General features: G+C 70.5%; 93 protein-coding genes and 3 pseudogenes (1 of these 96 running past the window's edge). 50 read left to right on the forward strand and 46 right to left on the reverse strand.

Annotation, left to right across the window (positions count from 1 at the left end; genetic code table 11):
* The first annotated feature begins 159 nt into the window (after window positions 1-159).
* The 4 genes from SSP29_RS42725 to SSP29_RS42740 all read left to right on the forward strand — a co-directional run bounded on the left by SSP29_RS42725 (window position 160) and on the right by SSP29_RS42740 (window position 5350).
* Complete coding sequence (locus tag SSP29_RS42725; RefSeq protein ID WP_245883516.1) at window positions 160-1380, forward strand: ROK family transcriptional regulator; 1221 nt, start codon at window positions 160-162, stop codon at window positions 1378-1380.
* Window positions 1381-1641: 261 nt separating this feature from the next.
* On the forward strand, window positions 1642-3408 hold the full coding sequence (locus tag SSP29_RS42730; protein WP_245883517.1) for an ABC transporter ATP-binding protein: 1767 nt from the start codon (window positions 1642-1644) through the stop codon (window positions 3406-3408).
* A 212-nt stretch (window positions 3409-3620) separates the two neighbouring features.
* Complete coding sequence (locus SSP29_RS42735; RefSeq protein ID WP_089106365.1) at window positions 3621-4289, forward strand: NUDIX domain-containing protein; 669 nt, start codon at window positions 3621-3623, stop codon at window positions 4287-4289.
* 74 nt (window positions 4290-4363) lie between these two features.
* Window positions 4364-5350 carry an aldo/keto reductase gene (locus tag SSP29_RS42740; protein ID WP_089106366.1) on the forward strand — a complete coding sequence of 329 codons (987 nt, stop codon included), beginning with the start codon at window positions 4364-4366 and terminating at the stop codon, window positions 5348-5350.
* Here the strand turns inward: SSP29_RS42740 and SSP29_RS42745 are convergent.
* The 8 genes from SSP29_RS42745 to SSP29_RS58900 all read right to left on the reverse strand — a co-directional run bounded on the left by SSP29_RS42745 (window position 5344) and on the right by SSP29_RS58900 (window position 15078).
* Window positions 5344-7353 carry a beta-galactosidase gene (locus SSP29_RS42745; protein ID WP_089106367.1) on the reverse strand — a complete coding sequence of 670 codons (2010 nt, stop codon included), beginning with the start codon at window positions 7351-7353 and terminating at the stop codon, window positions 5344-5346. The genes SSP29_RS42740 and SSP29_RS42745 overlap by 7 nt on opposite strands.
* Window positions 7350-8672, reverse strand: a complete 1323-nt coding sequence (locus SSP29_RS42750; protein ID WP_089106368.1) for a glycoside hydrolase family 36 protein — start codon at window positions 8670-8672, stop codon at window positions 7350-7352. Before SSP29_RS42750 ends, SSP29_RS42745 begins: the two co-directional genes overlap by 4 nt.
* Before the next feature lie 26 nt (window positions 8673-8698).
* Window positions 8699-9589 carry a carbohydrate ABC transporter permease gene (locus tag SSP29_RS42755; protein ID WP_089106369.1) on the reverse strand — a complete coding sequence of 297 codons (891 nt, stop codon included), beginning with the start codon at window positions 9587-9589 and terminating at the stop codon, window positions 8699-8701.
* The gene (locus tag SSP29_RS42760; protein WP_089106370.1) at window positions 9586-10566 is read right to left on the reverse strand and encodes a carbohydrate ABC transporter permease; all 981 of its coding nucleotides are present in this window, start codon (window positions 10564-10566) and stop codon (window positions 9586-9588) included. Before SSP29_RS42760 ends, SSP29_RS42755 begins: the two co-directional genes overlap by 4 nt.
* An 8-nt stretch (window positions 10567-10574) precedes the next feature.
* Window positions 10575-11888, reverse strand: a complete 1314-nt coding sequence (locus tag SSP29_RS42765) for an ABC transporter substrate-binding protein (RefSeq protein WP_089106371.1) — start codon at window positions 11886-11888, stop codon at window positions 10575-10577.
* 320 nt (window positions 11889-12208) lie between these two features.
* The gene (locus SSP29_RS42770; RefSeq protein ID WP_089106372.1) at window positions 12209-12994 is read right to left on the reverse strand and encodes a GntR family transcriptional regulator; all 786 of its coding nucleotides are present in this window, start codon (window positions 12992-12994) and stop codon (window positions 12209-12211) included.
* Window positions 12995-13024: 30 nt separating this feature from the next.
* Entirely contained in the window at window positions 13025-14896 is a 1872-nt protein-coding gene (iolD, locus tag SSP29_RS42775; RefSeq protein ID WP_089106373.1) for a 3D-(3,5/4)-trihydroxycyclohexane-1,2-dione acylhydrolase (decyclizing), read from the reverse strand.
* A gap of 8 nt (window positions 14897-14904) precedes the next feature.
* A complete protein-coding gene (locus SSP29_RS58900) occupies window positions 14905-15078 on the reverse strand; it encodes a hypothetical protein (protein ID WP_167450141.1) in 174 nt (57 codons plus the stop codon).
* Between the two features lie 252 nt (window positions 15079-15330).
* On the opposite strand from SSP29_RS58900, the gene SSP29_RS42780 reads away from it, so the two are divergent.
* From SSP29_RS42780 to SSP29_RS58905, 5 genes are all read left to right on the forward strand, one after another.
* Window positions 15331-16350: a sugar ABC transporter substrate-binding protein gene (locus SSP29_RS42780; RefSeq protein ID WP_089106374.1), complete on the forward strand. Its 1020-nt coding sequence runs from the start codon at window positions 15331-15333 to the stop codon at window positions 16348-16350.
* Between the two features lie 5 nt (window positions 16351-16355).
* Window positions 16356-17426 (forward strand): ABC transporter permease, encoded by a 1071-nt coding sequence (locus SSP29_RS42785; RefSeq protein WP_150136027.1) that lies wholly within the window; start codon window positions 16356-16358, stop codon window positions 17424-17426.
* Window positions 17427-17430: 4 nt separating this feature from the next.
* Window positions 17431-18342 carry an ATP-binding cassette domain-containing protein gene (locus SSP29_RS42790; RefSeq protein ID WP_089106376.1) on the forward strand — a complete coding sequence of 304 codons (912 nt, stop codon included), beginning with the start codon at window positions 17431-17433 and terminating at the stop codon, window positions 18340-18342.
* Between the two features lie 4 nt (window positions 18343-18346).
* Window positions 18347-19249, forward strand: coding sequence for a sugar phosphate isomerase/epimerase family protein (locus SSP29_RS42795; RefSeq protein ID WP_089106377.1), 903 nt, complete (start codon window positions 18347-18349; stop codon window positions 19247-19249).
* A gap of 132 nt (window positions 19250-19381) precedes the next feature.
* Window positions 19382-19552 carry a hypothetical protein gene (locus tag SSP29_RS58905; protein WP_167450142.1) on the forward strand — a complete coding sequence of 57 codons (171 nt, stop codon included), beginning with the start codon at window positions 19382-19384 and terminating at the stop codon, window positions 19550-19552.
* A 184-nt stretch (window positions 19553-19736) separates the two neighbouring features.
* Here the strand turns inward: SSP29_RS58905 and SSP29_RS42800 are convergent, their stop codons facing one another.
* Window positions 19737-20741, reverse strand: a complete 1005-nt coding sequence (locus SSP29_RS42800) for a Gfo/Idh/MocA family protein (RefSeq protein WP_089106378.1) — start codon at window positions 20739-20741, stop codon at window positions 19737-19739.
* A gap of 99 nt (window positions 20742-20840) precedes the next feature.
* Entirely contained in the window at window positions 20841-22007 is a 1167-nt protein-coding gene (locus SSP29_RS42805) for a phytanoyl-CoA dioxygenase family protein (RefSeq protein WP_089106379.1), read from the reverse strand.
* A 122-nt stretch (window positions 22008-22129) separates the two neighbouring features.
* Between SSP29_RS42805 and SSP29_RS42810 the strand changes: the two genes are divergently transcribed.
* Window positions 22130-23161: a LacI family DNA-binding transcriptional regulator gene (locus SSP29_RS42810; RefSeq protein WP_089106380.1), complete on the forward strand. Its 1032-nt coding sequence runs from the start codon at window positions 22130-22132 to the stop codon at window positions 23159-23161.
* A gap of 18 nt (window positions 23162-23179) precedes the next feature.
* On the opposite strand, the gene SSP29_RS42815 is transcribed toward SSP29_RS42810, so the two are convergent.
* Window positions 23180-23527, reverse strand: a complete 348-nt coding sequence (locus tag SSP29_RS42815) for a cupin domain-containing protein (RefSeq protein WP_089106381.1) — start codon at window positions 23525-23527, stop codon at window positions 23180-23182.
* Window positions 23528-23657: 130 nt separating this feature from the next.
* Between SSP29_RS42815 and SSP29_RS42820 the strand changes: the two genes are divergently transcribed.
* From SSP29_RS42820 to SSP29_RS42830, 3 genes are all read left to right on the forward strand, one after another.
* Complete coding sequence (locus SSP29_RS42820) at window positions 23658-24170, forward strand: hypothetical protein (protein WP_089106534.1); 513 nt, start codon at window positions 23658-23660, stop codon at window positions 24168-24170.
* A gap of 82 nt (window positions 24171-24252) precedes the next feature.
* Complete coding sequence (locus SSP29_RS42825; protein ID WP_089106382.1) at window positions 24253-25110, forward strand: intradiol ring-cleavage dioxygenase; 858 nt, start codon at window positions 24253-24255, stop codon at window positions 25108-25110.
* Window positions 25107-26177, forward strand: a complete 1071-nt coding sequence (locus SSP29_RS42830; RefSeq protein ID WP_089106383.1) for a maleylacetate reductase — start codon at window positions 25107-25109, stop codon at window positions 26175-26177. Before SSP29_RS42825 ends, SSP29_RS42830 begins: the two co-directional genes overlap by 4 nt.
* A 138-nt stretch (window positions 26178-26315) precedes the next feature.
* Here the strand turns inward: SSP29_RS42830 and SSP29_RS42835 are convergent, their stop codons facing one another.
* Window positions 26316-29189 (reverse strand): AfsR/SARP family transcriptional regulator, encoded by a 2874-nt coding sequence (locus SSP29_RS42835; RefSeq protein ID WP_245883518.1) that lies wholly within the window; start codon window positions 29187-29189, stop codon window positions 26316-26318.
* 244 nt (window positions 29190-29433) lie between these two features.
* On the opposite strand from SSP29_RS42835, the gene SSP29_RS42840 reads away from it, so the two are divergent.
* From SSP29_RS42840 to SSP29_RS42945, 22 genes are all read left to right on the forward strand, one after another.
* Window positions 29434-30255: an IclR family transcriptional regulator gene (locus SSP29_RS42840; protein WP_150136030.1), complete on the forward strand. Its 822-nt coding sequence runs from the start codon at window positions 29434-29436 to the stop codon at window positions 30253-30255.
* Between the two features lie 1324 nt (window positions 30256-31579).
* Window positions 31580-33058, forward strand: a complete 1479-nt coding sequence (locus SSP29_RS42845) for a sugar transferase (protein ID WP_089106385.1) — start codon at window positions 31580-31582, stop codon at window positions 33056-33058.
* 82 nt (window positions 33059-33140) lie between these two features.
* On the forward strand, window positions 33141-34466 hold the full coding sequence (locus SSP29_RS42850) for a nucleotide sugar dehydrogenase (protein ID WP_089106386.1): 1326 nt from the start codon (window positions 33141-33143) through the stop codon (window positions 34464-34466).
* Window positions 34456-35721 carry a glycosyltransferase family 4 protein gene (locus SSP29_RS42855; RefSeq protein ID WP_089106387.1) on the forward strand — a complete coding sequence of 422 codons (1266 nt, stop codon included), beginning with the start codon at window positions 34456-34458 and terminating at the stop codon, window positions 35719-35721. The genes SSP29_RS42850 and SSP29_RS42855 overlap by 11 nt, the downstream gene beginning before the upstream one ends.
* The gene (locus tag SSP29_RS42860) at window positions 35718-37088 is read left to right on the forward strand and encodes a YveK family protein (RefSeq protein WP_089106388.1); all 1371 of its coding nucleotides are present in this window, start codon (window positions 35718-35720) and stop codon (window positions 37086-37088) included. Before SSP29_RS42855 ends, SSP29_RS42860 begins: the two co-directional genes overlap by 4 nt.
* Window positions 37085-38608, forward strand: a complete 1524-nt coding sequence (locus SSP29_RS42865; protein WP_089106389.1) for a Wzz/FepE/Etk N-terminal domain-containing protein — start codon at window positions 37085-37087, stop codon at window positions 38606-38608. The genes SSP29_RS42860 and SSP29_RS42865 overlap by 4 nt, the downstream gene beginning before the upstream one ends.
* Window positions 38609-38611: 3 nt before the next feature.
* On the forward strand, window positions 38612-40546 hold the full coding sequence (asnB, locus tag SSP29_RS42870) for an asparagine synthase (glutamine-hydrolyzing) (protein ID WP_089106390.1): 1935 nt from the start codon (window positions 38612-38614) through the stop codon (window positions 40544-40546).
* A gap of 18 nt (window positions 40547-40564) precedes the next feature.
* Window positions 40565-42760 (forward strand): bi-domain-containing oxidoreductase, encoded by a 2196-nt coding sequence (locus SSP29_RS42875; RefSeq protein WP_089106391.1) that lies wholly within the window; start codon window positions 40565-40567, stop codon window positions 42758-42760.
* Window positions 42757-44757: an alginate lyase family protein gene (locus SSP29_RS42880; protein ID WP_089106392.1), complete on the forward strand. Its 2001-nt coding sequence runs from the start codon at window positions 42757-42759 to the stop codon at window positions 44755-44757. Before SSP29_RS42875 ends, SSP29_RS42880 begins: the two co-directional genes overlap by 4 nt.
* 7 nt (window positions 44758-44764) lie before the next feature.
* On the forward strand, window positions 44765-46312 hold the full coding sequence (locus tag SSP29_RS42885; RefSeq protein ID WP_089106393.1) for a right-handed parallel beta-helix repeat-containing protein: 1548 nt from the start codon (window positions 44765-44767) through the stop codon (window positions 46310-46312).
* 1 nt (window position 46313) lies between these two features.
* Window positions 46314-47618 (forward strand): O-antigen ligase domain-containing protein, encoded by a 1305-nt coding sequence (locus tag SSP29_RS42890; RefSeq protein ID WP_150136033.1) that lies wholly within the window; start codon window positions 46314-46316, stop codon window positions 47616-47618.
* Window positions 47619-47620: 2 nt separating this feature from the next.
* Window positions 47621-48862 (forward strand): glycosyltransferase family 4 protein, encoded by a 1242-nt coding sequence (locus SSP29_RS42895; RefSeq protein WP_089106394.1) that lies wholly within the window; start codon window positions 47621-47623, stop codon window positions 48860-48862.
* Window positions 48859-50109: a class I SAM-dependent methyltransferase gene (locus SSP29_RS42900; protein WP_089106395.1), complete on the forward strand. Its 1251-nt coding sequence runs from the start codon at window positions 48859-48861 to the stop codon at window positions 50107-50109. Before SSP29_RS42895 ends, SSP29_RS42900 begins: the two co-directional genes overlap by 4 nt.
* A complete protein-coding gene (locus tag SSP29_RS57490; protein ID WP_089106396.1) occupies window positions 50106-50900 on the forward strand; it encodes a sugar phosphate nucleotidyltransferase in 795 nt (264 codons plus the stop codon). The genes SSP29_RS42900 and SSP29_RS57490 overlap by 4 nt, the downstream gene beginning before the upstream one ends.
* Entirely contained in the window at window positions 50897-51544 is a 648-nt protein-coding gene (locus SSP29_RS42910; RefSeq protein ID WP_089106397.1) for a PIG-L deacetylase family protein, read from the forward strand. The genes SSP29_RS57490 and SSP29_RS42910 overlap by 4 nt, the downstream gene beginning before the upstream one ends.
* A 3-nt stretch (window positions 51545-51547) precedes the next feature.
* Complete coding sequence (locus SSP29_RS42915) at window positions 51548-52573, forward strand: NAD-dependent epimerase/dehydratase family protein (RefSeq protein WP_089106398.1); 1026 nt, start codon at window positions 51548-51550, stop codon at window positions 52571-52573.
* Window positions 52561-53844: a DUF4910 domain-containing protein gene (locus SSP29_RS42920; RefSeq protein ID WP_089106399.1), complete on the forward strand. Its 1284-nt coding sequence runs from the start codon at window positions 52561-52563 to the stop codon at window positions 53842-53844. The genes SSP29_RS42915 and SSP29_RS42920 overlap by 13 nt, the downstream gene beginning before the upstream one ends.
* Entirely contained in the window at window positions 53841-55148 is a 1308-nt protein-coding gene (locus SSP29_RS57495) for an MATE family efflux transporter (protein ID WP_438363842.1), read from the forward strand. Before SSP29_RS42920 ends, SSP29_RS57495 begins: the two co-directional genes overlap by 4 nt.
* On the forward strand, window positions 55145-56092 hold the full coding sequence (locus SSP29_RS57500) for a glycosyltransferase family 2 protein (protein ID WP_089106401.1): 948 nt from the start codon (window positions 55145-55147) through the stop codon (window positions 56090-56092). The genes SSP29_RS57495 and SSP29_RS57500 overlap by 4 nt, the downstream gene beginning before the upstream one ends.
* Window positions 56089-57321, forward strand: a complete 1233-nt coding sequence (locus SSP29_RS42935; protein WP_089106402.1) for a polysaccharide pyruvyl transferase family protein — start codon at window positions 56089-56091, stop codon at window positions 57319-57321. The genes SSP29_RS57500 and SSP29_RS42935 overlap by 4 nt, the downstream gene beginning before the upstream one ends.
* A complete protein-coding gene (gene rfbC, locus SSP29_RS42940) occupies window positions 57318-57869 on the forward strand; it encodes a dTDP-4-dehydrorhamnose 3,5-epimerase (RefSeq protein ID WP_089106403.1) in 552 nt (183 codons plus the stop codon). The genes SSP29_RS42935 and rfbC overlap by 4 nt, the downstream gene beginning before the upstream one ends.
* A gap of 6 nt (window positions 57870-57875) precedes the next feature.
* Window positions 57876-59201: a glutamate-1-semialdehyde 2,1-aminomutase gene (locus SSP29_RS42945; RefSeq protein WP_089106404.1), complete on the forward strand. Its 1326-nt coding sequence runs from the start codon at window positions 57876-57878 to the stop codon at window positions 59199-59201.
* Between the two features lie 17 nt (window positions 59202-59218).
* Here the strand turns inward: SSP29_RS42945 and SSP29_RS42950 are convergent, their stop codons facing one another.
* Window positions 59219-59953 (reverse strand): phosphatase PAP2 family protein, encoded by a 735-nt coding sequence (locus SSP29_RS42950; RefSeq protein WP_150136036.1) that lies wholly within the window; start codon window positions 59951-59953, stop codon window positions 59219-59221.
* 188 nt (window positions 59954-60141) lie between these two features.
* On the opposite strand from SSP29_RS42950, the gene SSP29_RS59220 reads away from it, so the two are divergent.
* Both SSP29_RS59220 and SSP29_RS52670 read left to right on the forward strand, forming a co-directional pair.
* A complete protein-coding gene (locus SSP29_RS59220; protein WP_150136037.1) occupies window positions 60142-60504 on the forward strand; it encodes a hypothetical protein in 363 nt (120 codons plus the stop codon).
* A gap of 187 nt (window positions 60505-60691) precedes the next feature.
* Complete coding sequence (locus SSP29_RS52670; protein ID WP_145969021.1) at window positions 60692-60871, forward strand: DUF4158 domain-containing protein; 180 nt, start codon at window positions 60692-60694, stop codon at window positions 60869-60871.
* A 27-nt stretch (window positions 60872-60898) separates the two neighbouring features.
* Here SSP29_RS52670 and SSP29_RS42965 read toward each other — a convergent pair whose 3' ends face one another.
* On the reverse strand, window positions 60899-61501 hold the full coding sequence (locus tag SSP29_RS42965; RefSeq protein WP_089106405.1) for a TetR-like C-terminal domain-containing protein: 603 nt from the start codon (window positions 61499-61501) through the stop codon (window positions 60899-60901).
* A gap of 112 nt (window positions 61502-61613) precedes the next feature.
* Here SSP29_RS42965 and SSP29_RS42970 point away from each other — a divergent pair, with 112 nt between their 5' ends.
* From SSP29_RS42970 to SSP29_RS60545, 3 genes are all read left to right on the forward strand, one after another.
* Window positions 61614-62684 (forward strand): alpha/beta hydrolase family protein, encoded by a 1071-nt coding sequence (locus tag SSP29_RS42970; RefSeq protein ID WP_089106406.1) that lies wholly within the window; start codon window positions 61614-61616, stop codon window positions 62682-62684.
* A 1587-nt stretch (window positions 62685-64271) separates the two neighbouring features.
* Complete coding sequence (locus SSP29_RS42975) at window positions 64272-64619, forward strand: DUF1036 domain-containing protein (RefSeq protein WP_089106407.1); 348 nt, start codon at window positions 64272-64274, stop codon at window positions 64617-64619.
* Window positions 64620-64716: 97 nt separating this feature from the next.
* Window positions 64717-65169, forward strand: a complete 453-nt coding sequence (locus SSP29_RS60545; RefSeq protein WP_089106408.1) for a tyrosine-type recombinase/integrase — start codon at window positions 64717-64719, stop codon at window positions 65167-65169.
* A gap of 287 nt (window positions 65170-65456) precedes the next feature.
* Here SSP29_RS60545 and SSP29_RS42990 read toward each other — a convergent pair whose 3' ends face one another.
* The 3 genes from SSP29_RS42990 to SSP29_RS43000 form a co-directional block, all read right to left on the reverse strand.
* Window positions 65457-65747, reverse strand: a complete 291-nt coding sequence (locus SSP29_RS42990; protein WP_368669290.1) for a DUF6624 domain-containing protein — start codon at window positions 65745-65747, stop codon at window positions 65457-65459.
* 172 nt (window positions 65748-65919) lie between these two features.
* Window positions 65920-67974 carry an MMPL family transporter gene (locus SSP29_RS42995; RefSeq protein WP_167450143.1) on the reverse strand — a complete coding sequence of 685 codons (2055 nt, stop codon included), beginning with the start codon at window positions 67972-67974 and terminating at the stop codon, window positions 65920-65922.
* Window positions 67975-68208: 234 nt separating this feature from the next.
* Window positions 68209-69126 carry a 3-methyl-L-tyrosine peroxygenase-related protein gene (locus tag SSP29_RS43000; protein ID WP_145969023.1) on the reverse strand — a complete coding sequence of 306 codons (918 nt, stop codon included), beginning with the start codon at window positions 69124-69126 and terminating at the stop codon, window positions 68209-68211.
* Window positions 69127-69167: 41 nt separating this feature from the next.
* Between SSP29_RS43000 and SSP29_RS43005 the strand changes: the two genes are divergently transcribed.
* On the forward strand, window positions 69168-70664 hold the full coding sequence (locus tag SSP29_RS43005) for a pyridoxal-dependent decarboxylase (protein WP_089106411.1): 1497 nt from the start codon (window positions 69168-69170) through the stop codon (window positions 70662-70664).
* 163 nt (window positions 70665-70827) lie between these two features.
* The gene (locus tag SSP29_RS43010; RefSeq protein WP_107436380.1) at window positions 70828-72099 is read left to right on the forward strand and encodes a wax ester/triacylglycerol synthase domain-containing protein; all 1272 of its coding nucleotides are present in this window, start codon (window positions 70828-70830) and stop codon (window positions 72097-72099) included.
* Here SSP29_RS43010 and SSP29_RS60550 read toward each other — a convergent pair.
* The 7 genes and pseudogenes from SSP29_RS60550 to SSP29_RS57535 all read right to left on the reverse strand — a co-directional run.
* Window positions 72091-72666 carry a recombinase family protein gene (locus SSP29_RS60550; protein WP_150136039.1) on the reverse strand — a complete coding sequence of 192 codons (576 nt, stop codon included), beginning with the start codon at window positions 72664-72666 and terminating at the stop codon, window positions 72091-72093. The two genes, SSP29_RS43010 and SSP29_RS60550, sit on opposite strands and share 9 nt — an antisense overlap.
* Window positions 72667-73157: 491 nt before the next feature.
* A complete protein-coding gene (locus SSP29_RS61425) occupies window positions 73158-74210 on the reverse strand; it encodes a phosphotransferase (protein ID WP_368669289.1) in 1053 nt (350 codons plus the stop codon).
* Between the two features lie 14 nt (window positions 74211-74224).
* Window positions 74225-74617, reverse strand: a pseudogene (locus SSP29_RS61430) (NUDIX domain-containing protein); the annotation flags it as partial.
* Entirely contained in the window at window positions 74614-75891 is a 1278-nt protein-coding gene (locus SSP29_RS43030; protein WP_150136042.1) for a protein-L-isoaspartate O-methyltransferase, read from the reverse strand. The pseudogene SSP29_RS61430 and the gene SSP29_RS43030, both read right to left, overlap by 4 nt.
* A gap of 36 nt (window positions 75892-75927) precedes the next feature.
* Window positions 75928-76350: an NUDIX hydrolase gene (locus tag SSP29_RS43035; RefSeq protein ID WP_245883519.1), complete on the reverse strand. Its 423-nt coding sequence runs from the start codon at window positions 76348-76350 to the stop codon at window positions 75928-75930.
* A gap of 31 nt (window positions 76351-76381) precedes the next feature.
* Complete coding sequence (locus tag SSP29_RS43040) at window positions 76382-77392, reverse strand: NUDIX hydrolase (RefSeq protein WP_089106414.1); 1011 nt, start codon at window positions 77390-77392, stop codon at window positions 76382-76384.
* Between the two features lie 95 nt (window positions 77393-77487).
* Window positions 77488-77739 (reverse strand): annotated as a pseudogene (locus tag SSP29_RS57535) (ABC transporter ATP-binding protein); the annotation flags it as partial.
* 368 nt (window positions 77740-78107) lie between these two features.
* Between SSP29_RS57535 and SSP29_RS57545 the strand changes: the two are divergent.
* Window positions 78108-78410: pseudogene (locus SSP29_RS57545) on the forward strand (nucleotidyltransferase family protein); the annotation flags it as partial.
* Between the two features lie 1684 nt (window positions 78411-80094).
* Window positions 80095-86079 carry a DNRLRE domain-containing protein gene (locus SSP29_RS43065; RefSeq protein ID WP_245883520.1) on the forward strand — a complete coding sequence of 1995 codons (5985 nt, stop codon included), beginning with the start codon at window positions 80095-80097 and terminating at the stop codon, window positions 86077-86079.
* 274 nt (window positions 86080-86353) lie between these two features.
* On the opposite strand, the gene SSP29_RS43070 is transcribed toward SSP29_RS43065, so the two are convergent.
* The 10 genes from SSP29_RS43070 to SSP29_RS60570 form a co-directional block, all read right to left on the reverse strand.
* Window positions 86354-87661, reverse strand: a complete 1308-nt coding sequence (locus SSP29_RS43070) for an MFS transporter (RefSeq protein WP_089106417.1) — start codon at window positions 87659-87661, stop codon at window positions 86354-86356.
* Entirely contained in the window at window positions 87658-88266 is a 609-nt protein-coding gene (locus SSP29_RS43075; RefSeq protein WP_089106418.1) for an ArsR/SmtB family transcription factor, read from the reverse strand. Before SSP29_RS43075 ends, SSP29_RS43070 begins: the two co-directional genes overlap by 4 nt.
* A 158-nt stretch (window positions 88267-88424) precedes the next feature.
* A complete protein-coding gene (locus tag SSP29_RS43080) occupies window positions 88425-88988 on the reverse strand; it encodes a DUF6262 family protein (RefSeq protein WP_089106419.1) in 564 nt (187 codons plus the stop codon).
* Window positions 88985-91504, reverse strand: coding sequence for a tyrosine-type recombinase/integrase (locus tag SSP29_RS43085; RefSeq protein WP_089106420.1), 2520 nt, complete (start codon window positions 91502-91504; stop codon window positions 88985-88987). Before SSP29_RS43085 ends, SSP29_RS43080 begins: the two co-directional genes overlap by 4 nt.
* On the reverse strand, window positions 91501-92667 hold the full coding sequence (locus SSP29_RS43090; protein ID WP_150136046.1) for a tyrosine-type recombinase/integrase: 1167 nt from the start codon (window positions 92665-92667) through the stop codon (window positions 91501-91503). Before SSP29_RS43090 ends, SSP29_RS43085 begins: the two co-directional genes overlap by 4 nt.
* Window positions 92668-92727: 60 nt before the next feature.
* The gene (locus SSP29_RS43095; RefSeq protein WP_245883521.1) at window positions 92728-94377 is read right to left on the reverse strand and encodes an ATP-binding cassette domain-containing protein; all 1650 of its coding nucleotides are present in this window, start codon (window positions 94375-94377) and stop codon (window positions 92728-92730) included.
* 582 nt (window positions 94378-94959) lie between these two features.
* On the reverse strand, window positions 94960-95652 hold the full coding sequence (locus SSP29_RS60555; RefSeq protein ID WP_150136048.1) for a YhaZ family DNA alkylation repair protein: 693 nt from the start codon (window positions 95650-95652) through the stop codon (window positions 94960-94962).
* A gap of 60 nt (window positions 95653-95712) precedes the next feature.
* Window positions 95713-96021: a hypothetical protein gene (locus SSP29_RS60560; RefSeq protein ID WP_150136049.1), complete on the reverse strand. Its 309-nt coding sequence runs from the start codon at window positions 96019-96021 to the stop codon at window positions 95713-95715.
* An 83-nt stretch (window positions 96022-96104) separates the two neighbouring features.
* Entirely contained in the window at window positions 96105-96272 is a 168-nt protein-coding gene (locus SSP29_RS60565; RefSeq protein ID WP_150136086.1) for a TauD/TfdA family dioxygenase, read from the reverse strand.
* A gap of 12 nt (window positions 96273-96284) precedes the next feature.
* Window positions 96285-96428 carry a hypothetical protein gene (locus tag SSP29_RS60570; protein ID WP_245883522.1) on the reverse strand — a complete coding sequence of 48 codons (144 nt, stop codon included), beginning with the start codon at window positions 96426-96428 and terminating at the stop codon, window positions 96285-96287.
* A gap of 407 nt (window positions 96429-96835) precedes the next feature.
* Between SSP29_RS60570 and SSP29_RS61040 the strand changes: the two genes are divergently transcribed.
* The 3 genes from SSP29_RS61040 to SSP29_RS43120 all read left to right on the forward strand — a co-directional run bounded on the left by SSP29_RS61040 (window position 96836) and on the right by SSP29_RS43120 (window position 98222).
* A complete protein-coding gene (locus SSP29_RS61040) occupies window positions 96836-97285 on the forward strand; it encodes a MarR family transcriptional regulator (RefSeq protein WP_107436385.1) in 450 nt (149 codons plus the stop codon).
* 239 nt (window positions 97286-97524) lie between these two features.
* Complete coding sequence (locus tag SSP29_RS60580; RefSeq protein WP_089106421.1) at window positions 97525-97683, forward strand: helix-turn-helix transcriptional regulator; 159 nt, start codon at window positions 97525-97527, stop codon at window positions 97681-97683.
* Window positions 97684-97712: 29 nt separating this feature from the next.
* The gene (locus tag SSP29_RS43120) at window positions 97713-98222 is read left to right on the forward strand and encodes a hypothetical protein (protein WP_150136050.1); all 510 of its coding nucleotides are present in this window, start codon (window positions 97713-97715) and stop codon (window positions 98220-98222) included.
* A gap of 314 nt (window positions 98223-98536) precedes the next feature.
* Here SSP29_RS43120 and SSP29_RS43125 read toward each other — a convergent pair whose 3' ends face one another.
* Together SSP29_RS43125 and SSP29_RS43130 are read right to left on the reverse strand one after the other, a co-directional pair.
* The gene (locus tag SSP29_RS43125) at window positions 98537-99913 is read right to left on the reverse strand and encodes an IS1380 family transposase (protein ID WP_089106422.1); all 1377 of its coding nucleotides are present in this window, start codon (window positions 99911-99913) and stop codon (window positions 98537-98539) included.
* 122 nt (window positions 99914-100035) lie between these two features.
* The gene (locus tag SSP29_RS43130; RefSeq protein WP_218036969.1) at window positions 100036-100779 is read right to left on the reverse strand and encodes a helix-turn-helix domain-containing protein; all 744 of its coding nucleotides are present in this window, start codon (window positions 100777-100779) and stop codon (window positions 100036-100038) included.
* A gap of 64 nt (window positions 100780-100843) precedes the next feature.
* Here SSP29_RS43130 and SSP29_RS43135 point away from each other — a divergent pair, with 64 nt between their 5' ends.
* Window positions 100844-101413 carry a TIGR03086 family metal-binding protein gene (locus SSP29_RS43135; protein WP_089106424.1) on the forward strand — a complete coding sequence of 190 codons (570 nt, stop codon included), beginning with the start codon at window positions 100844-100846 and terminating at the stop codon, window positions 101411-101413.
* A gap of 275 nt (window positions 101414-101688) precedes the next feature.
* Here SSP29_RS43135 and SSP29_RS58910 read toward each other — a convergent pair whose 3' ends face one another.
* From SSP29_RS58910 to xylB, 8 genes are all read right to left on the reverse strand, one after another.
* Window positions 101689-102006 (reverse strand): hypothetical protein, encoded by a 318-nt coding sequence (locus SSP29_RS58910; RefSeq protein ID WP_150136052.1) that lies wholly within the window; start codon window positions 102004-102006, stop codon window positions 101689-101691.
* A 235-nt stretch (window positions 102007-102241) separates the two neighbouring features.
* Entirely contained in the window at window positions 102242-103765 is a 1524-nt protein-coding gene (gene adh / locus SSP29_RS43145; protein WP_089106425.1) for an aldehyde dehydrogenase, read from the reverse strand.
* A 96-nt stretch (window positions 103766-103861) separates the two neighbouring features.
* Window positions 103862-105118 carry a GAF domain-containing protein gene (locus tag SSP29_RS43150; protein ID WP_089106426.1) on the reverse strand — a complete coding sequence of 419 codons (1257 nt, stop codon included), beginning with the start codon at window positions 105116-105118 and terminating at the stop codon, window positions 103862-103864.
* A gap of 102 nt (window positions 105119-105220) precedes the next feature.
* Window positions 105221-105823 (reverse strand): N-acetylmuramoyl-L-alanine amidase, encoded by a 603-nt coding sequence (locus SSP29_RS43155; protein WP_089106427.1) that lies wholly within the window; start codon window positions 105821-105823, stop codon window positions 105221-105223.
* Window positions 105824-105876: 53 nt separating this feature from the next.
* The gene (locus SSP29_RS43160) at window positions 105877-106890 is read right to left on the reverse strand and encodes an acetamidase/formamidase family protein (protein WP_089106428.1); all 1014 of its coding nucleotides are present in this window, start codon (window positions 106888-106890) and stop codon (window positions 105877-105879) included.
* Window positions 106887-108374 (reverse strand): APC family permease, encoded by a 1488-nt coding sequence (locus SSP29_RS43165; RefSeq protein WP_089106429.1) that lies wholly within the window; start codon window positions 108372-108374, stop codon window positions 106887-106889. The genes SSP29_RS43160 and SSP29_RS43165 overlap by 4 nt, the downstream gene beginning before the upstream one ends.
* A 176-nt stretch (window positions 108375-108550) precedes the next feature.
* On the reverse strand, window positions 108551-109759 hold the full coding sequence (locus tag SSP29_RS43170; RefSeq protein ID WP_089106430.1) for an ROK family transcriptional regulator: 1209 nt from the start codon (window positions 109757-109759) through the stop codon (window positions 108551-108553).
* 55 nt (window positions 109760-109814) lie between these two features.
* Window positions 109815-111260 (reverse strand): xylulokinase, encoded by a 1446-nt coding sequence (gene xylB / locus SSP29_RS43175; RefSeq protein WP_089106431.1) that lies wholly within the window; start codon window positions 111258-111260, stop codon window positions 109815-109817.
* Between the two features lie 227 nt (window positions 111261-111487).
* Here xylB and xylA point away from each other — a divergent pair, with 227 nt between their 5' ends.
* Together xylA and SSP29_RS43185 are read left to right on the forward strand one after the other, a co-directional pair.
* A complete protein-coding gene (gene xylA / locus SSP29_RS43180) occupies window positions 111488-112654 on the forward strand; it encodes a xylose isomerase (protein ID WP_089106432.1) in 1167 nt (388 codons plus the stop codon).
* A 185-nt stretch (window positions 112655-112839) separates the two neighbouring features.
* A complete protein-coding gene (locus tag SSP29_RS43185) occupies window positions 112840-113391 on the forward strand; it encodes a hypothetical protein (RefSeq protein ID WP_089106433.1) in 552 nt (183 codons plus the stop codon).
* Between the two features lie 30 nt (window positions 113392-113421).
* On the opposite strand, the gene SSP29_RS43190 is transcribed toward SSP29_RS43185, so the two are convergent.
* The gene (locus SSP29_RS43190) at window positions 113422-114762 is read right to left on the reverse strand and encodes an esterase-like activity of phytase family protein (protein WP_089106434.1); all 1341 of its coding nucleotides are present in this window, start codon (window positions 114760-114762) and stop codon (window positions 113422-113424) included.
* A 219-nt stretch (window positions 114763-114981) separates the two neighbouring features.
* Window positions 114982-115343 carry the final stretch of an alpha/beta hydrolase family protein gene (locus SSP29_RS43195; protein ID WP_245883523.1) on the reverse strand. The gene runs 907 nt beyond the window's last position, so the window shows 362 of its 1269 coding nt (coding positions 908-1269); the start codon falls outside the window, past its right edge — the gene reads right to left on this strand; its stop codon occupies window positions 114982-114984.

A 115343-nucleotide genomic window follows, 5' to 3' on the forward strand; every position in this document is an offset into this window, starting at 1 on the left:
CATTCCCGTCGTCGCCCGGAGGGCGGCCTCGCGGCGTCAGGTGCGTGCATGGCGTCGCGAGGCAGACGGGAATTGTCAGACAGGCCCTAACATTCCACCAACTGAATGCGTCGGAGGAGCGGACGCGGGATGCCGCCGGCCGAGGCAGGGAGAAGCACGTTGACCAGCACGACGGGGAGCACGGCGAGCACCGGGCAGCCCACCATCCGGCGCGGTACCAACCTGCCGCGCCTCGGTGACTTCAACGAGTCCGTGATCCTGGACGCCATCCGCCGGCACCCCACCGGCCTGAGCCGGGTGGAACTCGCCCAGGCCACCGGGCTGTCCGCGCAGACCGTCTCGAACATCACCCGGCGGCTGCTCGACCAGGGCATCGCACGGGAGTCGGGCAAGCAGAGCACCGGCAGCGGAAAGCCCCGCACCCTGCTCGAAATCGTCCCCGCGGCCCGGTACGCGGTGGGGGTGCACCTCGACCCGGCGGTCATCACCTGCGTCCTGGTGGACCTGCTCGGCACCGTGGTCGCCCAGCGCAGCGTGGTGACGCCGAGCGGCGGCGACACCGACGCGATCGCCGCGGACATGGCGGCCTCGGTCTCCGCGATCGTCGCCGAGTCGGGCGCCGACCGTGAGCGGGTGCTCGGCCTCGGCATCGCCGCGCCCGGTCCCATCGACGCGGACGCCGGCTGGGTCGTGGACCCGCCCGAGCTGCCCGGCTGGGGCCGCTACCCGCTGCGCGACAGGCTCAGCGAGGCGACCGGGTTCCCGGCGCTGCTCGACAAGGACGTCACGGCCGCCGTGGTCGCCGAACGCTGGACCGGAGCGGCCACCGACAGCCGCAACCTGCTCTTCTTCTACCTCGGCACCGGCTCCGGCATGGGCCTGGTGGTGGAGGACACCGTGCTGCGCGGCGTCTCCGGGAACGCGGGCGAGGTCGGCGGCCTGGGCGCCGCCTCCTCGACGAAGACACTCGTCGAGGAAGGCGTCGCCCTGGGCGTGCTCGGCGCCGAGTACACGGTGACCAACCCGGCCGACGCCCAGCGCGGTCTGGAGCGGCTCGCGGAGCTCGCCGCCGCGGGCGACGCACAGGCGGACGGCATCATCGAGCGCCTCGCGATCCGGATCGGCCGCGGGGTGTGCGCGGCGGCCACCCTTCTGGACGTCGACACCATCGTGTTCGGCGGGCCGACCTGGAAGCTGCTCGCCGACCGGCTGCTGCGCGTCATCGAACCGATGGTCGCCCGCTCCCCGTTCGTGAAGGCGACCCACCCGACGACGGTCGTCTCCACCACCCTCGGCGAGAACGTCGCCGCCGTGGGCGCCGCCTCCCTCGTCCTCGACCAGGCGCTCTCCGCCCAGCCCAGGTCGCTGCTGCTGGGCTGAGCCCCGAGCCGGCCGGGCCGTACCGGACCACCCGGATACGGCCCCCTTCGGTCGACCGCGTGTTCGCTCCGTAGTCGTCGACGAAAAAACACGTGGACCGAGCGGCCGTCGTCGCGGGAGACTTCCCTTTCCTGACCTGCCGATTCCAGGCCGTCGCGGACCATGCGGCGGCCGACTCGGCATGCCGTACGACGACTACACAGGGTTGAGATGACATCCTCTGTCGATTTACCTGCGACGGGACCCCGCAAGGGCGCCGTCATGCTCGCGCTTCGGTACTACGGACGGGAGTTGGCCCGGCTCAAGCGGCTCACCGTGCCCGCGTTGCTGCTGCCGGCGCTCGGCAACATCGGAATCAACTACCTGGCCCCGCTGGTCGTGGCCAAGCTGGTCGGCCGGATCGCCGACGGCCACGGCCTGGGCGTCGGCGCCACACTGCCGTACGTCCTCGGCTTCGCCGGTGTCCTGCTGCTGGCGGAGGCGTTCTGGCGGATCGGTCTGCACTGCCTGAACCGAGTGGACGCACTCGGTATCGAGCAGTTGTACGTCATCGGCATGGACGAACTGTTCGCGAAGGACGCCGCGTTCTTCCACGACAACTTCGCGGGGTCGCTCACCAAGCGGGTGCTGAGCTTCGCCACCCGCTTCGAGGAGTTCGGCGACACGCTGACCTTCAACATCGTCGGCAGCTTCGTGCCGCTGGCGTTCGGCTCGGTGGTGCTCTGGCGCTACCAGCCGCTGCTCGTCGTCGCGCTCCTGGCGATGATCGCGGTGACGGCGGTCTGCGTGTTCCCGCTGATCCGCCACCGGCAGCGGCTGGTCGACCGGCGTGAGGAGGCCATCGCCCGGGTGTCGGGGCATGTCGCCGACAGCCTGATGAACATGGACACGGTCCGGGCGTTCGCCGCCGAGAAGCGGGAGGCCGCCGAACACCGGTCGCGGGTCGCCGAGTCGCGGCGGCGCACCCTGCGCTCCTGGGACTACGGCAACCTGCGCATCGACACGTTCGTCGCGCCGATGTCCGTGGCGACCAACGCGGTGGGCCTGCTGCTCGCGGTGGCGCTCGCGGGCGGCGGGCACAACGTGGAGGCGGTCGTGGTCGCCTTCACCTACTACACCAACGCGACCCGGATCATGTTCGAGTTCAACCAGATCTACCGGCGCATGGAGAGCTCCATGACGGAGGCGGCCCAGTTCACCGAACTGCTCCTGGAGCCGCCGACCGTGAACGACCCGGAGGCTCCGGAACCGCTCGCGCCGCGGGCCGCCGGCGTCCGCTTCGAGAAGGTCTCCTTCACCCACGCGGGTGCGAGGCCGCTGTTCGAGGGGCTCGAACTGGACGTGCCCAGCGGGTCGAAGTTCGGGTTCGTCGGCCGGTCGGGCGGCGGCAAGACCACGCTCACCCGGCTGCTGCTGCGGATGACCGACATCGACGCCGGCCGGATCATGATCGGCGGCCAGGACATCAGCCGGCTGCGCCAGGCCGACCTGCGCAGCCAGATCGCCTACGTCCCGCAGGACCCGGCGATGTTCCACCGCACCCTGCGGGACAACATCGCCTTCGCCCGGCCGGACGCCACCGACGCCGAGATCCGGGTGGCCGCCGAGGCCGCGCACGTCACGGAGTTCGCCGACGCGCTGCCGGACGGGTTCGACACGATGGTGGGGGAGCGCGGGGTCAAGCTCTCCGGCGGCCAGCGCCAGCGGGTCGCCCTGGCCCGGGCGATCCTGCGGGACGCCCCGATCCTGCTCCTGGACGAGGCGACCAGCGCGCTGGACTCCGAGAGCGAGATCCTGGTCCAGGAGGCGCTGTGGCGGCTCATGGAGGGCCGGACGGCGCTGGTGGTGGCCCACCGACTGAGTACGGTCGCCTCCATGGACCGGCTCGTGGTCCTGGACCGCGGCCGGATCGTCGAGCAGGGCACCCACCACGAACTGCTCGCCGCGGAGGGCGCCTACGCCAAGCTGTGGCAGCACCAGTCGGGCGGGTTCCTGGACGAGGGGCCTCGGCCGGCCGAAGTGCACTAGGCGCTTCGCTGGAGGAGCCGGGGGGCGGGTTGTCGGTTGGCTGCGGCATCGTCGTGGCTGGTCGCGCAGTTCCCCGCGCCCCTTTGGGGCGCGCTGCCGAACCGTGGCCGACTTTGCTCGGTCGGCTCGGAAGGCGTCTGCCGGACGTGGGCGGGTGGTAGACAGGTGATCATGAGTCACCTGATCGCCCCCGTCCGCCCGGCCGGCACCCGATGACCGCCGGGATCGACACCCCCGACCGCCGGGGCCGTACCGGTCTCGACCGTGCCGGTCTCGATCTGACCGGCAACCCGCGTGTGAAGGTCCGGGAGGTGAGGCTCCTGTCCAGTCACTGGTACGTCGAGCGGGCCACCACCTTCGACCTCCAGCATGCCGACGGCACCTGGCACACCGAGGAACGCGAGACCCACGACCGCGGCAACGGCGCCACGCTCCTCCTCTACGACACCGAACGCGAAACCGTCCTGCTCACCCGCCAGTTCCGCTTCCCGGTGTATGTCAACGGCCACCCCGACGGCATGCTGGTCGAGACCCCGGCGGGCCTCCTGGACGACGAGGCCGAGCACCCGGAGCACGCGGTCCGCCGGGAGGTCGTCGAGGAGACCGGCCACACCGTCGGCGAGGTCGAGCACGTCTTCGACGTCTACATGAGCCCGGGCTCGGTCACCGAACGGATCTCCTTCTACGCGGCCGCCTACGGCCCCTCGACCCGCACCCACGAGGGCGGCGGCCTGGACGAGGAGGGCGAGGACATCGAGATCCTCGAACTCCCCTTCCGGCGCGCCCTGGAGATGATCCGGACGGGCGAGATCGCCGACGCGAAGACGATCATGCTGCTGCAGTGGGCGGCCCTGGACGGACCGTTCGCCGGGCGCCCTTGACTTCAAGAGCACTCCAAGCCGAAGACTCACCACCGTGCACCCGGACCCCCGGGTGCGCGGACGGAGGAGACGGCATGAAGTACCGCACCATCGGCACCGACCCGAGCACCCGCCGCGAGGTGAGCGTCCTCGCGCTCGGCGCCATGCTGTTCGGGTCCCGCACCGACGAGCAGACCTCCTTCGCCGTCCTCGACCGCTATGTCGAGGCCGGCGGGAACTTCATCGACACGTCCGACAACTACGCCTTCTGGGAGGACGGGAGCCAGGGCGGCCAGAGCGAGGAACTGCTCGGCCGCTGGCGGCGCAGCCGCGGGATCGGCGACGGGATCGTCATCGCCACCAAGCTCGGCGCCCGCCCCCTCGCCCCCGGCACGAGCTACACCGACAACCCCGAGGGCCTGTCCGCGAAGGTGATCCGGGAGTCGGCCGAGCGCAGCCGCGAACGCCTCGGCGTCGAGAAGCTCGACCTGTTGTACGCCCACATAGAGGACCCCGCCGTCCCGCTCCGCGAGACCGTCGAGGGGTTCGCCGCGCTCGTCGAGGACGGCACCGTCGGCCTGCTCGGCGCCAGCAACCACGCCGTCTGGCGGCTGGAACGCGCCCGTGCCCTCGCCGCCGCGGCCGGCCTGCCCGGCTACGAGGTGCTCCAGTACCAGCACAGCTATCTGCGCCCGCGCACCGACATCCCCGGCGACCTGTTCCCGGACGGCAGCCTCGGCGGTACCGACGCCCAGCTCCGCAGCTACCTGCGCGCGGAGCCGGGCCTCACCCTGGTCGCCTACTCACCGCTGCTCAAGGGCGCCTACACCCAGCCCGGCAAAACGCTGCCCGCCGATTTCGGCCACCCCGGCACCCGGGCCCGCCTCGCCGTGCTGGGCGAGGTGGCCCGGGAGACCGGGGCGACCCTGAACCAGGTGGTGCTGGCCTGGCTGCTGGGCGGGCCGCTGCCGGTCGTCCCGCTGGCCGGGGTGTCGTCCGTGGCCCAGCTGGAGGAGAACCTCGCCGCCGTGGACCTGGAGCTCACGCCCGGCCAGCGGGCCCGCCTGGACGCGGCTCACTGACCGCGAGGCTCCCGTACGACGGCGATCTCGCCCGGCGCCACGGTGACCGTGCCGTCGGCGGGCTTGCCGGACAGCAGCTCCACCGACCCCGCCGCGACCGGGAGTTCGGCGCCCTCGCCGGTGTGGTCGATCACGAACACGTAGTCCGCGTCCGCACCGCGCCGGACCACGACCTCCACGCCCGCCGGGGCGGTGCGGCCCGCTGCCACGCCTGCCTCGGCGCGGATCCGGCCCAGCAGCCCCGCCAGGGTCTCCGCGTCCGGCAGCGTCGCCACGTACCAGGCGGTGCCCGAGCCGTAGCCGTGCCGGGTCACCGCCGGTACCCCGGCCAGCGGCCCGTCGGCGTACGACGTCACCGCCGTCGCGCCGGCCAGCCCCACCCGCTCCGACCAGAGCGAGCCGGTGCTGCCCTCGCTCAGCGTCACCCGCTCCTCGGGCAGCAGCGGGAACAGCTCGTCGGTGCGCACGCCCAGCAGCTCGCGGAAGGCGCCCGGGTAACCACCCAGCCGCACATGGCAGTTCTCGTCCACGGCGCCGCTGTGGAAGCCGACGGCCAGGCTGCCGCCGGCCTCCGCGAAGGCGGTCAGGTTCGCCACACCCGTGTCGTCCACCAGGTACAGGCTCGGGGCCAGGACGACCTTGTACGCCGACAGGTCCGCGTCCGGGCGGACGAAGTCCACCGCCACGCCCGCCCGCCACAGCGGCTCGTACCAGGCGCGGACGACGTCCAGGTAGCGCAGCTGCTCGCTCGGCTGCGAGGGCAGCTCCACGGCCCAGCGGGCGTCCCAGTCCCAGACGACGGCCACCTCGGCGGTGCCGGTGCTGCCGCGCACCTCGGCAAGTGCCTTGAGATCGGCGCCCAGCCGGACCACGTCCCGCCAGATCTGGCTGTCGGTCCCCGCGTGCGGCAGCATCGCCGAGTGCCACTGCTCGGCACCCGCCTTCGCCGCCCGCCACTGGAAGTAGCAGATGCCGTCCGCGCCGTGCGCCACATGCGCGAGCGCGTTGCGGCGCAACTCGCCCGCCGCCTTGGCTCTGTTGACGGGCTGCCAGTTGACGGCGCCCGTCGAGTGCTCCATCAGCAGCCACGGCCCGCCCGCCAGCGACCGCATCAGGTCGCCGCTCAGCGCGACGTCGATCTGCGACTCCGGGTCGGCCGACATCAGGTAGTGGTCGTTGGCCACCACGTCCAGCTCCGGTGCCCAGCGCCAGTAGTCGAGGGCGTCGAAGTTGTACATCACCATGAAGTTGGTGGTGGCGGGGATCGCGGGGGCCGCCGCCCGGAGCACGTCCCGCTCCGCCGTGTACAGCGACAGCAGTTCGTCCGAGCAGAACCGCCGCCAGTCCAGCTGGTGCGTCGGGTTGGGGACGGCGCCGGTCGCCCGGGGCGGCAGGACCTCGTCCCAGTCGTAGTACCACTGGCTCCAGAAGGTGGTGCCCCAGGCGTGGTTGAGGGCGGCCAGGTCGTCGCCGTACCGGGCCCGCAGCCAGCGGCGGAAGGACTCCGCGCTGGTGTCGCAGTAGCAGGCGGCGTTGTGGCAGCCGTACTCGTTGTGGACGTGCCACATCTTCACGGCCGGGTGGCTCGCGTACCGGTCGGCGATCGCGCCCGCGATGCGCAGCGCGGCCGCGCGGTAGGCGGGGCTGCTCGGGCAGAACGTCTGCCGGCTGCCGTACGACAGGGTGCGGCCGTCGTGGTCCACCGGGAGCGCCTCGGGGTGGGCGCGGAAGAACCAGGCCGGCGGGGCGGCCGTGGGGGTGGCGAGGTCGGCGGCGATGCCGTTCTCGTGGAGGAGGCCGAGGATCCGGTCCATCCGCGAGAAGTCGTAGACGCCCTCGGAGGGCTCCATCAGCGCCCACGAGAAGATGCCGACGCTGACCATGTTCACGCCCGCCTCGCGCATCAGGCGGACGTCCTCGGCCCACACCTCCTCGGGCCACTGCTCGGGGTTGTAGTCGCCGCCGTAGACGATGCCGGGGACGGAGAGGGTGCGGTCGCTCATCGGTTGACTCCGTTAACTCCGGTGAGAAGGCGGCGGGTCGTCTCCACGCCCCACTGGTCGAGGGAGAGCAGCCGGTCGCTGGAGGCGACCAGGCCGCCGACGGCCGCCACGTGCGCCGCCCAGCGCGCACGGGTCTCCACGGCGGGGCGGGCCATCAGGCAGTCGGGGTCGTTGACCCAGAGGCGGTTGTGCTGCCACTGGCGGCCGGCCCCGGTGAACTCGGCCGGGTCCTGGCCCGGTTGGCTGAAGTCGTCGGCCTCGGGGCGGCGGTGCGGAGCCGTGTCCGGGCTGACCCGCATCGCGTCGAACAGGCCGATCGAGGGCAGGACCGGCGCGCCGCAGCCGAGCAGGTAGGCGTCCGCGCCGATCGCCTCCCGGATCAGGCCGATGCCCAGCCGGTACGCCGTGAGCGGGTCCGCGCCCGAGTGCCGTACCCCCTCCAGGGCGCCCGCGTAGAGGAAGTCGGTCTTGAAGTAGTCGTAGCCCTCGGCGCGCAGCGTCGCGAAGACGTCGGTGAGGTAGGCCGCGGCGGCCGGGTGGGTGGTGTCCAGGACGTACAGGTCGTGACCCCAGTTGCGACCCGCGTGCAGCGGGTTGCCGTCCAGGTCGCGGACCAGCCAGTCCGGGTAGGTCTCGGCCAGCGCGCTCGCCGGGTCGACCAGGAAGGGTGCCGTCCAGATGCCCGCCCGGCGGCCGCGGGCGCGGATGGCGTCCGCGATGCCCCGCCGGGAGCGGAAGCGGCCGGAGAGGGTCAGCCAGTCGCCCAGGGCGCTCTGGTAGCCGTCGTCGATCTGCACCACGTCGATCGGCAGGTCGAGGGTGTCCATCGCGCGCAGGTTCTCGTGAATGTCGTCCTCGGTGACGGCCGTGAAGTACTCGTACCAGGAGCACCAGACGGTGGGCGCGGGGCGGGGCGCCGGCACGGCCAGGGCGTCGGCCCAGTCGGCCAGCACGGACTGGATGCCCGTGCCGGTCCACTCCTTGACCGGGCCGTCGGCCTCGACCTCCGCGACCCCGGCCGCGACGGTCAGCCGGACCGAAGGCACCTCGTGCAGCGGGTCGGCCGCCGCCCAGAGCCGCACCGGCGAGCCGTCGCCCGGGTCGAGCGCCAGCAGGCCCTCGCCCTGGAAAGCCCCGGCGGGCACGCTGCGGCCGGGGCGGTAACACACGGTCGCCCAGTTGTCGTTCGTCGGGCGGTACGGGGCCGCGCCGAGGGCGTAGGCGCCGCTCGGCGACCAGGACTGCCAGCCCTCCTCGTGGACACGGGCGGTGCGCGTGTCCACGGCCACGGAGGCGACCGGGGTGAACGGGTTGTGCACGAGGTTCTCTTTCGGACGGGGCCGGATCAGCCCTTGGCGGAGCCCAGGGTCAGACCGCTGACGAACTGCTTCTGGAGCGCGAAGTACACGAGCAGCGTCGGGATCGCGGTGAGCAGGGAACCGGCGGCGACCAGGTTCGGGTCGGTGAAGTACTGGCCGGAGAGGTTGTTCAGCGCCGAGGTGATCGGCATGTTCTCCCCGGTCGAGATCAGCACCAGCGCCCAGAAGAAGTCGTTGTAGATCCAGATCGACAACAGGGTCGCCAGGGCCGCCATCGCCGGCCTGCACAGCGGCAGCGTGACCTGCCAGTACAGCCGCCACACCGACGCGCCGTCCACCAGCGCGGCCTCGGTCAGCTCGTGCGGCAGCGAACGCATGTAGTTGCTGAGCACGAACGCACAGAACCCGGACTGGAACGCCACATGGATCAGCACCAGGCCGAGCGCCGAGTCGTAGAGCTTGCCGCTCGCGGTGATGCCCGGCAGGTTCGTCAGCAGGTACATCCGGTACAGCGGGGTGATGATGACCTGCTGCGGCAGCAGGTTGCCGGCCGTGAAGACCAGCAGCAGGAAGAGGTTGACCCGGAAGTCGAAGCGGGCGACGTAGAACGCGACCATCGACGACAGGAACAGCGTGAGCAGCACGGCCGGGACCGCGATGACCAGCGTGTTCATGAAGTAGTGGGTCATGTCCGACTGCTCGAACGCGTTCTTGAAGTTGTCGAAGTTCAGCGTGTGCGGCCAGGACACGTAACCGCGGTTGCTGGTCTCGCTGTACGGGCGCATGGCCGAGAAGACCGCCCACAGCAGCGGGGCGAGCCACGCCAGGGCCGTGCCGGCCAGGAACACGTGCAGCAGGACACGGGCCGGGCGGATCGGGTTGCGCTGCTTGGGCAGCGCGCTGCTCAGGGTGCTCATGCGCTCCGCTCCTTCCGGAAGGTCGCGATCAGATAGGGAATGATCACGATCAGGGAGATGAACAGCAGCACCACCGCGATCGCCGAGCCGTAACCGATGCGGCTGGACTCGCCGATGATGTTGTTGGTCACCAGGATGGAGAGCAACTCGGTGCCCTGGGCGCCCTTGTTGAAGACGAAGACCAGGTCGAAGGCGCGCAGCGCCTCGATGATGGTCACGACCAGGACGATGGTGTTGGTCGGCCGCAGCGTCGGGAAGATGACGTTCTTGAACGTCTGCCACTCGTTGGCGCCGTCCAGCGCCGAGGCCTCCCGCAGCGACGGGTCGACGCTCTTCAGGCCGGCCAGGTACAGGATCATCATGTACCCGGTGTGCCGCCAGGACGCGGCGACCAGGACCGCCCACAGGTTGAGGTTCGGGTCACCGATCCAGTCGATGTAGTGGCCCGGCTTGTTGGCGCCGATGAGGCTGTTGATCAGGCCCGTGTCCGGGTTGTAGATCAGCTGCCAGACGAACCCGATGCAGGCCAGGGAGATGACGACCGGGAGGAAGAACGCGGTCTGGTAGACCCGGCTGAACCTGATCTTCTTGTCCAGCTGCACGGCCAGGAACAGGCCGAACGGGGTCGGGATCAGGATGAGGACGACGAACCAGATGACGTTGTGCTGGACGGCCGGCCAGAACTGCGGGTTGTCGGTGAAGAGTTGGTGGAAGTTGTCGAGCCCGACCCACTTGATGGAGTCGAAGCCGATGCCGTCCCAGGAGGTGAAGGCGAGGAGGATAGAGGCCAGGGCGGTCACCCAGACCAGGAGGACATGGAGGACCGTCGGCACGCCCGCCATGAAGGCGAGGGTGATCCGGTCGCGGCGGGTCAGCAGGCGCCTGTGGCCCTGCCGGATCCGCTTGTTCTCGGACGCGCGCCCAGGAGGCGGCACGGCGGCCGCCTCCTGGGACTTCGTGGGGGTGTCAGTCGACATTCGGGCACTCACTCGGACGCGAAGATCGTCTTCTTCTGGCGCTCGATGGACGAGAGCAGGCTGTCGATCCCCTTGGGGTTCTGCAGGAACTTCTGCAGACCGGGCTGCATCACCGTGGAGGTGAAGTCCGGGCGGGAGTCGCGGTCCATGAACTGGGTGAGGCTCTTGGCGGCGCCGATCATGTCGAACGCCTTCTTCTGCAGGGTCGAGTACGCCGAGGTGCTGGCCTTGCTGGAGGCGGCCACCACGCTCGGGTCGCCCTTGAGGTAGAGCTCCTCGGCCGCCGGGGAGCCCAGGTACTCCAGGAGCTTGACGACACCGTCGTGGTTCTTCGGGGACTTGGAGACCATGAAGCCGTCGGTGGGCGCCTCCACGGTGTCCTGGCCGTACGCGGAGTTGATCTCCGGGAAGGCGAAGAAGTCGAGGTCGTCCAGGTCGGCCTTGTTGGTGAACTGCTGGGCCACGAAGGTGCCCAGGAGGTACATGCCGGCCTTCTTCGACACCAGGGTCTGGGCGGCGTCCTGCCAGGTGCGGCCCATGAAGCCGTCCTGGTGGTAGGGGAGGAGCTCGGCCCAGTGGTCGAAGACGTCCTTCACCTTGGGGTCGGTCCACTCCGCCTTGCCCGCCATCAGGTCGACGTGGAAGTCGTAGCCGTTGAGGCGGAAGTTGATCTGGTCGAAGGTGCCCATCGCCGGCCAGGCGTCCTTGTCGCCGAAGGCGATCGGGACCAGGTTGTCCTTCTTCATCTGCTTGCACAGGGCGACCAGTTCGTCCCAGGTGGTGGGGACCGTGTAGCCCTTCGCCTGGAAGACGCTCTTGCGGTAGAAGACCGCCCAGGGGTACGTGGTCATCGGCACGAAGTAGTACTTGCCGTCCGCGCCCTTGCTGAGCTTCTTCATCGCGTCGGGGAAGTTGTCCCCGATCTTCTGCCACACGTCGTCGATCGGGGAGGCGAGGCCCTTGGCCGCGAAGAACTGCATGCGGTAGCCGGCGAACCACTTGAACGCGTCGTCCGGGGTGCCCTGCAGATACGAGTTGATCTGCTCCTGGAAGGTGTTGTGGTCCTTCGTGTTCACCTTGGCGGTGATGCCGGACTGCTTCTGGAAGGCCGCGTACACAGCCGCGTACGCCTTCTTCGGCACGGCGTCGGAGTCGTTGGAGCCGACACTGACGGTCTTGGGGTCCGACGAACTGCCGCTGCCGCCGCACGCGGAGAGCAGGGGTATGCCGGCACCGGCGAGCAGCGCGGCCGAACCGGCACCGCGGATGACGTTACGGCGGCTCGGACCCGGCACGTGAAGACCGGACGGGGAGATGCGCATGGCGGCTCCTGAGTAACAGGGTTCGGCAAGGGGAAGAGTTGATCTTCGAAAGGTCCCGAAACCGATCAGAAACCAACTCGGCCGAACATCGTGGGCGCAATAACAGCCGCTTGTCCGCTCATGCGTCAATAGCCTGCGTCTCTCTCGCCCGTCTCTTGCCCGAAACGTAATCGACATGGTCGCCTGGCGGTTTGTTGAACAAAGCGGTACGACGGAGCCCCCATGGGACAAACTCCGTGGGGGCTCGTGTGCGGGCGTGTTGGTTTCGGGTGGCGGGACCAGCGGTTAAACCCGCAGCAACCGGCCCGGCACGGCATGTTCTACGGCCGTACGAGCAGCTGGAAGTCGAAGGCGTACCGGGACGCCCGGTAGACATGGCTGCCGTACTCCACCGGCCGCCCGGTGTCGTCGTAGGCCGTGCGCCGCATGGTGAGCAGGGCGGCGCCCTCCTTCTCGTCGAGCCGGACGGCCTCCTCGGCGGTGGCGCTGCGGGCGCCCACCGTCTGCCGGGCGCTGTGCAGGGTGATGCCCGCCGTGCGCATCATCCGGTACAGGCCGGTCGTCTCCAGCCGCTCGGTGTCGAGTTCGAGCAGGGCGGCGGGCAGGTAGTTGCACAGGAACGCCACCGGCTGGCCGTGTGTGCAGCGCAGCCGCTCCAGGACGACCACCTCCGCGCCCTCCGCGAGCCCGAGCGCGGCGGCCACCTCGGCACTCGCCGGGATCCGCTCGTTGCGCAGCACCCGGGTGGTCGGGCCCTGCCCGGCCGACTCCAGGTCGTCGTAGAGGCTGCTCAGCTCCAGCGGCCGCTTGACCTGGCTGTGCACCACCTGGGTCCCCACGCCCCGGCGGCGCACGAGGAGGCCCTTGTCGACGAGGGACTGGATGGCCTGGCGGACCGTGGGCCGGGACAGCCCGAGCCGCACCGACAGGTCGATCTCGTTGCCCAGGAGGTTGCCCGGGGCGAGCACTCCGTGCTCGATGGCCTCCTCCAGCTGCTGGGCGAGCTGGTAGTAGAGCGGCACCGGACTGCCGCGGTCCAGGGCGAAGTCCAGGGCGTCGAGTGCCGAGACGGTCGCGGTGCGGGTGGAATCACCGGTACGGGCCACCGGGACACCTCCTTCCGGGGTTCGGGGGAATCACAGATGCCGGCGGCGGTCGGCGACCTGCCGGTCGTAGTCCTCGCGGGCCCGTACGGCGGCCTCGCGCTCGGCGGTCTCGGCGACGGGCACGTCCCACCAGGCCTCGGCCGGGGGAGCGGTGGGCGTCGGGTCCGTCTCCACGTACACACACGTCGGCCGGTCGCTCGCGCGGGCCGCTGCAAGGGCCTCGCGCAGCTCCCGCACGGTCTTGGCGCGCAGCACCTCCATGCCGAGGCTGGCCGCGTTGGCGGCGAGGTCCACCGGCAGCGGCGCTCCGCCGAAGGTGCCGTCGGCGGAGCGGAAGCGGTAGGCGGTGCCGAACCGCTCGCCGCCGACCGCCTCGGAGAGGCCGCCGATGGAGGCGTACCCGTGGTTCTGGATGAGGACCAGGTTGACGGGCAGGCCCTCCTGGACGGCGGTGACGATCTCGGTCGGCATCATCAGGTAGGTGCCGTCGCCGACCAGCGACCAGACCGCGACGTCCGGGGCCGCCTGCTGGACGCCGATACCGGCCGGGATCTCGTAGCCCATGCAGGAGTAGCCGTACTCCAGGTGGTACTGGCGCGGCGAGCGGGCCCGCCACAGCTTGTGCAGGTCGCCCGGGAGCGAGCCGGCCGCGTTGATGACAACGTCGTCATCGCCGACGACCGCGTCCAGGGCGCCGAGCACCTGGGTCTGGGTCGGTACGGCGTCCTCGTCGTCCGCGCGGTAGGCCGCCTCGACGACGGCGTCCCAGCGCTCCTTGCCCGCCCGGTACTCCGCCGCGTAGTCCGCGGCCACCCGGTGCCCGGACAGGGCCTCCGCGAGGGCCGTGAGTCCCGCCCGCGCGTCGCAGACGAGCGTGCGCGCGGCCAGCTTGTGGGCGTCGAACCCGGTGATGTTCAGGTTCAGGAAGCGGACGTCCGGGTTCTGGAAGAGGGTGCCGGAGGCCGTGGTGAAGTCCGTGTACCGGGTGCCGACGCCGATGACCAGGTCGGCCGTGCGGGCCAGGTCGTCGGCGACGGCCGTCCCGGTGTGCCCGATCCCGCCCAGGTCGGCCGGATGGTCGTGGCGCAGCGAGCCCTTGCCCGCCTGGGTCGAGGCGACGGGGATGCCCGTGGCCTCTGCAAGGGCCCTCAGAGCGTCTTCCGCGCGGCTGTGGTGGACTCCGCCGCCCGCCACGATCAGCGGCCGCTGAGCGGCCCGTACGGCGCTCACGGCGTCGGCCAGCTCCACGGGGTCGGGGGCGGGCCGCCGGACCCGCCACACCCGCTCGGCGAAGAACTCCTCCGGCCAGTCGTACGCCTCCGCCTGGACGTCCTGGGGGAGGGCGAGGGTGACCGCGCCGGTCTCGGCCGGGTCGGCGAGGACCCGCATGGCGTTCAGCGCGGAGGGGATCAGTGCCTCGGGGCGGGTGATCCGGTCGAAGTAGCGGGAGACCGGGCGCAGGGTGTCGTTGACGGAGACGTCGAACTCGCTCGGGTGCTCCAGCTGCTGCAGCAGCGGGTCGGGCGCGTGGCTCGCGAAGTAGTCGCCGGGGAGCAGCAGCACCGGCAGCCGGTTGATGGTGGCGAGGGCGGCGCCGGTCACCAGGTTGGTGGCGCCCGGGCCGATGGACGTGGTCACCGCCTGCGCCGAGAGCCGGTCCAGCTGGCGGGCGTGGCCGACCGCCGCGTGCACCATCGCCTGCTCGTTGCGGCCCTGGTGGTACGGCATCACGTCGCTGTACTCGACGAGCGCCTGGCCGATCCCCGCCACGTTGCCGTGGCCGAAGATGCCCCAGGTGCCGGCGATCAGCCGGTGCCGGACGCCGTCGCGCTCGGTGTACTGGGCGGACAGGAACCGCACCAGCGCCTGGGCGACGGTCAGGCGGGTGGTCGGCTGGCTCATGGAGGACCTCATTCGGACGGGGTGGTGTACAGGGGAGCCGGGCGTCGGCCGCCGGGGACCGGCGCCATGTCGCCGAGGCGCTCCGTGGGTGCCAGGGGTACCCCGGACGGGAGCGGGTAGGCATCGCCTTCGGAACGGCCCGTCGCGACCAGGCCTGCGGCCTGTGCTGGCGGCTCGGTCATGCGAGGCTCCTCGAGGGTGGGCTGATGCCCCTCAGGTGTAGATCGGAGCAGGTCGCGCTGTCAATGGTTTGTACTTACATTCGGACCTGAATGTGAAATGATGTCTTAACAAAGTATTGACAGCGGGCCGCACAGGGACTTGTATCCCGTCCCAACGCAACAGCGAGTGACCCGGACCACCTCCGTCGGCCCGGGTCCACGGATCGTCCTGATCCGTTCCTTTCCCCCGTAGCACAGTGAGGTGCAGGAAAGATGGACCGTTCTTCCCACTCCCGTTCGCGCAGGCTGGCCCCGATCGTGGCCGTCGCCGCGGCGGCAGCCCTGACCCTCGCCGGCTGCTCCAGCAGCTCCGGAGGAAAGAAGTCCGAAGAGGGAGGAACGGCGGCCTCGGCGGGCAAGGCCTCCACCCCTCGTATGACGGTCGCGCTGGTCACCCACCAGTCGCCCGGCGACACCTTCTGGGACATCGTCCGCAAGGGCGCCCAGGCCGCCGCCGACAAGGACAACATCAAGCTCGTCTACTCCGCTGACCCGAACGCGGGCAACCAGGCCAACCTGGTGCAGAACGCGATCGACCAGAAGGTCGACGGGATAGCCGTCACCCTTGCCAAGCCGGACGCCATGAAGGACGTCATCGCCAAGGCCAACACCGCGAAGATCCCGATCGTCGGCCTCAACTCCGGTCTGAGCGACTGGAAGAAGCTCGGTCTGCTGGAGTTCTTCGGCCAGGACGAGACGGTCGCGGGCGAGGCGCTCGGCAACCGGCTGAACTCCGAGGGTGCGAAGAAGGTCGTCTGTGTGATCCAGGAGCAGGGCAACGTCGGCCTCACCCAGCGCTGCGACGGAGTGAAGAAGACGTTCTCGGGGACGACTGAGACACTGTACGTGGACGGCACGTCCCCGACCGCGGTCAAGTCGACGATCACCGCCAAGCTCACGCAGGACACCGCCATCGACCACGTGGTCACCCTGGGCGCCCCGATCGCGCTGATCGCCGTCCAGTCGGTGTCCGACGCGGGCAGCAAGGCGAAGGTCGCCACCTTCGACCTCAACAAGGACCTGACCGGCGCGATCAGCAAGGGCACCATCGAGTTCGCGGTGGACCAGCAGCCCTACCTCCAGGGCTACCTGGCGATCGACTCGCTGTGGCTCTACAAGAACAACGGCAACTACATGGGCGGCGGCGAGCAGCCGGTGCTGACCGGCCCGGCCTTCGTCGACAAGTCCAACGTCGCCAAGGTCGCCGAGTTCGCCGCGAAGGGCACTCGGTGATCGAGATGAGTCAGGAGACCCAGCCGGCGGTGGCCACACCGCCGGCCCCCGGTCCGAAGGAGAAGGACGGCCGGACCGCCCAGCGCCCGCTGGTGCTGAGGGTGCTGGCCCGCCCCGATGTCGGTGTGTTCCTCGGTGCGGTCGCGGTGTACGTCTTCTTCCTGATCTCGGCCCCGCCGGTGCGCGAGGCCAGTGCGATGGCGAACATCCTGTACCAGTCGTCGACCATCGGGATCATGGCGCTGCCGGTGGCCCTGCTGATGATCGGCGGGGAGTTCGACCTGTCGGCGGGTGTCGCGGTGATCACCTCGGCGCTGACCGCCGCCATGCTCAGTTACCAGCTGACCATGAACGTGTGGGTGGGGGTGGTCGCCGCTCTGGTCGTGTCGCTGGGGATCGGCTTCCTCAACGGCTGGCTGGTGGTCAGGACCGGACTGCCCAGCTTCCTGATCACCCTGGGCAGCTTCCTGATCCTGCAGGGCGTGAACCTCGCGGTGACCAAGCTGGTCACCGGCAACGTCGCCACCGACGACATCAGCAACATGGACGGCTTTGACCAGGCCAAGGCGCTCTTCGCCTCGTCCTTCGACATCGGCGGCGTCCAGGTGAAGATCACCATCTTCTGGTGGCTGTTCTTCGCGGCCATCGCCACCTGGGTGCTGCTGCGCACGAAGTACGGCAACTGGGTCTTCGCGGTCGGCGGCAACAAGGACAGCGCCCGCGCGGTCGGTGTCCCGGTGAACTTCACCAAGATCTCGCTGTTCATGCTGGTCGGCTTCGGTGCCTGGTTCATCGGGATGCACCAGCTGTTCTCCTTCAACACCGTGCAGTCCGGCGAGGGCGTGGGCCAGGAGCTGATCTACATCTCCGCCGCGGTCATCGGCGGCTGCCTGCTGACCGGCGGCGCCGGCTCGGCGATCGGCCCGGTCTTCGGCGCGTTCATGTTCGGCATGGTCCAGCAGGGCATCGTCTACGCGGGCTGGAACCCCGACTGGTTCAAGGCCTTCCTCGGCGTCATGCTCCTGGGCGCCGTGATGATCAACCTGTGGGTGCAGCGCACCGCGACCAGGAGGTGACCCGATGACAGACAACCACTCGACAACCCACGGTGCCGTCCTTGCGGACGAGGCACCCGCCGACGGCGCCCCGATCGTCGAGCTGCGCTCCACGGGCAAGTCCTACGGCAACATCCGCGCCCTGCACGGCGTCGACCTCAAGGTCTACCCCCACCAGGTGACCTGCGTGCTGGGCGACAACGGCGCCGGCAAGTCCACCCTCATCAAAATCATCTCCGGGCTGCACCAGCACACCGAGGGCGACTTCCTCGTCGACGGCACCCCGGTGCGCTTCTCCACCCCCCGCGAGGCCCTCGACAAGGGCATCGCCACCGTCTACCAGGACCTCGCCACCGTCCCCCTGATGCCGGTCTGGCGCAACTTCTTCCTCGGCTCCGAGATGACCAAGGGTCCCTGGCCCGTGCGCCGTCTCGACATCCAGAAGATGAAGGAGACCGCCGACCGCGAACTGCGCAACATGGGCATCATCCTCGACGACCTCGACCAGCCCATCGGCACCCTCTCCGGCGGCCAGCGCCAGTGCGTGGCCATCGCCCGCGCCGTCTACTTCGGCGCCCGCGTCCTCATCCTCGACGAGCCCACCGCCGCCCTCGGCGTCAAACAGTCCGGCGTGGTCCTCAAATACATCGCCGCCGCCCGCGAACGCGGCCTCGGCGTCATCTTCATCACCCACAACCCCCACCACGCCTACATGGTCGGCGACCACTTCAGCGTCCTGCGCCTGGGCACCCTCGAACTCTCCGCCGAACGCGCCGACATCACCCTCGAAGAACTCACCAACCACATGGCCGGCGGCGCCGAACTCGCCGCCCTCAAACACGAGCTCTCCCAGGTCCGCGGAGTCGACACCGAAGAACTCCCCGAAGAGGAGGACCTCACCGCACCCGTCGCGACCGGTCCGGAAGGAAAGTCCTGAGCCCATGACCGACGCTCTCGACCGCATCCGGGTCGGCTCGGCACCCGACTCCTGGGGCGTCTGGTTCCCGGACGACCCCCGGCAGGTCCCCTGGGAACGCTTCCTCGACGAGGTCGCAGAGGCCGGCTACTCCTGGATCGAACTCGGCCCGTACGGCTACCTCCCCACCGACCCGGCCCGCCTCACCGACGAGATCGCGAAGCGGGACCTGAAGGTCTCGGCGGGCACGGTCTTCACGGGCCTGCACCGCGGCCCGGCCGTCTGGGAGTCCACCTGGGAGCACGTCAGCCAGGTCGCCGCGCTCACCCAGGCCATGGGAGCGAAGCACCTGGTGGTCATCCCCTCCTTCTGGCGGGACGACAAGACCGCCGAGATCCTGGAGCCGCCGGAGCTGACCGGCGAGCAGTGGGCCCACCTCACCAAGGGCATGGAACGGCTCGGTCACGAGGTGAAGGAGGCGTACGGCCTGGACATCGTCGTCCATCCGCACGCCGACACCCACATCGACACCGAGGAACACGTCGAGCACTTCCTCGACTCGACCGACACGGAGCTGGTCAACCTCTGCCTGGACACCGGCCACTACGCCTACTGCGGCGGCGACAGCGTCAAGCTGATCGAGACGTACGGCGAGCGGATCGGCTACCTCCACCTCAAGCAGGTGGACCCGGCGATCCTGGCCGACGTCCAGGCCAAGGGCACCCCGTTCGGGCCGGCCGTGGCCCAGGGCGTGATGTGCGAACCGCCCGCCGGTGTTCCGGAGCTGGCGCCGGTACTGGCGGCGGCGCAGCGGCTGGGGGTCGACCTGTTCGCGATCGTCGAGCAGGACATGTACCCCTGCGAGCCGGACAGGCCGCTGCCCATCGCGGTGCGCACCCGGAAGTTCCTGCGATCCTGCGGCGCCTGACAGCCGCATCCCGGGGACCGCGCGGAGAGATCCGCGCGGTCCCGTGCGCCCCGGCGGGTTCGGGAACACCCGCCGGGGCGCACGCGTTTTCACGGATGACGGGTGACGTCCGCTACGACGGGGAGGACGAACATGAGCCACGAAGAGACGGCTGCCGAGGACGTGGTGCGCAAGGAGCGCTTCGGCACGCTGCCCGAGCGGATCCGCCCGGAGGACATGGTGGAGACCACGCCGGCGGTGCAGCACGACCCGGACCGGGACGCCTACGACCCGGACGAGTTCGCGGTGCGTTACGGCCTCTGAGCCGCCGCCTGGACGCGGCCCGCGCCGTGGACGAGCAGGCTCTCGGCGCGGGCGGCGCGGATCCCGGCGCTGATCGTGGAGGGACCGCGTGCCTGAGGGGACGGACGGGCCTGACGGGACAGAACGGCGGGGCGGGGACCGGAACACGGTCCCCGCCCCGCCGTTGCGCGAGTGTCCGCGGGTGTCAGGCTCCGCGGACCTCCGCGATGGTGACCGGCCGGTGCTCGTGCAGGGACAGCGTGCAGGCGTCGGCGACCCAGCCGGCCTCCAGGGCGTCCTCGACGGTGCAGGGGGAGGGCCGGGTGCCGGCCACGACCTCGGTGAAGGCGGTGAGTTCGGCGCGGTAGGCCGCCGTGAACCGGTCCATGAAGAAGTCGTGCGGGGTGCCCGCAGGGAAGGTCACGCCGGGCTCGACCGAGCGCAGCGGGAGCTTGTCCTCCAGGCCGACGGCGATGGAGTCCGCGAAGCCGTGCAGCTCCATGCGGACGTCGTAACCCCGCGCGTTGTGCCGGGAGTTGGAGACCACCGCGATGGTGCCGTCGTCCAGGGTGAGGATCGCGCCGGTGGTGTCGGCGTCCCCGGCCTCCTTGATGTAGTCGGCGCCCCGGTTGGCGCCGACCGCGTACACCTCGGTGACCTCACGGCCGGTCACCCAGCGGATGATGTCGAAGTCGTGCACGGAACAGTCCCGGAAGATCCCGCCGGACGCGGCGATGTACGCGGCCGGCGGCGGGGCCGGGTCCAGGGTGGTGGAGCGGACGGTGTGCAGCTTGCCCAGCTCGCCGGCCTGGACGGCGGCCCGGGCGGCGACGAAGCCCGCGTCGAAGCGGCGGTTGTAGCCGATCTGGATCGGTACGCCGCTGCCCTGGACGGCCCGGAGCACCTCGACGCCCTCGGCCATCGTCTTCGCCACCGGCTTCTCGCAGAAGACCGGGACACCGGCCTCGACACCGGCCAGGATCAGGGCCGGGTGGGCGTCGGTGGCGGCGGCCACGACGATGCCGTCCACACCGGCGGCCAGCAGCGCCTCGGGCGAGTCCACGACCTCGGCACCGAACTTCTCGGCGGCGGCCTTGGCCGCGTCCGCGAACGGGTCGGTGAAGACGAGCGACTCGACGGCGTCGAGCCCGGAGAGGGTCTCGGCATGAAAAGCACCGATACGGCCGAGACCGAGGATTCCGATACGCATGGGTGTAACTCCTTGATGTGTAACGCGCCCCCAAGGGGCGCGAGGAACTGCGCGATCAGCCACGATGAACCCGCAGACGTTCTACGGCCTGTCGGCCCGTCAGCTCTCTCGCCGCGCCGCGGCAGCCCGCAGCCCGTCCCGCAGCACCCGCGGCGCCCACCCCTCACGCAGCGCCCGCCGCACGAGGTCCGCCTGCGAGGGCGGGGCCATGCCGTCGACCGGCGGATCGCTGTCGAGGTTGGTGGGGAACGGGTAGCCCTCGGCGCTCGCGGCGATGACGTGCTCCAGCCACGCCTCGCCCGCCCCCTCCGAGCGGCGCCGGCGCAGTACCGGGTAGACCGCGTTGGCCACCGCCTCCCGGTCCACGGTCTCCATGGCGCGCCCGAACGCCGAGGACACCTGGAGCAGGTTGGCCATCCGGCGGACGTCGAGGGTGCGGTTGGTGCCGGCCGCGTGGAACACCGCCGGGTTGAAGAACACCGCGTCGCCCTTCGCGAGGGGCAGCTGCACGTGGCGGGCCTTGAAGTAGTCCTGGAACTCCGGCCGCCGCCAGGCCAGGTAGCCGGGCTCGTAGGTCTGCGAGTAGGGCAGGTACATCGTCGGCCCCGACTCCACCGGCATGTCGCCGTGCGCGACCGCGCCCTGGAGGGTGAGCACGGGGGAGAGCCGGTGCACATGGGCCGGGTAGGACGCCGCCGTCTCGTCGGAGAGGAAACCGAGGTGGTAGTCGCGGTGCGCGGTCTGCGCCGCGCCGCCCGGGTTGACCACGTTGATCTGCGAGGTGATCTGGTAGCCGGGGCCCAGCCAGGCCCGGGAGACCAGGGCCACGATGTCGTTGGCGTAGTAGTCGGCGAACGCCTCCGGGTCGTACAGCGCCGCCTTCTCCAGGGCGTTCCACACCCGCTCGTTGGCCCCGGGCGTCGCGAAGTGGTCGCCGGCCACAGCTCCGGATTCGTGCTGTTCGGAGATGAGCGCCTCGAACACCGCGGTGGCCCGGTCGACCACCTTCGGGTCGGGGAACGCGCCCTTGAAGACGACGACGCCGGGGCCGTCGGTGAGAGCGCGGACGAGTTCGGTCCGTACCCGGTGGGCCGCGTCGGCGGTGCGCAGCCGCTCGCTGTCGTAGACGAGGACGTTGTCCTCGACGGCCGAGGCGTGCGGGTAGGCGGCCGGGTCCGTGGTCCGCTCGACGAGGGCACGGAAGGTGTCGAGGTCGCAGTCCTGCTGCGAGAGCCAGGCACGGCCCTGTTCGGCGGCAAGGGACATCGATGTCCTGCTTTCGGTCACGGCCACGGTCACGGCCACGGCGGGGCTCTGCCATTCTTGTCAGCACAAACCCCTCGAACAACCAGCAGCGACCCATCAAAAACCCTTCAAGGAGGCAGTCCGTGGGCCACCCCTTCCCCATCCGCGAGATCGCCCGTCAGGCCGGGCTCAGCGAGGCCACCGTGGACCGGGTGCTGAACGGCAGGGGCGGCGTCCGGGACAGCACCGCCCGCGAGGTGGAGCGGGCCATCGCCGATCTGGACCGGCAGCGCACCCAGGTCCGGCTGGTGGGCCGTACCTTCATGGTCGACATCGTGATGCACGCGCCCGAGCGGTTCACCACGGCCGTGCGCGCCGCGCTGGAGGCCGAGCTGCCGGCACTCCACCCGGCGGTGGTGCGCTCCCGGTTCCACTTCCGGGAGACCGGGCCGGTGGAGGAGCTGGTGCGGACGCTGGACCGGATAGCCCGCCGCGGCTCGCAGGGCGTGATCCTCAAGGCGCCGGACGTCCCCGAGGTCACCGCCGCCGTCGGGCGCCTCAGGTCGGCGGACATCCCGGTCGTCACCCTCGTCACCGACCTGCCCGCCAGCGGCCGGCTGGCCTACGTGGGCAGCGACAACCGGGCCGCCGGCGCCACCGCCGCCTACCTGATGGGCCAGTGGCTCGGCGACCGGCCCGGCAACGTCCTCACGAGCCTCAGCAGCGGCTTCTTCCGCAACGAGGAGGAACGCGAGATGGGCTTCCGCAGCGCCATGCGGGCCAGGCACCCCGAGCGCACCCTGGTGGAGATCGCCGAGGGACAGGGGCTGGACGCCACCCAGTACGACCTGGTCCGCGCCGCGCTCGTGCGCGACCCGGAGATCCGCGCCGTCTACTCCATCGGCGGCGGCAACATTGCCACCCTGCGCGCCTTCGACGACCTCGGCCGGGAGTGCGCCGTGTTCGTCGCCCACGACCTCGACCACGACAACACCCGGCTGCTGCGCGAGCACCGCCTGTCCGCCGTCCTCCACCACGACCTGCGCCAGGACATGCGCGAGGCCTGCCACCTGGTGATGCGTGCCCAGGGCGCGCTGCCCCCGGCGGGCCCGACCCTGCCGTCGGCGATACAGGTGGTCACGCCCTACAACATGCCGGCGCCCACGACCCGCTGAGCGCGTTCGCGCACCGACTCACAGACTGATCGCGTACGCCTTGCGCAGCGTCTCGTGCACCGTCCAGGTCGTACGGTCGCCCGCGCGCAGTACGGCCATGTCCCCGGGGCCCACGGTGAACGTCGCCCCGCCCTCGACCTCGATCGTCGCCGAGCCGCTGACCACCACGAACAGCTCGTCCGCCTCGGTGTCGGTGACCACGCCCGGGGTGATCTGCCAGATGCCGCGGAGCTGCTTGCCGTCGGCCGACTCCCAGACCACCTTCCCGGTGACCTCGGGCGTGCCGGAGACGATCTGCGCCGGGTCGAGCGGATCGGGTTCGAGTTCGGCGTCGGGGATGTGCAGGGCGAAGCTGTGCGTCGTCATACGGCGACCCTAGCGAGCCGACCGGTGTCCCGGCCGTGGACAGGGTGTGGGGCATCCGGCCTGGTGGGAGGACACTTCGTCGGGCCGTGCCCGGTGGCGTCCGGGCCCGGCCCGGGTGATCGTGGAGGACATGGCTGACTCCCCGGCGGCCGTGGGCCGGCCGCGCGCGCACGACACCCGCGAGGCCGTCCTGTTCGGCGGGGTCTACGGCGCGGTGCTGGCCTGCTCGATGGTGGCCGCGCTCACCCAGTACGGCCACACCTCCGAAGCCAGCCGCCGCTACGACGCCCTCTGGCTCCTGGTCACCGCCTGCGCCTCCGCCCTGGCGCACGGCTATGCCCACTACATCGCCGAGCGGGCCCCGCACCAGCGCTGGGACGCGCTGCGCAGCCTGGCCGACGAGTGGCCGCTGGTCACGGCCGTCCTGCCCACCGTCTTCCTGCTCGCCGGCGCCGGCTGGGGCTGGTGGCCGCCGAAGGGCGTCGAGTATCCGGCCTTCGTTCTGAACATCGTGATCCTGTTCGGCCTCGGGCTCGTCACCGCCCGCTGGTCGGCGCGGAGTTGGCCGTTGGCCGTGTTCATCGGCATGGTCGACGCGTTGCTCGGGGTGATCGTGGTGGTCGCCAACGCGCTCATCAAGTAGGTGCCGAGTCGATGCAGTTCATTGAACGGTAAACGGGTTTACGATCACCCAAGGTCACTGTTCCTCCGGGCAAGGAGCCGGCATGACATCCGAAGACGCGGTCACCGCAGAGGCCGTCGACAGCCTGCGGGGCACCGACGACCCCCGGCTGCGCGAACTGCTCACCGCGCTGATCCGCCATCTGCACGCGTTCACCCGTGAGACCCGGCTGACCCAGCGCGAGTGGGAGACGGCGATCGCGTTCCTCACCGAGACCGGGCAGACCTGCACGGACACCCGGCAGGAGTTCATCCTGCTCTCCGACGTCCTGGGCCTGTCGATGCTGGTCGAGACGGTCAACGGGCACAGCGACCCCGGCAGCACCGAGTCGACCGTCCTCGGCCCCTTCCACATGACCGAGTCCCCGGTCCGGGAACTCGGCGCCGGCATCGACCTGGTGGGCACCGGTGAACCCTGCGTGGTCAGCGGTGTCGTCCGCGCCGCCGACGGCACCCCGCTGCCCGGCGCGGTCCTGGACGTGTGGCAGGCCGACCCGCACGGCTTCTACGACGTGCAGCAGCCCGAAGTCCAGCCGCCCGGCAACGGCCGCGGCCTGTTCACCGCCGACGACGAGGGCCGCTTCCGGTTCCGGACCTGTGTGCCCAGCGAGTACCCGATCCCGACCGACGGCCCGGTGGGTGCCCTGCTGAAGGCCACCGGACGGCACCCCTACCGCCCCGCCCACATCCACTTCATCGTCTCGGCCGAGGGGCACGCGCCGGTCACCACGCACATCTTCGTCGCCGGCGGTGCGTACCTGGACTCCGACGCGGTGTTCGCGGTCAAGGAAAGCCTGGTGAAGGACTTCACCCCGGTCGACGACCCGGCCCTGGCCGAGGAGTACGGCGTGCCGAACCCGTTCCGGCACGCCCGCTTCGACCTGGTCCTGGAGCGCTCGTGAACCCCTTCGACTTCGTCCACGAGACCCGTCCCGCGCGGGTGGTCTTCCGGCCCGGTGCCGCGCGCACCGCACCCTCCGAGGAGGCCCGGCACCTGGGGCTGCGGCGGCTGCTGGTGCTGAGCGGCGAGCGGGGCGCGGACACCGCGCGGGCGGTCGCCGACTCACTCGGGGACGCCTGCGCGGGCCTGCACACCGGGGCCCGGATGCACGTCCCCGTGGAGGTCGCCGACCGGGGCGTCGAGGCGGCGCGGGCCGCGGGCGCCGACGGCTGCGTGGCCGTCGGCGGCGGCTCGGCCGTCGGCCTCGGCAAGGCCGTCGCGCTGCGCACCGGACTCCCGCTGATCGCCGTGCCCTCGACCTACGCGGGCTCCGAGATGACCCCGGTCTGGGGCCTGACCGAGCACGGCGTCAAACGCACCGGCCGCGACCCCGTCGTCCTGCCCCGCAGCGTCGTCTACGACCCCGAACTCACCCTCTCCCTGCCCGTCCCGCTCTCGGTGACCAGCGGGATCAACGCCCTCGCCCACGCCGTCGAGGCGCTGTACGCCCCCGACGGCTCGCCGCTGGTCGCGCTCATGGCCGAAGAAGGCGTACGGGCGCTGGCGGGCGCCCTGCCCGAGATCGCCGCCGTGCCGGAGTCGGTACCGGCCCGCTCCCGCGCCCTGTACGGCGCCTGGCTGTGCGGGGCCTGCCTCGGCGCCACCACCATGGGCCTGCACCACAAGCTGTGCCATGTCCTCGGCGGCACCTTCGGCCTCCCGCACGCCGAGACCCACACCGTCGTCCTGCCCCACGCCCTCGCCTTCAACGCGCCCGCCGCCCCTGAGGCGGCCGCCGCCGTGGCCCGGGCCCTCGGCGCGGACGACGCCCCGACCGCCCTGCAGGAGCTGGCGGGCCGCCTCGGCGCACCCCGCTCCCTCGCCGAACTCGGCCTTGAGGAAGCGGACTTGGCGGTTGCCGCGGCCCAGGTGGCCGGGCAGCCCTACGCCAATCCGAGACCGGTCACGACCACCGAGGCACTGAGCGTGCTGCGCGCGGCGTACGAGGGCGGGCCGGTCCGGCAGTGACCACCCGGTCCCCGGACGAGGCGGGCGGGCGCGGGCGGACCCGGATCCCGCGAGGCGGCGGCCCCGGCGCGGCGCGGCTCCCGGGCGGTCGAGGCCGGCCTGACCGGCCTGACCGGCTTGCGAACCCGGCGCCCGGCCTCAGTCCGGCGCCTGGCCGGATCCGGGAGCGGAGCCGTCGGCGGACGGGAGGCCGAGCCGTTCGAGGAGCCCGGCACGCAGCGGATCGGCGTCCGGGAGACCCAGTTCGGCGGTGATGGCCAGCGCGTGGGTCCACGCGGTGCGGGCGGGATACGGGCGTCCGGCGGCGCCGTGGATGTCGCCGAGACAGACGAGACCGGCGGCCTCGCCGTGCCGGTCGCCGGTCTGGTGGAACAGGTCGAGGGCCTGCTGATAGCGGTCGACGGCCTCGGCGTGCTCGCCGAGCCGGTGCAGGATGTAGCCGAGACTGTCCTGGATGTGGGCCTGCCCGTTGAGGTCCCCGGTCTCCTGCGCCAGCTCCAGGGCCTGACGGCAGTGGGTCAGGGCCTGCTGGTGGTCGCCGAGCTGGGCGAGTATCCAGCCGATGTGGTTCAGCGCGGCGGACTGCCCGGCCCGGTCGTCGACGGCACGGTGGTGCGCGAGGCTGTCGTGGGCGTGGCCGAGCGCCTGCTGATGCCGGCCCTGGGCCTCGGACATCCGGGACAGGTGCTGATGGATACGGGCCTGCCCGGCGTGGTCGCCGGCCTCGCCGAACAGCTCCAGCGCGCGCAGATAGTGCGCGCGGGCCGCGTCCGGACGGTCCAGCCGGTCCTCGGCGAGACCGAGTCCCCGGTGGGCCTCCGCCTGCCCGACGGCATCGCCCTCGCGCCGGGCGGCGTCCAGCGCCGCGGTGTGCGCGGCGATCAGCGCCCGCCGGTTGCCGTGCCGGTCGAGATAGGTGGTCAGCGCCGAGGCCAGCCGCCAGGTGTGGCTGTGCAGGCCGGCCGCGGGCGCCTGCTCCACCGCGGCGAGCAGGACCGGATGCTCGGCGGTGAACCAGTCCTGTGCCTGCCGGTGGCCGGACAACTCCTCGGCGGCGGCGCCTGGTCGGGCGGGCGGCAGCGGAGTGGGGCTGGGCCGGGGAGTCAGCAGGGCGTCCGCCCGGTGCGCGGTGTGGAGGTAGTGGTCGAACAGGCGGTGCGCCGCGGTGCGCCGGGTGTCGTCGCTGTCGTGGGTGGCGACCAGCTCGGCCGCGTAGGCGCGCAGCAGGTCGTGGAAGGCGTACCGGCCGGCGGGCTGTTCGGTGAGCAGATGTCCGCGGACCAATTCGGCCACCAGCACGCGGGCACGGGCGGCGGGTACGCCGGCCAGCGCGGCGACGGCCGGGAGCGCGGCGTCCGGGCCTGGATGCAGGCCCAGTAATCGGAAGAGCCGGGCGGCCTCCTGGCCGAGCGCCCGGTACGACCAGGAGAACACCGCCCGTACCTCGCTGCTCGCCTCCCCGCCGTCCAGGGCGTCCAGCCGCCGGTCGGTCAGGCGCAGCTCCTCGGCCAGGGCGGCCAGCGGCAGTTCGGGCTGCGCGGCGGCACGGGCGGCGACGATCGCGAGCGCGAGCGGCAGGCCTGCGCACCGGCCGACGATCTCCCGTACGGCATCGGGATCGGCCTTCACCCGCTCCGCGCCGAGCCGGCGGACCAGCAACTCCCTGGCCTCCTCGGCGGCGAGCATGCCGATCGTCAGCAGCTGCGCCCCCTCGGTGGCCGCGAGACCGGTCAGCGATCTCCGGCTGGTGATCAACGCCAGACACCCGGGCGCCCCGGGCAGCAGCGGACGGACCTGCTCGGCGTCGCGCGCGTTGTCCAGCACCACCAGCACCCGACGCCCCGCCAGCAGACTGCGGTACAGGCCGACCTGGGCCTCCAGGCCTGCCGGGATCCGGGCCGGCGGCACACTCAGGGCGTCCAGGAACCCCCGTACCGCCTCGGCGGGGCTCAGTACCGATCCGGTGGGCGTGAAACCGCGCAGGTTCACATACAACTGACCGTCGGGGAAGGCCCGTTGGGCTCGCCGTGCCCAGTGCACGGCCAACGCGGTCTTGCCCACCCCGGCCGTGCCCGACACCGCCGTGATCACCACCGCCGACGGCTGGTCCGCCGCCGAGACGAGGACGGCCTCCAGCCGGGCGAGCTCCTCGCCGCGGCCGATGAACCCCTGGACTCCCATGGGGAGTTGGCCGGGTGCCGCACCCGGCCAGGGAGTCGCCGCGGCCGGCGGCCGCGCCGGGGGAGCGGCCCGGACCGGGGTACGGGACGCCGGCCGTACGACGGACTCGGCCAGGCCTCCCCGCAGGATCGCCTCGTGGACCTTCCGCAGTTCCGCACCGGGGTCGGTGCCGAGCTCCTCGGCGAGCCGCTTGCGGACGTCGGCGTAGCAGTCCAGTGCCTCCGCGCTGCGGCCGACGGCGTGCAGCGCCCGCATCAGCGCCTCGGTCAGCGGTTCCACGAGCGGGTACGCTTCGAGAAGTTCGGTCAGCGGGCCGATCACAACGACGGGATCGCTGACGCGCGACTCCACTTGGACCCAGGCGACCGCGGCGTCCACGTGCTGCCGCCGCCAGGCCTCGCGCACCCGTGCCGCCCACTGCCCGCCGAGCCCGGCCAGCGGCTCCCCGTGCCACAGCCCGAGCGCCTCGCGCAGCAGCGCCGCCCGCGCCTCGTCCGTGCGCCCCGTCTCCCGGGCCCGGCCCGCCAACTGCCGGAACCGATGGATGTCCACCTGGTCCTCGCGGGCCTCCAGCAGGTATCCGCCGGAGCGGCGCACCAGACGCAACCGGGGATGCCCCGAGCCCTCGGTCTGCTCGCACAGCCGGCGCAGCCGTGCGACATGAGCGTGCAACGCGCGTCGCGCCCCGTCCGGCGGATCGGCGCCCCACACCCGTCTGATCAGTACGTCGGCCGGGACGGGCCGGCCGGTGTCCACCGCCAGCGCGGCCAGCACGGTCCGCCGTTGTGGTGGCCCGACCTCGGCGGTCCGGCCCTGAATCTGGAGCTCCACGGGTCCGAGAAGGCGTAATTCCACCACGGCATCCACACTCCCCGCACAGCTGTTCTTCACTCTGTGCACACATTCTCGCGCTCGGCGACAACCTATCGACAACGTTCTCAGCCACACTCGAACTTCAGTCTGATGACGCGGACTTCAGTCTGCTGGGGCGTGGAGTCTCCACGCACGGCGGCGCACCGCACACGGGGAACGGCGGCACGGAGCGCCGGTCGAGCGGTATCCGGGGGAGAGTGACGTGAACGAACAACGGGGAGCCACAGCCACGAGAACGGCGGAATTACCGGTACGGCGGCCGGACCGCCCGTACGACCCACAGGCGCAGCGCACGGCACCGCACCCGCCGCCGCCCGCTCCGCACCCGTCGGACGGCGGCGGACGCAGTGTGCTGGAGGGCGCCTTCGCGCTGCTGGGAGCGGTGGAGCGGGCCGAAGAGGCCGGACTGACCAGGCTCGCGGCGGAGTGCGGCCTGCCCAAGACGACCTCGTACCGCCTGCTGGAGCAACTGGTCGAACTGGGTGCCGTCGAGCGAAGCCGCAAGGGCTACCGCATGGGGCCGCGGATCTTCCGGCTCGGGCAGGGCTGGCAGCCGTACCCGGGCCTGCGCACCGCCGCGCGGGCACCGGCCCGCCGCCTCGCGCGCATCACCGGCGCGACGGTGGGGCTCAACGTACTGCGGGAGGGCCAGACCCTGGTCCTGGACTGGACGCCCGGCGAGACCGCCGGGGCGCTCGGCCGATCGCTCGACAGCGGGGTCTGGCCGTGGTTCACCGCGGCCGGCAAGGTACTGGTCGCCGGGGCGTATCCGCGGCTGCCGCTGGGCCCGATGCCCGGGTCCTGGCACCGGCAGGCCGAGGCGATCCGGGACCGGGGCGTCGCCTTCGACCGGGAGGAGGTGGCGGCCGGCTTGTGCTGTGTGGCTGTGCCGGTACCCGGCCCGAACGGCGCGCCGCTGGCGTCCCTGAGCCTCGTGACCGATCCCGCGCACAGCCTGGACCGGCTCGCGGGCGTGGTGCAGCAGGCGGCGAGGATGATCGGCGCCGCCCTGCGCGGCCGCTGAGCCGACGAGCAGCGGATGTCCGATGTCCTCCGGGGGCGTCGATGAGAAGGGTGTCCGGGCTGGGGAAGACCTCGGCCCGGGCGTCCTCTTCCAGGTTTCAGGAGCCCGGAGCAGAGGCCGTGTCGGCTGTGCGGCGCAGCCACATGTTGCCGAACCTGCTTCTGTGCTGTTGCCGGACTCGGAGCCCCGGCCGGATAAGCGGAGAAGCTACCACCGTTTAGGGGGGGGCGGGGGGAGGGGTCTCTCGTAGTGCGGCAGGCCCAACAGGCAACCATTACTGCCTACTGGGGCGGGCTCAGGGGTTGAGGGCGAGGGGGTCTCGGAGTCGTGCTGTGCGCCCGGCGGCTGCTCGAACGTGTGCTTCTGCGCAAGGAGTTGGTCTCCACCCTGCCTGGTGCCCTGCCCGGGTCGTGCCGCCGCCAGTCGCTCGCGGGCTCACGTGCCCGGCGCGCTCGGCGGCGAGGGTGTCGAGGAGTTCGGTGCGCGAGGCCGGTCGGCGCGGAGTCCTTCGTCTCGGCGGCCGGGCGGGCGAAGGCCCCGACGGGCGCGCGATCGCGGAGCCGACGGCGACGACCCGGTCGAGGTCGCCCTCGGTGTCTGCTCGCGCGAGCGGAGTGGAGTGGTGAAGATCCGTTCCTGTGCCGTCGACCGACCGCCCCCCGCAGGCGACACTCCGTGCTCACCCGACAGGAATCAGCCGAACACACTCTGAATGTGGCCTAGTTGGCAGTGCCGGGACGCCTCGCGGCCGCCGCTGCGGGCAGCCCGGAGAACTCGCGTTGTCGAAGGTCACAGGGCACGTCTTCCGTCGCCGGGGCACCCGCAGGCGACCGCCCATCCGTGGACCCGGCTTCAAATCATGAGCACAAATTCCACACAGCCCTCTCTTCAGGCGGCCCTTGATGGTCTAGATTGACCGTGCTTCGCACATGCTGGGACACGAGGCGACAAATGATGATCTATGGGTCCGTCGATACAGACGGCCGGTGGCCGCATCTCTGGCGCCGGACGTGGGGGTGATCAACTCCTGGGGCCCGAGAAGAGTTTCGGGTGCGGGGAGCACCCGGGACTTCCACGGGTTCCCGTGCACGTCGGGAGCCTGGCAGGGCATGCAAGTCCGCTGCGGCAAGGGCGGGTTGTTCAGGCAGCGCTGAAGTAGCCGGGATGTCATACGCGGGGGGCGGGGGCCGCCTGCGGGAAGAACAGCGCGGCGCGGGGAGCCGGGGGGCCTCCCGGGGGCGGATGCGTGCGGGAGGCGGGGGCCTCCCGGGGGAGGAACCGTGTCAGTGCACCATGTCGAACCACTGGGGACCGGGGGGTTTCTGTGCGGCAGGGGGGACTAGTCGACCCTTTTCCGCCGGCGCGCAAGCGTCTGGCGAACGGGGCAGTCAACAGGCCGGCGATCGAGTGGGAGCAGCGGTACCGCCGTACCGTGATCATCAGCGACACCGTGGCCACCGCCTTCGTGGCGGCGGGGATCGGCGAGTTCTTCGGGGCCCGGGACGCGGCCAACTGGCACGAGAAATGGGGGATTCTCGCATTCGGCACCGAGCTGCTGGTGCTGTCGGCGCTGGCGGTGGGCCGGGCGTGGGTTCCGGCCGTGCTCGGCCAGGGCGCCGAGGAGTTCCGCCGGCTCGGACGCTCACTGTTCGCCGCGACCGTCGTCCTGGCACTCGGCGGGATCGCCCTCACCTCGCGCAACATCAAGCTCTGGATCTTCGTCGCGATCCCCGCGATCGGGCTCGTCACGATGTCCGCGCGGTATCTGCTCCGTCTCTCTCTGCACAGACAGCGGAAGGAAGGGCGGTGCCTGAGACCGGTGCTCGCTGCCGGAAGCCCGGCCACCGTGGGCGACCTGATCACCCGAACCCGCAAGTTCCCGCACATCGGCTGGCGGGTGGAGGCGGTGTGCACGACGGACGGCCGCGGGCTCGACGGTGACGAACTGGACGGGGTACCGGTCGTCGGCCGGCTGACGGACGTCGCCAAGCACGTCCGCCACGACGGCTACCGCGTCGTCGCGGTCACACCGGACCCGCACTGGACACCGGACCGGTTGCAGCGGCTGGCCTGGAACCTCGAAGGCAGCGATGCCGAGATGGTCGTGGCCCCGGTGCTGATGGAGGTGGCCGGTCCGCGGCTGCACGTCGACGCGGTGCTCGGGATCCCGCTGCTGCGGGTCAGCCTGCCGACCTTCACCGGGGGCCGTCGGGCGATCAAGGAGGTCGTCGACCGGGTCGGCGCGGTGGTCCTGCTGATGCTGTTCGCGCCGCTGATGATGCTTGCCGCGCTGCTCGTGCTGGTGGACAGCCGGGGCGGGGCCTTCTACCGCCAGCGCAGGGTCGGCAAGGACGGCCGGGAGTTCACGATTCTCAAGTTCCGCACCATGGCCGTCGGGGCGCACGGGGCACGTGCCCAGCTCGCCGACCGCAACGAGGGCGCGGGACTGCTGTTCAAGCTCCGCCGGGATCCGCGGGTGACCCGGGTGGGAGCGGTGCTGCGCCGGTACTCGGTCGACGAACTCCCGCAGCTTTTCAACGTGCTCACCGGATCGATGTCGCTCGTCGGTCCGCGGCCTCCGCTGCCGGAGGAGTGCGCCGAGTACGGCCCGGACATCCGGCGGCGGCTGCTGGTCAAGCCCGGGCTCACCGGCCTGTGGCAGATCAGCGGACGCAGCGACCTGCCGTGGGAGGAGGCGGTCCGCCTCGACCTGCGGTACGTGGAGGACTGGTCGCTCGCCCTCGACACGGTGATCTTGTGGAAGACGATGCGTGCGGTCCTCCACGGGCAGGGGGCCTACTGATGCGCGGGGGGCTGCGGCTCAAGGGTCCCGCCGACGCGCGGACCGCAGGCCACCAGGGCCTGCCTGGGGGGAGAGACGGGTCATGAGAGTCAGCGTTTTCGGGCTGGGCTACGTGGGCTGCGTATCAGCCGCGTGCCTGGCCGGCATGGGGCACGAGGTCATCGGGGTGGACGTCAACCAGGTGAAGGTCGACCTGGTCAACGACGGCAAGGCCCCGGTGGTGGAGGAACGTATCGGCGAGCTCATCGCCGAGGTCGTGCGGACCGGAGCGCTGCGCGCCACCGGCGACGTCCGCGAGGCGATCATGGGCAGCGAGGTGTCGCTGGTCTGCGTGGGCACGCCGTCGGAGCCCAACGGCAGCCTGTGCACGACGTACTTGGAGCGGGTCACCGAGGAGATCGGCGCCGCGCTGGCCGAGAGGGCCAAGCAGGGGGGCCGGCACACCGTCGTGTTCCGCAGCACCATGCTCCCGGGCACCTGCCTGAACCTGCTGGTACCCATCCTGGAGAAGCACGTCGGCGGTCTGGCCGGGGTGGACATCGGGGTCGCGGTCAACCCGGAGTTCCTGCGCGAGGGCACGAGCGTGCGGGACTTCTTCGACCCGCCCAAGACCGTCATCGGCGAGCTCGACCAGGCAAGCGGCGACGCGGTGCTGGCGCTCTACGACGGCTTGCCCGGCGAGGTGTTCCGGGTACCGGTCCCGACGGCCGAGGCGATCAAGTACGCGGACAACGCGTTCCACGGCCTCAAGATCGGCTTCGCGAACGAACTGGGCGCGGTGTGCCAGGCGCTCGGGGTGGACTCGCACCAGGTGATGGACGTGTTCCTGGCCGACCGCAAGCTGAACATCAGCCCCGCCTACCTGCGGCCCGGCTTCGCCTTCGGCGGCTCCTGCCTGCCCAAGGACCTGCGCAGCCTGGTCCACGCCGCACAGCGGGCCGACGTCTCGGTCCCCATCCTCGCCCACGTGCTGACCTCCAACTCCGACCATCTGCAGCGCGCGGTGGACCTGGTCGAGCGCACCGGCAAACGCCGGGTGGGCCTGTTCGGACTGTCCTTCAAACCCGGCACCGACGACCTCCGCGAGAGCCCGCTGGTCGAGCTGGCGGAGCGGCTCTTCGGCAAGGGGTACGACATCAAGATCTACGACGCCCATGTGAGCCTCTCCCGGCTGCTCGGCGCGAACCGCGAGTACATCGAGAGCCGGCTGCCGCATCTCGCGCAGCTGCTCGCGGACTCCGTCGACGAGGTGCTCGAACACGCCGAGGTGTGCCTGGTCGGCACCAGGGACCCGGCCGTGCTGTCGGCGCTGCCCCATGGCGAAGGACCGGTGATCGTCGACCTCATCCGCCTACCCGACGCGGAGACGCGCCGGACCGAACCGGGGTACATGGGCCTTGCTTGGTAACGAAGTCAGCGGCGACGGTTCCGGCCGGCGCGCGCTGATCCTGGTGGAGAACCTGTCGGTGCCCTTCGACCGACGGGTGTGGCAGGAGTGCACGACACTGCGCGACGCGGGCTGGACGGTGCACGTCATCTGTCCGCAGGGGAGCAAACGCGACACGGAGCCGGAGGCGGAGATCGACGGGGTGCGGATCCACCGCTACCCGCTGCGCGCCGCCACCGGAGGGCCGGCCGGCTACCTGAAGGAGTACGGATCGGCGCTCTGGCACACGGCCCGGCTGGCCCGCAAGGTCGGCCCGGTCGACGTGGTCCACGCATGCAACCCGCCCGACCTGCTGTTCCTGCCGGCACTGTGGCTGAAGCGGCGCGGCGCACGGTTCGTCTTCGACCAGCACGACCTGGTACCCGAGCTGTACCTCTCCCGGTTCGACCGCGGCGAGGACCTGCTCTACCGCGCCGTGTGCGCACTGGAACGGCGGACCTACCGGGCCGCGGACGTCGTCCTCGCCACCAACGAGAGCTACCGGGACGTCGCGATACGCCGGGGCGGCCGGCGGCCCGAGGACGTCTTCGTGGTGCGCAGCGCGCCCGCGATCGAGCGGTTCCAACCGGTGCCGACGGAGGAGGAGTTGAAGCGCGGCAAGCCTCATCTGCTGTGCTACCTCGGCGTGATGGGCCCGCAGGACGGCGTCGACTACGCCCTGCGGGCCCTCGCGAAGCTCCGCGACGACCTCGGCCGGACCGACTGGCATGCCGTGTTCGTCGGCTCCGGCGACGCCTTCGACGCGATGGTGGAGCTGTCCCGGCGGCTCGGGCTCGGTGACCAGGTGCAGTTCACCGGGCGCATCCCGGACGCCGACCTGGTGCGCTACCTGTCCACCGCGGACGTCTGCCTTTCCCCCGACCCGCGCAATCCGCTCAACGACGTGTCGACCATGAACAAGGTCCTCGAGTACATGGCGATGGGCCGGCCGATCGTCTCGTTCGACCTCAAGGAGGCGCGCGTCTCCGCCGGTGAGGCCGCGCTCTACGCGCCCGCCGACGACGAGGCCGAGTTCGCCGAGCTCATCGCGCTGCTTCTCGACGACCCGGAGAAGCGGGCCCGGATGGGCAAGATCGGCCAGGAACGGGTGAGCGGGCCGCTCTCCTGGCGCAACTCGCAAGCGTCGCTGCTTGCTGCCTACGCAGCCGCCTGCCGTGACCACACCCCGGTGCCGGCGGCCGATCAGGTTCGAACAGGGAAGAGGCAGCGCAGTTGAGCGAGGAATCGATACGTCTGGTCACCATCGGGCGGATATTCCGTCGGCGCTGGCGGTTTCTCGCCGTCCTCGCCGTCGCGGGAGGGCTCGTCGGCTACGGCGCCTCGGTGGTGTTCCCACCGACCTACACGACGTCGGCGTCGGTCCTGCTGCCGGGGCAGTGGGAGGAGCGTGAGCTGCTGACCCAGGTTGACATCGCGACCAGCTCGACGGTGGTCGACCGCGTGGCCGCCACGCTCCGCTGGAAGGACGTCAGCGATGCCGAGCTGCGGGACCAGGTGACCGCCTCGGCCGCCGACGGGAACATCATCAAGATCTCGGGTACGGCCGACACCCCCCAGCGCGCGCAACAGCTCTCCGACCAAGTGGCCCAGCAGTTCGTCAAGTTCGCCTCGCGGATCGCGGGCGGCGGCACCGACTCCGCGGCGGCCACGGAGTCCGAGGCGCTGCGCAAGCAGGTCGAGGAGGCCAACCGCCGCATCACCGAGCTGGCCGACGCGGCCGATCCGGGGCAGACCGTGGAGGGCGTGCAGGCCCGGACGGAGCTCGAAAAGCTGAGCACCTCGCTGGAGGAGGCCATGACGAAGCTGGACGAGGCCAACCCGGCGACCAACAAGGCCGGCATGGTCGTCATGGGACCGGCGGCCCGGCCGACCGGCCAGGCGCCGCCGACGAGGATCCAGCTCATCGCCGCCGGAACACTGCTGTTCCTCCTGCTCGCGGTCGTCGGCCACCTTGCCGCCGCACGCATGAACCGCCGGCTGCGCACCGAACCGGAGATCACCGCGGCGCTGGGCGCGGCGCTGCTGGGCACCGTGGAGGTGCCCGACGGAGGGCGCCGCGGGCACCGGCCGGAAGGCGGCGCCCGGCGGAGCCGGCTCCGCCGGCTCCTCGGCATGGACACCCGGTGGGACCTGCCGACCCCGCCGAGGTCCGACGACGAGGCCGCCCGACGGATCCGCTACCGGCGGGTCTGCACCCGCCTCCGGGACCAACTGCCCGCCCCCCGGCGACTGCTGTTGGTCGTACCGGACGGCGACGAGATCGCCCGCCGGGCCGCCGGACAGCTCGCCGCCGAGGCCGCGAGCGATCCGCTGCTGCGGGTCGTGAAGGTCTCGGTGGACCGGCCGATCGTGCCGGACCGCGACAGCGATTCCGGCGCCCTGGTCGTCCTCAGCGCGGGCAGCTGGACCGCGGAGGAACTCGCCGGCATCGCCGAGGCATGTGCGGACGGCAGACACGAGGTCCTCGGCTTCGTCATCGCCGACACGGTCCGCGCCCGTGAGACGCGGACTGCCGGCCCTCCTCCCGACGACGCCACGCTCGCGCTCGCGGTGCGCGGCCCTGCAACGGGAGGTTCGGCGTGACGACGAGCACGACTCCGGAGCCGCCGGCCGCCGCTCCGCTTCTCGACCTGCAGGCGCTGGTGGTGGCGGTGCGCAGACGCCGCCGCCTCTGGTACGCCACGGCGCTCCTCGGCCTGCTGGGGGGTTCCGGGCTGGCGGTCGCGATGCCGCCGTCGCCGACCGCGGTGACCGAAGTGCTGGTCGCGCACGAGGCGGACCAGCCGAACGACACCGGAACGCTGATCCGCACCGACGTCCAGCTGCTGCAGACCACGCAGATCGCCGGCAAGGCCCTGCAGTCCCTCAAGTCCCGGGAGAAACCCGAGGACTTCCTGCAGGAGTACCGGGGTACCGGACTGACCAACAACCTGCTGCAGATCACCGTGACCGGCGACACCGACGCCCAGGCGGTGGCCCGGGCCAAGGCGCTGGCCGACGCGTTCGTCGCGGACCACGTGCAGCGGATGCAGCGGACCGCGCAGGCCGAGGCCCAGGCCCTGCTCGACCAGCGTGACCGCATGCGGGACGAGCTCGCGCAGGTCAACAAGGAGATCGGAAACCAGTCCGCGGGCAGCGACCCGAAGGCGTCGGCGACCCTCGAATCGCTCTTCGCCCGCCGCGCCGAACTCAACTCGCGCATCTCCGACTTCGACCAGCGCGCCGCGGACGCGCGGACCGGCGCACCCCAGGTCGTCGCCGGCACGCAGATCGTGGACACCCCGCGCGCGCTGCGGCACTCCCTGCCCAAGACCGTCGCCACCGACTCCGCGATCGGCCTCGTCCTCGGGCTCTTCCTCGGGCTCGCGCTGGCCGCGGTCGGCACGGTGGTGGCGGACCGCCCCGTGCTGCGCCGGGACATATCGGCGAACCTGGGCGCCTCGGTCATCGCGGAGCTGCCCCGCCGCAGGAGCAGGCCGTGGCAGCGCCGGCGGACCCGGCTGACCCGCGAACGGCTCACCGCGGCCCTGGCCCGCACCGTGCGCGGCTCCACGGAACCGGTGTCGCTGCTGGAACTGGGCTGTGCGCGCGCCACGAGCGCGATCGCCCTGGACCTCGCCAGGGCCATGGCGGCGGAGGGGCCGGTGACCGTCGTCGACGCGCTGCCCGGCCAGCAGCTGGCGGGCCGCCGCCAGAAGCCGGGAGACCCGACCGTGGTCGGCGCCGAGCGTGCCGCGACCGTGCCGCCCCAGGAGCGCAGGATCGGCGTCGGCTCCGTGGCGCCCGGTACGGCGTGGACCGACCTCCAGTACCTCGGCACCCAGACCGTGCTCGTGGTGCGGGCCGGACACGGCAGCGCCGCATGGCTGCACACCGTGGCGCGGCAGCTCGCGGACCAGCGCATCCCGGTGATCGGTGTGGTGCTGATCGACCCCGATCCGCGCGACCGGACCGACGGCACCCTGTGGGACGGGCTGCAGACCGCGCTGCGCGGCCGGAGCGAGCGGCCGGCCCGGCAGCAGGCGGGGACGGGCCAGCGGCGGGCGGAGCGGCAGCCGGTGTGGGCCACCCGGGGCCCGGACAACGACCAGGAGGCTCGGTAGCACATGTGCGGCATCGCAGGCACTTACCGGTGGCCGGACGGAAAGATCGTGACCGACCGGCTCACCGACACCCTCGCCCACCGCGGTCCCGACGGGTCGGGCCGGTACAGCCACCCCCTCGGCGACGGCGAAGTGCATCTAGGGCACCGCCGGCTGGCCATCATCGACCTGTCCGACACCGGCGCCCAGCCGATGGTCTCGGACGGCCTCGTCCTGACGTACAACGGCGAGCTGTACAACGCCCCCGAGCTGCGGGCCGAGCTGGCGGCCACCGGGGTGCGCTTCCGCGGCACCTCCGACACCGAGGTACTTCTGGAGGCCTGGCGGCGCTGGGGCACGGACTGTCTGCCCCGGCTGCGCGGCATGTTCGCGTTCGGCGTCTTCGACGAGCGCACCGGTGACCTGGTGCTCGCCCGCGACCAGCTCGGCATCAAGCCGCTGTTCCTGCTCCGGCGCGGCGGCGGCCTGGTGTTCGCCTCCGAGCTGAAGGCGCTCTCCGTCGCGACCGGCCGGTCGTTGCAGGTGGACGACGCGGCGCTGGTGGCCTCGCTGCTGTACTACTGGGTGCCGGACTCACGGTGCGCGTTCCGCGAGGCGGAGAAGCTGGAGCCGGGGAGCTGGCTGAGGTGCCGGCCCGACGGGCGGGTGGAGCGCGGCCGGTTCTGGAACCTGAAGGACGTCGCCGCCGAGGGCCAGGAGCGGGCCCGGGCCGGCGAGCTGCCGGACCTGGCCGCCGTCGTCGAGGAGTCGACCCGGCGTCACCTGCTCTCCGACGTACCCGTGGCGACCTTCCTCTCCGGCGGCCTCGACTCCAGCTACCTGACCGCGCTGGCGGCCCGCCACCAGCCGGGGATCTCCGCCTACACGATCGGGTTCCGCGCCGAGGACGCCAGGTTCGAGGCGATGCCGGACGACCTGCGCTACGCCCGGCAGGTGGCCGAGCAGTTCGGCGTCGACCTGCACGAGATCGAGATCGCGCCGAACGTGCTCGACCTGCTGCCGCAGATGACGTACCACCTGGACGAGCCGATCGGTGACCCCGCCGCGATCAACACGTACCTGATCTGCATGGCCGCACGAGAGGCCGGGGTGAAGGTGATGCTCTCCGGGATGGGCGCGGACGAGCTGTTCGCCGGTTACCGCAAGCACCTGGCCAACCTGATCGCGCTGCGCTACCAGCGCGTCCCGCGGCCCCTGCGGCGCGGGGTGTCCGCGGCCGTGGACCGGCTGCCGGTCGCCACGGCCCGCCGGGGATACCGGTCGGTGCGCTTCGCGAAGCGGTTCCTCTCCTTCGCCGACCTGCCGGAGGAGACCGCCTTCCGGCGCAGCTACACCATGTACGACCAGGACGAGCTGCTCGCCCTGCTCGATCCGGACCTGGCCGGCACGGTCGAGGACGTGCTGACCGAACACGCCGACGTCTACCAGGACAACGACCTCGACGACTTCGTCAACCGCATGTGCCTCACCGACGCCCGGATGTTCCTGCCGGGCCTGAACCTCACGTACACGGACCGCTCCAGCATGGCCGCCTCGACCGAGGTCCGCGTGCCCTACGTGGACGTCGAGGTGGTCAGGGCGGCGTTCGCCGTGCCGGGCGACCGCAAGATCGTCGGACGGCAGGGCAAGGCCGTCCTCAAGGAGGCGGCCACCTCGATCCTGCCCCGGGAGATCGTGTACCGGCCCAAGGGCCTGTTCAGCGCCCCGCTGCGGGCCTGGATGAGCCGGGACCTGGCACCGCTGGTACGCGAGGTGGTCGACGACGGCCTGCTCGTCCGGTCCGGGTTCCTGCGCCGCGACGCGCTGGCGCGCATGGTCGCCGAGGACGCCGCCGGGCAGCGGGACTTCTCCAAGCATCTGTGGCACGTACTGACCCTCGAGTACTGGTATCGCGACGCGACCGCTGGGTCCGGCCAGAGCACTCGGTTGACCGCTTAGAAATTCAGAGGAGTTCGGGTGAAGCAGGTTGTACAGAACTACAAGAGCGGCGAGCTGGCGGTCCTCGACGTTCCGGTACCGGGGTGCAAGCCGGGCGGTGTGCTGGTCCGCAGCGCCTACTCGCTGATCTCCACCGGGACCGAGCTCATGAAGGTGTCCGAGGCCGGTATGTCGATGCTGGGCAAGGCCCGCTCCCGGCCGGACCAGGTGGCCAAGGTCATGCAGAGCGTGGCCACCAACGGGGTGCCCGCCACCTACCGCAAGGTGATGGGCAAGCTGGACTCCTACACGCCGCTCGGCTACTCGCTGTGCGGGGTGGTCGAGCAGGTCGGCGCCGGCATCGACGACGTGAAGGCCGGCGACCTCGTGGCCTGCGCCGGCAACGAGCACGCGCTGCACGCCGAGTTGAACTGGGTGCCGAAGAACCTCTACACCCCGGTGCCGGACGGCCTCGCGCCGCGCCACGCCGCCTTCGGCACCGTCGGGTCGATCGCGATGCAGGGCGTCCGCCAGGGCGAGCCGCAGCTCGGCGAGGTCGCCCTGGTCATCGGCCTCGGCCTGATCGGACAGCTGGTGGTCCAGCTCCTCACCGCCTCCGGCGTCCGCGTCGTCGGCGCCGACCCCGACCCGACGCGCTGCGAACTCGCCGCCCGCCTGGGCGCCGTGGCCTGCGGCGACCCCGCCTCCGCGGCCGTGGAAGCCGCCGTCGCCGAACTCACCGGCGGGCACGGCGTGGACCAGGTGTACCTGGCCGCCGGCGGCGGCAGCAACCAGCCCGTCGAGCTGGCCGCCCGGCTCTGCCGGGACCGCGGCCGGGTCGTCGACATCGGCAAGTGCCGCCTGGACCTGCCCTGGAACGCGTACTACGAGAAGGAACTCGACGTCCGGTTCTCGCGCTCGTACGGCCCCGGTCGCTACGACCCGGCGTACGAGCTGGAGGGACGCGACTACCCGATCGGTTACGTGCGCTGGACAGAGCGCCGCAACCTCGCGTGCTTCCTCGACCTCGTCGCCCGCGGCAGCGTCGACGTGGAGCCCCTGGTCTCCCACGTCGCCGACTTCGACGACGCGGTCGACACGTACCGGCGGCTGAAGGACGGCGAACTGAAGGCCGTGGCCGTGCTGTTCCGGTACCCCGAACAGGCGGCGGAAGCGCGGGAAGGGGAGGCGGAGTCCTCCTCGGTGGCCGTGCCCGCGGTCCCCCGCAGCGGGGGAACGTCCGCCCCGGCCCGGGCCGCCAAGTCACCGGTGCGCCTCGCGTTCGTCGGCGCCGGAAACTACGCGACGTCGATGCTGCTGCCGCACCTGGCACAGCGCGAGGGCGTCGAGCTGTCGACCGTCGTCACCACGACGGCCCTCTCCGCGGCCAACGCACAGCGGAAGTTCGGCTTCGCCGAGGCGACCACCGACCTCGACGCCGTGCTCGGCGACAAGTCCGTCGACGCGGTGTTCGTGGTCACCCGGCACAGCTCGCACGCCGAACTGACCCGCAAGGCACTGCTGGCCGGCAAGACGGTGTTCGTGGAGAAGCCCCTGGCCCTCACCGAGGACGAACTGGCCGGTGTACTCGCGGCGGTGGAGGAGTCCGGCAACGACCGGCTGCAGGTGGGCTTCAACCGCCGGTTCGCGCCGCTGCTGCAGGAGGCCAGGGAGCGGTTCGGCGCCCGGACCGGTCCGGCGAGCCTGCGCTACCTGGTCAACGCGGGCAAGCTGCAGCACGGCAGCTGGTACCTCCAACAGGGCACCGAGGGCTCGCGGTTCGCCGGCGAGGGCGGCCACTTCATCGACACCGCGAGCTGGCTGCTCGACGCCGACCCGGTCTCGGTCTACGCGGTGGCCACGTCCGGCAACGACGACCTGCAGATCGTGCTGCGCTACCCGGACGGCTCCACGGCCACCATCAGCTACGTCACCACCGGCGCGCCCGGCTTCCCCAAGGAGACCCTGGACCTGGTCGCGGACGGCAAGGTGCTGCGGCTCGACGACTTCGTCCGGGCCTCGGTCTACGGCCGCAAGCGGTGGGTGAGTTCGCGGCTGCCCAAGGCCCGGGACAAGGGCCAGAACGCCGAACTGGCCGCGTTCATCAAGGCCGTGCGGACCGGCGGGCCGATGCCGGTGCCGCTCCAGTCGCTGGTCGCGACCACGGCGGCCACCCTCGCCGTGCAGACCGGCCTGGCCGGCGGCGCGCCGGTGACGTTGGCGAGGACGCGATGACCATGAGTGCGGGCTGGTACCTGCGGCGGCTGTCCCGGATGGGGCCGCGGGAGGTCGCGGGCCGGGCGGGCGACACGGTGCGCAGACGGCGGTGGCGGTCGGCCCGGCCGGACGGCCCGAAGGTGACCGGCGCCCGGTTCACCGCGGTCCTGCCCGCCGGGACCGTCGCCGCGGTGCCGCCGGACGCCGCGAAACGCCTCGTCGCCGAGGCGGACCGGCTGATGTACGGGCACGTCGAGTACTTCGGGGTGGTCCGCGACGACCTCACCGACCCGGACTGGTGGTGCGACCCGAAGACCGGCCGCCGGGCTCCGTGGGGCTACGCCTTCGACGTGCCGTACCGGAACGAGGACGCGGTCGGGGACATCAAGCAGATCTGGGAGCTGTCCCGGCACCAGTACCTCACCGTGCTCGCCGCCGCCTACGCGGTCACCGGGAACGAGCGGTACGCCGAGCGCGTGGCCGAGCATCTGCGGTCGTGGTGGACGGCCAACCCCCCGCTGCGGGGCGTGCACTGGATCAGCGGCATCGAGCTGGGCATCCGGCTGCTGTCCTGGGTGTGGATCCGCCGGCTCCTCGACGACTGGCCGGGCGCGGCCGGGCTCTTCGAGGACAACCCGGTGGCGCTGAACCAGATCTGGCACCACCAGCGGTGGCTGGCCGCCTTTCCCAGCCGGGGGTCGTCGGCGAACAACCACGTCATCGCCGAGGCTGCCGGGCAGTTCGCGGCGGCCTGCGCGTTCGGCTGGTTCCCCGCCTCGGAGCGCTGGCGGGCCGACGCGCTGCGGTCGCTGGAGCGGCACCTGCGCGGCAACACCTTCGCCTCCGGCCTCAACCGCGAGCTGGCCACCGAGTACCACGGACTCGTGCTGGAACTCGGCCTGGCCGCGGTGGCCGAGGCGGATGCCGCAGGCGTGCCGGTCCCCCCGTCCGTCCGGCTGGTGCTGCTGCGGATGACCGACGCGCTCGCGGCCGTCGTGGACAGCCGGCTGCGGCCGCCCCGCCAGGGGGACGCGGACGACGGGCACGGTCTGGTCGTGGACGGCGCCGGCACCGACCGCTGGGCCTCGCTCCTTGCCACCGGCGACGCCGTGTTCGGCCGGCTCGACTGGTGGCCGACGGTGACCGGCACCGATGTGCGCACCCCGCTGCTGGCCGCGCTCATCCGGCCGTACCCGCAAGACGGAACCGGGACCGGGACCGGGACCGGAGCCGGTGCGGGTGCCGGTGCCGCACCGGCCGTGTCCCGCCCGGCTCGCCGGCCCGCCCACTTCGCCGACGCGGGGCTCACCATCCTGCGCGGTCCGGGAGAGATCTGGTGCCGCTGCGACGGTGGTCCGCACGGCTTCCTGTCCATCGCCGCGCACGCCCACGCGGACGCGCTGTCCGTGGAGGTCCGGCACGACGGGGTCGACGTGCTCGCCGACCCGGGGACGTACTGCTACCACGGGCAGTCCGCGTGGCGGCAGTACTTCCGGTCCACCCTCGGCCACAACACGCTGCAACTGGACGGCGGTGACCAGTCCGTCTCCGGCGGCCCGTTCCTGTGGACCCGGCATGCCCGCACCCGCGTCCTGACCGCGGACACAGCGGGCGAGGACGTGGCTCGCTGGTGCGCCGAGCACGACGGCTACCAGGGCGCCGTGCACCGCCGCCGGGTGGAGCTGACGGCCGCGAGCCAGGAGCTGAAGGTGGTCGACGAGGTGCGCGGCCCGCACCGGGTCCTGCAGCTGGCGTTCCACCTCGGCCCGGCGATCGCCGCGGACCTGGTGGGGAACCGGGCGGTGCTCACCTGGATCCGGGACGGCGAGGGGCGTTCCGCGGTGCTCGACCTGCCCGGTCAGCTGTCCTGGCGGGCGCATCGCGGTGAGACCGACCCGCCGCTGGGCTGGTACTCCGCGGGCTTCGGGCGCAAGGAACCCACCACCACGCTGGTCGGCACCGGCACCGCCGATGGCGCGGACGGGTTCACCACCGTGCTCAGGTTCGGCGGCTAGGGGGCACGTGGTGATCAAGAGACGGCACTGGGCGCTGGCGGCGGCACCGCTGGCGCTGGCCCTGCTGACGGCGACCGGCTGCGACAGTACGTCGGGCGCCCGGGCAGCGGAGCCGACCGCCGCGCCGTCCACGTCCACCTCCACGTCCGCGGCCCGGTCCGTGGCCCGGGTGTGCGCCAACCCCGCGGCCGGACCGGCGAAGGCGCCGGCCGGCGCGGTCACGGTCGACCCCGCGGTCGTCGGCGACCTGGCGGCGAAGACCAAGAGCAGCCCTGCGAACACCACGTTCTGGCTCCGGCCGGGCAAGCACCGGCTCGACCCGGACCGTTACGCCCAGGTCATCCCCAAGAAGGGGGACCGCTACCTCGGTGCGCCGGGCGCGGTGCTCGACGGCGGGAAGAAGAACCAGTACGCGTTCGCGGGCACCGCCCGCGACGTCACCATCCGCTACCTGACCGTGCAGCATTTCGTCGCACCGCAGAACGAGGGCGTGGTCAACCACGACTCGGCCGACGGATGGGTGATCGAGCACGCGACGATCCAGGACAACTCCGGGGCGGGGCTGATGGCCGGTGCCCACCAGCGGGTCCGTGCCAGCTGCCTGCGCGACAACGGACAGTACGGAATGAACGCGTACAAGGGCGGTGGCGGTATCAGCGACCTGGTGGTCGAGGACAACGAGATCGTGGGCAACAACACCGACAACTGGGAGCGGCGCCAGGAAGGTTGCGGCTGCACCGGAGGCATCAAGTTCTGGGCTGTCAACGGCGCGGACATACGCGGCAACTGGGTGCACGACAACCGCGGAGCCGGGCTGTGGGCGGACACCGACAACAACGACTTCCTCATCGAGAACAACGTGCTCGACGCCAACGACGGTGCCGCGCTGATCTACGAGACCAGCTACAACGCGGTCATCCGGAACAACACGATCCGGCGGAACAACTGGGTCGAGGGCCGCAGGTACGCCGACCGCGGCGACAACTTCCCGTACGCGACGGTCTACCTGTCCGAGTCCGGCGGCGAACCACGGGTCCGGGCCCGCACCGACAAGATCGAGATCTACCGGAACGTGCTGGAGAACAACTGGTCCGGGATCACCCTGTGGGAGAACGCCGACCGCTTCTGCAACAGCCCGGCCAACACCTCGTCCGGTGACTGCACGCTGCTGGTGAAGAACGCCGACCGCTGTGCCGAGCCGGCGATCGACAAGGCACCGCTCTACGCCGACTGCCGGTGGAAGACCCAGCGCGTGGACATCCACGACAACCGCTTCGTGCTCGACGAGTCCGTGGTCAGGTGCACGGAGATGTGCGACCGCATGGCGGTGCTGTCCAACTACGGAACCTATCCGGACTGGTCGCCGTACAAGGGCGAGAAGGTGGCCGAGGCGATCACCCACAAGCAGGACAACCGCTGGCACGACAACGTCTACCTCGGACCGTGGCAGTTCGTCGCCTACGACCCGAGCCAGGTGCTCGACTTCGACGAGTGGCAGGGCACCGATTACCGGCAGGACGCGGGCAGCACCCTCGACCCAGGGGCCGGTGGTTGAGATGGACACGCAGAAGAACACGCAGAAGAACACGCAGAAGAACACGCAGAAGAACACGCAGACGGACACGCAGCCGGACACGCGGTCCGGCGCCGGACCGGGCTCCGCCGGCACAGCGAGGATCGTCGGGATCGTCTGGGGGCTGCTCGTCCTCAACACGCTCGGCTCCGCCGGGGCGAAGACCATCGTCCCGCTGCCCCGCTCCCTCATCCAGATGGTCACCATGGGCGCCCTGGTCGCCGCGTTCGCGCTGGCGCTCACGGTCAACGTCCGGCTGCGCATCCGGGCCAGCGCCTACCTGCTCCTGCTCACCCTGCTGCTGGTAACGAGCGTGATCTCCAGCGCGAACCTGGAGTCCGGGTTCGGCGCGCTGTTCCGCTGCTTCCGGCTGGCTCTCTTCGTCGGCACCCTGTGGCTGCTCAGCCGCTGGTGGGACGGCAGTCTGACATTCGTCCGCCACCACATCCGGGCGTACTTCGCGGTGCTCGGATCGGTGGCCCTCGGCCTGGTCGTCTCACCGGGCGCCGCCCTGCCCGACCTGTACGGCGGCCGCCTGGTCGGCGCGCTGTGGCCGCTCACCCCGCCGCAGATCGGGCAGTACGCCGCGGTGATCATCGGGCTCACCGTGCTGCTCCTGCTGGGCCACCGGACCGACCGGACCAGCGCCGCGGTGGTCATCGTGCCGTCCTTCGTGCTGCTCGCGCTGACCCATACCCGGACGGCCACGCTCGGCCTGCTCATCGGACTGGCGCTGGCGATCGGCTCGCTCATCCTGACCAGCGCGGCCGCCCGCCGGTTCTTCACCTGGGCGGTGCTGTGCGGCGTAGTGGCCGCGGTCGGGTTCGCCTCCGCCCTGCAGACGTGGTTCCTGCGCGGACAGACCAAGGAGAACTTCTCCAGCCTCACCGGCCGGGCCAAGGTCTGGGACGCCCTGCTTTCCGCGCCCCGGACGACCTCGGAGAAGTTCCTCGGCGTGGGCCTGGGCGACAAGTCGTTCGGCGGGCTGCCGATCGACAACAGCTGGCTGGCCGTCTACAACGAGCAGGGTCTGGCCGGCGTCACCCTCGTCGCGGTGATCATCATCGTGCTGGGCGGCGTCGCGCTGCTGCGGCCGCCGTCGCTGCAACGGGCCTGCGCGATCTTCCTGATCAGCTACTGCGCCATCGCCTCGTACACCGAGGCCGGCCTCGGCGACGCCTCGCCGTACCTGCTGCACCTGGCCCTGGCCGCCTCGCTGCTGGCGGCACCCGCCGCGGCGACACCCCTCTCGACGCCCGAACTCCCCAGACGATCGGAGGTGACCTGACCATGCACGTCCTCGTGGTGCACAACCGCTACGCCTCGGCGCAGCCGAGCGGGGAGAACAAGGTCGTCGACCAGGAGGTGGAGCTGCTGCGCGCGGCCGGCCACCGGGTCGACGTGTTCGAGCGGCGCAGCGACGACATCGCCGGCCGGTCCCTCCTCGGCAAGGTCGCGGTGCCGCTCCTCGTGCCGTGGAACCCGGCGGTCCGCACGGAACTCGCCGCCCGGCTGCGCACCGAGCGGCCGGACGTGGTGCACGTCCACAACGTCTTCCCGCTCCTGTCGCCCGCGGTCCTCGCCGCCTGCGCCGACGCCGGTGTGCCCGCCGTCGCCACGCTGCACAACTACACCCAGGTCTGCCCGCCCGGCACGCTGCAGCGGGACGGCCGGCCGTGCACCGAGTGCGTCGGCTCCGCACCACTGCCCGCCGTCCGGCACGGCTGCTACCGCAACTCCCGCCTCGCGACGGTGCCGCTCGCCGTCAGCCTGTCGGCCAACCGGCGGCGGTGGTGGTCCGGCGTGGCGCGGTTCCTCTGCATCTCCGCGGCACAGCGCGACGTCCTGGTGCGGTCCGGCATGCCGGCCGAGCGGCTGGCGGTGAAGCACAACTTCGTGCCCGAACCGAGCACTCGCCGAGTGGGCGAGGGAGAGCATCTGCTCTATCTCGGCCGGCTCGCGGAGGCCAAGGGCGTACGGCTGCTCATGACCGCGTGGGACGAGGTCGCGGTGAGCGGCGGTGTGGGCGTGCCGCTCGTGATCGCCGGCACGGGGCCGCTGGAGCGAGAGGTGACCGCCTGGGCGGCGGGCCGGGACGACGTGCGCTATGTCGGCCTGCTGGACCCGGCCGAGTGCCAGAAGACCATCGCGCGGTCGGTCGCCGTGGTGGCTCCCTCGACGTGGCTGGAGGCGTTCGGCCTGGTGGTCGTGGAGGCGATGGCGGCCGGTGTCCCGACCGTCGCCGCCGGGCACGGCGCCTTCGTCGAACTCGTCGAGGACGGCGTCACCGGGCTGCTGCACCGCCCGGGCGAGCCCGCCTCGCTCGCGTCCCGCATACGCCGGATCGTGGCCGACCCGGCCCGCAACCGGGAGATGGGCCAGGCCGCCCGCCGCCGCTACGAGCAGGGCTTCAGCCCGGCCGTCGGCCTGGCGCGCCTGCTGGAGGAGTACCGCACCGCGATCGCGGGTCGGTCAGCACAGGCTCGCGGCGGGGAGACCCGCGCGAGCAGGGGGGATGGGGACAGCACATGACACGATGCCGACTCTGCGGCTCGGAAGCGATGGCGAGCGTCGTCGACCTGGGGGCGACGCCGCCGTGTGAGAGCTTTCTCGCCGCGGACCAACTGGATGAGCCGGAGCCGGCGTACCCGCTGCACCTGCGGGTCTGCACCGAGTGCTGGCTCGCGCAGATCCCTCCGCTGATCACGCCGGAGGAGACGTTCAAGGAGTACGCGTACTTCTCCTCGTACTCGACCTCCTGGGTGGAGCACGCGCGCACGTTCGTCGACGGCGCCGTACAGCGCCTCGCCCTCGGGCCCGATGCCTTCGTGGTCGAGGTGGCGAGCAATGACGGGTACCTGCTGAGGCACGTGGTGGACCGGGGGATCCGCTGCCTGGGCATCGAGCCGTCGGTGAACGTCGGTGCGGCGGCCCGGGAGGCGGGTGTCCCTACGCTCACGGAGTTCCTGAGCCCGGACACCGGCTCGGCCGTCCGCGCCGAGCACGGCCCGGCGGACCTGGTCGTCGCCAACAACGTGTACGCGCACATCCCCGACGTGGTCGGGTTCACCCGGGGACTGCGCGCCCTGGTCGCCGACGACGGCTGGGTCTCCATCGAGGTGCAGCACCTACTGACCCTGATCGAGGAGAACCAGTACGACACGATCTACCACGAGCACTTCCAGTACTACACGGTCGCCTCCGCGATCCGGGCCCTGGCCAGCGGCGGACTCGCGCTCGTGGACGTCGAGTTGCTGCCCACGCACGGCGGCTCCATCCGGCTGTGGGCCCGCCCGGCCGAGGCGGCCGGCGAGCCGACGCAGCGGGTGGCCGACGTACTGGACCGGGAGAAGGCCGCCGGACTGCAGGAGCTGTCCGGGTACGCCGAGTTCTCCGCCCGGGTGGCCAAGGTGCGCCGGGACCTGCTGCGGTTCCTCATCGAGGCGGCCGAGCGCGGTGAGACGGTCGTCGGCTACGGCGCCCCGGGCAAGGGCAACACCCTGCTCAACCACTGCGGCATCCGCCCCGACCTGCTCGCCTACACGGTCGACCGCAACCCCTACAAGCATGGCAGGTTCACCCCGGGCACCCGCATCCCCATCCTGGCACCCGAGCAGATAGCCGCCGACAAACCGGACTACGTCCTCGTCCTCCCGTGGAACCTGCGGGCCGAACTCGTCGAGCAGCTGTCCTTCGTGCACGAGTGGGGCGGCGCGCTCGTCTTTCCCATCCCGGAACTGAGCATTGTCGAGGGCGTCTTGAAAGAGGTCACAGCATGAAGGTCGTCCTGTTCTGCGGCGGTTACGGGATGCGGATGCGCAACGGAACCTCCGACGACGTCCCCAAGCCGATGGCGATGGTCGGGCCGCGCCCCCTGATCTGGCATGTCATGCGCTACTACGCGCACTTCGGGCACAAGGACTTCATCCTGTGCCTCGGCTACGGGGCCCACCACATCAAGGACTTCTTCCTCAACTACGAGGAGACGGCGTCCAACGACTTCGTGCTGCGGGGCGGGCGGACCGAGTTGCTGTCCACCGACATCGCCGACTGGACGATCACGTTCGCGCAGACCGGCATCGAGTCACCCATCGGGGAGCGGCTGCGCCGGGTGCGGCACCACCTGGACGGCGACGAGATGTTCCTCGCCAACTACGCCGACGTGCTCACCGACGCCCCGCTCCCCGAGATGATCGACCGGTTCGCCGCGCGCGACGCCGGGGCGTCGATGATGGTGGTGCCGCCCCAGTCGTCGTTCCACTGCGTGGAGCTGGGCGAGGACGGCCTGGTGGGAGGCATCACCGCGGTCAGCGAACTGCCGCTGTGGGAGAACGGCGGCTACTTCGTGCTCCGCCAGGAGATCTTCGACCACATACCCGGGAACGGGGACCTGGTCGCCGACGGATGCGCCCAACTGGCCAAGCGGGGGCGGCTGGTGGCGCATCAGCACCGCGGCTTCTGGAAGCCGACCGACACCGTGAAGGAACGCGCCGCACTCGACGAGGCCTATGCTCGGGGCGACCGCCCATGGGCCGTGTGGGAGCGGGACCGCGCCGGAGCGAGAGCGTGATCCGGCTCGGGGCCGGGCCCCTGGACCGGATCGTCGCGGTGGGCGCGCACTGCGACGACATCGCCATCGGCGCCGGCGGCACGCTGCTGACCCTGTGCCGGGCGCGGCCGGGCATCCGTGTCGACGCGCTGGTGCTCTCCGGCGGCGGCAGCGAGCGCGAGCAGGAGGAACAGGCCGCGCTCGCCGCCTTCTGCCCGGGCGCCGACCTGCGGCTGACCGTGCACAAGCTGCCGGACGGCCGGTTCCCGGCCCACTGGGAGGAGGCCAAGTCCGCGGTCGAGGAGCTCCGCACGCAGACCGACCCGGACCTGGTCCTCGCGCCGCGCACCGACGACGCCCACCAGGACCACCGCGGCCTGGCGAAGCTGATGACCACCGCGTTCCGCGACCACCTCGTGCTCGGCTACGAGATCGTCAAGTGGGACGGCGATCTCGGCCGGCCGGCGGCGTACCAGCCGCTGGCGACGGAGACCGCCGAACAGAAGGTGCGGCTGCTGCAGGAGCACTACCCCTCGCAGCGGCACCGGCCCTGGTACGACCGGGAGGCCTTCCTCGGCCTGGCCCGGATCCGCGGCATCGAATGCCACGCGCGCTACGCCGAGGCGTTCGCCGTCGCCAAACTCACGCTCAACCTGGGGGGTTGAACCTTGCGCGTACTACTGACCGGACACCAGGGCTATCTGGGCACCGTGATGGCCCCGGTCCTCAGGGCCGCCGGCCACGAAGTCACCGGCCTCGACGCCGGCCTGTTCGCCGACTCCGTCCTCGGCCCGACGCCCGCGGACCCGCCGGGGCAGCGGGTCGACCTGCGCGACGTCACGGCCGACCACGTGGCCGGGGTGGACGCCGTCATCCACCTGGCCGCACTGTCCAACGACCCGCTCGGCTCGCTGGCGCCGGAGCTCACCTACGACATCAACCACCACGCGTCGGTACGCCTTGCCCGACTGGCCCGCGACGCCGGAGTACGGCGCTTCCTGTACGCGTCGACCTGCTCGGTCTACGGCGCCGCCGGCGGTGACGACCTGGTGACCGAGGACGCCCCGCTGCGCCCGGTGACGCCGTACGCGGAGTCGAAGGTGCGGGTGGAGGACGATCTGCACGCGCTGGCCGACGGCGACTTCACCCCGGTGTTCATGCGCAACGCCACCGCCTTCGGCTACTCGCCCCGGCTGCGCGCCGACATCGTGCTGAACAACCTGGTGGGGCACGCCCTTCTGTCCGGCGAGGTCCTGGTGCTCTCCGACGGCACCCCCTGGCGCCCGCTGGTGCACGCCGCCGACATCGCACGGGCCTTCACGGCCGCGCTGACCGCGCCGCGCGAGGCGGTGCACGACCGGGCGTTCAACATCGGCAGCGAGATCAACAACGTCACCGTCGCCGAGATCGCCGAACAGGTCGCCGAGGCGGTGACCGGCTCCAAGGTGGTGATCACCGGCGAGACCGGTGCCGATCCGCGGTCCTACCGGGTGGACTTCTCCCGGTTCCGCGCCGCGATCCCCGGCTTCGACTGCGAGTGGACGGTGAAGCAGGGCGCGCTCGAACTCGCCGACGCCTACCGGAAGTTCGGGCTGACCCGGGAGGACTTCGAGCAGCGCTTCACCCGGCTCGCCGTGCTGCGCGCGGCGTCCGAAGCCGGCGCCGTCGACGACACCCTGCGGTGGCGCCGATGACCGCAGTCGGCGAGGAGATGCATGCGCTGGTGGAGCGGCTGTACCCGCTCTGCCGCAGCATCACCGGCGACGGTGTGCGCGCCACCCTGGACATCGTCGGGGAGTACATACCGCTGCAGGTGCACGAGGTGCCGACCGGGACCCAGGTCCTGGACTGGACGGTGCCGCAGGAGTGGAACATCCGGGACGCGTACATCGCCGACTCCGCAGGCGAGCGGGTCGTCGACTTCGCCGCGTCCAGCCTGCACGTGCTCGGCTACAGCGTGCCGGTGTCGGCGACCATGCCCCTCGCAGAGCTGCGCGGACACCTGCACACCCTGCCGGACCAACCGAGTTGGGTGCCGTACCGCACCAGCTACTACAAGCCGGAATGGGGATTCTGCCTGGCCCAGGAGACCCTGGACGCGCTCCCGGACGGCGAGTACGAGGTGCGCATCGACTCCACCCTCGCCGACGGCCACCTCACCTACGCCGAGTACGTGGTCCCCGGCCAGGTCGCCGACGAGGTCATCGTCTCCTGTCACGTCTGCCACCCCTCGCTGGCCAACGACAACCTGGCCGGCATCGCGGTGGCGACGTACCTGGCCCGGGCCCTTGCGGAGCAGCCGACCTACTACACCTACCGGTTCCTGTTCGCGCCCGGCACCATCGGGGCGATCACCTGGCTGGCCCGCAACGCGGAGCGGGTGGACCGGCTCAAGCACGGCCTCGTCCTCGCCTGCGCCGGGGACCGGGGCCAACTGACGTACAAACAGAGCAGGCGCGGCGACGCGGAGATCGACCGGGTGCTGCAGCATGTGCTGACCGCGTCCGAACGCCCGCACCGCATCACCGAGTTCACCCCGTACGGCTACGACGAGCGGCAGTTCTGCTCGCCCGGGTTCAACCTGGGCGTGGGCTCGCTCACCCGGACCCCGTACGCCGGCTACCCCGAGTACCACACCTCGGCCGACAACCCGGACTTCGTCTCCCCGGCGGCGATGGCGGACACCCTCGCCGTCTGCCGCGAGGCGTTCGCCGTCCTCGACCGCAACCGGCGGTACGTGAACCTCAGTCCCTACGGCGAACCGCAACTGGGCCGGCGCGGGCTGTACGACGCGCTCGGCGGCCGCAGCGACACCAAGCAGGCCCAGATGGCCATGCTCTGGGTGCTCAACCTCTCCGACGGCGAGCACAGTCTGCTGGACGTCGCCGAGCGGTCAGGGCTGCCGTTCGACACCGTCGCCGCGGCGGCCGATGCCCTGCGCGGCGCCGACCTGGTCAAGGAATGACGCCCATGACCACCCAGGGGGACAACCAGCGGACAACGGCACCACCGGCCCGGTCCGCCAAGCGGGCCCTCGTCGGCCGGCTGTCCTGGGGACTGGCCGACCAGGCGGCCTCCAGCATCAGCAACTTCGCCGTGGGCATCTACGTGGCCCGCTCGCTGGGGGTGACCGCGTTCGGCGTGTTCAGCCTCGCCTGGGTGACCTACGGCGTGGTGCTCAACGTCTCCCGCGGCCTGGCCACCGACCCGCTCGTGGTGCGCTTCAGCGGCGTGCCGGGAGCGTCCTGGCGCGGCGCGGTGGCCCGCTCGACGGGTACCGCCCTCGGTGTCGGCGCGGCCCTCGGCGTGGTGTGCCTGGCGGCCGGGCTCGCCCTCGGCGGCCGCGTGGGGCCCGCCTTCGCCGCCCTGGGTCTCATGTTGCCGGGGCTGCTGCTCCAGGACGCCTGGCGGTTCGCGTTCTTCGCCGCCGGCACCGGGCGGAAGGCGTTCGTCAACGACGTCGTGTGGGGCATCGCACTCGTCCCGGCCATGGTGGTGGCGGCCCACGTGGACACCGTGGCCGCCTTCGTGCTCGCCTGGGGCGCGTCCGCCACGGTGGCCGCCGGGTACGGCTACCTCCAGTCCGGCATCCGGCCGCACATGGCGCAGGCCCGCGGGTGGCTTCGCGAGCAGCGCGATCTCGGCTACCGGTACCTGGTCGAGAACGTCAGCCTCAGCGGCGCGAGCCAGGTGCGGGCGTACGGGCTCGGTGTGATCGTCGGGGTCGGCGCGGTGGGCGCGGTGCGGGGCGCCGAGCTCCTGATGGGCCCGTTCCTCGCCGTGCTGATGGGGCTTTCGCTGGTCACCGTCCCGGAGGCGGCACGGGTGCTGCGGCGGGCCCCGCACCAACTGGGCAGGTTCTGCCTCCTCCTCGGCGGCGGGCAGGCCGCCGGCGCGCTGCTCTGGGGCTCGGCGCTGCTGCTGATGCCGAACCGGCTCGGCGAACTGGGGCTCGGCGACGTCTGGCACTCCTCCTCGCACCTCATCGTGCAGATCACCCTGAGCGTCGCGGGAGCGGGCCTCGGCACCGGCGCGGCGGCCGGACTGCGCGCGCTCGGCGCGGCCCGGCGCAGCCTGCGCTGCCAGCTGTTCGCCTCCGCCTGCTACGTCGGCGGCGGGCTCGGCGGGGCGGCCGCCGCCGGAACGGCCGGCTCGGCCTGGGGCGTCGCCGCCGCGACCCTCAGCGGCTCGGCCGTCTGGTGGCTGCAACTGCGGTCCGCCCTGCGCGAGCACCACCACAACCCCGTTCCCGAAGTGAGGACCTCATGACCGCCCGACCCAGGCTGAGCATCGGCCTGCCCGTGTACAACGGCGAGGAGTACCTGGCCGAGTCGTTCGACGCCCTGCTCGGCCAGACCTACGAGGACTTCGAACTGGTCGTCTCCGACAACGCCTCGACCGACGGGACCGAGGACATCTGCCGCAAGTACGCCGCGCAGGACTCCCGCATCCGCTACCACCGGCTGCCCCGGAACATCGGCGCCACACCGAACCACAACCACGTGTTCGCCGAGTCCCGCGGCGAACTGTTCAAGTGGGCCTCGCACGACGACCTCTACGGCCGCGACCTGCTGCGGCGCTGCGTGGAGGCGCTGGACGAGCGCCCGGACATCATCCTCGCGCACACCGGCCAGGCGGTCATCGACGGCGACGGCCAGGTGACGGTCCCCTACGAGTACACGCTCGCCACCGACTCGCCGCACGCGCCGGAGCGCTTCCGCAGCCTGCTGTTCGAGCCGGGCGGCGACGACTTCTACGGGGTGATGCGGGCCGAGATGCTGCGCCGCGTGAAACCGATGGACAGCTACCACCACGCCGACCGCACGTTCGTCGCCGAGATCACCCTGCACGGGCCCTTCCACCAGGTCCCGGAACTGCTGTACTTCCGCCGCGACCACCCCACCCGCGCCGAGCGGGCGAACCCGTCCAAGCGCTCCCGGTGCGTCAACCTGGACCCGCGCCGCGCAGGCCTCCTGCACCCGACGCCCCGGCTGCTCGCCGAGTACGTCTGGGGCTTCGCCTCGGCGATCCGGCGGGCGCCCCTGTCCCCGGCCGACCGGCGCGCGTGCTACCGCCACCTGGCCGCCTGGATGACCAGCAGGGTCCGGCCGGGCGCCGGCGAGCGGGTCGAGGACCGCGCCCCGGTCGACCCGGCCCTGCTCACGGTCTCCGTCGACGCCCTCGTCGCCGGCCGTGAGGGGAGGCAGCGATGACGTCCGCGGACGGAACTCCGGTGCGCGTCGGGGTGTTCGGCCTGCTCGGCTCCGGCAACCTCGGCAACGACGGATCGCTCGAAGCCGTCCTCGGGTACCTCCGCGCCCAGCACCCGGACGCGGTCGTGGACGCGCTGTGCGGCGGGCCCGAGGCCGTGACGGCCCGGTTCGGGATCCCCGCCACCCGGATGCACTGGAACCGCGCCGAGTACCGCACCGCGTCACGCGTGAGCGCGATCGCCGCGAAGGGGCTGGGCAAGTTCGTCGACATCTTCCGCACCGCCGCCTGGGTGCGCCGCCACGACGTGGTGATCGTGCCGGGCATGGGCGTCCTGGAAGCCACCCTGCCGCTACGGCCGTGGGGCTTCCCGTACTCGCTGTTCCTGCTCTGCGCGAGCGGCCGGCTGATGCGCACCCGGGTCGCGCTGGTCAGCGTCGGCGCCGCCGAGATCCGCAACCGGCCGACCCGCGCCCTGGTCCGCTGGTCGGGCCGCCTGGCCGCCTACCGGTCCTACCGGGACGCCCAGTCCCGGGACGCGATGCGGGCGATGGGCGTGAACACCGCGCGCGACGAGGTCTACCCGGACCTCGCCTTCTCCCTGCCCACGCCGCCGGTGAGCGCGCCCTCGGGCTCGCCGGGCACGGTCTGCGTCGGCGTCATGGACTTCCACGGCGGCAACGACGACCGCGCCCGGGCGGACGAGATCTACCGGCGTTACCTCGACGGGACGATCCGGTTCGTCCGCACCCTGGTCGAGGAGGGCAGGCCGGTCCGGCTGCTCACCGGCGACCGGTGCGATGCGACGGTGGTCGCCGCGATCCTCGACGCGGTGGACTCCCCGCTGGTCACCGCCGCCGAACCGGCCTCACTGGCCGACCTGATGAACGAGATGGTGGCCGCCGACACCGTAGTAGCAGTCAGGTACCACAACCTGATCTGCGCGCTGAAGACCGGAACGCCGGTGCTCGCGCTCAGCTACGCGGCGAAGAGCGACGCGCTCATGGACCGGATGGGTCTGGGCGCGTACTGCCACCCGGCGCGCGAGGTCGACGCCGACCGGCTCCTTGAACAGTTCCGGGCGCTGGAGAAGCGATCGCCCGAGCTGCGGCAGACCCTCGCCGAGCGGAACCTGGCCGCCGCACGCCAACTGCAGGACCAGTTCAGCTCGTTGACCACGGCCGTGTTCCCCGCGACCCACCACACCCACGCCCGCCAGGAGTCTCCATGAAAGCGACCGAAGTCCCGGAGATCGCCGGCGCGTATCTCTTCGAGCCGACGCCGTACACCGACGAACGCGGCTTTTTCTGCCGCACCTTCGACGCCGACGTGGTCCGCTCGGTGGGCCTCGACCCGGACGCCTTCGTCCAGGACAGCCTGTCCCGCTCGGTCCGGGGCGTGCTGCGCGGCCTGCACCTGCGCTCCGGCGCCGGCGAGGCCAAGCTGGTGCGGTGCTCGTACGGGAGGATCTTCGACGTCGTTGTGGACCTGCGGCCGGACTCTCCCACCTACCGCAACTGGGCCTCCTTCGAACTCACAGGAGAAACACAACCAACTCTTTACATTCCCGCGGGATGCGCGCACGGTTTTCAAGCACTGACCGACACCGCCGACACCTCGTACCGGATCGACCGCCCGCACGATCCGGCCGAGGACGTGACGATCGCCTCCGACGACCCGGAGCTCGCCATTCCCTGGCCGCTGCCGGTCGCCCTGATGTCCCAACGGGACCGAGAGGCGCCCAGCCTTGCCGAGGTCCTGAAGCACAGAGAAAGTTGAGGTCCCGTGGACACCGAAGTGCTTGACCTGCCCCTGTCGCGGACAGCCAACGAGCGACTGCACGCCATGATCCCCGGGGGCGCACACACCTACGCCAAGGGCGACGACCAGTACCCCGAGAACCTGGCCCCGGTCATCAGCCACGGCAGCGGTGCCCACGTGTGGGACGTCGACGGCAACCGATACATCGAGTACGGCTCCGGCCTGCGGTCGGTCAGCCTCGGCCACGCCCACCCGCGCGTGGTCGAGGCGGTACGGCGGGAACTCGACCGCGGCAGCAACTTCGTCCGGCCGTCCATCGTGGAGGTCCAGGCCGCGGAACGCTTCCTGGCCACGGTGCCGACCGCCGAGATGGTGAAGTTCGCGAAGAACGGCTCCGACGCCACCACCGCCGCGGTGCGTCTCGCCCGCGCCGCCACCGGGCGCCCGCGGGTGGCCCTCTGTGCCGACCATCCGTTCTTCTCCGTCGACGACTGGTTCATCGGCACCACACCGATGTCCGCCGGCATCCCGGCGGCGACCAACGAGCTCACCGTGTCCTTCCCCTACGCCGACCTGGCCGCCACGGAGGAACTGCTCACCCGGTACCCGGACGAGATCGCCTGCCTGATCCTGGAACCCGCCACCCACACCGAGCCGCCGCCCGGATACCTCGCAGGCCTGCGCGAGCTGGCCGACCGGCACGGCTGCGTACTGATCTTCGACGAGATGATCACCGGCTTCCGCTGGTCCGAGGCGGGCGCCCAGGGCCTGTACGGCGTCGTCCCCGACCTCTCCACGTTCGGCAAGGCGCTGGGCAACGGATTCGCCGTCTCCGCGCTGGCCGGGCGCCGCGACCTGATGGAACGGGGCGGACTGCGTGATTCCGGCGACCGGGTGTTCCTGCTGTCCACCACGCATGGTGCGGAGACGCACTCCCTGGCAGCCGCGATGGCCGTGCAGGCCACCTACATCGAGGAGGGCGTCACCGCGCGGCTGCACGCCCTCGGCGAGCGGCTGGCCGCCGGTGTCCGCGACGCCGCGGCCGCCATGGGCGTCGGTGACCACGTCGTCGTCCGGGGCAGGGCCAGCAACCTGGTCTTCGCCACCCTCGACGGGAACCTGCAACCGTCGCAGCAGTACCGCACCCTGTTCCTGCGCCGACTCCTCGCGGGCGGGGTGCTCGCCCCGTCGTTCGTGGTGAGCAGCGCTCTCGACGACGCGGACATCGACCGCACCGTCGATGTGGTGGCCCAGGCGTGTGCGGTGTACCGGAAGGCACTGGACGCCGCCGACCCGACCGCCTGGCTGGCCGGGCGGGCGGTGAAGCCCGTGTTCCGCCGCCTGGCGTGACCTGACCTGACCTGACGTCAGCGGCGCTCCCGCCGGCCCGTGTCGGTCATCCGCTCGACCCTCTGGCCGGCCATCCGGTCGGCCATTCGGTCGACCAGCCATGCGGTCGCCGGTATCACCGCCAGCGCGGTGCACCAGCCGCCGAGGGCGTCGGTCGGGTAGTGCGCGCCCAGGCCGACCTCCGCCCAGCCCATGGTGGCACCGGCGACCAGCGCCGCGGCGAGCACGAGTGACGTGCCGGCCGCCCTGCCGAGGCCGAGCCGACCGGTCGCGAGCAGCGCCGCCATGAGGGCGAGAGCGGTGAAGAACGCGGTGTGCCCGCTCGGGTAGGACAGGTTGCCCGGGCCGTGGATGGTGCGTCCCACCACGTGCTTGAGCAGCGTGGTCGTCCCCACCGTCAGGCCGGTGCCGACGGCGACCAGCACCGCCGCGCGGGGCCGCCGAAGCAGCAGGCAGCCCGCCACGCAGGCCACGATCACCATCGCCGATCCCGCGGGTTCCCCCAGGAAGTCCAGGGCCAGGGCGACGTGCCGCCACGGCGCCCGCACACTGTCCGCCGTCGGCCGGATGATCCACCTGTCCACCCTGCCGGGCTCGCTGTGGCCGGCGTACAGGACACCGAGGACGACGACCACCAGCGTGGCGAGCGCTGCGATCAGCCCGAGGCACGCGCGCAGCGACGGGGGCAGCAGCGCACGCGCCGCGAACTGGCCCGGGCCGGCTTCCAGGTCCGCTCCTGCCAGGCGATCCAACGCGAGCCCCCCGTCGTGTCCGCCCCCAGCCTCTGCTTGCCACCCTAACCGTTTGCGGGTGGTCCGGGTGGTCCGGGAGGGGACCAGGCAACCGACTTGAGGCTCTGGAAGAACCGAGCTTCCGTGACGACGGCGCCGCCGGTGAAAATCCCCTCGCCGAGCGGCCCACGCTCATTACTCTGCCGCTCATGCCCAGCGCCACAAGCCCCGCCGACACCATGGTCCAGCGCCTCTTGTGCTGCATCTGCGGCCAGAGCACCGCCGACGCCGACGACTACGTACTCCTCGGGATCAGCGCCCCCGGCATCCCCACCGAGCAGTGGCTCGCCGCACACGCCGAACACCTCAACAGCACCCTCGCCCGCGGCTTCTCGGTCGACTCGACCAGTCACTCCGGAGCCGCTTCGCCTGCTGCGCTGCCCGTCCCGGCGCCGGAGTCCGTCCCGTGTCCGGGCGCGGACGGGTTCGCCGTGTGCCGCGGTCGGACCCATGCGACGGTCCTCGGGAGCCACCTCGCACGGTTTCGCAAGATCAATGTCAGCAAGTCTTGATGTCACTGGCTCGCCTGGGAGATGGGTGAGACGCGTGTTCGTCGCGAGCGAAGACGACTGCGGGCCACTGCCGCTACTGCCGTGGTGTGCCCATGAACACGACTGAATACGACACCGGATGGACGGCCCACCCCTCCTGGGCATGCCGACGAGCGCGCCATGCTGGAGGCGTGGCTGGGCTTTCACCGTGCTTCCCGGTAGCCGGATGCGGCCGAACCCGTCGGTACTCCAGTTGGTCGTCGTCCGGTTCCTGGTGAACGATCCGTGGGACGTGCCGCGGTCGGTCATCGAGCACCTGGCCGCGCAGTTGCAGGCCGAGGACGCATCAGCGGTGAAGCGGTACACCGAGCGGGAGCGGGCACGGTGACCTGCAGGGTTGCGTGCGGGCGGAGTCCTATCCGGCCAAGCCGTGCAGGAGTGTGTCGACCAGCCGCTCGATCCGGTCCTCCTCGATCGGTTGCCGGACGAGCAGCGCCCTGAAGTGCAGCGGTGCGACCATTAGTTCGAGGGCAAGCTGATGATCGGTGTCGGCTGCCAGCTCATGGCGGTCGATGGCGCGGTCGACGATGACTCGGGTGACGTCGTAGCGGGTCTGCCAGAACTGGGCGCGGCTCGCGGCCAGTTGGGCATCTTCCTCGACCGTGGCCATCGCCTGGGCCAGCGCGGCGCCCAGGGGGGTGTTCAGGTAGGCCGCGATGAGCCGGGCCAGGGCGACCATGTCGTCGCGGAGGTTTCCGGTGTCGGGGACCGGTAGTTGTTCCTGGCTGTAGGTCAGCAGTGCGTCCAGGATCAGGTTCTGCAGCGTGCCCCAGCGCCGCTGGATCGAGGTGGCGTGGACGCCCGACCGTCGGGCGATCTCGCTCACCGTCAAGCCGCTCGCGCCGTTCTCGGCGAGCGCTTCCAGGGTCGACCGCAGGACATCGGCGCGGACCCGCGCGGACCGGCCGCCCGGACGGCGGGATGCCTCTGCCTGGTCGCTCATCTCGTTCTTGCTCACCACATCACGTTAACGCACGAATCTTGCGTTTGTGCCCGAGGGGGCGTAGCGTCCGCTAACGCAGAATATCTGCGTTAGTGACTCTGTCGCGGAAAGAACGGAAGGAGTCGTCATGCCCTACCAATGGCCGCTGGACGCGTCGGAGCTGTTCGGCGAGCGGTATCCGCAGATGGTCAACACCGGACTGCCGGTGACCGACGTCGACACCGTGCGTGCCGCGGTCACCGAGATGTGGGCGGACGCTCCGGGCGGCTGGGTCCATGAATGGTCGAAGCTGGCAGCGGCCTACGCCGACGCGGGAGCCCATGAGCAGGCGGCGCTGGCCTACGGATGGGCGAAGTTCCCCACCCTGGCCGACGAGAGCAGGCGCGTCGCGCTCGCCAGGCAGCTTGAGCAGTATCAGCTCGCCGCTCCCGGTTTCGGGGTGCGGTTCGAGCGGTACGTGCTGGATCTGCCGTACCGAGGGGACACGACCAGCGTCCCGGTCCATCTGTTCGCGCCCTTCGACCTTCCTGCCGGTCGGCCGGTGGTGCTCGCCAGCGGAGGCGTGGACAGCTGGAAGATGGACGTGCATCAGCTGATGGTGCTCCTCGCCACCCACCTGCGTGCCCCGGTGCTGGTGTTCGACATCGCGGGAACCGGCGAATCGACGGTGCCGATGACCGGCGCCGGCGGCGCGGAGATCGTCAGCGGGCTGATCGAGCACGCTCGGTCGCTGGGCAACGGCGTGGTGGCGCACGTGGGCATCTCGATGGGCGGATACTTCTCGGCCCGATCGGGTCTCGGCGGTGAGGTCGACGCCGCCGTGGTGCTGGGCGGGCCGGTCGAAGCGGCGTTCACCGATGCGCGCAAGGACGCCTTCGGCATGGACGGGATCGTCGGCAACGCGATGGGCTTCGACGCGCCGCCCACCCCCGGGGAACTGGCCGTAGGCAGGGCCGAGTTCTCACTTCGTCCGCTGCTCGACCAGGACCGCAACGGCCCCATGCTGGTGGTCAACGGCGCCGACGACGTCCATGTGCCCCAGCACGACACCCTGGTGTTCCAGGGCCGCCGCGACACCGTCGTGAACCTCGTTCCCGACACCGGGCACTGCGCTGTGAGCAAGCTGCCCGAAGTGTTCCCGACGATCATCGGCTGGCTGGACCGCACCCTGACCGCCACCGCGGAGACGGACCGGTGAGCCCAGTGGGCTCGACGGATGTCCTTGAGGAGCACATCGCCCGGCTGGGTCGCTGAGGCCGCTGGCTTGAGGGCCTGCCTGCCACGGACAAGGCGGCCGCCCAGGGCCTGGACGAGGGTTCCGCTCGACGACGGCGCTCATCGACGCATCACCTCTCGTCCTGGCCCGTTCAGCGCCCCCGGTCCCGCCGGCTGCGATTCGAACCGCTGCCGCCGAAGAGCCGGACACCTCGGCACGGGAACCGGCCGAAAAGTGAATCGTCGTGTGTTCTCATGCACCTGATGTGACGTCAATTAACTCAGCGCCTGGTCAGTTTCAGTCCGCGCGCATTCAGGGCCACCTTCCCTGTACGGTGCCCGCTCTTCGCGCGTGCCCTCCAGGCCTGGTGTCAAGCGCCGTCGTGACTCCCGCGAGCGCGGGTTGCCTGGAGGGCGACGCTGCCTCCCAGGCAACCGATTTGAGTCCTAGAAGCACCCGAGCTTCTGTGGACTGTAGGAAGCAAGAAGGTTCTTCGTCTGCTGGTGGTACAGCCCTTGCGCGCCCCTGACCAGTGAAAATGCGTAGCTCGCGGGGGAGTTGCCGGACTTCGGCCCGCGTACGGTCCGCATCTTGGTCGTGGGTGCGTAGGTCGCGCATGGAGTGGAGTGGCTACGAAGCGTGTCGGTATCCGCGAAGTCGAAGGGCGAAGAGATCTTCTTGAAGTCGTCTACCGAGATGCCCTGACCTGCAGAGATGCTTTCAGTACCGACCCTGACCTGCGTGAATCACCCTTTCAGGCTCTTTCGGTATCGTGCCGCGTCACGCAGCCCATTCTCCCCACGCGCTCCCCACGGCGGCTCGTACTCCCCGGATTCTCCCCAGGAGGATTGCCGGATGATGATCGTTGGGCGTGTTCCGGAAGGCCCGCCGACCAGGTGCGCTGGTCATGCTTCGTGGCCGGTCGCGGGACGGAAGATGCTGGTGCACTGCTGCAGGGGCTGTGCCAGTGCAACCACGGGCGCGCCCTCGCGGTTGCGCGGTCGGTGCGCTGCCTCCCGGGGGCGAGGGAAGGACTCGAAGCGCTGCGTGGTGCGGGGCGGACGCTCGGCATCGCGACGAACGGGGCGGGGGACATCGAACGGGCCAAGCTCGCCGTGAGGGGTGCGCGGCGGGGCTTCGTACGGCGTGGGTGGCCCATGGCCGTACATGGACCGATGGCCCCCGTGAGCCCGATATCGTCGTGCGGGGCGTCGCGGAGGCCATCAAGATGATGCGGGCGGCGGCAGGCTGTTTAGCCTGATCGGGCCCTGTGCCGAGGTCCCGTACGGGGCACCTCCCCGCCCGCTGCGGTACGCCGCGCCTTCTCCCGGGAACCTCTCCTCCGCACCTGACCGACGGAGATAGGAGGTCCCATGTCGCAGGAGGCTGCCGAGGCGGTTGATCCGAAAACCGATGCGGACGAAGAGGCACTGGAGCGTGCCATCGCAGCGGGCCGGTCCGGCGCTCAGCCCGGCGGGACGGACAATTCGAGCCCGCAAAACGCTCTGACCCGGTCCGACGGAAGCCCGGCTGCCCGCAGGCAGCCGAGCGGGGAGTAGGAGGCGCGCCGTGGCGCTGAGGTTCAAGAACAACTACGAGCGCGAAATCTGGGCGATGGTCGAGCGGTACCAGCCCAACTGCTCCGCCAGCAGCAACTGGCTGAAGGAGGGCTGGTGGCGGATCGGCCCCGGGGAGACCGCCGTCGTCTACGGCGGTGACGCAAACGCCGTCAACCCGATCTGGTACTGCTACGCCTACGCGGGCGACGGCATCGAGTGGCGGGACAAATACCAGGAGACGGTCCCGCACAGTGCCTTCGAGTGGTGTTCGAACGTCTCGGACGCGAGCTCGCGGACGATCCTCATGACGGAGTTCACCGCGACCGCCCCGGACTTCACGTTCAACTTCAACCCGTAGCCGGCAGACCCGACCGACCTGGTCCGCCCGCCCCGCCCCAGGCGGCCGGGCGGACGGTCGAGTCAGGCTCGCCGTCCGGGCTCGGAGCCACCACGCGGTGGACGACTGGCTGGAGCGCGGGCTCAAGGGGCGCGACGAGAAGGGCACGATCGGCAAGAACCGCTCGATGGCGAACAAGCACCTGCTCCCGTTCCTCGGCAAGGCCAAGCTGAGGGAACTGAGCGCGGACGACATCGACGACTCATTCGGCCGGGACGCGGTGAAGTCGCGTTGCAGCATCGGCGAGGTCGGGAGCGAGGGCGGCCAGCAGTTCGACGGCCTCGCTCACAGCCGTTCGACAAGCGCAGCAGTCATCACCCCAGACTGCCGCACCCGAGCAGGCCACATTCAGACTGACCGCCTGATCCACGACCTTCACCCCTGCCCCCAGAGCCTCTGCCCGGCTCAACCAGGGGCGAGCCGCCCCAGCAACCCACGCGATGAAGCTGCCGCCAGACCTTCCGGACTCCGTAGACGCCGCCGAATTCCTCGCGACACGAAGCCTGCGTGACCTGCCTCGCCGTCCTGCGCCGCTCCATCGCGCACGCTCAGCGCCGGGACAAGGCCGCGCGGAACGTCGCCCTGCTCGTCACCGCACCGGAAGGGGCGCCCCGGCTGTATGTCTACCTCGTGGTCTCGCTCCTCAGCGGCGTCCGCACGGAAGAGGCGCGACCCCTCACCTCGACACGATCCACGGCGATGTCCCCACACCCGGCCGAACGCTCAACTCCCGTGCCGGACACGGCCATCAGTGCCGATCCACCTCATTGTGTTAGCCGTTGTAAGGCCAAGCGGCGGTCAGTGACCGCGCATGCGTTGGTCGTACTCCGCTGCTGTGTCCAGACCCATCGCGGCGCGGCGCTCGTCGAGCTGGTCGGGGTCGGCAACGGGCTGTAGGCGCTGGTTCGAACCGTCTGGGTCGTCGGTGTACTGCGTTCCGTAGAGCTGGGGTTCACCGGCCGCGACTAGGACCCGGTCAGTGAGGTAGGCGAGCTGGCGTGCAGTGGCGTCTCCGGTCGCGACTGCCACCTTGAGGAGTTCGAGCGCCTGGCGTTGGAAGGCGGGGGCGAGGTCGGCGTGCTGGGCAATTCACTAGTCAAGTCCTCTGTCGGAAGGGCATTGTCGGATTCCGAACTGCCCTGCGCAGGTCCGCTGGCCGCCCAGGCTTGGTCGGCTTCGCGGCTCCGGGCGTGGAGAGCAGCGTGCTCTAGGTCTTGGGGTCGGCGAAGCCGTGGACGGTAGCGGCCGGGCAGCGGGGCGTTCAGCCCGCCGCAGTTTCACTTGTCGCGGTGCCCGGGCCGCGACGACGTTGTCGGCCGATGCGTGCGGGCTTCCACCAGTTGGCGGGTCCTAGGAGTGCCATGACTGCGGGGACGAGGATTCCGCGGACGAGGATCGCGTCGAGGATCGCTGCTGAGGCGATGCCCGCGCCCATGAGTTTGAGGATGGTGACGTGGGAGGTCGTGATGGCAGCGGTGGAGATGGCGAGGGCCGCTGCGGCGGAGGTCATCAGCCGGCCGGTGCGGGAGATGCCCTTGATGACGGCCGCCTGGTTGTCCAGGCCGCGGTCGAACTCCTCTCTGATTCTGCCGAGGAGGAAGACTTCGTAGTCGATGGACAGGCCGAACGCCACGGCTAGGGTGAACAGCAGCAGACTTGCGTCGAGGGAATCGGTGACGGTGAACCCGCCCAGCACGTCCGCCCCGTGTCCGTACTGGAAGATCCACACGATCAATCCGAGATCGGCTGCCAAGCTGATGACGGCCACCGCGAGCGCTTTCAGGGGTGCCATTGCACTGCGGATGAACGTGGTGAGCGCGGCCAGCAGGCACGCACCCATCGTCAGCGCCACCCACGGCAGCGCGCCGCGCACCGTGTCTGTGGTGTCGGTGATCTGCGCGGCCCGACCACCTACCAGGACCGGGCCCGGCGCGGGAGTCTTCCGCAACTCATCGACCAAGCGCGCGCCCTGGGGCGTGTCGGGTCCCACCGTCGCTGCCACCAGCACTACCGCCGGACGCTGCTCCCGCTCCGCCTGCCCAGGCTCGCCCGCCGAAGAGGTGGACACCACGCGCATCGCACCCACATGCGGCAGCCGGGCCACGGCGGCCGTGTAGTTACTAAGGCCCGCGTCCGGCCGTTCCAGCACCACCACCTGGATTCGCTCCGGGGGCGCCTCAAAGCGCCCGCGCACGTCCGCGGCCGCAGCGGCGGCCGGGGCCGTCGGGGCCAGCGTCCGCTCGTCGATCGCGCCCAACCGCAGGCCCACCGCTGGCCAGGCCATCATGACCAGAATCGCCAGCGCCCCCATGCCTGTCGCCGCAGGCCGGGCGGTGACACGGCGGGCGAGCTCGTGCCAGAACCGGCTGGCCTCGCCGATGGGAGCCCGGCGCAGGTGGCGCAGCGGGTCGGCGCCATCGACGCGATCACCCAGCAGCGTCAACGCGGCCGGCAGGACCGTCAACGCGGCCAGCGCCGCCAGCAGCGTCACCGCCACACCTGCAAGAGCCAGCGCGCGCAGCAGCGGAACGGGGATGGTGGCCACCGCCACCAGACATGAAGAGATCACTGCAGCCGAACAGAACACGCAGCGACCGCAGGTACTGAGGGCTACTTCCAGTGCTCGGGCGCGCGGCATCCCCTTTGCGTGCTCTTCTCGGTAGCGGGCGAGGACGAACAAGGTGAAGTCGATCGACAGACCGAAGCCGATGGCCGCGGCCGCATTGACCGCGAACGCGGACACATCACTCACGTGGGCCAGCAGACCCAGCAATGGCACACAGCAGACGACGGCCAGCACAGCGACTACGAGGGGCAGTGCGGCCGCAGCCCACGAACCGTAGGTCAGCAAGAGGAGGATCATGATGAGCGGCGCGGCCCAGAGTTCGGCCCGCAGCAGGTCGGCTCCGGCCTGCTGGTCGATCTCGGCCGTCGCCCATGAGGCTCCGCTCGCGTCTACCCGCATCCCCGGCACCGCCTCCCGCGCCTTGGGTACCAGACGCAACGCCGCTTCCTTCCGGTCCGCGTCGCTGCCCGACAGCGAGACCGTCACCAGTCCGGTGCGCCCATCGCGCGACATCAGCCACGGATCTCCCGTGGCAGCCGACTGCACCGTACGCACAGCCGGCTCGTCCGCCAGCAGACGGGCAACGACACCGGCACCGGCTGCAACCGCCGACCGTGCGCCCCCATCGCGCACAGTCAGGGCGAGCATCAAATCCGGGGTGCCGACACCCAGCAATTCAGCCTGGGTCTGAGCCCTGGATGACTCGGTGCCTGTGGCGATGGTCCCTCCAGCACCGAAAGCGCCGGACACCGCTGGGAGACTCAGGAGCGCCGCGACCAGCGCAACCGCCGCGCACGCCACCACCGCCCAGGCACGGGACGCCGACCACGTCCCCCTCCCTGTCCCATCCCCGATGTGTACTGACATACCCGCACTAACGATCAAACCGCACAACAGTGATGTTGCTCCTGGCCGGAAGGCGGCCCAGCAGCCGAACCGAGAGGGCTGCCTGCTCTGTCTGCTCCGGGGGCGGCAAGTGTGGATTCAGTGGTGAAGGGTGAGATTTTCGTCCCGCGTGTTGGGCAGTTGCATCGGCCTGGCAGCGGGCGCGGCGTCCAGAGCGGTGCGGCGCCGCCGGCACAGGCGGTCCAGGACTTGCGCCCCCGGTTCCGCGCCGCGGAGCAGGGATGGTCCGGAGCCGACGAAGCGTGAGCAGACGCCCACGTGCGCGTCGTGAACATCCGTTAGGACCTCGACCAGGCGCTGGTGGGCGGGGCGCAGGGTGGAGGGTTTCGCCGGTGCGGCCATGCCCCACCCGCGCAGGCTCTGCACCAGGACCCGGTGATCGGCCGACCACAGACCGGAGAATCCTCGGGGAGCCTGTGGTGGGGACATCGAGGGCCGGACGGTGTCGTGGTAGTCCTGCGCGTCGAAGGACGCGGTGATGCGCAGGGCGGACGCGCTGGCGCGCAGGAAGTGGGCAGTGCTTTCCAGGCCGAGGGCGGAACCTGCGGGCGAGGGGGCCCGAAGGGCGTGCCGCAGGGCGACGACGGTCGCCTGGGTGAGGGCGAAGAACAGCCGGTGTCCTTGAATCCAGCGTTGGCGCACCGTGGCCTGTGTCCGAGGCTCAGAGTTGTCCGCTCGTGGGGTCAGCCCGGCCGCGTGCGCGGCGAGATCGAGGTCGGGCTCCGTCAATGATCCGTCCGGGTGCCGACAGAAGGCCCGGACTGTGGCGAGGGTGTCGTCGAGCGCGCCGATCAGCAGGGGCGCGGGGGCGCAGGCGCACCGTGCGACCGCGAAGTATTCGTCGAATGCGGCTTCGCGGGGGTCGCGTTCGGGGAGCCGGCGGTGGTCGGGGGGTGTGTGGTGACGGTCCAATCCGTACGCGGCCTCGCGCAGGGTCGCCAAGTCGTGGGGCAGGTGCTGAGGCGGCGCGAGCCACAGCACGGATTCGCTTGTCATCTGGGCCATTTCAATAGTTTTTATGCGGTACGTTACCCGGCATGTCAGTGACTCTTGGTGATGTTTCGTTTCGCAGCGCAATCGGCGAGGTCGCCGCGATCCTTGAGGACTACTGGGAGGATCTGCGCGAGGAACGCCTGCCGGTGACGCCGGACCTTCGCCCCGGGGACGTGCGTGCGATGCTGCCCGACTGCGTACCGGTGCACGGCGAGCCGATCGTGAACGTGCTGGCCGATGTACGGCGGGTGGTGATGCCCGGGCTCGTGCACTGGCAGCACCCTTCGTTTCTTGGCTACTACCCGACCCAGACCAGTCCCGCGTCCGTGGTCGGCGAGCTGTTGGCCTCGGGTCTGGCGGTTCAGCACATGATGTGGTCGACGGGCCCGGCCGCCACCGAACTCGAGGAGGCGGTCCTGGACCATCTCGCGGTCGCGCTGGGCCTGCCGGAGCGCTTCCTGAGCACCGGGGATGGCGGTGGAGTTCTGCAGGACTCCGCGTCCTCGGCGGTCCTGGTGGCCGTGGTCGCCGCCCTGTACCGGGCCTCAGACGGGCGCTGGCGCGAGCACGGCACCGAAGGGCGCTACCGCCTGTACTGCACCGACCAGGCAAACTCCTGCGTCCCCAAGGCTTCACGCATTGCCGGCCTGGGAGAACCGACCCAGATCACCACCCTGGCGGGCACCTGCGAGATGGACCCCCGCGCCCTGCGCGAGCAACTGGCAGCCGATCGCGCCGCAAGCGTAGTACCCGCGATCGTGGTCGCCTCGGTCGGCACCACGGGCACCTGCGCCATCGACCCGGTCGCCGCCATCGCCGCAGTGTGCCGCGAGTTCGGGGCCTGGCTGCACGTGGACGCAGCCTACGCCGGTTCGGCCGCAATCTGCCCGGAGAACCGCTGGATCAACGAGGGCGTCGAGCACGCCGACTCATACGCAGTGAACTGCCACAAGTGGCTGCTCACGGGACCACCGTGCGACGCCATGTGGGTAGCCGACCGGCACAGCCTCACCGCCGCCATGGACATCCGCCCCCCTTTCCTGCGCAACCAGGCCAGCGACTCAGGCAACGTCACCGACTTCCGGGACTGGCAGGTGCCGCTCATGCACCCCTTCCGCGCCCTGAAACTGTGGTTCGTCCTGCGAACCCACGGCGTCGAGGGCCTGCGCGCACATATCCGCGAACAACTCTCCCACGCCGCGCTGCTCGCCGGCCTGGTCCGGGATGCCCCCGGCTTCGAACTGATCTCGCACTCACTCGGACTGGTGTGTTTCCGCCTCGCAGGCGACAACGCCCGCACCGAGCACCTACGTACCGAGCTCGACGCCACCCACCAGATCCTGGTAACGCCCACTACCGTGGACGGCCGCTACATCCTGCGCGCGGCCCTGGGCTCTCGTCTGGCGTCCCAGACGTCCGTACGCAACGCCTGGGCGCTGGTACGCGAGATCGCTGCCTCGATTCCCGACGACCGGCCCACGCTATCCGAAACGTCACCGACGACCTCGGTAGGCGCCCGGTGGCCAGGGACGTGCCCGTAGGCCGCCACGCCCCCGGCAGGCCGCGACCCTGGACATGAACAAATGGGATCCGGCCCCATCGGCGCCCGTCGATGCGCCCGGATCCCAGGACAAGACGCGCTTCGTGAGCACAAGCCCATGCCCCACATCCTCGCTATGCGAACGACATTCAGCGGAGAACACCGTGCACGACCATGACGATGCGACCGCGACGGGCGAACGCTGGTTCGACTACGCGGCGGTGCACCCACACACGAGCATGGAGATCGGCGGGGTGGCCGTGGTCGCCGGCCCCGCGCCTTCGACCGTCGAACTGCACTCCTTGATCGACTTGATCCGGGCGGCCCACCCGCCGCTGCGCGACCGGGCCCGCGCACGCGGCGCGAACGTGGGCGGCCCGACTGAGCCCGCCGATCACCTTGAGGAGATCGCGCTGCCCGTGCAAGGCGGTGACGTCGCACTGCACGCTGCGATCGAGCGCGTGTGCGCCCAGCCGCTGACGGACGTCACCTGGGGCATGACCCTGCTCCACGGCCACCGTGACAACGAGTTCGCTCTGCTCCTTCGCGCCCATCACGGCCTCCTGGACGGCATGTCCCTGATGGGGATCACACTCGCCGCGGCGCGGGAACCCGGCCTCCCGCGCCGCCGCACACCTCCCGTGCCCTCACCCTCCTGGACGACTGCCCGCGTGCGTGCCCTGGTCCGCGCGGTCACCGGCCTCGCGCTGCCCGCGCACGCCATCAGCCTCGGCCCCGCCCGCGTCCAGGCCCCGACCGGCCCACCCAGACGCCTGTGGGTGCACACGCCGCTGCCTCGTATGAAAGCCATCGCGCGGGCAGGCGGCACCAGCCTCAATGACGTCTACCTGGCCGCCCTCGCCGGCGCCCTGCGCCCCTGGCTGCCCGACCGTGCCACAGGCACCGTGCGGGCGATGGTCCCCCTCAACACCCGGCGCAGCCACACGAGCACCGCGCTGGGCAACTTCCACCGCGGAGTCCCCGTCGCCCTGCCCTGCCACCTGCCCACCGCCACCGAGCGCCTGGCCGCCACACACCTGGCCACCGCGAACATCCGGACCGGCCGCCGCGACCCCGACGCGGACGTCCTGTTCGAAACCCTGCCCACGCGCTGGCACGGCCGGGCCCTGGCGCGGGCCCTGGACCCGCGGCGCACCACTATGGTGGCCACCCATGTCCCCGGTCCAGCACGTCCCCTCGAACTCCTCGGTCACAGCATTCGCGCCTTGCTGCCGCTGATGTTCCTGCCCGCGGGACACCACCTGTCGGTCTGTCTGGGCGAATACGCCGGAACCGCGTACCTGGCCGTCGTCGCCGACCCCGGCCTGCCCAATGCCGACGAACTCCCCGCCCTCTGGCTTGCCGAACTCGACGCACTCGAAGTCGTCCTCACGCACCCACGACGACCTTCGAATGCCGGCGCCCGGTCAGCGTAGTGGCAGCCGGGTCGTACTCGGACTCCGGCTCACCACGCAGCGGATCACCGGAGCGGACAGTCCCCAGGCCCGTTCTTCCAGACCGGCAGGGTGGCTTCGTACCTCCAGCCGTCGCGTAGCTGGCGCCGGTGCCAGAGGATCGCGACGACCTCCTGGTCCCTGGGCAGGACTCGAACCGGCACGGGGACCGCAGGATCGGCGACGGCCGGGCGCGCCCCCCTCGGCCTCGGCGGCCCGCAGTCCGTCGTACATCAGCTCGTCGGTGCGCGGGTGGCGGGCGGTGAGGTCCATTTGCGAGAACGCGCCGTCGTGGATACGCAGCGCCATTTGGTCGCGATGGAGGACGTCGAGGATATGCCCGGTGCCGCGCACGAGACGGCCCATCTCGGAGATGTGCATGGTGTCACCCGGCCGTGCGTACGTAAGCAGTTCGCGAAACTTCGGCCGCTGGAGGGGGTAGAGGCGGCGGGAGGTGGCGCCATCCTCCTCGAAGATGACCGGGTCCTCGATACCGGACTCGTCCAGGACGAGTTCTGCCGGGCGGTCGAGACCCGCTTGTACGACCATTGGCAGTCGCGCGCACCGACGGGGTTGGGCAGCGGGCCACAGGGGAAGTCTCCGTCCCGCGGACCGTCGACTGAAGTGGAGCCCCTGTGACGTAAGCAACCGCTGTCCGAGCTGGGCGTAGCTCCTTTGGAGGGACTGGCTGAGCTGCGACTTCGGCAAACCGATCACGCGACGTACAGCTGCTCGTTGGTCGAACACCACAGGCGGCTCCACCAGCCGTAACCAAGATCGGCTGGACGGTCGCCGCTGGAGAGTGCGGAGCGTCCAGAAGGATCACGTATCACGTGCGAGTCCGCAGGTCTGCGCTGGTGAGGCGGTCCCTCCCGAGGAGCTGCACCCATGGCACAACCCTCGCGCATGCCAGCGGGGCCCGCTGCTCCGCAGCTCCCCGTTGGCGCCGAGCTGCCGGAACTTCATGCCGTTCGTGTAGTGGGTGTCCCACTCGGCGGGCGTGGTGTAGGCCACCGGGAGGCTCCTTGCCTGACATCGGGTCAGATGAAGGTGTCGGCGCGCAGGGCGCGAAGGGTACGCAGGCCGCGTTCGAGGAGCTCCGGGTCGTCGTGGGTGTGCCCGTAGGCGATGCCACTGATGGCGTCCAGTGCGGCCTCGCACCGCAGGCGCTGGCGGTCGCCGTTGGTGAGGGGCCGCCCGTAGCCGGTGAAGAACGCTTCGAACAGGTCCGGCCGGCCCTGCCAGATGTCGGCCAGGCGGGCGAAGTCCCGCACAGCGGGGCTGAGTTCACTGCGCTCGAAGTCGATCAGCCCGACGCGCAGGAGGGAGTCGTCTGGAGTGGTGAGCAGGATGTTGCGGGGCTGCAGGTCGCCCAGGGTCGGTACCCACACCGGTGCGGGCAGGGTGTCGCGCAGGGCGGCCAGGGCGAGGACGAGGTCCTTGTCGCCGTCGGCCAGGAGGGGGCGGGCGGCGTCGAGGTAGCGGTGGAGTTTGCCCGGACCAGGCGGCCGGGCCGGGCTGGGGGTGGCTGCCTGGTGGTAGCGCGCGGTGAGATGCCCGACCTGCCGACAGACCTCGCACTCCGTCGCCGTCGGCAGTACCTGGCCGTGTACGGGACGCCCGGGCAGCTCGGTGAGGATCACCGTGCGGTGCGCGTCGTCGGCCGCGACCAGCCGCGGGGCGGCCGCGCCGAGGACGCGGGCCCAGTGCCGCAGAGCATGCACTTCACGCCGATGGAACCGCTGGTTCTGGTGCTGCTTGACGTACCAGGCGCCACTGTGCTTGCCGGTGGCCCGCCACACTCTGCTCTCTGCCCGCGGCCACGAGCTGTCCGACCATGTGCCGATCGGGCCGATGGCACGCTCGGCGAAGTCACGCACCGCCTCGTCCGGTACCACCCCGCCGTCGGCTGTCCGGCCGTGGGCGCGAGGGTGAGCGGGTCGGTTGCCGGGTGGTGGGCGATGGGGTCGCCGGGCTGCTGGAAATGGACGGCGAGGGTGGCGCCGGCGCGGTAGGCGTCGATGCCGGCCCGGCAGTAGGCCACCATCGGCTCGGGCAGCGCATCCAGCGGGAACCAGTCCATGGCGTCGCACTTGTCCGGTTCCATGATCTGAGGGGTGCCCTGCCAGGACCGCGCGGCGAAGAAGACCCCGATGCGCGCCGCACCGCCGGGGGCCCGGTGGTGGAGGGTGACCACTGAGCCGACGTCGGCGCGGTCGAGGAGCACACCGGTTTCTTCGCAGGTCTCGCGGATGACCGCGGCGACCAGGTCTTCGTGGGGACCGTCCAGCCGCCCGGACGGAGCGTGCCGCAGCCAGGTCGCGTACACCGGGCCGGCGCGGCGGGTCAGTAACACCAGCGGGCCGGCGGCGCTGTCCCGGCGCAGGAACATGTGCACATCGACGGGCACCGTGTACTCCGCGGCCTTCGGACCGGACGTGTGCGCGCCGCCCGGGGAACCCGTTCCCGAAGCCGGGGTGCGGTGGTCGGGTTGGTTCATCGGGAGTCCTCCGTGGTGCGCGGGCGATCGTCGGTGAGCTGCCACGACAGCCGGTTGCGGCCGCGTCCGGAGCTCGCCCACTGCGTGCCGTTCGCATCGAACTCCAGCCGGTAGAAAGCCGGTTCACCGGCCGCCTTCCATCGGGCGGCGGTCTGCTGGATCTCCTCCCAGATGGGCCGGGGTCCGGACGCGGTGATCGTGGAGGTGCCGTCGACGCTGACGCGGAGCCAGGACCCGCAGGCGGGGGAGCCGATCTGCAGGCCGGGGGCGCCGAAGGCGCGGACGAGGCCGGGATGCAGGTGGTCGAGGGCCAGCCACATCCCGTGCGCCTCATCGGGCGGAGGCGGCCGGTGGCCGTGGCTGGTCACGCCGTCCCCGGAGCTCATCTCCTGGCGGAATGCCGCGGACAGGCTGAGCCGGTCCCATCCCCATCCGGCACGGTGCCCGAACTGCTCTGCCCGCAGTTCGGCCTCTACGACACCCGCCGCACTCTTCGTGATCACGGCAAGTGCGGGCCAGGACGGCGAGCTGGTGCCGACGGTCATCAGCACCACACCGCGCTGCGCGAGCTGCTCGACGAGCGCCATCGGCACACGGGGCACGGCGAAGGACACGAACACCCGGTCATACGGGGCCCGCTCGGGCCAGCCGAGTTCGCCGTCGCCCGTGACCACGACGGGCCGGTGGCCGATCGCCGCCAGGCGCACGGTGGCGGTGGCGGTGATGTGGGCGTCGCGGTCGATAGTGACCACGCCTGCGTCCCCGGCGATGCGGCAGGCGGCCGCCACGGTCACGCCGGCTCCCGTGCCGACGTCGAGCACACGCTGCCCGGGCCGCAGGTCCAGCTGCCCGAGGAGCCGTGCCGTCATTCCCATCACGCTGGACATGGCAGTCATCGCGCCGCCCTCGCGGCTTCCGGCGCGGCGACCGAGCAGTGGTTCCCCGTCGTGCTGGACGCAGACGCTGTCCCCGCTGTACAGCACCCGCAACAGCTCTGGCCGGTGCACGGGATCTGACCAGTCGAGCAGGTCCCAGCGCGGAGGCGTCTCGTCGGGGGCGCTGCGCCGCACGTACGCCTGCGGGATCAGCCGCTGCCGGGGCATGGCGAGCAGGGCGTCAGCCACCGCGCCGGGCGACAGGTCGCCGGACTGCATCAGGCGGTCCACCATCGCCGCGCGGGCCGCGGAGGCGTCAGCGTCGCCGACGGTGTCCTGGAACGGTGCGGTGGCGTCGGCAGGCGCCGGGGCGGTGGTGGGTGGTGCGGGTTCGGACACGATTGTCGTCTCCAGACAGGACACGGCCCAGGGATGTCAGGCCCAGCCCATTGCGGTGTACAGGCGGCCGTGGCGGATGCCGTCGATCGCGGCGCGGGTGTATGCGACGGTGGGCTCCGGGAGAGCGTCGGCGGGCCACCAGCCCCAGTCGGCGCACTTGTCCGGTTCCAGAACCTGGGGCTCGCCGGTCCAGGCCCGCGCGCGGAAGACGAGCACCATACGCGGCACGGTGCCAGGCGCGTCGAGGATGTGGACAGCGTGGACGAAATCGACCTCTTCGGCCGCGATGGACAGGCCGGCTTCCTCCTGGACTTCGCGGATCAGGCAGGCGATGGCGGACTCCTGCTCGCCGTGGCCGGCCAGGAAGTGCCACTTGTTGCCTGCGTATGCCGTGTCGGGGTGGCGCAGGCCGAGGAGGATCCGGCCGTGGTTGTCCTCCAGGTAGAGGTGGGCACCCACGATGCGGAGCTCGGTTCCCTCCGGCGCCCCGTCACGCAGCAGCCGGGCCGTGGCCGGCGGACTGCTGGCGGGGGGGATGCTCGGCCGCGTGCCGGCGGACCAGGTCACCGAGACCGGGGCTCAGGTGCAGCTGCTCCAGCGTGTCCGGAGTGAACCACCGCAGCAGCACGCCCTCTTGTAGATCCACCGTGTCCGGATCACCGCTCCAGCGGCCCACGAAGACCTGGATCGGCACCGCGAAGCCGTCGACGCTTGTCGCCTCCTCCAGGGCGTACGGCGTCAGGCGATTCACCTCCAGGCCCGGGACCTCTTCGGCGAGCTCCCGTCGCAAGGTTGCCTCCAGGCTGACGTCCTCCACCGTACGGCCGCCGCCGAGGAGAGCGAACGTGCCAGGGGCCCAGATGCCCTCACGCTGGTCCCGCAGGTGGAGCAGGTATCTGCCGTGGCCGTCGTGGATCAGAGCGGAGGCGTTGACGGGCTCTGGCCGCCCGCCGAGGCCCTGGTCTCGGGCGTCCAGGAGCTTGGCACGCAAGGTCGGGGACCTGACGTCGGCGAACTCGACCCACCGGGCGCTGGCAACCTCATCGTCCTGCAATGTGAGCTGAGGGTGCTGCTCGGGCACGAGGCAGAAGACGAATCGGAAGTCGAAGTGCTGGTGTTCGCTTTCGCCCTTGGCGGGGTTGGCGTCGATGTCGATCGGAGCGCCGAGGAACTGCGGGGTCAGGCACAGGTCGCCCGGCTGGATGCCTGTCTCCTCGCATACTTCCCGCAGCGCCGCGGCCAGGAGCGTCCGGTCGCCCTCGACATGGCCGCCCGGAGCGAGGAGCAGCCCCGTGACCTTGTGGCCGATGTGCAGGACGCGTTGTTCCCGGTCGATGACCGCCGCGCTGCAGGTGACGTGACCGGGGAGCGTGGCACGGCTGGCCGGGGCGTTGGCTCCGTCCAGGAGGGACAACAGCCCGGCTAGGGATTCCCGCTCGTGCGGATGCCGGGCCAGGTACGCCTCGGCGGTCGTGCGGATGTGGGAACGGGTGAGCGGCACGTCATCACCTCGGGACGGCATGGGTGGGGCGGGGTCGTCTGCGGCCGTGGGTGCGGCTGCTTCGGCGGGGCGTACCGAGGTGGCGCCGGGGCCGCTCATGCGGGGGTCTCGCGCTTCTCGCCGTCCGGCTCGGACGTGATCTGGTAGGACAGCAACTGCTGGAACAGGCCCGGCTGTTGGGAGAGCTGGGCGTAGGTGCCCTCCTGGACGATTTTGCCGTCGTCGAGGACCACGATGCGGTCGGCGATGGCAACATTGGTGATGCGGTGGGTCACCAGCAACACCGCCCGGTCCCGGGCGAGGTCCCGAAGCCGCTGGAAGATGCGGTACTCGGCGCGGGGATCCATCTTTATCTATAGCTGTCAAGTATCTGTCCGAGTCGGGCGGCATGGTTGCCTCCAGGCACGTTAGGCATGATCCCGGCCAGGTCCAGGTTGGGGATCGGCAGGGCGTCGAGCTGGAGGTGCCAGCGCAGGAGCACATGGGCCGAAGTCACGCCGTGGCGGTGGGCGGCCTCTAGGACGACGGGCTCGGTGCGGAGCTCGCAGCCCCGCCCAAATGGCTCCAGCTCCGGGTGGCTACCCCGCGGGCGGCATGGGCCGCGCGCTGTTCGGGCTGAGGGAAATAGGGGTCGCGCCACAACAGCGTGGCGTCGTCTCCAACTTCCTCGATCCGACCGTCCTCGACCACGACGATGAGGTCAGCCATTCCCACCGTGGAGATCCGCAACGAGGCCCGCGTGCATCTCGCGTACGAGCAGAAATTCGGAGTGCCCTGCGCGTCTCACGAGTCGACCGAGGCGGTGATCGACTCCGTCGCCTCGACGACGTACTGTTTCTGAGTGTGACTGGACCCCGGCGGTGGGCGGCGTGTCTATGCGCCCCATGGGCTCTCCAACGTGTTCAACCTGATGGTCCGGCCGAACCCGGTGCTTGCCCCGCAGGAGGTCTATGAGGCCAAGGCGGAGCGCTGGAGGTACGACTGGCCGGAGCTCACCGTGCTGCCATGGTCAAGCTGATGCCGTTCATCGGAAGCTGCACGTGGACGTGACCGCCCAGGCGTGGGCTGGCGAGTACTGGTGGGGAGTATCGCTCGGAACTCGGTAGGTGGCGGCCCGCCCAACCCTGCGCTCACGCCGCGGCCGCGCAGCCCGCCGTCGGTGAGTCGGCTGGCTCGCGGATGCCAGCCATGCTGCCCGCTCCCTGCCCTGCACCCAGCCTGCTGGGCGTCGTCTACCCGGGGTTGGTCCTCAAGGACCCGACCCGCGAGCAGCTCCTGGACTGGCGCACCTGCGCCGGCCGCGTCCACCAGATCGTGTTCGACCACAACGACCGGTGCGGCGAGATGCCTGCGCAGCGCCTGTTCACCAGGGCTCGGAGTCGTGGATCCGTTCAGCGAGTTGGAGGATAAAGGCGTACGTCGACACACGCCCATGAAGGCGCACAAAGTAGGAGCGCTCCGAGCACTTGAAGATCTCGCGACGCCGAATTTTCGACAGGCCCTGCTCGAAGGTGTTTGCTGTATTGCGAAGGGTTACCTCAGCCTCCTCGGGACTCCCGTCGAATTCCGAGACAGTACGCGTATCCCGTGCCGTATCTGCCACGCCGGCTACGGGCACAGCGAGAACTATCCAACGAGACATTTTGGTTGAGGCTCCTCCCCGCGACGTCGCCCACTGCGACACGCCTCCGAAGATCAGTGTGACAGATGGGCAGCCGCTCACAGACTTCGGACGAAGGCGACGGAGGCGAGCCGGTTGGGCGGGCAAGATACGGTCTTCGAGCGCGATCTGACCAGCGGGAGCGTCATCATCTTGGCAACCCGATCTGCCCCGTTGCCAAGGCGATGACGCGGGCGCACCCGGCTGTCGCCGGAAGTGGCAACCGCCGGGCTTCTGCCAGCCAGATGTCGGCAGCTTCCGAGCTCAGCGTCTGCGGAGCGTCCGAACTGCGTTGACGCCCCGCGGGCTTGGCCATCCAGGCGAAGCTCCTGGGCTATCGGCATGATCTGCCGCGCCTCTCTACCTCTCTGAACAGCCGATATACTCTTTGCGATGCCGTGAGTTCATCTTCCGTCAATGTAATATTCCATTATGGTGACTCGAGGCTATCCACATTCGGACAGATGGCCCGATACGCAACTTGCGCGCAGCCTCGATCCTTTTGAAGGAAATCCTCACGATCTCCACTAAGTTTCCTCCTTCTCTCGGTAAAGAATCTGCGATTGCACTAAGGGGGCATTTCACGCATTCCACTCTTATTGATCAACAAGTAAAACTACTATTTTTCACTAATGGGACATTTCCTAACTTCGCACCCCTATTGAATTTGCTAAACGATTAACTTATTTTGGCCTTCGCATTGCCCTGTTTGCCTGCTGTGAAGTACTGATCTCGCCCCGTCGTCAAGATCGTCTCGTTTGTGTTGTCTCAACACTACGGAGCGTAAAAGGGGAGGGAGCTGATCATGCGTCACAGATCTGTGACCCATGGCAGAGCAAAGGGGAGACCCTCGCGGGTGCGCTGGCTGCGGCAGAACGCGGTCGGCGTTGCGATGGTCGTCGCGGCCGAGACTGCGCTGGTGTCGCTGGTAACGGGCACGGTATTTGTGACGGGCTCGGCCACAGCTGTGGCCGAGCCCGTATCGGCGGCGTCCGACACGTCCGGTCCGGCTGAGGCCGAGGACGAGGCGTCAGCTGTACTGATGGCCCGTCTACAGGACCGCAAGATCGAGGTGCTGTCCGCCCGGGCCGGTGACTCGACCACGTACGCGCTGCCCAGCGGGGAACTGCAGACGGACACGTACGCCGGGCCCGTCCGGGTCAAGCAGGACGGCAAATGGCACGACATCGACACCTCACTGTCCGATACCGGAGCCGACCTCACGCCGGCAGCGACGGTTGCCGACATCACGGTGTCCGACGGCGGGGACACCGCACTGGCGTCGGTGACCAAGGACAAGGAGTCGTTCGGGCTGGGTTGGGCGGACACCCTGCCGGCCCCGGACGTGAAGAACAACACCGCCTCCTACGACCTGGGCAGCGGCCAGACTCTCTCGGTGAGCGCCCTGGCCCAGGGCTTTTCCGAGCACCTCACCCTCGCCCAGAAGCCCGACGGCGACAGCGCGTCCTACCGGATCCCTCTGGATCTGAAGGGACTGAAGCTTTCGCAGGCCGATTCCGGACATCTGCTGCTGAAGAACACCGACGGTGACCTGGTGGCCGAGGCGCCGGCCCCGATGATGTGGGACGGGTCCAAGGACGATGCCTCAGGTGAGTCCGCAAACCAGCAGCAGGTGACCACGAAGATCGAGACCGCCGACGACGGCTCGCAGACCCTGGTCCTCTCACCGAGTGAGGACTTCCTGGCCGCCGCGACCTACCCGGTCACCATCGACCCGACCACCACCCTCGCGGTGACCACCGACACCTGGGTGCAGACCCCCGACTACACCGACTCGCAGATCTCTTCCACCGAGCTGAAGTCGGGCACCTACGACGCGGGCACGACCAAGGCGCGCTCGTACCTGAAGTTCAACGTGTCGCCGTTCAAGGGCAAACACATCACCAGCGCCACCCTTGCGCTGTATTCTTACTGGTCCTCCTCGTGCAGCCCCGGGGCGGGCACCCGGGCACGGCGGATCACGTCGGACTGGTCGTCCTCCAACATCACTTGGGGCGACCAGCCGACCACCACCACCGTGGGCGCGGTCGTCAACACCGGTGCATGGGGCTACAGCTCTGACTGCCCGGCAACCTGGTCGCGCTGGGGCCTCGATGACATCGTGCAGGCCTGGGCCGACGGCCTGCCCAACTACGGCCTGCGCATCAACAGCGCCGACGAGACCGACTCGCTGACCTGGCGGCGCTACCGCTCGGCGAACTACGCGACCGCCGGGTACGCGCCGAAACTGACGGTGACCTACAACTCGTACGCCACCACCGCCTCCGCTGCCGTCTCCCCGAAGTACGCCAACCCGTACAACGGCACGACGTACGTGACCTCGCTGACGCCGACGCTGTCGGCGAAGGCGACCGACGCCGACGGCAGCACGGTCAAGGCCCAGTTCGAGGTCAGCGCCGACCCGGCCTACGCCGACACCACGTACTCCTACACGAGTACCTCGTCATCGGTCGTCTCCGGAGGCACGGCGAAGCTAACGATCCCGTCCGCGTCCGCTTTCCCCGCCGGGACTCACCTGCGGTTCCGGGTACGGGGCTACGACGGCACGGACTACGGCTCCTGGTCGTCGTACACGGTCTTCACGATGAACACCGCACTGCCGGCCGCTCCGACCATCTCCTGCGACCCCTACACGGCCGACACGTGGACAGCCAAGGACGACAGCGGCGCCACCTGCACCCTGGACACGTCCTCGTCCGACGGCATGGGCTTCGCCTGGGGGCTGGACGACTCCTCCGTGCCCAACCGCGTCTACGACACCACCGACGGGACCGGCGGCGAAGCACAGACCATCACGATCAAGCCGGGCGAGGACTGGCACAAGCTGTACGCCAAGAGCGTCGACTCCGGAGGAAACCTTTCCTCGGCTACCACCAGCTACGCCTTCGGCGTCGGTGACGGCGCGGGACTGCTCACTCCTGCCGAGGGCGACAGCGCCGCCCGACGGGTCAGCCTGACCTCGACTGGCAAGACCAGCTACACCGGCGTCACCTACCAGTACCGCCGCGGCGAGACCGACTCCTGGCACACGGTCCCGGTCGGGGACGTCACCAAGTCCTCCGACGGCTCGGCCGTCTCCGCCTGGCCGGTTGCCGTCTCCGGCGGCAGTCCGGCCGCGCTCACCTGGAATGTGACGTCGTCGCTGTCCGAGGACGGAGCGCTGGACATCCGCGCCGCCTTCACCGACGGCTCAGCCACGGCGTACTCCCCGGCGCACACCATCAAAGTGGACCGCAATGCCGGAACCGCCCCCAGCGAACTCGTGGGCCCTGGTGCGGTGAACACACTGACCGGTGACTTCACCCTGTCCGCTACCGATGCCTATGGATTCGGCCTGTCGGTGTCACGCACCGCATCCTCGCGCAACCCGAGTGCAGGCACGGAGTCCGAGGGCCAGGCGGCCATCTTCGGCTCTCAATGGGTCTCCGGCACTGTCTCGGACGTGACGGGTTCCGAGTGGGCGTACGTGCGCAGCACCTCCGAGACATCGGTGGCACTGGTCGACGGGGACGGCATGGAAACCGGCTTCACTGCCGAAAGTGGTGACAGCTGGAAGCCTCAGCCCGGCGCAGAAGCCCTGACCCTGAGCAGCACGGACAGCGACGGAACGGCGACGAATGACGCGTCCGACGTCTCGGTCTTCACTGTGACGGACAGTCAGGGTTCCACGACCACCTTCAAGAAGGTGGACTCCGCCGCGTCCACCTGGCAGGTGGACAGCACCTCGCTCCCGACGGACAACTCCACCACGAGGATCGTCTCCGAGAAGGACCCCAGCAGCTCAAGCAGCAACCCGCTGGCCCGCCCGAAGTACGTCATCGCACCCACTTCGGCGGTCACATCGGCGACGTGCGAGAGTACGCCGTCGACGGTCGGATGCCGCCTGTTTGAGTTCGTCTACGCCACGTCCACCACAGCCTCCTCTGGTGCCCTGGGGGACTACACGGGGCAGGTCAAGCAGATCAAGGAATGGGCGACCACTCCCGGCGCTTCCGCAGCGACCGCCACTGTCGTCGCGCAGTACTCCTACGACAGCTCCGGCCGCCTGCGCGAGGAGGGGGACCCGCGCACCGGACTCAAGACCGCTTACACCTATGACAGTGCGGGTCGTATCACCATCCTCACCCCGCCGGGTGAATTGCCCTGGACTTTCACCTATGGCAAGGCGGGCAGCACCGCCACCGCAGGCGAAGGCATGCTCTTGTCGGCGGCCCGCCCGAACCTGACGGCCGGTACCAAGAGCACCACTGACGGCACCACCGCCACCACCAGCGTGGTCTACGACATACCGCTCAGTGGCAGCAAGGCGCCCAACAGCATGAGTACCTCGGACGTTGCGTCCTGGGGGCAGAGCGACGTGCCGACCGACGCGACCGCAGTCTTTCCGGCTGACTCCGTTCCGGCGTCGCACACCGGAAGCGAACTGTCCGCCTCCGACTACACCCGGGCAACGATCACCTACACAGACGCCTCCGGCCACGAAGTCAACAGCGCCACTCCCGGCGGGCACATCACGACCACCGAATACGACCGCGTCGGCAACACCGTCCGCGAACTGACTGCGGCCAACCGCGAACTGGCCCTCGCCAGCAGCGGTGACGGACAGGCGGAGCAAGTCGCACTGAGCATCGACCAGATGGCCTCAGCGGTCCGGGCCGAACTGCTGTCGACCCGCTCGGTGTACTCCGCAGACGGTCAGCGTGAGACAGACACTTACGGTCCCCTCCACGTGGCGACCCTTACCTCGACGCTGAAAGCCGGCGCGGGTGGAACCGATCTGCCCGCCGGCACTCGGGTCTCGGCCCGGCAGCACACCACCAATACCTACGACGAGAACCGCCCCACTGACGGATCAGCCACTGTCGACAACCAGGTCACTACCACCACGGCGGGCGCCCAGGTCGATGGCTATCCCCAGGACGCAGACCTGCACACCATGTCCACCGAATACAATTGGGTCAAGGGCCTGCCCACGGCGACGATCAACGACCCTGCCGGGCTGGCGCTGAAGAAGACCACCTCGTACGACTCGCAAGGCAGAGTCACCAAGACGACCCTGCCGAAGTCGTCCGGCTCGGACGCGGGCGCCACCGTGACCACATACTGGTCTGCCACCGGCTCGGGCACCTGCAACGGCAAGCCCGAGTGGGCGGACATGGTCTGCTCCACCGGGCCGGCCGGAACCATCACGGACGGCGGCTCTAACCCGAGCGAACTGTCTACCAAGACCACCGAGTACGACCGCTGGGGCAACACAGCCAAGACCACCGAGACCGCCAACTCCGTCACCCGCACCACCAGCCACACCTACGACGAAGCCGGCCGCCTCCTCAAGACTGCCGTCAGCGGAGGCATAGGCACCGCGGTACCCGACAGTTCAACCACCTACGACGCCGAGAACGGCAAGGTAGCCACGGTCACCGGAAACGGCCAGACCATCACCCACGCCTATGACCAGCTTGGAAGGGAGATCTCCTACAACGACGGCGCCGGCAACACCACCAGCACGCAGTACGACGCGCTCGACCGCACGGTCAAGACCACCGACTCCGCCCCGTCCACCACCACCTACACCTATGACACCGCCAAGGACCCGCGCGGCCTGGAGACTTCCCGCACCGACTCTGTCGCCGGCACCTACAGCGCCACCTACGACGCGGACGGCGACCTCGTCACCGAGTCCCTGCCCGGCAACTACACTCTGACTGTCGGTCAGGACGAGACCGGCACGAATACCTCCCGGGTCTACACACGCGACAGTGACGGTGCCGTGGTGGCCTCGGACACCACAGACCAGGGTGTCTTCGGGCAGACAGTCAACGACAGTGACACTGCTGGCCTGACGCGCTCACGCACCTACACCTACGACGCGGCCGGCCGCCTCGTTCGGGCCGACGACACCGACCCGGATGGTGTCTGCACCCGCCGCGACTACACCTTCGACAACAACACCAACCGCACCGCCCTCGCCGTCGCCACCAGCGACGTCGGCGCGGCCTGCACCTCCACCGGCGCCACCAACACGTCGTACGCCTACGACAGCGCCGACCGTCTGAAGACCTCCGGTACGGTCTACGACGCCTTCGGTCGCACCACCACCCAGGCCTCCGGCGACACCATCGGCTACTACGCCAACGACCTCGTCCACCAGCAGACGTCTGGCACCAGCAGACAGACCTGGAACCTGGACGGGGCTGGTCGCCTCGCCTCCTGGACCACCGAGACCCAGAGCAGCGACGGTACCTGGACCCAGACCGGATCCAAGACCAATCACTACGGCGCCGACGGTGACAGCCCCAACTGGACCCAGGAGACCAGCTCCACGATCGCCCGCAACGTGCGAGGCGTCGACGGCGACCTGAGCGCCCTCACCACAGCAACCGGCGACACCGTCCTGCAGCTCAGTGACATCCACGGCGACATCACCGTTCAGCTCCCGCTGGACTCCTCCACCGCGACCACCACATTCGCCTACGACGAGTACGGCAACCCAGAAAACGACGACTCCACTTCGCGTTACGGCTGGCTCGGAAGCCAGCAGCGATCCAGCGAGACTCCCACCAGCTCCATACTCATGGGCGTACGCCTCTACGACCCCGCCACCGGACGCTTCCTCTCCACCGACCCCATCCCCGGTGGCAACGCCAACGCATACGACTACTGCGTTGCAGAACCCGTCGGCTGCACCGATATCACCGGTGCATACAGAGTCTCATGGTGGACCCACTGGTGGTCCCCGGTCCGCTGGATCTACGTCAGTTTCAGCAGACGGGAGACACTGGCCATGGCGGCAGGCGGAGGAATCGTGGGTACATTCCTGGGCATCGTGAAGGACGCTCTGCCGTCGAAATACAAATGGCTCATTTTCTGGGCACGGATGGTCGCCTGGTACATCACCTCAGTATCAGTAGTGGCCAGATCTCTCGGGAAATGCACGAAAATGACGTTCGCCGGGGTCAGAGGATGGGGCCTCGCGACGTGGGGCGCTTGGTGGGGCAGATGCTGAGACAGTAAACCAACCTGAAAGGCCGAAATGAGAGCCAGCCCAGACAGGCTTCAAGCAGCAGCTGAAGCAATCATCGCAATCACGCTCGGAAGCCTTGCCATATGGCTCGGCATGCGACACGAGACGCTCTTCTCCGCAATCCTCGGAACGGGATGCCTAACATATGTGGCAGACATCCTACGTAGGCTGCGAAAGCGTCAGCGAGCATAGTTGAAAAATGGGCCCCTGTAATGCGCAAGCAGCAGAGGGCCCATTTTTCGCATCCTTTCAACAATCAGCAAGGCAATGGCCGCGCGTCCGTGTCGCTGTCCGGAGCCCCCGGATGGTCCGGAGTCAGGGAGCGGATGCGTGGTATCGGCGAGGGCAGCAGCCAGAGCAGGGACAGCGCTCCGCCGACGGCCCCGATGAGCAGGGTCACCCGGAGGCCGATGAGGGTAGCGAGGAGGCCGCCGAAGACTGCGCCCACAGGGCGTAAGCCGTAATTGATCGTGCTGTACGCACCTGCGACTCGACTGCGCATGCCATCGGGGATCACGTCCGCCTGGAGGGAGTTGAGGTTGACGTCGAACAGCATGACGCCGACTCCGGAGAGGAACTCGGCCACGGCCAAGGCTCCGGCGCGAGCCCAGAGAGGGCCGCCCGCAACAGCGGCGATGGCGATCGGTGCCGGGAACAGCACGGCGCCCACCACGATGCTGCGGCCCACGCCGAGTCTTCGCGAGATCTTCGGGGCGATCACCGCGCCAAGGAGCGAGCCGGTGGCGCCGATTCCGAACGCCATGCCGATGACTCCTGCGGTCAGTCCGAGGTTTCGGCTGGCAAACAGCACGATCAGCCCGCTGCCCGCGACGAAGGTGAAGAAGTTGACGGTCGCCGCGCACCCGAGGCTGGCTCGCAGCACCGGGTGACGGACGACGAAGACCAGTCCCTCCCTGGCACGCCTCAGCAGCGAGGATGCTGCTTGGTCAGGTGCTGCGGGCGGTTCGTCGATCGATACCCGACCGACCAGAACCGCAGACGTCAGAAACGTCAGGGCGTCGACGGCGACGGCGACGGGAGCGGTCAACGCCTGGACCAGAGCACCGCCGATCGCCGGTCCGGCGACGTACGACGCGGAACGGCTGGCACTGAGCTTGCTGTTCGCGTCGACGTAGGACGAGCGAGGCACCAGGTGGGCGAAGAACGGCGGATAGGCAGTGTTGAACAGCACCTCGGCCGCGCCCGTCAGCAAGGCCACGGCATATAACTGGCCGAGCGTCACTGCTCCCAAGAGATGGGCAGCCGGGAGAGAGAGCAGCACTGCCGCCCGCACCAGGTCGGCGAGAACCATCAGGCGCCGCTTGTGGACGCGGTGGTCGACCCAGGCACCGAGGAGGATCGCGAGCAGGTTCGGGGTCCAGATGAGCGCGGTCAGCAACGCCACCTGATTGGCTGAAGCGTGCAGCGCCTCCACCGCGATCAGTGGCAGGGCCAGTTCAGTGATCCGGTCGCCAAACTGCGAGATCGACTGGCCGGCCCAGAAACGACGGAACCGCCGATCACGCCACATCGATACGGGTAAGGACTGGTCTGCCGCGCTCATGGCGTCCCGCCGGTCTGATCCTCGGCACCCTCCGGCAAGGCGTAACGCAGCAGCCTGACGCCACGGGCGTCGTCCGGACGCGCGGCCTCGTCGCGCATCACGTAGGGGGCGAGAATGCGCTCGATCGCGTCCTCGATGGCTGCGAGTTCGTCGGTGGAGACGACAACACGGGTGTTGGCCAGACCTGCAAGCCGTCGCCACACCGGATCGAGCTTGGGTTCGACCTCGGCAGCCCACCGGTTCGGCAGGTCGCCTGAGCGCAGGAACATCTCTCGGGACAGGACCCGCGCAGCCGACCAGCCCTCCTCATCGTCCGGATCCTCCGGCGCCTCGAACCGGAAGCCCCGTGCCACCGCCTCCCACCGTCTGTGGCGACGGTCCGGGCCGGGCTCGGCATCGCGGACCAGACCGAAGCTCGCCAGATGCCGCAGATGCCAGCTGGTCACTGACGGGGTTGCTCCCACATCGGGCGCGAGTTGCGTCGCTGTTGCCGGCCCGTGTCGCTGCAGGCGTTCGAGGATCGCCAGCCGCACCGGGTGCGCCAGCGCCCGCATCGCCTGCCGATCAGTGATCTCGATATCGCCCAGACGATTACCAGAATCCATAACGTGAGAGATTCCTCTCACATATCGTGAGAGTCAAGTCTCACATCTCCCGCACCTGTTGCGCGTCCCAGCGGAGCAGGTGCGATCAAGTGCGGGCGGCGGGCTGACAGGCCAGGTCAGGACGCTGGTCAAGCGGCAGGTCCCGGACCAGACAGCTGCTACGAGTTCTCGATTCGGATCATGCGCCGGAGGCTCGCTCGGGCGGCGACGAGGTCGTCGTTGGCCTCGGCGAGTTTCCGTTTAAGTTCCTGATTCTCATGTAGGAGCTGGGTGAGCTGGCTGTGCAGCTCTTGATTCTGTGCGGTCAGTTCCCCGATCCGGTCCGTGAGGTCGGTCGCCTGTAGTTGGTCGAGTTGTCGGCCGAGTTGACGCTGCAGGGCTTCCTTGAGGTCGCCGACCTGGCCGCGGAGTCGTTTGTTGTCAGCGCGTAGAACTTCCAGGTCGGTGCGCGTATTCATGGCACCGCTCGCCGCCCGAGGTGCGTCGCCTCTGGTTGCGGTGCGGGCCTGCTGGGTGCGGGCGGCTTCGATGTGCTCGCGGACGCCGGGGGCGTAGACGAGCCAGTTCGAGACGCCCGCTGCCTTGGCGACCGCGGTGAAGGTGACCGGCTCGCCGCGGGTGAGGAGGTCATCGAGGGTGTGCAGGACCCGAGCGCGTTTGTCGCGGCTGTCCTTGCGGCGGGCCTCGCGAAGCACCTGGCCGGGGAGTCGTGGACTGGTCACGAGGCCCCCTGGCCGCGGTTGATGACGGTGAGCGGGAGCAAGGTGTGACCGTCGGCGGCGCGGGCTTTGCGTAGGATCCGTGCGGCTTCCTCGATCTCGGTCTGCTGATCGGTGGGGAGTTCCGCGAGCTGTTTGTGCATCTTCTCGGCGACTTCGGTGTAGGCGTCTATCTGGTCGGTGAGGTTGCGGGTGACGAAGTCGGCTGCGTCCAGCGCGTGAGCGGTCTCGCGGTCGGTGCGCAGCTGGTGGAGGTGTTCTTCGATGGCGGGCAGGTAGGAGGGGTCGGGGCGGTAGAAGCCGCAGCCAGCGCATTGGAAGCGCAGCGGGCAACTCTTCCCGCCGGCTTTGATGTTCGTCGGCTCGGTGCAGTTGCCGTAGGGCACGGCGACGGAACGTGCTTGGTAGGCGGTGGTCGAGGCCATGGGCGCGGGTTTCCCGGAGCGGTCGACGACCTGCAGGCGCATGGTGGCCACGGCGGCGCGTTTGCGTTCCAGGGAGACCTTGTAATAGCCCATGGTGGTGTCTACCGAGCGATGGTCCATCAGATCGCGCAGCACGTCGGGGCGCACCCCCGCGTCGGCGTGCCGTTGTGCGTAAGAGTGCCGGAACGCATACGGGAAGATTCCGGCGGTGTCGTAGGGCAGCGGGGCGCCGTCGCGATCGAGGTTCCCGGAGTGGAGGGCGGGCAGGGCGTCGGCCCAGGCACGGATCGCCCGAGCCAGGTTACCGGACACCAGGTGCGGCACCCCGGTGTCGGCGGAGATCGCCGGGAACAGATAGGTGCGGCTGCGCGGCGGCAGGTTCAGCTTCTCGCGTCGCCGGATCCAGCGCTGGATCGCACTGGCGGTGTCGGTTGTGATCGGCAGGCGACGGCGGTAGCGCTTCTTCTTGTGGTTGTCCCAGATAAGCGTGACGTCGTCGCCGTCAATCTCCAGGTAGTTGGTCTTGAGTGAGCACACCTCGATGGGGCGGCGCCCGGTGTCACGGAGCACCACGTACGCGGTCTGGAACATCAGTTGCACATCGGCGGGCGCCATCTGGCCGTAAGGGAAGCCGACACCGAGAGTGTTCACGTGCGCGTCGAGCTGGGCGATGACCGGCTCGGGGATGGCCTTGCCGGCCTCCTCGTCCTCGCGTTCCTCAGTGGGGATCATGTGCGACTGGTGGCGGGCGAAGCCGCCGGCCAGCTCCTCCAGAAGCCCGGCCTTGCGGCCGAAGTCCAGCAGCTGGAAGAACTTCGTCAGAAGGTCACGGCGGACGGTGAAGACGTATCGTTCGCCGTCCGGTTTGCGAGCGTCTTTGAACGCCTCCACCACCGCATCCATGTCGGCGAACGTCAGACTGGCCGGGTCATGCCCGCCGCCCGGACGGGCCTGCAGTGTCACCGAGGCGCGCAGGCAGGAGTCCAAGGTGCGGCGCAGCACGAACGTGTCCGGGTCCATGGCCCGTGCCCACTCCAGCGCCGCGTGACGCAGCCATGGCTGGGCGATCTTCGTGAAGTCGATCGTGCCCTGGTTGTAGCGGCGGCCGGAGCGGCTGTAGCGCGAGGCCAGCTTGGCGCTGACCGCGTCCCACACCTCGCCATCGCGCGGACCCCGCCCCAGGGCCTGCTCGTATCCGGCTCTAGCGTGCCGGAAGAACTCCTTGACGTGCGCACGGGTGTTGTTCGACGCCCGCTCCACCAGCAACAAAGCCTCCGCCCGGTCGATGAGCAGCAGACTCTCGGTGCCGGCAATAGTGCGCACCATGTGGCGCACGCACTGGGTGTCCAGCTTCGCGCCGCGCGCATCACGCTGCTGCAGCGCGTACAAGAATTCCAAGCACACCAGCTCGCCGAGGGGACGCAGCGAGAACTGATGCTGCAGCAGGAACGGGATCTGTCCCTCTGCCCAGGACGCCGCGTCCGACCCTGCCTCCCCACGCCGGGCGGCCGCCGCCCGGGCCCGGTGGTGATACGCGCACAGAACTCGACGCGGCGCTGCCGCACTGGCGCACCCTGGCACCGCGCAGGCAGGGACCTGGTCCTCGATCGGCACCCCTGACTCTGCCGCCCAGGCTGTCAGCTCCGCACCGGTGAAGGTCGGCCGTCCGGAGTGCTTGCGCCAGCCCTGGTAGTGGACAATGCACAGCCCCCGCGAGGAGGCCGGGTAGCCGCAACGGCGCCCCGCGCGCTGGACAGCGCAGCGAGCCGGATCCTGCCCGCCGGCGACCGCCAAACGCGCCGGTACATAGACGGCGGCGAACTCCTCAGCCGACTGGCCACCGGCTTTCATCTGCTGGGCGCACCGAAAGCAGAAGCTGTTGGTGTGCACCACCGTGGAACAGGCCACGGTCCGGCAGGAGTAGGCGCGGGTGCGCGGATTGTCCACATCGCCGGTGAACAGCAGCGACAGCCCGTCCCACTCCCCAGGCCGCCAGTCGGCTTCAACGGCGCTGTCCAGCCAGCGTTTCCACGCCTGCAGATCGATGCCCTCCGGGCCGCTCTCGGCCAGCTCCGTGACGACGGCCAGCGTCATGCCTGAACCTTCCGACCGGCTGCGACCCGAGTCACGGCGTCCCGAAGCTCCTCATCACCGGCGTGCAGATACACATCCAGCGACGACGCCGAGGCGTGACCGAGGAGCCGCTGCACCACATCGCGGTCGACACCCGCACGGATCCAGCGGGTGGCCGCGGAGTGCCGCAACATGTGCGGGCGGGCCTCGAACCCCACCCGCCGCGCAAGCCGGTCGAACATGTCCTTCGCGGCCACATACGTCATCGGCCGGCCCCGCCGCCCTGCATACAGGTTCACGAACACGCAGTCGCTGTCCACCTCACCCGGCAACTGCGCGGCCCGCTCATGCAGATATTCCGTATACCCGTCGACCAGGTCCTCGGTCACCGGGATCCACCGCGAGAAACGCGACTTGGCCAGCGCCCCGTTGGCATTCAGCCTGCGCCGAACATGCACGTGCGGCCCCGCCACCTGGCAGCCCAGCATCGTGGAGTTCGGCAGCAGGTGCATGTCCTGCCGGTGCAGCCCCAACGCCTCACCGATCCGCATCCCGGTGCAGGCCAGCAGCGACACCAAGAAGCGGTCCCGGCCCCGAACGGCGACCGCCCGGAGCTGCTCGATCTGCTCATCCGACAGCCACTGCGGGCCTTCCACCGCCGCGGGATACTTCAGCATCCGTGACCGGACGCTGCGGAACTGGCCCTGTTCCCCCGGGTCGAATCCCGACGGCAGATACGCGAGATACCGCGGCTCCGTCAACGACGCCGCCACCTCGGCCGGCACCCAGCCCTGCCGGCTCCCGAACCGCAGGAACTCGCACACCGCGGTCATCACCGCGTTCGCCGTCGCCTCGGTACGAAACCGCGGCATCCCGCCACCGTCACGCCCACGCGTTGGCAGTGGTTCCGCCACTAGCGACCGCAGGAACCGAGCCAGATCAAGCAGTCCCGGGCGAGCCCAGTCCACTCCATTCGCCTCGCACCACGACAGGTACACCGCCACACGGCCGGCGTACACCCGCTCGGTGTTCGACGACCGGCCCCGCGCCCGCAGCCCCGCCAAGAACGCACAAGACTTTTCGTGCAGCGAGAACCCGTCATCCACAACAACCCAGGTTATGGACCCATCCACCGGCCCCAGCGCCCTCTCAGCGCGATACCCACCCATCATGATCACGAACATACCTAACGTCCCTACAGCTCTCGGATACTGGTCACGAGGCAGACGGTCAGGGACAAAGACTCATGTCCCTGCCGGACTGCAGGAGCTATAGATATCCAGGTTCGCCGTCGGCTCGTCGAGGACCAGCAGACCGGCCTGGCGGAAGAACGCTCTCGCCAGGGCGATGCGCTGCCACTGGCCGCCGCTGAGCTCCTCCCCGTTGAGCCACTCGCGGGCCAGGAGGGTGTCCAGGCCGGCACCGAGCTTGTCGACGACTTCGTCGGCGTCGGCCGCCTCGCACGCCTCGCGGACCGCCGCGTCGCCGCGCGCTGTGGGCTGTCCCTGGGTCACGTTCTCGCGCACGGTCAGCGGCCAGTGCGCGTAGTTCTGCGGCACGAGAGCGACCTGCTGCCACAGGGCCTGCGGGTCGGCGTCGCCGGTGGGAACGCCATCCCACAGCACCTGTCCGCCTGTGGGCAGGTAGAGACCGCTGACCAGCTTCGACAGCGTCGACTTGCCCGAGCCGTTGAAGCCCACTAGCGCGGTGACCTCGCCGCGGCGCAAGGTGAGGGAGACGTCGGACAGCGCGTCGTGCTCCTTGCCGGCGTACCGGTGGGTGACCGACTTGACCTCGATCGTCTTCGGCGACTCGGGACGGCGCGCGCCCCGGCGCATGCGGAAGCCGCCGGCCTTTTCGAGGAAGCCGGTCCAGTCGTCCATGTACAGCCCGGTCCGCACGGCGCGCGCACCGACGGCTACCAGACCGCGGACCGACGTGCCTACCGTCTGCAGGGCGAAGACAGCCGTCCCGGCATGCCCGACGGTGATACGGCCGGTCGCGAGCAGCCACACGACCGCCGCCCACACCACCGCCGACCCCAGCCCTCCGCACAGCGCGCCGACCAGGGACATCCGGGCGCCCTTGTCGGCTGCGGCCCGGTCCTCGCGGTTGATTCGGGCGACCGTGTGCCGGTACCGGCCGGACAGGAAGTCGGCCATGGTGCCGGCGCGGATCTGGTCGGCGGCGTCCTTGGTGTAGATGTGCCAGCGCAGCACCGACAGCATCCGGTTGTCGCCGTTGCTGCGGAGGTTCGCCAGGTACCGGACGCGCGCGGCGCTGACCTGGGCCAGGGCCTGCGGCAGGCTGGCTGCGACGAGGAGAGGGAGAAGGACCCAGTGCACGCCGGTCAGTACGATCGCCCCGGCGAGGAAGCTGGCGCCCGAGGCGATCAGGTCCTGGCCCTCGTTGATCAGGTCGCCGGTGACCTGGGCGCCGCGGTCGGCGGCTTCCCGGTCGCGGTTGAAGTCGGGGTCGTCGTAGGCGCACAGCTCCACCTCGGCGCAGCCGGTGAGGAGCATGTGCTCGGCCTCGCGTGACATCAGCGGGCCCAGCCGAGAGGAGAGCCAGTTGACGGTGATCCCGAGGAGCGCGCGCACGCCGGCGGCTCCGGCGAGCAGGGCGACGGAGGACCACGCCTGAAGGAGCCGGTGGTAGACGTCTCCGCTGCGCAGCAGGGCGGTCAGGGTGCCGGCGATGGCGACCAGGCCCAGGGCCTGCATGACGCCGGTGACGGTCTGGCACAGCAGGAGGCCGACGGTTGCTCGTGGGTCGACGCGCCAGGCGAGAGCCAGCGAGCGGCGCACCAGTTGCGGCAGGCGGCGGGCCATGTCGCGCATCCGGATTGAGCGGCCGGCTGCCTCTCGGCTGCCGGTCAGGTCGACGTACCGCATCTGCGGCTCAGGAGCGGTCGCGGGCGAAGTGCCGTCCGGCGAGGGTGCGGACGTTCTGGCGGACGGCGCGGAGGGGGACGCTGCGGGGGTGGTGCGCGGTCCCGGAACACTGTCGGGTGATGCATCGGTGGGCTCACTCATGCCGCCCACCCCGTATCCGGATGTGCTGAGCTGAGCTTGTCGTCAACGCTGTGCGTGATCACGCCGGGCCGCCGTTCGATTCCGGGAGGCTGCTGCAAGGGGGCAGGGGTGGGGTGCATGGCGTGTCCTCCGTCTGGGCGTCGGTGTGGCACTGATGCTCTAAAAACGCGCTGAACCTGGTCCCGTCACGGCCCGATCGGAGGGCATTTGCTGAACGCGAGTTCTAATGCCGGGTGCAGGGCGGGCGGGCTCTGGGCGGGCGCGACTCAAACTCGTTCGATCAGGGTGGTTCACTCCTTCAGGGGGTTGCGGACAGCACGCACCTGGCCGCGGCGGCTGTGCGGTGGTGTTCAGAGCAGGACGGGGCGGAGGGTGTCAGGTGTTGAGGACGGTGAAGGCGACGGAGGGGAGGCGGCGGCCGTTGACCTGGAGGGCGAGGGATTAGGAGCCCGGTGAGACCTTCCACCGTGCGGTCGAGCGCAGCGGGTGTGCCTCGGCGAGCCGCAGTTCTTGGCCGGCTTCGGCTGTGGCACGGTGCAGGAAGGAGACCTTCTCCCGCGGCTGGCCGTTCTGCCCCGTGGTGGCGATCACGATCATCACGTGGACTGGTGCGGTGGTGGTGGCGGTGAGAGCGGCGGAGAAGTTCAGGGTGTCGCCGTCGCGAAGTTCGGTGCGCTCCAGGACGAGGGGGGTGAGCGTGATGGGCGCATCGTGGGCGTGGCCGAGGATGGCGTAGGCGGGCGGCCAGCCCTCCTTCAGCCGGTTGCGCAGGGAGCTCCGGGCGATGAAGGCGAAGTGCTCGTCTGCGAGTCGGCCCGACTGCTTCCACCGCTGAAGGGTGGTCAGCACGAGGTCGGGCTGGCTGGCGGCGATGTCGCTGAGGTGGTTGGCGACGGAGGTGCGGACATAGAGGTGAGCGTCGTCGTAGAGCTGATCGAGGACGGGCAGTGCCGCGTCGGCGGGCAGCTGGATCCGCGGAGCCCAGGGCAGCAGGGGTCGGGTGGCCTCGCTCGCCAGTCTGCGCACCCGGAAGTCCTCGTCACGGGTCCACGCGCCGACGGCCTTCATTGTCTCGTCGGGGAAGTCGGCGAGAAAGTGCCGCACCGGGAGCTCGGCGGAAAAGTACCCCGTCATGCGGGCCAGAGCGGCGAGCGCCTGGTCCAGGTGCTCAGCGGTACGCAGGTAGCGGGAGACCTAGTCGGAGTGGGGCGAGTAGATGTGCAGGCCGAAGTCGTTGGTCACGCCGGCGGCCTCGGGCGTCGGCGGGAGGGAGCGCAGCAGGATGTCGAGCGCGTCGGGGCCGGTGACCGGAAGGTGGGCGTGCAGGCCCTCGCTGGTGCGGGCGATCCGGGCGCTGAGTTCCAGCCGGGGAAGGTCGGCCGTCACTGATTTTACGAAGCTGTCGATGTCGAACTCGGGGCAGGCCGAATGGACTTCGCGGCCGATGCGGGCGATGCGCTCGGCGTTGAGGGCGGTCTCTTTCAGGGGAACCTTCACGGTCATGGGCAAACCGTAGGGCTGGCTACGGGGGCAGCCCTCGCGTTCGCGCCGCGGGTCATCCGGCGGTGTGAACACGAGGCTTTCGGCTATCGGACGGCGGCGCGGTACAGCAGCCGGCGCCGGCGGGAGCTGTCGCAGAGGGAGGCGGTGTGGAGGGTGGCGAGGTTGTCACACACGACCAGGTCGCCCTGGCTCCGGCGGTGGCTGTAGACGTACGGCGCGCTGGTCGTGTGCTCCAGCAGTTCGCCGATCAGGGCGCGGCTCTCCTACTCGGGGAGTCCTGTGAGGCCGCTGATCACCATGGAGCCGAGCAGCAGCGAGCGGGTACCGGTGACCGGGTGGGTCACGGGCCGGCCCCACGGCAGACGGGGCCGGCCCGAACGTTTCTGCCCGCTGTCGGGGCCAGCCACACGGGAATCTTGTCCGCAGTCGGCGGTCACCCGTCTCCGTCGCATTGCCGCCATATGCCGTTCAATGGCGCACCGTTCGGCTGGCGGGTGCTCCTTTCGCCGCGAAGGCTGCGGCCCGTCGATGCTGGCGGTCGCTGACTTCGCCATTTGGCTGGAAAACGGTCGAATCATTTCCGTCGGTTTCTTAGGACGGTCCTGATGTTGCGGCTAGCCTTCCCCGCGGCGAGTCCGTACCGGATCGCCCCATCATGGGGCGGTGAGTAGGGGATTCGCCCACGACAGACAAGAAAGAGCACAGAAAGACTGGACATCTACGCCAGGGCCATGTCAACGTACAACGTCTCGCAAAATACCGCTTCAGACGGCGCTACTCCTCGGCTGCGATCAGGTTTCCGAAACTGCTCGGAATGACGCGTCCGGTGAGTTGTCCCACTGGCATCGCTCCTACTTGGGAGGCGCGGCTGTCTGAATCCGCTGTCCGATCTGCCCGCTTCACTTCACCCGCGCTCTTTGCCCTTGGCGGACTGAGCGCTTGGGTCGGCCAAACGGCGGGCGACTACCTTGCGGTATCCACGGGGCTCTGCGTCTGCGCGGCTGGCCTGTTCGGCAAGGATCTTTTGCAACGCGGCTATCGCAGCGACCGTATCGTCCTCGAGTACGTTGCGGCGCATCCTGGCGCCACAATGCGGCAAGTCGCACAGGCAATCAGGGCTTCCGAGGGCCTCGCTGCGCGAAATCTCAACCGTCTCACGGATTATGGCCTACTAGCGGTCGCCTCTGTTGGCGCATCCCGTGACCTGCGGTCCTACCAGCTTGCCCTCGCCGACCGCGATCCCAAGCAGACGTCGGGTTCGTGATGCGGCGCGCAACATAGCCGACGATCGCCGGTTAGCCAAACCGGCGATCGTCGCGACCATTGAGGTGTTCGCAGCGGCTGTGCTTGGCGGTGGAGCCCTTCGGACACTACAGCCCTTCATGTCGGTGTCCTGCACCCGCAAGTGGCAGCGCCTGCCCATCAGTCGTGACGGAGTGAGTGCAAGTTGCGCGCGCTGCCGCTTGGGCGGCCGACAAATCCGGAATTCCCGAGGAAACATCAATGGCTCGTCCACCTGCGCTCAAGCTCGCCGAGGTTCTGGCGGAAATCCGGATGAGTCAATCGGCCTTCTACCGCCTACGCGCTCGCGGCCAGGCACCCCGAATGATCAAGCTACCCAATGGCGAACTGCGCTGCCGTCGCGCTGACTTGGATGCGTGATGGGAGGCGTGCGAAAGGGATACGCCTGAATGGCGATGAGTTACAAGGTCCGGTTCTGGGACATTCGCGAGCGGCCCGATCGCCGCAAGGGATTTGAGGTTCGTTGGACGGTCAACGGGCGTGAAAAGTCCGAGTCCTTCCTCACCAGAGGGCTGGCGGAGAGCCGTCGCGCCAAGCTCATGACCGCCGCTCGCGACGGCGAACCCTTCGATGCCCGGACGGGTCTGCCGGCCTCCGAACTTCGGGCCCTGAAGCAGCGGACCACTTGGTACGTCCTGGCCCGGGAGTACATCGAGCAACGGTGGGACCGAACACCGGGGAACACGCGACGCACGCTGGCAGATGCCTTGGCGGCCATCACGCCAGCCTTCGTTGAACCAGGAGCCAGCTACCCGGCGCCCCGCGTGCTGCGGCGAGCGCTCTACTCCTGGGCCTTCAACAAGAACGCGGCGAGTTGGATGATTCCGATGTGCTGCGGCGCGGCCTCGACGCACTCTGTCGGAAGGTCGATGGAACGGCCACTGCCGCGAAGACCGTGAAGCGAAAGAAGGCTGCGGTCAACGAGGTGTTTGGCGTAGCCGTTGAACGCGGATACTTCGCGCGGAACCCGCTGATCGGTCTTCGGTGGACGACGCCGGAAGTCGCCGATGAAGTCGGTCCCGACTGCGTGCCGAACCCGGCTCAGGTTGCCCGACTGCTAGCCTCGATTTTTCATGACGGTCCGTCGGCGTGGTCGGCGGGCCGTTTCGGCTTGTTCGGGTAGTGGTGGGCAGGCCGAGGACCCGACTGTCGCATCGGGTTCCACGGTTCCGGAGGCTGTCGGCTGCTCGTCGGGATGGGTCGTTGTCGCTGGTCAGCCGGGATTCGGCAGGGCCTGCAGCCTGCTGAACGCGGTGGTGATCACGTCGGTCCAGGGCCAGTGGCGGGCCAGGCGGAGGATGCGGCGGCGGCCGGTGATGACCAGGCGGGCGGCGGCGGAGAACAGTCGCAGGCGTAGGCGTTTGGGTTCCCACCGGCGGGCCTGGCCGGCCAGGGCAAGCATCGGCATCCAGGCCAGGAGGTCCAGGGCGATCTGGACGATCTCCAGCCAGAGCTGGTTCTGGGCGGCGTGGTGCAGGGGCAGGTTGCGCAGGCCGGTGTCGCGGGCGGCGCGGATGCGGTCCTCAGCGCGGGCGCGTTGGCGGTGCCGCAGTTCCAGGGCCGCGATCGCGGTGTCGACGGTGTTGGTGGCGAAGCAGGTCAGGCGCATGCCGTCGGCGTCGGTGAACCTCAACTGGGCTCCAGGGTGGGGTCGTTCCTTGCGTACGATCAGCCGCATTCCGGTCGGCCATCCCTTGAGGACGTCGCCGGCCAGCTCGGCTACCCAGGCTCCGTCGCGGACCTGACCGTCGGGCTCGACCGCCGGGGTCCAGGCCGAAGCCGGGACCTGAAGCACAGCGTGGTGGACCGCGTCGGTGATCGTCATCCCGACCGAGTAGGACAGCCACCGGCCGCGCGCGGTCAGCCAGTTCAGGAACTCGTGGGTGCCGCCGGCGGAGTCGGTGCGGATCAGGGTTTGTCGGCCGCGCCGGTAGTGCTTGGGGAGCTGGGCCAGGGCCAGGCGGGTGGTAGTGATGTGGTCGGCGGCGGTGTTGCTGCCCGCGTTGCCCGGTCGCAGCAGCCCGGCCACAGGTTCCCCGGACCCGGTGGCTCCGTGGTCGACGAACGCGACCAGCGGGTGGTGCCCGAAGGTCCGCTTCCATGTCGCCGCGGCGTCCTGCTTCTCGGAGTGCGCCAGCACCAGGACCCCGTCGATGTCCACGATGACCTGGCCACCGGTGTCGGGGGCGTCGGTGCCGGCCAGCTTCCACACCCGCTCGCGGACCTCGGCCCTGGCACGGCGGATCGCCGTCAGTGCGCGGGGCCCGGCGGCGGCCAGGGTCTCGACCCGCCTGGAGACAGTGGCGTCAGAGGCCACCGGCCCGAACACCTGCGGCTCGGCCCGCAGCACCGCGACATCCGACAGACAGTCCCCGCCCACCGCCACCGCCAGGGCGAGGTCCAGCAGCATCTTGCCCGGGTCGTGCACCGCACGCGGCTTGCGCCACGGCGCCAGCGCCGCCGATATCGCCGTGTCCAAGCCGGACTTACGGACGGTCTCCAGCAGCAGCACCCCGCCGGCCTGCGTGACCACCGCGCCACCGTTGCCCTGAACGCGGACAGGCGGATACGACCCGATACGCTTCTCCATCTGGAGACTGCTTCTTTCCTTGCAGCGGACAGGACCCTAGACAAGTCCCATCGTTGCAGGTCAGAAGCACTCTCCGTTTATTAGATCAAGACCCGGACAGACCCGCTCGTGAAAGCGCGAGGCTAATACCGCTGCGCGTACCAGGTCGGTTGCTCGCCGAACATGCCCTTGAAGTCGCGGATGAAGTGGCCCTGGTCGGCGTAGCCGAGCTCCGCCGCCAGCGCGGCCCAGTCGATCGCCCCGCCTGCGGCCATGCGTGCGGTCACCTCGTGCAGGCGGTAGCGGCGGATCACCCACTTGGGCCCGATGCCGACGTACTCCGCGAAAAGCCGTTGCAGCCCCCGCACGCTCAGCCCGAGCTCGCCGGCGAGGCGTTCGACCCTGGTCACGGCCTTGTCCTTGGCGATCAGCTCGACCGCGGCCACCGCCTGGCGCACCCGGGGGTCATCGTCCGGCAGGTGTTTCAGCAGGAACGCTTCCACGGTCGGCACGTCGAGCGTCGTGGGCAGGTCCGGGCCCAACACCTCGGTCGCCGGGACAACGCAGTCGGTGATCGTCGAGACGGCGGCATCGAGGAACAGGCGGAAGCAGCCCGGCCGGAACGCGACGCCGAAGACGTGGCCGCGGCCCTCGAGAACCTGGATCTGGTAGCCACTGCGCACGCCGTGGACGTCCGCGCGGCCGCCGCCGAAAGACAGCTGCACGTTCGGGTACGGCACGATCTTCTGCTGGTAGGGCTCGTCGTAGTCCCAGCGAACCTCCCAGTACCGCTCCACCCATGGCGCGAGCGTCGGCGACGGGCTGTGGAACGCGTGGCGCTGATACCTGGTCCACGCACTCCGCAGCTCACGAACGTCCCGCTCCACACAGCAGAGTGTATGTCGCCTTTGTTCAATACCCCTCCGGTCCGGGCCGCCTAGGGTCGCTGCCATGTCACATCTATCCAATGCTGCCGAGGCCATGGCCGCAGTCGCCCGCACCATCACCGACGACCAGCTCGCCAACAAGACTCCGTGCACGGAGTACGACGTGCGGGCACTGGTCAACCACCTCCTGTTCTGGGGCCCGTCGCTCGCTGGCGGCGGCCGCAAGGAGTCCGTTCCGCAGCCGGCGGCCGCCGAGTCCGATGTGGACCTGGCGGCCGGCGACTGGCGCGGCCGCCTGCTCGCCCTGCTGGACGACATCACGTCGTCGTGGGCGCCGCCGAGCGCCTGGGAGGGCGAGACGAGCATGGGCACGCCGCAGACGCTGCCCGCGCCCGTCTTGGGCGACATGATCGTCGGCGAGCTGGCCATGCACGGCTGGGACCTGGCGGTCGCGACCGGGCAGCGACTGGAACTGCCCGCCGACCTGCTGGCGCATCTGCACGACACGGTGTTCGTCGGCGTGGAGCAGGGGCGGAAGATGGGCATGTACGGACCGGAGGTCGCGATGCCGGCCGACGCATCCACCTTGGACCGTATCCTCGGCCTGACCGGCCGTGATCCCGCCTGGGCGTAGTCCCCGGCTGGCGATGTCGGTCCCACCTGGCGCGAACTGTCGAAGCGTGGTGCGGCAGCAGCCCTCCCCCGTCGCCCTGGACGCGGACACGCAGATACGACCCGATACGGCTGTTCACCTGGAGAGTGCTTCTTTCCTTGCAGCGGACAGGACCCTCGACAAGTCCCATCGTTGCAGGTCGGCAGCACTCTCCACTTATTTGATCAAGCCCTGGACCAGCCCACTCGTGAAAGCGCGAGGCTAGCCGCAGTCAGGGCCCTACCCGGCCGTGGCCCTCATCTGTACGCCTTCTTCGGCTGCACATAGGAAACTTCGGCGTTGCACGCGACGGGCGCCTGTTCTGCAACGCAGAGGGGAACTACATCGACGCCTCGGCGTACGGCATCACCTGGGGGCGAGCGCGTGAGGCTGTTCTTACGCTTGACGAGCACGCCCTTGACCTGGCCAAGCGTCCCTACGACCTGCGCCACGCCGGCATCTCGTTCTGGTTGGCCTCCGGCGTCGACCCCGCAGAGTGTGCGCGCCGGGCTGGGCAGAGCATCCAGGTCCTCTTCCGCTACTACGCCAAGTTCCTGGCTGATGCGCGGAACCACGCCAACACCCTGATCGAAGACTCCATGCGGCGATGGGAGGAGGCGACGGACGATGACGATGCGGAGAGCGCCTTAGCGGGACCTTGGCCCGGAAATGCCCCGGAACTGCTGGTCAGAGCCGGGATACGGGTGGGAGATATCGGGAGTGAGGGCGCGTTTCGACTCGCCTCTTAGATGTGCGCCGAGAAGGGCGCCTGCCGGGCATCTGCCCTGGTCAGGCGCCCTTTTTCTGCGCCTAGAAGAAGCCCAGCTTCTTCGGCGAGTACGACACCAGCAGGTTCTTCGTCTGCTGGTAGTGCTCCAGCATCATCTTGTGTGTCTCGCGGCCGATCCCGGACTGCTTGTAGCCGCCGAACGCCGCGTGCGCCGGGTACGCGTGGTAGCAGTTGGTCCACACCCGGCCCGCCTGGATCGAACGGCCCGCGCGGTAGGCAGTGTTGATGTCGCGGGTCCAGACGCCCGCCCCGAGGCCGTACAGGGTGTCGTTGGCCATCTTGATCGCGTCGTCGAAGTCGTCGAAGGACGTCGCCGAGACGACCGGGCCGAAGATCTCCTCCTGGAAGATCCGCATCCGGTTGTCGCCCTCGAAGATGGTCGGCTGGACGTAGTAGCCGCCCTTCAACTCGCCGTCGTAGTCGATGCGTTCGCCGCCGGTGAGGATCTTCGCGCCCTCCTGCCGGCCGATGTCCAGGTAGGAGAGGATCTTCTCCAGCTGGTCGTTGGAGGCCTGCGCGCCGATCATCGTGTCGGTGTCCAGCGGGTGACCCGGCTTTATCAGGCGGGTGCGGGCGACCGCGGCCTCCATGAACTCGGCGTAATGGCCGCGCTGGACGAGGGCCCGGGACGGGCAGGTGCAGACCTCGCCCTGGTTGAGCGCGAACATGGTGAAGCCTTCGAGGGCCTTGTCGCGGAAGTCGTCGTCGTGCGCCCAGACGTCGTCGAAGAAGATGTTCGGGGACTTGCCGCCCAGTTCGAGGGTGACCGGTTTGATGTTCTCCGAGGCGTACTGCATGATCAGCCGCCCCGTGGTGGTCTCACCGGTGAAGGCGACCTTCGCCACCCGCGGGCTGGACGCGAGCGGCTTGCCCGCCTCCACGCCGAACCCGTTGACGATGTTCACCACGCCCGGCGGCAGCAGATCGGCGATCAGGCTCATCCAGTAGTGGATGGAGGCGGGCGTCTGCTCGGCCGGCTTGATGACGACCGCGTTGCCGGCGGCGAGGGCCGGAGCGAGCTTCCAGGTCGCCATCAGGATGGGGAAGTTCCACGGGATGATCTGCGCGACGACACCGAGCGGCTCGTGGAAGTGGTACGCCACCGTGTCGTCGTCGACCTCGCCCAGCGAACCCTCCTGTGCGCGGATCGCCCCCGCGAAGTACCGGAAGTGGTCGATCGCCAGGGGTATGTCGGCGGCCAGCGTCTCCCGCACCGGCTTGCCGTTCTCCCAGCTCTCGGCGACCGCGAGCGGTTCGAGGTGGGCCTCCATCCGGTCGGCGATCTTGAGCAGGATGTCGGAGCGCTCCGTCACCGACGTACGGCCCCAGCCCGGCGCGGCCGCGTGCGCCGCGTCCAGCGCCCGCTCCACGTCCTCTGCGGTACCCCGCGCCACCTCGGTGAACGGCTGCCCGTTCACCGGCGACGGGTTCTCGAAGTACTGCCCCCGGACCGGCGGCACCCACTCGCCGCCGATGAAGTGGTCGTAGCGCGCCTGGTAGGAGACGATCGCGCCCTCGGTGCCGGGCGCCGCGAAACGGGTCATGGTGGCCTGCCTCCTTGCAGATGCGCTGCCCGCCGTTGGGCAGCTCCCGGCGCGGAGGCTAGGGGAGCGGACGTTGCGAACACGTTGCCCCGCAGGTCAGCCGACGGGTACCGCGAGCTCCGCCTCCAGGGCCGCCAGCCGGGACCGTACGACCGCCATCGGCCGCACCGCCGCGAGCGCCCGCCACACCTCGACGTCGTCCTCGCCCCACGGCGCGTGCGCCCAGTCCGCGAGCAGGTCGGGATCCTGACACCCGATCAGCGCGGCCCGCAGCCCGTCCGCCAGCCGCCGCCTGAGCCGCACGACCGCGGGTGCCTGCGAGCCCGGCAGCAAGGGCCCGGTGTACGCCCCCGCGGCCGCCGCCACCGCGCCCGCCTCCAGCCGCCGCTCCACCACGGTCGCGTCCGACTCGACCGGCGCGGTCAGCCGGTACGGCCGGGACGCGAGCAACCCCGGGCCCAGCAGCCGGCGCAGCCGGACCAGCTCCGCCCGCAGCGTCACCGGCGTCACCGACTCGTCCTCGTAGAGCGCACACAGCAGCTCGTCGCCGGTCAGCCCCTCCGGGTGCCGGGAGAGCAGCACCAGCAGCTCGCTGTGCCGGCGGCCGAGCCTGATCCGGCGCCCGTCCAGCCTGAGTTCGGCCTCGTCACGGCCGAGCGCCACCAGCGCGGGCGCCTCGTCGGCAGGCACCGGCGGATCGAGCAACGCCAGCTGCGACTCGGCGGCCCGCGCCACCGCCTGGACGAAGCCCAGGCTGTGCGGATGCGCCAGCCGGTCGCCGCCGGTGATGTCGACGGCACCCAGCACCCGCCCGCTGCGCGGATCGTGCACCGGCGCCGCCGCGCAGGTCCACGGCTGCACCCGGCGGATGAAGTGCTCCGCCGCGAACACCTGCACCGGCCGGTCCACGGCCACCGCCGTCCCCGGCGCATTGGTCCCTACCGCGGTCTCCGACCAGCGGGCGCCCGGCACGAAGTTCATCCGGTCCGCCCGGCGCCGGGTCGCCGAATGCCCCTCGACCCACAGCAGCCTGCCGTCCGCGTCGCACACCGCCAGCAGATGCTCGCCGTCCGCCGCGAACGTGCCCATCAGCTCGCGGAACAGCGGCATCACCCGGGCCAGCGGATGCTCCGCCCGATACGCCCCGAGGTCACCGTCCGTCAGTTCCACGCGCGCCGCGCCGTCCGGTCCGACCCCGGCCCGTGCGGAACGCCGCCACGACTCGGCCACCACGGAACGCACCGGGCGCGGCACGGTGCCCGCCGTGGTGAACGTCTCGTGCGCCCGGCGCAGCACCCGGACGCGCTCGGCAGGGTCTGCCCCCGGCTCCAGGGCCACCCAGGGATCGGTCAACTCGGCCTCCCGACGGCGATGCGGCTGGGGACATCGTCACTCGCGGTGTCCGCGCCGACAACCGTTTCGACCGGCCTCACCGGGAGGACAGCCCCTACCTGCTCACTCCGGCTGGCCGACCAGTTTCATGTAGCGCACCCAGTCCCAGTGCTTGCCCGGATCCGTGTGGTCGGTCCCCGGTACCTCGACATGGCCGATGACGTGGTCCCGGTCCTTCGGGATGCCGTACCTGTCGCAGATGGACGCCGTCAGCCGCGCCGACTCCCTGTACAGGGAGTCGGTGAAGTACTCCGGCTTGTCCACCCAGCCCTCGTGCTCGATGCCGACGCTCCGCGTGTTGTAGTCCCAGTTCCCCGCGTGCCAGGCCACGTCCGACTCCCGCACGCACTGCGCGACATGCCCGTCCGCCGACCGCACCAGGTAGTGCGCGGACACCCGCGCCTTCGGGTTCTGGAAGATGGACACCGTGCCGGCGTAGGACTGCTGCGTGACATGGATGATCACTCGGTCGATGGCGTAGTCATCGGGGCGCCGGGCTGGCGTCCGGTTCTCGCTGCTCGCCGCCTGCCACTCGGCCGACGGATAGTCGACGACCCCGGTCTGCGCGCCCGCCCGGCCCGCGGGGAGCAGCGCGTACGGGACGGCGGCGAGGGCCGCGCCCTTCAGGAGGCGTCGCCTGCTGGGGAGCGGTCGTGCCCGGTCCATGGATGGGTCGCCTTTCGGAAGCGTGCTCGAAGCACGGGGGAGTCGAGGGGCGGTCAGCGGCGCAGGGCGGCCGCAGTCTCGCGCAGTCGCGCATGCAGTCCGCGGTAAGTCTCGCGCGCGGGCAGCCACTCCTTGCGGAGCTTGGCCACGCACGTGTAGTTGGTGTCGCACACGTTGGCCAACGGCGATTCCACCGTCTGGGTTGCGTACTGGTACGCGTCGAGTTCGCCGAACCCGTAGTCGCGCACCAGCCACTGCACCAGGTCGAGCTGCGATATCCGGAAGGCGTCCTCCAGCGGACGCGCCGACCCCGTCGAGACGATGTGCGTGTCCGACTCCAGCCGGGGCCACGGCGTCGCGATCCCCTTCAGCAGCTCGACGATCACCACGGTGTTCATCGCGCACTCCACGGCCACCCCGCAGGTCTCGCCCTCGCCCTGCCGGGCGTGCCCGTCGCCGAGGCTGAGCAGCGCGCCCTCGACGTTGACCCCGAGATAGCAGGTGACGCCGGCCCGCATCTCGGGCGTGTCCATGTTCCCGCCGTGCGCGTCCGGCACCAGGGCCGAGCGCACCTCCAGATTGGCGGGCGCCACCCCGACCGTGCCGTGCATCGGGTCCAGCGGCAGCTCCAGCTCGATGTCGCCCTCGTGCGCCCGGAACAGAGCCGTGCGCCGGGTGCGGTCCAGCTGCCAGATCCAGACCTTCTCCGGCAGCGGCGGCTGGAGAGCGGCCGTGGTGTGCGTCGAGGTGAGGGCACCGAACAGGGGGACCGTCGTCGACGCCGCCCAGTCCCGGGCCGGTTCGATCGACACGAAGTGCACGGCGACGGTGTCGCCCGGCTCCGCGCCCTCGATGTGGAAGGGCCCGGTCTGCGGGTTGAGGAAGGGGAACTCGCACACCTCGGACACCAGGTCCTTCTCGGACCGTATCCGTCCGGCGAAACAGTCCTCCGTGTACAGGTCGAGTACCGTGCCGGGCGCGATCCGCGCCACCGGCGGCGCCCCGCCGAACGTCCAGGCGTACTCGTCCGGTCCGGGGCGGACGGTGAGGATCCGGGGGTCGGTCATTGCGGTGTTGCTCCGTTCTGTGGGGCGAGGATGCCGGAGGTGCCCTCTTCGAGGTGGACCCGCGCGGTCTCGGCTATGCGCTCGGGGTGACGCCGGATCAGCACCAGGAGGACGACCGCCCCGATCGCCATCCAGACGCCGACCACCGGACCGGCGTACGACACCGGGGCGGTCAGCTTCGTCACGAAGTCGAAGACGGGCAGTCCGGCCGCGGTGAGCAGGGCGGGGACGAAGGCCACGATGCCCAGCAGCGGGAGGAGCAGGTGCCTTATGGGCTTGAGGGACGGGCGGCCGCGACGCAGGAAGTAGCCCGCGCAGGCGAGGTTGACGACGATGTAGACGCCGATGACGACCGTGACGATCACCGTGGCCAGCAACAGGAACGCGGTCACCGGGTCGTAGCCGAACCCCAGCCCCAGCACGGCGCCGACCGCCACGACCGTCTGGACCGCGATGCCGGCGACAGGGGAGCGGTACCGGGGATGGAGGGTGGCCAGGACGCGCGGCAGGACCCGGATCCGGGCCAGTGCGAAGGCCGTCCGTGTGGACACGTTGGCGCAGGCGTTGGCGTTGGCGATCGTCGAGTTCACGACCGCGAGGAACACCAGCACCCAGAAGAGCCCGAAGGAGGCCCGGGCGACGCCCTCCCAGGACGCCTCGCCCGCCGCTCCGAAGGAGGCGAACCTGTCGGGGCCGAAGTACACGGTCATCGCATAGGTCGTCAGCACGTAGAACAGGCCGATCCCCAGGGCCGCGCCGAGCACCGCGCGGTGCATCGTGCGGCGCGGGTCGCGGGTCTCCTCGGCGAGCGGCGCGGCCGCCTCGAAGCCGGCGAACGCCAGCACGGTGTAGACGGAGCCGGCGAAGACCCCGCTGATCCCTCCGTAACCGTCCGCCGTGTGCGAAGTGCCGAACACGGACAGGGTGTTGTGGCCGCCGGCCCTGATGATCAGCCACCCGGCGAAGACCAGGAACACCGCGATCTCGAAGATCCCGAGGACCGTCCCGAAGCGGGCCGAGGCACGCACCCCCAGATACCCGGCGACGGCGATGACGGCGGCGCCGGCCAGTGCCCACGGCCACCACAGGCCGGCCGGGCAGGAGGCCCACTCGTCATGCAGGGTCCCCGCCGCGGTGAACCCGAGCTGGAGCAGCAGCAACGGCGGAACCAGCGCTTCCACGAACACATAGCCCCAGCCGACCAGGAACCCCATGGCCGGATGCAGCCCCCGCGCCGCGTACGTGGCCACGGAACCTGCGGCCGGTAACTCCCGCGCCAGCTCGGCCACGCATGACGCGGTGAACAGACAGGCCACCAGAGCGATCACCACGGCCAGCGGCAGACTGCCCCCGGCGAACGCCGCCCCCGACGGAATGGACGCGGCGACAGCGGCGGCAGGCGCCATCGCCGTCACGCTCTGGAACAGCACCTCCCGCAGCCCCACCGCGTCGCGCCGCAGTCCCACGGCCGCCTCTCCCGACATACGTCCCCCCTGACGTGCGTGTTCCCCTCGTTCCGGCGGATGCCTCGCGTGAATCACGGTACGGCGCTCGCGGGTTGGGCAGAAGAGCGCCCGGGGGTTCCGTGGACAGGGCCGGGACTGTGGACAACTTCCTCACCCGGACGGGTGAAGGGGAGCGTGAGGCGGCCGCGCCTCGGTCAGACCCGCTCCGCCACCGTCGCCGGATCGTCCAGGACGGCCCGGACCACCGAGTGGGCCGCGCCCAGGAGGGGGCCCTCGTGACCCAGGCGGGAGACGGAGACCGGACAGGCGGGGCCTGTCGTGCGGTCGGCCAGCTCGGCTTCCAGGGACGGCAGGAGCCAGGGGGCGAGGCCGGCCAGGGCGCCGCCGAGGACCACGGACTCGGGGTCGAGGAGGTTGACGGCGCCGGTCAGGGCGATGCCCAGGGCCGTACCGGCGTCCTGCAGGGCGCGGCGGACACCCTCGTGGTCCGCGCCCGCCTGCTGTGCGAGCAGACCCACCGCGTCCTGCCGGGATTCGAGGCCGGCCGCGCGCAGCACCGCCTCCTCACCGGCGTACTGCTCCAGGCACCCGCGCCCGCCACAGGCGCAGCGCGGCCCCTCGGGGTGGACCGGCACATGACCCAGCTCGCCCGCGAAACCGCGTTTCCCGCGCAGCAGTTGTCCGTCCACGACGACGGCGGCGCCGATGCCGATCTCCGCGGACACGTGCAGGAAGTCGCGCGGCGTGGCTTCCCCCAGCCACAGCTCGGCCAGCGCGCCGAAGTTGGCCTCGTTGTCCACCGTCAGCGGGAGGCCGGCGGGCAGCAGCGCACCGAGGTCGGTGCCGTGCCAGTCGAGGTTCGGGGCATGCACGACCGTGTGCCCGTCGCGGGCCACCAGGCCGGGGACGGCGACCGCGAGACCGGCGGGCCACAGGCCGTCCCGTTCCGCGTCCGCCACGACCCGCCGGACCAGCCCGGTCAGCTCCTCCAGCACCGGGCGCGGATCCCGGCCCCGGTTCGCGCCGTGCCGCACGGCACGCGCGCGTACCTCGCCGCGCAGGTCCACCGCGCACACGGCGAGGTGGTCGACCCCGACCTCCGCCCCGATACCGGCCGGGCCGTGCCCGCTCACCGCGAGCGCCGAACCCGGCCGCCCGACCCGGCTGGGGCGCTCGGGGCCCAGCTCCTCCAGGAGCCCCCACCGGATCAGCTCGTCGACGAGGGTCGACACGGCCGCTCTGGTGAGGCCGATGCGTGAGGCGACCGCGGCCCGCGACAGCGAGCCCTCCGCGCTGACCGCGTGCATCACGCGCGCGAGGTTGCGCCGGCGCATGCCCTGCTGGGTGTCCGGCAGGGCACGGCCGGTCGCCGTCGGGCGGGCCTCGTGCAGCGGTGCGGTCATGCCTCCATCAATCCTCAGTTCCCCGGGACGGTTCCGCGGCCGGCCTGCTGCGCGGTCAGCGGTTCTCCGGTGCCCGCTCCAGCAGCGGGGCCGCGTCGGAGAGTACCCCGGAGATCCTGGCCAGCGTCGCCGCGTCCCGCTCCACCGCGTCCAGCACCGGCCCCGCGGCCGTGTTCCAGCGCCGTGCCACCGCCGCCGGGTCCTCGCCGGTGAGCAGCCCGGCCGCCTGTGCGGCGGCGCCGAGGGCGACGAGCTCCTTCGCCTCGGGCACCTGCACCGGCCGCCCCGAAAGCCGCCGAACCGTCTCCTGCCAGGCCCGGCCCCGGGCACCGCCGCCGATCAGCAGCAACGGGGTGGTCCGGTCGGCGTCCTCGTCGAGCACCAGGTCCAGGGCGCCCAGCAGGGCGTGCACGGCGCCGTCGTAGGCGGCCTGCAGGAGCTGGCCCGCGGTGGTGTCGTGGCGCAGGCCGTGCAGCAGCCCGGAGGCGTGGGGCAGATTCGGGGTCCGCTCGCCGTCCAGGTACGGCAGCAGGGTCACCGAGGTGCCGGGTTCGACGGCCTCGCGGTCCAGGCCGAGCAGCGCCGCGACCCGGTCGACCGCGAGGGTGCAGTTCAGGGTGCAGGCGAGCGGCAGCCAGTCGCCGTGCGCGTCGGCGAAGCCCGCCACCGTGCCGGTCGGATCGGCCGGCCGGTGCTTGGAGACGGCGTACACCGTGCCCGAGGTGCCCAGGCTCAGCACGGGGGTGCCGGGGCGCAGTCCGAGCCCCAGCGCGGCCGCCGCGTTGTCACCGGTGCCGGGCGCCACCAGGGTGCCCTTGGAGAACGGCAGGTCGTGACTGTCGCGCACGGTGCCGGCGACCTCGCCGGGCCGGACCACCCGGGGCAGGAAGGCCGGGTCCAGGCCCACATGGGCCAGGGTCTCCTCGTCGTACGCCTCGGTCGCCGACGCCCACCAGCCGGTGCCGGAGGCGTCGCCGCGGTCGGTCGTGCCCTGCCCGGTCAGCCGCTCGGTGAGGTAGTCGTGGGGGAGCCGTACGGCCCTGGTCGCGCGGACCGCCTCCGGCTCGTGCTCCGCGAGCCAGGCCCACTTGGTGACCGTGAACGACGCGCCCGGCACACTCCCGGTGCGCTCCGCCCAGGCCTTCGGGCCGCCCAGCTCCTCGATCAGCCGCTGGGCCTGCGGCGCCGAACGGACGTCGTTCCAGAGCAGTGCCGGCCGCACCGGCTCGCCGTGCTCGTCCAGCGTGACCAGACCGTGCTGCTGCCCGCCGATCGACACGGCCGCCGCCTCGTGCGCGGCGTCCCCGCACTGGCGCAGCGCCTCGCACAGCGCGTCCCACCACTGGCGCGGATCACTCTCCCGGCCCGCCCCGGTGGTCACGGTGTGCGGCGCCTGGCCGCTCGCCACCACCTCGCCGGTGGCGGCGTCGACGACCAGCGCCTTGGTGGACTGGGTGGACGTGTCCACGCCGACGACGAGCGGACCCTCGGCTGCTGACATCGGGCTCTCCCTTTTTCCGCGGCTCGCGGTTTATCTGACCTGCAGTTTTCCCGGTTCGTCGGGGTGTCGCGACCCGGTTTTCGTCCTTCGGGGACAGGGTGACCCTTCCCAGGGACGCGTCGGCATACTAATTTGTAAACCGCGATGACGAAATAGTCGGCACGACAGTCATCCACCCGTCATCCACCGCAGTCATCGAGCACAGCCCCCGAGCAAGGAGCCGCGGCATGAGCTTCCAGCCCACCCCCGAGGACAGGTTCACCTTCGGCCTGTGGACCGTCGGCTGGCAGGGAAGGGACCCGTTCGGCGACGCCACCCGCCGCGCCCTCGACCCCGTCGAGACGGTCCAGCGTCTGTCCGAACTGGGCGCCCACGGTGTGACGTTCCACGACGACGACCTGATCCCCTTCGGGTCCTCGGACACCGAGCGCGAATCGCACATCAAGCGCTTCCGCCAGGCCCTCGACGCGACCGGCATGAAGGTGCCGATGGCCACCACCAACCTCTTCACCCACCCGGTCTTCAAGGACGGCGCGTTCACCGCGAACGACCGCGAGGTGCGCCGTTACGCGCTGCGCAAGACCATCCGCAACATCGACCTGGCCGTCGAGCTGGGCGCCGAGACGTACGTCGCCTGGGGCGGCCGTGAGGGCGCCGAGTCCGGCGCCGCCAAGGACGTGCGGGTCGCCCTCGACCGCATGAAGGAGGCCTTCGACCTCCTCGGCGAGTACGTCACCTCCCAGGGCTACGACCTGCGTTTCGCGATCGAGCCCAAGCCGAACGAGCCGCGCGGCGACATCCTGCTCCCCACCGTCGGCCACGCCCTCGCGTTCATCGAGCGCCTGGAGCGCCCCGAGCTGTACGGCGTCAACCCCGAGGTGGGCCACGAGCAGATGGCCGGCCTGAACTTCCCGCACGGCATCGCGCAGGCCCTGTGGGCGGGCAAGCTCTTCCACATCGACCTCAACGGCCAGTCCGGCATCAAGTACGACCAGGACCTGCGCTTCGGCGCCGGCGATCTGCGGGCCGCCTTCTGGCTGGTCGACCTCCTGGAGAGCGCCGGCTACGCGGGCCCGAAGCACTTCGACTTCAAGCCGCCGCGGACCGAGGACCTCGACGGCGTATGGGCGTCGGCCGCCGGCTGCATGCGCAACTACCTGATCCTCAAGGAGCGTGCGGCCGCCTTCCGTGCGGACCCGGAGGTCCAGGAGGCCCTGCGCGCCTCCCGTCTGGACCAGCTGGCCCAGCCGACCGCCGCGGACGGCCTCCAGTCGCTCCTCGCCGACCGTACGGCCTTCGAGGAGTTCGACGCGGACGCGACCGCCGCGCGCGGGATGGCCTTCGAGCGGCTCGACCAGCTGGCGATGGACCACCTGCTGGGCGCCCGGGGCTGAACACGCACGCGCGCGTGCGGGCTGCTTCGAAGCGGACGCCCGCACGCGCGTGTGTGTCGTCACGCGTGCATGCACGGCCGGTTCTCACCGGAAATGCTCCGGAATCGTGCGGTCCGTGGCATGAGTCCGTGTCAACTCCGGTGCGGGGCTCGCGCGATGGCCGGAACGCGGTGACTCTTGGCGGTATGGCCATGCCGCCCGTACCGCCTCGACCGCCCGGCCCGCCGGATGGCACTCCGCCTCCCGGCGGCTACGACCCGCCTCCGCACGGGGGTTTCGGACCGCCCCCGGGCGACGGCTTCGGAACGTCGTCCGGCGGCGGCTTCGGCCCGCCCCCGGACGACGTGTCCGAGCTGCCCCCGCACGCCGGTTTCGGTGCCCCGCCCGGCGGCCAGGACCCGCCCACCGCCGTCGGCTGGATGCCACCACGGCCACCGAAGCCGCCCCGCCGGCGCAGGGGCCCGCTGTTCGCCGTCCTGGTCCTGCTGGTGGCCGCGGTGGCCGTCGCCGCCGTCGTGCTGATGGCGTCCGGCGGCGACGGCTCGACCGACAAGAAGCCCGCCGAGAGCAGTCCGGGCACGTCCGGCTCGGCCCGGCCCTCGTTCAGCCTGCCGACCGAGCTGCCCAGCAGTCTGCCGTCGAGTCTGCCGAGCGAGCTCCCTTCGCAATGGCCCTCGGAGCTGCCCAGCGAGCTGCCGAGCGGTCTGGACTCCCTCCTGCCCTCGCTGCTGGGGTAGCCACAGCTTCTCGGGTCACGGCTCCCCGGGTCACAGCCCCTTGGGCAGCCGGACGTACACCAGGGTCGTCTCGATGCCGCTGTCGACGAGGCGGCCCTGCGCGTCGAAGGCGCCCGCGCCGTCGGTCATCCCGAAGTCGTTGTCGTTGATCAGGGCGAGCGTGTCGTGGTCCACGCGCGCGATGCCCTCGATCTTCAACGGCATCCCGGTCACCGTGTTCAGGTCGACCACAAGCCGCTTGCCGAGCACCGGGACGCAGGCGGCGGCCGGGTCGTCCAGCTGCTCCAGCGACGGGGACGTGGTGTCGTCGTCGTAGGCACCGCCGAGGATGTCCGACCTGTGGTCCAGCTTCACCTCCTCCAGCCGCGCCGCCTTGTCGGTGCGCTCCTCGACCAGCAGCCGGTCGCCGCCGACGGCCATGATCGACGAGATTTTCAGCTCGGAGGTGTCGTCCTCGCTCGGGTCCACCACGTTCACCGGGTCGAAGCGGTAGGCGTACTCGGCCGTGACCGCCTTCTTGCGGGGCGAGAAGCGCAGCAGACGGGTGGTGCGCGAGGCGTCCCCGGCGTCCCCGTCGGGCAGGGAGAGCGGGCTCTGCAGGGCCAGCACGAGGTCCCCGTCGGGCAGCAGGGCCAGCCCCTCGAAGCCGCGGTTGATCTTCCGGTGCAGGAAGACGGACGGCAGGGCCTCGACCACCGGGTAGTCGGTGCCGGTGAGGTTCAGCCCCTCGGGCACGTACCGGGTGAGTACCTTCCCGCGCGCGGAGACGTGGACGAGCGACGGGCCGTACTCGTCGACGAGCCAGAAGGTGCCGTCCGCGGCGCGCACGATGCCCTCGGTGTCGAGGCCGTTCGGGTTGTACGACAGCGCCGTCTTCGCGTCGTAGGAGTACGGCGCCTCGTCCCGGCCCGCCTGGTCGGACAGCCCGGTGACGGCCTTGCCGGAGGACGTGGTCACCGGGATCGCGTCGATCACCTTGAGGGTGTCGCCGGAGACGCGGATCTTCACGATCGCCGGGTCGAAACCGGGCACCGGGAAGGTCCGGCGCTTCTTGCCGTCCACCTTGATCTGGCCGTTGGGGCCGCGGTCGGTGACCGTCCAGTATTCGCCCTTGCGGCCGGCCGGGTAGATGTCGCTGCCGATGCCGCCGAGGTCCACACCCCGGTCGTTGTCCACACTGCCCGGGAGCAGCGCGTTACTGAAGGCGCCGAGCGGGATGTCGCCGAGGGTGGCGGTGCGGGTGACGTGCGCCTCGCCGGACGACGAGGCCTCGGCCGTGCCCGCCGCCACGAGGGCGGCGGCCAGAGCCAGCGGCAGTCCCGTCGTGACGGAGCGGTGGACGCGGCGTCTGCCGGTGGCGTGCGGGGACATCAGGCCTCCTGGTGACAAGTTCGTTGGCAGCGGCCAGAGTTGGGCCTCAGGAGGAACACCGGTCGACCGGTCGGTGAACGGAGGGCGACCGCCACTCGGCGGATCACCGGTTTCGGCCCCTCGGCGGCGGACCGTCGGATTCCGCAGCCCGCGCCCGCTCCCGGCCGCTCCCGCAGCCTCCGCTCCGGTGCGCCTACCGCAGCGTCCGCTCCGGTGCGCCTACCGCAGTGTCCGGAACCACCGCACCACGGCGGCGGTTCCCGCCTGCTGGGAACCGAGATGGCGGGAACCGCCGTAGTCCGGGGTGCCGAGGTCGACCAGCGGGGCGTCGACGCCGTGGGCACGCAGGGCGGCGTGGCAGTAGGCCGTGTTCGAGTTGACGGCCTGCTCGTCCCCGTCGGCGTAGTAGAGCCTGACCGGAGCCCGCGGCACCCAGTCGGTGCACACGCCGTCCGTGACGCGCAGGGCCGCCGCCAGCCGCCCGGCGGGGTGGGCCAGCATCGCCCGGCCCTGGGCGGTGAGCAGCGCGTCGAGGGAGTCCGGGGTGCCGGCCACGACCTCCTGACCGGTGTGCGTGCCGT

Origin of the sequence: Streptomyces hyaluromycini (assembly GCF_002217755.1) — a bacterium.
In the GTDB taxonomy this organism is placed as follows: Bacteria; Actinomycetota; Actinomycetes; order Streptomycetales; family Streptomycetaceae; genus Streptomyces; species Streptomyces hyaluromycini.

Excerpts from the sequence above, each read along its gene's own strand:
- SSP29_RS42730 (WP_245883517.1), top strand. The coding sequence starts at position 1,642 with ATGCTCGCGCTTCGGTACTACGGACGGGAGTTGGCCCGGCTCAAGCGG.
- SSP29_RS42735 (WP_089106365.1), top strand. The coding sequence starts at position 3,621 with ATGACCGCCGGGATCGACACCCCCGACCGCCGGGGCCGTACCGGTCTC.
- SSP29_RS42740 (WP_089106366.1), top strand. The coding sequence starts at position 4,364 with ATGAAGTACCGCACCATCGGCACCGACCCGAGCACCCGCCGCGAGGTG.
- SSP29_RS42745 (WP_089106367.1), bottom strand. The coding sequence starts at position 7,353 with ATGAGCGACCGCACCCTCTCCGTCCCCGGCATCGTCTACGGCGGCGAC.
- SSP29_RS42755 (WP_089106369.1), bottom strand. The coding sequence starts at position 9,589 with ATGAGCACCCTGAGCAGCGCGCTGCCCAAGCAGCGCAACCCGATCCGC.
- SSP29_RS42760 (WP_089106370.1), bottom strand. The coding sequence starts at position 10,566 with ATGTCGACTGACACCCCCACGAAGTCCCAGGAGGCGGCCGCCGTGCCG.
- SSP29_RS42765 (WP_089106371.1), bottom strand. The coding sequence starts at position 11,888 with ATGCGCATCTCCCCGTCCGGTCTTCACGTGCCGGGTCCGAGCCGCCGT.
- iolD (WP_089106373.1), bottom strand. The coding sequence starts at position 14,896 with ATGAGCCAGCCGACCACCCGCCTGACCGTCGCCCAGGCGCTGGTGCGG.
- SSP29_RS58900 (WP_167450141.1), bottom strand. The coding sequence starts at position 15,078 with ATGACCGAGCCGCCAGCACAGGCCGCAGGCCTGGTCGCGACGGGCCGT.
- SSP29_RS42780 (WP_089106374.1), top strand. The coding sequence starts at position 15,331 with ATGGACCGTTCTTCCCACTCCCGTTCGCGCAGGCTGGCCCCGATCGTG.
- SSP29_RS42785 (WP_150136027.1), top strand. The coding sequence starts at position 16,356 with ATGAGTCAGGAGACCCAGCCGGCGGTGGCCACACCGCCGGCCCCCGGT.
- SSP29_RS42790 (WP_089106376.1), top strand. The coding sequence starts at position 17,431 with ATGACAGACAACCACTCGACAACCCACGGTGCCGTCCTTGCGGACGAG.
- SSP29_RS42795 (WP_089106377.1), top strand. The coding sequence starts at position 18,347 with ATGACCGACGCTCTCGACCGCATCCGGGTCGGCTCGGCACCCGACTCC.
- SSP29_RS58905 (WP_167450142.1), top strand. The coding sequence starts at position 19,382 with ATGAGCCACGAAGAGACGGCTGCCGAGGACGTGGTGCGCAAGGAGCGC.
- SSP29_RS42800 (WP_089106378.1), bottom strand. The coding sequence starts at position 20,741 with ATGCGTATCGGAATCCTCGGTCTCGGCCGTATCGGTGCTTTTCATGCC.
- SSP29_RS42805 (WP_089106379.1), bottom strand. The coding sequence starts at position 22,007 with ATGTCCCTTGCCGCCGAACAGGGCCGTGCCTGGCTCTCGCAGCAGGAC.
- SSP29_RS42815 (WP_089106381.1), bottom strand. The coding sequence starts at position 23,527 with ATGACGACGCACAGCTTCGCCCTGCACATCCCCGACGCCGAACTCGAA.
- SSP29_RS42820 (WP_089106534.1), top strand. The coding sequence starts at position 23,658 with ATGGCTGACTCCCCGGCGGCCGTGGGCCGGCCGCGCGCGCACGACACC.
- SSP29_RS42825 (WP_089106382.1), top strand. The coding sequence starts at position 24,253 with ATGACATCCGAAGACGCGGTCACCGCAGAGGCCGTCGACAGCCTGCGG.
- SSP29_RS42850 (WP_089106386.1), top strand. The coding sequence starts at position 33,141 with ATGAGAGTCAGCGTTTTCGGGCTGGGCTACGTGGGCTGCGTATCAGCC.
- asnB (WP_089106390.1), top strand. The coding sequence starts at position 38,612 with ATGTGCGGCATCGCAGGCACTTACCGGTGGCCGGACGGAAAGATCGTG.
- SSP29_RS42880 (WP_089106392.1), top strand. The coding sequence starts at position 42,757 with ATGACCATGAGTGCGGGCTGGTACCTGCGGCGGCTGTCCCGGATGGGG.
- SSP29_RS42890 (WP_150136033.1), top strand. The coding sequence starts at position 46,314 with ATGGACACGCAGAAGAACACGCAGAAGAACACGCAGAAGAACACGCAG.
- SSP29_RS42895 (WP_089106394.1), top strand. The coding sequence starts at position 47,621 with ATGCACGTCCTCGTGGTGCACAACCGCTACGCCTCGGCGCAGCCGAGC.
- SSP29_RS42900 (WP_089106395.1), top strand. The coding sequence starts at position 48,859 with ATGACACGATGCCGACTCTGCGGCTCGGAAGCGATGGCGAGCGTCGTC.
- SSP29_RS57490 (WP_089106396.1), top strand. The coding sequence starts at position 50,106 with ATGAAGGTCGTCCTGTTCTGCGGCGGTTACGGGATGCGGATGCGCAAC.
- SSP29_RS57495 (WP_438363842.1), top strand. The coding sequence starts at position 53,841 with ATGACGCCCATGACCACCCAGGGGGACAACCAGCGGACAACGGCACCA.
- SSP29_RS57500 (WP_089106401.1), top strand. The coding sequence starts at position 55,145 with ATGACCGCCCGACCCAGGCTGAGCATCGGCCTGCCCGTGTACAACGGC.
- SSP29_RS42935 (WP_089106402.1), top strand. The coding sequence starts at position 56,089 with ATGACGTCCGCGGACGGAACTCCGGTGCGCGTCGGGGTGTTCGGCCTG.
- rfbC (WP_089106403.1), top strand. The coding sequence starts at position 57,318 with ATGAAAGCGACCGAAGTCCCGGAGATCGCCGGCGCGTATCTCTTCGAG.
- SSP29_RS59220 (WP_150136037.1), top strand. The coding sequence starts at position 60,142 with ATGCCCAGCGCCACAAGCCCCGCCGACACCATGGTCCAGCGCCTCTTG.
- SSP29_RS42970 (WP_089106406.1), top strand. The coding sequence starts at position 61,614 with ATGCCCTACCAATGGCCGCTGGACGCGTCGGAGCTGTTCGGCGAGCGG.
- SSP29_RS43000 (WP_145969023.1), bottom strand. The coding sequence starts at position 69,126 with ATGACAAGCGAATCCGTGCTGTGGCTCGCGCCGCCTCAGCACCTGCCC.
- SSP29_RS43005 (WP_089106411.1), top strand. The coding sequence starts at position 69,168 with ATGTCAGTGACTCTTGGTGATGTTTCGTTTCGCAGCGCAATCGGCGAG.
- SSP29_RS60550 (WP_150136039.1), bottom strand. The coding sequence starts at position 72,666 with ATGGTCGTACAAGCGGGTCTCGACCGCCCGGCAGAACTCGTCCTGGAC.
- SSP29_RS43065 (WP_245883520.1), top strand. The coding sequence starts at position 80,095 with ATGGCCCGTCTACAGGACCGCAAGATCGAGGTGCTGTCCGCCCGGGCC.
- SSP29_RS43070 (WP_089106417.1), bottom strand. The coding sequence starts at position 87,661 with ATGAGCGCGGCAGACCAGTCCTTACCCGTATCGATGTGGCGTGATCGG.
- SSP29_RS43075 (WP_089106418.1), bottom strand. The coding sequence starts at position 88,266 with ATGGATTCTGGTAATCGTCTGGGCGATATCGAGATCACTGATCGGCAG.
- SSP29_RS43085 (WP_089106420.1), bottom strand. The coding sequence starts at position 91,504 with ATGACGCTGGCCGTCGTCACGGAGCTGGCCGAGAGCGGCCCGGAGGGC.
- SSP29_RS43090 (WP_150136046.1), bottom strand. The coding sequence starts at position 92,667 with ATGTTCGTGATCATGATGGGTGGGTATCGCGCTGAGAGGGCGCTGGGG.
- SSP29_RS43095 (WP_245883521.1), bottom strand. The coding sequence starts at position 94,377 with ATGCGGTACGTCGACCTGACCGGCAGCCGAGAGGCAGCCGGCCGCTCA.
- SSP29_RS60555 (WP_150136048.1), bottom strand. The coding sequence starts at position 95,652 with ATGACGGGGTACTTTTCCGCCGAGCTCCCGGTGCGGCACTTTCTCGCC.
- SSP29_RS60560 (WP_150136049.1), bottom strand. The coding sequence starts at position 96,021 with ATGACCGTGAAGGTTCCCCTGAAAGAGACCGCCCTCAACGCCGAGCGC.
- SSP29_RS61040 (WP_107436385.1), top strand. The coding sequence starts at position 96,836 with ATGACGCGTCCGGTGAGTTGTCCCACTGGCATCGCTCCTACTTGGGAG.
- SSP29_RS60580 (WP_089106421.1), top strand. The coding sequence starts at position 97,525 with ATGGCTCGTCCACCTGCGCTCAAGCTCGCCGAGGTTCTGGCGGAAATC.
- SSP29_RS43120 (WP_150136050.1), top strand. The coding sequence starts at position 97,713 with ATGGCGATGAGTTACAAGGTCCGGTTCTGGGACATTCGCGAGCGGCCC.
- SSP29_RS43125 (WP_089106422.1), bottom strand. The coding sequence starts at position 99,913 with ATGGAGAAGCGTATCGGGTCGTATCCGCCTGTCCGCGTTCAGGGCAAC.
- SSP29_RS43135 (WP_089106424.1), top strand. The coding sequence starts at position 100,844 with ATGTCACATCTATCCAATGCTGCCGAGGCCATGGCCGCAGTCGCCCGC.
- adh (WP_089106425.1), bottom strand. The coding sequence starts at position 103,765 with ATGACCCGTTTCGCGGCGCCCGGCACCGAGGGCGCGATCGTCTCCTAC.
- SSP29_RS43155 (WP_089106427.1), bottom strand. The coding sequence starts at position 105,823 with ATGGACCGGGCACGACCGCTCCCCAGCAGGCGACGCCTCCTGAAGGGC.
- SSP29_RS43160 (WP_089106428.1), bottom strand. The coding sequence starts at position 106,890 with ATGACCGACCCCCGGATCCTCACCGTCCGCCCCGGACCGGACGAGTAC.
- SSP29_RS43165 (WP_089106429.1), bottom strand. The coding sequence starts at position 108,374 with ATGTCGGGAGAGGCGGCCGTGGGACTGCGGCGCGACGCGGTGGGGCTG.
- SSP29_RS43170 (WP_089106430.1), bottom strand. The coding sequence starts at position 109,759 with ATGACCGCACCGCTGCACGAGGCCCGCCCGACGGCGACCGGCCGTGCC.
- xylB (WP_089106431.1), bottom strand. The coding sequence starts at position 111,260 with ATGTCAGCAGCCGAGGGTCCGCTCGTCGTCGGCGTGGACACGTCCACC.
- xylA (WP_089106432.1), top strand. The coding sequence starts at position 111,488 with ATGAGCTTCCAGCCCACCCCCGAGGACAGGTTCACCTTCGGCCTGTGG.
- SSP29_RS43185 (WP_089106433.1), top strand. The coding sequence starts at position 112,840 with ATGGCCATGCCGCCCGTACCGCCTCGACCGCCCGGCCCGCCGGATGGC.
- SSP29_RS43190 (WP_089106434.1), bottom strand. The coding sequence starts at position 114,762 with ATGTCCCCGCACGCCACCGGCAGACGCCGCGTCCACCGCTCCGTCACG.